This is a genomic window from Escherichia sp. TW09308 (assembly GCF_000208565.1).
Lineage (GTDB): Bacteria > Pseudomonadota > Gammaproteobacteria > Enterobacterales > Enterobacteriaceae > Escherichia > Escherichia marmotae.
Map to the genome: position 1 here is coordinate 3,105,507 of NZ_AEME01000001.1, position 115,056 is coordinate 3,220,562.

Below are 115,056 nucleotides of genomic sequence, written 5' to 3' on the forward strand. Positions count from 1 at the left end.
GCAGCAACCTGTAATCACCCTGTGTGACGTCGATTCGGGCGTCACGCTCTCTCCTTGTTCATTTTACCTTCTGCGGAGGGTAGGGGGAGCTTTTACCTGAAATACGCCATGGAGGCGGGTATGAAACTGGCAGTCGTCACTGGGCAAATTGTTTGCACCGTGCGCCACCACGGACTGGCGCATGACAAATTGCTGATGGTGGAAATGATTGATCCACAGGGAAATCCCGATGGGCAGTGTGCCGTCGCTATCGACAATATTGGCGCAGGAACCGGAGAGTGGGTGTTGCTGGTGAGTGGCAGTTCCGCCCGCCAGGCGCATAAAAGCGAAACGTCGCCGGTCGACTTGTGCGTGATTGGCATTGTCGATGAGGTGGTGTCTGGCGGTCAGGTCATTTTCCACAAATAAGGCAGAACATCATGAATCAACAGGATATTGAACAGGTGGTGAAAGCGGTGCTGCTGAAAATGCAAAGCAGTGATACACCGCCCGCCGCCGTTCATGAGATGGGCGTTTTTGCTTCCCTGGATGACGCCGTTGCGGCTGCTAAAGTGGCGCAACCTGAGTTAAAAAGTGTGGCGATGCGCCAGTTAGCCATTGCTGCTATTCGTGAAGCAGGCGAAAAGCACGCCAGAGATTTAGCGGAACTTGCCGTTAGTGAAACCGGCATGGGTCGCGTTGAAGATAAATTTGCCAAAAACGTCGCTCAGGCGCGCGGTACGCCGGGTGTTGAATGCCTTTCTCCGCAGGTGCTGACCGGTGATAACGGCCTGACCTTGATTGAAAACGCACCCTGGGGCGTGGTGGCTTCGGTGACACCGTCAACCAATCCGGCGGCAACTGTAATTAATAACGCCATCAGCCTGATCGCCGCGGGCAACAGCGTCATTTTCGCCCCGCATCCGGCGGCGAAAAAAGTCTCTCAGCGGGCGATTACGTTACTCAACCAGGCGATTGTCGCCGCAGGCGGGCCAGAAAATTTACTGGTTACCGTGGCAAATCCGGATATCGAAACCGCGCAACGCTTGTTCAGGTTTCCGGGCATTGGCCTTTTGGTGGTGACAGGTGGCGAAGCGGTAGTGGAAGCGGCGCGCAAACACACCAATAAACGCCTGATTGCCGCAGGTGCCGGTAATCCGCCGGTGGTGGTGGATGAAACCGCCGACCTCGCCCGTGCCGCGCAGTCCATCGTCAAAGGCGCTTCTTTTGATAACAACATCATTTGTGCCGATGAAAAGGTACTGATTGTCGTTGATAGCGTAGCCGATGAACTGATGCGCCTGATGGAAGGCCAGCACGCGGTGAAACTGACCGCAGAGCAGGCACAGCAACTGCAATCTGTGTTGCTGAAAAATATCGACGAGCGCGGAAAAGGCACCGTCAGCCGTGACTGGGTAGGTCGTGACGCGGCGAAAATCGCGGCAGCAATTGGCCTGAACGTCCCGCAAGAAACGCGTTTGCTGTTTGTGGAAACCACTGCAGAACATCCCTTTGCCGTTACCGAGCTGATGATGCCGGTGTTGCCTGTCGTGCGCGTCACCAACGTGGCTGATGCCATTGCGCTGGCGGTGAAACTGGAAGGTGGTTGCCACCACACGGCGGCAATGCACTCGCGCAATATCGACAACATGAACCAGATGGCAAACGCCATTGATACCAGCATTTTCGTCAAGAACGGGCCGTGCATTGCCGGGCTGGGGCTGGGCGGAGAAGGCTGGACCACGATGACCATCACCACGCCAACCGGTGAAGGGGTAACCAGCGCGCGGACGTTTGTTCGTCTGCGCCGCTGTGTATTAGTCGATGCGTTTCGCATTGTTTAAGGAGTAACAGATGGCGCACGACGAACAATGGCTCACCCCACGTCTGCAAACAGCGGCAACGTTGTGTAACCAGACGCCAGCGGCGACGGAATCTCCGCTGTGGTTGGGGGTGGATCTGGGCACCTGCGATGTGGTGTCGATGGTCGTCGACTGCGACGGTCAGCCGGTGGCGGTATGCCTCGACTGGGCCGATGTGGTCCGCGACGGCATCGTCTGGGATTTCTTCGGCGCAGTCACCATTGTTCGTCGCCATCTTGACACCCTTGAGCAGCAATTGGGTCGCCGTTTTAGTCATGCGGCGACGTCATTTCCCCCGGGGACGGATGCGCGTATTTCCATCAACGTGCTGGAATCTGCCGGACTGGAAGTGAGTCATGTGCTGGATGAGCCAACGGCGGTGGCAGACCTGCTGCAACTGGACAACGCTGGCGTAGTGGATATCGGCGGTGGCACCACCGGTATTGCCATTGTGAAACAGGGCAAAGTGACTTACTCGGCAGATGAAGCGACTGGCGGACATCATATCTCTCTGACCCTCGCCGGAAATCGTCGCATTCCGCTGGAAGAGGCGGAGCATTACAAGCGCGGTCACGGCAAAGAAATTTGGCCTGCGGTGAAGCCGGTATACGAAAAAATGGCGGACATTGTCGCCCGACATATCGCAGGACAGGGCATTACTGATTTATGGCTGGCGGGTGGTTCCTGTATGCAATCGGGCGTGGCGGAACTGTTTCGCAAACAATTCCCGGCATTACAGGTGCATTTACCGCAGCACAGTTTGTTTATGACCCCGCTGGCGATAGCCAGTAGCGGGCGAGAGAAAGCGGAGGGGATCTATGCAAAATGAATTGCAAACGGCGCTCTTTCAGGCATTCGATACCCTGAATCTGCAACGGGTAAAAACATTTAGCGTTCCGCCAGTGACGCTCAGCGGTCTGGGCGCGGTGAGCGGTTGTGGACAACAAGCGCAAACCCGTGGCCTGAGACATCTGTTTGTAATGGCAGACAGCTTTTTACATCAGGCGGGGATGACCGCTGGCCTTATGCGTAGTCTGGCCGTCAAAGGAATTGCCATCACGCTCTGGCCGTGTCCGGTGGGCGAACCGTGTATTACTGACGTTTGTGCGGCTGTGGCGCAACTGCGTGAATCGGGTTGCGATGGGGTGATCGCGTTTGGCGGTGGATCGGTGCTGGATGCGGCGAAAGCCGTTGCGTTGCTGGTGACGAACCCCGATAGCACACTGGCCGGGATGTCAGAAAACAGCGTTCTGCAATCACGCCTGCCGCTGATTGCCATTCCAACGACTGCCGGAACCGGCTCTGAAACCACTAACGTGACGGTGATTATCGACGCAGTGAGCGGGCGCAAGCAGGTATTAGCACATGCTTCGCTGATGCCGGATGTTGCCATTCTCGACGCCGCGCTGACCGAAGGCGTGCCGTCGCATGTCACGGCGATGACCGGTATCGACGCGTTAACTCATGCCATTGAAGCGTACAGCGCGCTGAACGCCACACCGTTTACCGACAGTCTGGCGATTGGCGCAATCGCGATGATCGGTAAATCGTTGCCGAAAGCGGTGGGCTACGGGCATGACCTTGCTGCGCGCGAGAGCATGTTGCTGGCTTCATGTATGGCCGGAATGGCGTTTTCCAGCGCGGGGCTTGGGTTGTGTCACGCGATGGCGCATCAGTCGGGTGCGGCGCTGCATATTCCGCACGGTCTGGCGAACGCCATGTTGCTGCCAACGGTGATGGAGTTTAACCGAATGGTTTGTCGTGAACGCTTTAGCCAGGTTGGTCGGGCGCTGCGAACTAAAAAATCGGACGATCGTGACGCTATTAACGCGGTAAGTGAGCTGATTGTGGAAGTTGGGATTGGTAAACGGCTGGGCGATGTTGGTGCGACATCTGCGCATTACGATGCATGGGCGCAGGCCGCGCAGGAAGATATTTGTCTGCGTAGCAACCCGCGTACCGCCAGCCTGGAGCAGATTGTCAGCCTGTACGCAGCGGCGCAATAAACGCCGGATGCGACGCTTGTCGCATCTTATCCGGCCTACAGGATTGCACATGTAGGGCGGATAAGGCGTTCACGCCGCATCCGCCAGTGGCGCGGTGCAGATGCCGGATGCGACGCTTGTCGCGTCTTATCCGGCCTACAGGATTGCATATGTAGGGCGGATAAGGCGTTCACGCCGCATCCGCCAGTGGCGTGGTGCAAGTGCCGGATGCGACGCTTGTCGCGTCTTATCCGGCCTACAGGATTGCACATGCAGGGCGGATAAGGTGTTCACGCCGCATCCGCCAATAAATAATAACTAACAGGGAGTAAAGGCGATGGGAATTAATGAAATCATCATGTACATCATGATGTTCTTTATGCTGATAGCTGCCGTAGACAGGGTTCTGTCGCAGTTCGGCGGTTCAGCGCGTTTCCTCGGTAAATTCGGTAAAAGCATTGAGGGATCGGGCGGCCAGTTTGAAGAAGGCTTTATGGCAATGGGCGCTCTGGGTCTGGCGATGGTCGGTATGACCGCGCTTGCGCCTGTACTGGCACACGTACTTGGGCCGGTAATCATCCCGGTTTACGAAATGCTCGGCGCAAACCCGTCAATGTTCGCCGGAACACTGCTGGCGTGCGATATGGGCGGCTTCTTTCTCGCCAAAGAACTGGCGGGCGGCGATGTGGCAGCGTGGCTATACTCTGGGTTAATTCTCGGGTCGATGATGGGGCCAACGATTGTGTTTTCCATTCCGGTGGCGCTTGGCATCATCGAACCGTCTGACCGCCGTTATCTCGCACTCGGCGTGCTGGCCGGTATTGTGACCATTCCGATTGGTTGTATCGCCGGTGGTCTGGTGGCGATGTATTCCGGTGTGCAGATCAACGGCCAGCCGGTGGAATTTACCTTCGCGCTGATCCTGATGAATATGATCCCAGTGATCATTGTCGCGATTCTGGTGGCGCTGGGGCTGAAATTCATCCCGGAAAAAATGATCAACGGTTTCCAGATCTTCGCCAAATTTCTCGTGGCATTAATCACCATCGGTCTTGCCGCTGCGGTGGTGAAATTCCTGCTTGGCTGGGAACTGATCCCCGGTCTTGATCCCATCTTTATGTCTCCTGGCGACAAACCCGGCGAAGTGATGCGCGCCATTGAAGTGATCGGATCGATTTCCTGCGTTCTGTTGGGGGCGTACCCGATGGTGCTGCTGCTGACCCGCTGGTTTGAAAAACCGCTGATGAGTGTCGGTAAGCTGCTGAATATGAACAATATTGCGGCGGCGGGTATGGTGGCGACGCTTGCCAACAATATCCCGATGTTCGGCATGATGAAGCAGATGGATACCCGCGGCAAAGTGATCAACTGTGCCTTCGCCGTTTCCGCCGCCTTTGCCCTGGGCGACCACTTAGGTTTCGCCGCTGCCAACATGAACGCCATGATCTTCCCGATGATTGTCGGCAAGCTGATCGGCGGTGTTACGGCGATTGGCGTGGCGATGATGCTGGTGCCAAAAGAAGATGCGACCACGGCTAAAACCGAAGCGGAGGCGCAATCGTGAACACTCGCCAGCTACTGAGCGTCGGTATCGATATCGGCACCACCACCACCCAGGTGATCTTCTCCCACCTGGAACTGGTTAACCGTGCGGCAGTGTCGCAGGTGCCGCGTTACGAATTCATCAAACGCGAAATTAGCTGGCAAAGCCCGGTGTTCTTTACCCCTGTCGACAAACAGGGCGGATTAAAAGAAGCGGAACTGAAAACTTTAATCCTTGAGCAATATCAGGCTGCGGGCATTGCACCGGAGAGCGTCGATTCCGGTGCCATTATTATCACCGGCGAAAGCGCGAAAACCCGCAATGCCCGTCCGGCGGTGATGACGCTCTCTCAATCGCTGGGCGATTTTGTCGTCGCCAGTGCCGGACCGCATCTCGAATCGGTGATTGCCGGGCACGGTGCCGGAGCGCAAACACTCTCTGAACAACGGTTATGTCGGGTGCTGAATATCGATATCGGTGGCGGCACGGCGAACTACGCCCTGTTCGATGCCGGAAAAATCAGTGGAACTGCCTGCCTCAACGTCGGCGGTCGGCTGCTGGAAACCGACTGCCAGGGGCGCGTGATTTACGCTCATAAACCGGGGCAGATGATTGTGGATGAGTGCTTCGGCACAGGCACTGACGCCCGTTTACTGACCGGTGCGCAGTTGGTGCAGGTTACCCGGCGGATGGCGGAACTGATTGTCGAAGTGATTGAAGGAACGCTCTCGCCGCTCGCGCAGGCATTGATGCAAACCGGTTTGCTGCCCGCAGGCGTTACGCCCGAAATCATTACTCTTTCTGGCGGCGTGGGCGAATGTTATCGCCATCAGCCCGCTGACCCGTTCTGTTTTGCCGATATTGGGCCGCTGCTGGCAACAGCGCTGCATGACCATCCGCGCCTGCGTGAGATGCGCGTGCAGTTTCCGGCGCAAACCGTGCGCGCCACGGTGATTGGCGCGGGTGCGCATACCCTTTCGCTCTCTGGCAGCACTATCTGGCTGGAGGGCGTGCAACTGCCGCTGCGCAATTTGCCGGTGGCGATCCCGATTGATGAAACGGATCTGGTGAATGGCTGGCAACAGGCGCTGATTCAGCTCGATCTTGATCCCAACTCTGACGCGTACGTGCTGGCGCTTCCCGCCGGGCTTCCCGTGCGTTACGCCGCGGTACTGACGGTCATCAACGCGCTGGTCGATTTCGTCGCGCGTTTTCCGAATCCGCATCCCCTGCTGGTGGTGGCCGGGCAGGACTTTGGTAAAGCTCTGGGCATGTTGTTGCGCCCACAGCTACAACAACTCCCGTTGGCAGTCATTGACGAAGTGATTGTTCGCGCGGGGGACTATATCGACATTGGTACGCCTCTTTTTGGCGGATCGGTTGTGCCGGTGACGGTGAAATCACTCGCATTTCCTTCCTGAGGGAACGACTTATGAAACTAAAGACCACATTGTTTGGCAATGTTTATCAATTCAAGGATGTAAAAGAGGTGCTGGCGAAGGCCAACGAACTGCGTTCGGGGGATGTGCTGGCGGGGGTTGCGGCAACAAGCTCGCAGGAGCGGGTAGCGGCAAAGCAGGTGTTGTCGGAAATGACCGTGGCGGATATCCGCAATAACCCGGTGATTACCTATGAAGAAGACTGCGTGACGCGGCTGATTCAGGATGACGTTAACGAAACGGCCTACAACCAGATTAAAAACTGGAGCATCAGCGAGCTGCGTGAGTACGTCCTGAGCGACGAAACCAGCGTTGATGATATTGCCTTTACCCGTAAAGGGCTGACCTCGGAAGTGGTCGCGGCAGTGGCGAAGATTTGCTCTAACGCGGATCTGATCTACGGCGCAAAGAAAATGCCGATTATCAAAAAGGCCAATACCACCATCGGTATTCCAGGCACTTTCAGCGCCCGTTTGCAGCCAAACGATACCCGTGATGACGTACAAAGTATCGCCGCGCAAATCTATGAAGGGCTTTCCTTCGGGGTAGGCGATGCGGTGATCGGCGTCAACCCGGTGACGGACGATGTGGAAAACTTAAGCCGCGTGCTGGACACCATCTACGGGGTGATCGACAAATTCAACATTCCGACTCAGGGCTGCGTGCTGGCGCACGTCACCACCCAGATTGAAGCGATTCGTCGCGGCGCACCGGGCGGGTTGATTTTCCAGAGTATTTGTGGCAGTGAGAAAGGGCTGAAAGAGTTCGGCGTGGAACTGGCAATGCTGGACGAAGCCCGCGCAGTGGGCGCAGAGTTCAACCGTATTGCCGGGGAAAACTGCCTCTACTTCGAAACCGGACAAGGTTCTGCACTCTCCGCTGGTGCCAACTTCGGTGCAGATCAGGTGACAATGGAAGCGCGTAACTACGGGCTGGCGCGTCATTACGATCCGTTTATCGTCAACACCGTGGTCGGTTTTATTGGGCCGGAGTATCTCTACAACGACCGGCAGATTATCCGTGCGGGCTTAGAAGATCACTTTATGGGCAAGCTGAGCGGCATTTCTATGGGCTGTGACTGCTGCTACACCAACCACGCTGACGCTGACCAGAACCTCAACGAAAACCTGATGATCCTGCTCGCTACCGCAGGCTGCAACTACATCATGGGGATGCCGCTGGGTGACGACATCATGCTCAACTACCAGACCACGGCGTTCCATGACACCGCTACTGTGCGTCAGTTACTGAATCTGCGTCCGTCACCGGAGTTTGAACGCTGGCTGGAAAGCATGGGCATTATGGCAAACGGTCGCCTGACCAAACGGGCGGGCGATCCGTCACTGTTCTTCTGATGACGCGGAGATAACACATCATGGATCAAAAACAGATTGAAGAAATTGTACGCAGCGTGATGGCGTCAATGGGACAAGCGGCCGCCGCGCCGTCAGAAGCAAAATGCGCCACCACAACCTGTGCAACACCGGTGACCTCGGAAAGCTGCGCGCTGGATTTAGGTTCTGCTGAAGCGAAGGCGTGGATTGGCGTTGAAAATCCGCATCGCGCAGACGTATTAGCCGAACTGCGCCGCAGCACCGTGGCCCGCGTCTGTACCGGTCGTGCCGGTCCGCGTCCGCGTACCCAGGCGCTGTTGCGTTTCCTGGCCGACCACTCGCGCTCTAAAGATACGGTGCTGAAAGAGGTGCCGGAAGAGTGGGTGAAAGCGCAGGGGCTGCTGGAAGTACGTTCTGAAATTAGCGACAAAAACCTTTATCTGACGCGCCCGGATCTGGGACGTCGTCTGTGTGCGGAAGCCGTCGAGGCTTTGAAAGCGCAATGTGTCGCCAATCCTGACGTGCAGGTCGTTGTCTCCGATGGTCTGTCTACGGATGCCATCACCGTGAACTACGAAGAAATTCTGCCGCCGCTGATGGCGGGCTTGCAACATGCGGGGCTGAAAGTCGGCACGCCGTTTTTTGTGCGTTATGGTCGCGTGAAAATTGAAGACCAGATTGGCGAGCTTCTTGGCGCGAAAGTGGTGATCCTGCTGGTGGGCGAACGTCCGGGGTTAGGGCAGTCAGAGAGCCTCTCCTGCTACGCCGTTTACTCACCGCGTATGGCAACTACCGTGGAGGCCGATCGCACCTGTATCTCTAACATTCACCAGGGTGGCACGCCGCCGGTTGAAGCCGCAGCCGTCATTGTGGATTTGGCGAAACGTATGCTGGAGCAGAAAGCATCCGGCATCAACATGACCCGATAAGGAGGCATCATGCCAGCTTTAGATTTGATTCGACCGTCGGTCACTGCCATGCGGGTGATTGCCTCCGTTAACGCTGATTTTGCGCGTGAACTGAAATTGCCGCCGCATATTCGTAGCCTCGGGCTGATTTCCGCCGATTCTGATGATGTCACCTACATTGCGGCTGATGAAGCGACAAAACAGGCGATGGTTGAAGTGGTGTATGGTCGCTCGCTGTATGCCGGCGCGGCGCACGGCCCGTCACCGACTGCCGGTGAAGTATTGATTATGCTCGGCGGGCCAAACCCGGCGGAAGTGCGTGCCGGTCTGGATGCGATGGTCGCGCATATTGAAAACGGCGCGGCGTTCCAGTGGGCGAACGATAAGCAAGATACGGCATTCCTCGCTCATGTGGTTTCGCGTACCGGTTCTTATCTCTCTTCCACTGCGGGCATTACGCTCGGTGATCCGATGGCGTATCTGGTGGCACCGCCGCTGGAAGCGACCTACGGCATTGATGCTGCGTTGAAATCTGCTGATGTGCAACTGGTGACTTATGTTCCGCCACCGTCAGAAACCAACTATTCAGCGGCATTTTTGACCGGTAGCCAGGCAGCGTGTAAAGCGGCCTGTAACGCCTTTACTGATGCAGTGCTGGAAATCGCGCGTAATCCAATCCAACGTGCGTAACGGAGGTTGCCGATGAACAATGCACTGGGTTTGTTGGAAGTTGACGGCATGGTCGCCGCAATCGATGCGGCAGATGCCATGCTGAAAGCGGCAAACGTGCGTCTGCTCAGTCATGAAGTGCTTGACCCCGGTCGCTTAACGCTGGTGGTGGAAGGCGATCTGGCGGCGTGTCGTGCGGCGCTGGATGCCGGTTATGCCGCCGCAATGCGTACCGGGCGAGTTATCAGCCGCAAGGAAATTGGTCGACCTGATGATGACACCCAGTGGCTGGTTGCTGGCTTTAACCGACAGCTAAAGCAACCTGGCGCGCCAGCGATCGTCACGGAATCTGCCGACGAGTTGTTGGCGTTGTTAACATCAGTACGTCAGGGAATGACGGTCGGAGAAGTTGCCGCCCACTTTGGCTGGCCGCTGGAAAAAGCCAGAAATGCGCTCGAACAGCTCTTTTCTGCCGGGACGTTGCGTAAACGCAGTAGTCGTTATCGTCTCAAGCCCCATTAACCTGTCGGAGGTGCCGGGTGTCATATAACACCCGGCATTAACATCATGAAAAAGACCCGTACAGCCAACTTGCACCATCTTTATCATGAACCCTTACCCGAAAATCTGAGGCTCACGCCGAAGGTTGAAGTGGATAATGTTCATCAACAACAGACAACAGATGTCTATGAACATGCTTTGACAATTACCGCCTGGCAGCAGATTTATGATCAACTGCATCCGGGAAAGTTTCATGGTGAATTTACGGAAATCCTGCTTGATGATATTCAGGTTTTCCGTGAATACACCGGTCTGGCGCTGCGCCAGTCGTGTCTGGTCTGGCCGAACTCATTCTGGTTTGGTATTCCGGCGACGCGCGGTGAACAGGGATTTATCGGTTCGCAATGTCTGGGAAGCGCAGAAATAGCCACGCGGCCTGGCGACACTGAGTTTGAATTAAGTACGCCGGACGATTACACCATTCTTGGCGTGGTGATCTCGGAAGATGTCATTTCCCGTCACGCAAACTTTCTGCATAACCCGGAAAGGGTGCTGCATATGTTGCGTAATCAGTCGGCGCTGGAAGTGAAGGAGCAGCATAAAGCCGCACTGTGGGGCTTTGTTCAACAGGCGTTGGCGACGTTTTGCGAGAATCCGGAGAACTTACATCAATCCGCTGTGCGTAAAGTGCTTGGCGATAACTTGTTGTTGGCGATGGGAGTGATGCTGGAAGAAGCGCAGCCAATGGTGACGGCGGAAAGCATCAGCCATCAGGGCTATCGACGATTGCTTTCCCGCGCCCGCGAATATGTGCTGGAGAATATGTCCGAACCGGTAACGGTGCTGGACTTGTGCAATCAACTGCACGTCAGTCGCCGCACCTTACAAAACGCATTTCACGCTATTTTGGGCATTGGCCCGAACGCGTGGCTGAAACGCATTCGCCTGAACGCCGTGCGCCGCGAGCTGATAAGCCCGTGGTCGCAAAGTCTGACGGTAAAAGACGCCGCCATGCAGTGGGGATTCTGGCATCTTGGGCAATTTGCGACGGATTATCAGCAACTGTTTGCCGAGAAGCCATCACTGACGCTGCATCAGCGGATGCAGGAGTTAGGGTGATGAAATTACACCCAATCCCTGACCTGAATAAATTCACTCAACGCCGCTTCCGGGCTGCCTTCTTCCGGTTGATAATCGTACTCCCAGCGTACCAGTGGCGGCATTGACATCAGGATTGATTCGGTGCGCCCGCCGGTTTGTAAGCCAAACAGCGTACCGCGATCCCAGACCAGGTTGAATTCGACATAACGACCGCGACGGTAGAGTTGGAAATTGCGCTCGCGCTCGCCATATGTCATTGCTTTACGTCGCTCAACAATCGGCAAGTATGCGTCGGCGTAACCTTTGCCTACCGCCTGCATAAAGGCGAAGCAGTGGTCGAAGTCTGGCGTGTTCAGGTCATCAAAGAACAGCCCGCCAATGCCGCGCTGTTCATTGCGATGTTTAAGGTAGAAGTATTCGTCGCACCACTTTTTGTAGCGTGGATAAACATCTTCGCCAAATGGCAGGCACAGGTCGCGGGCGGTGCGGTGCCAGTGAATGGCGTCTTCTTCAAAGCCATAGAAAGGGGTTAAGTCAAAACCACCGCCAAACCACCAGACGGGATCGACACCCGGTTTTTCGGCAATAAAAAAGCGCACATTGGCGTGGCTGGTGGGAACATACGGATTATGCGGATGCACTACCAGCGATACACCCATCGCCTCGAAACTGCGCCCGGCAAGTTCCGGGCGATGAGCAGTGGCAGAAGCGGGCATCGCGTCGCCGTGGACGTGAGAAAAGTTGACGCCCGCCTGTTCGAAAACACCACCATTACGCAGCACCCGGCTACGCCCGCCGCCACCAGCTTCGCGCTGCCAGCTATCTTCGGCAAACTGTGTGCCATCTACGGCGCTCAGTTGCTGGCAAATTGTATCCTGAAGGTTGAGCAGGAACTGTTTAACCTGGTGTGCGTCGGGCTTCATAACTTACCGTTTTTTCGAGTGTGCTTTCTGGTTGTCAAACCAATGGAAATAACTGATCACGCCTTCGGCAATGGCAGAGGCGATTTTCTGACGAAACGCCGCCGTGCCTAACAGTCTCTCTTCTTCCGGGTTGGTGATAAATGAGGTTTCCACCAGCACCGAAGGAATCGACGGTGATTTCAACACCACAAACGCGGCTTGTTCGGTGTTGCGGCTGTGCAGCTTATGCACTGGTTTAATCTTCTTCAGAATATGCGAGCCAAGCGTCAGGCTGTTTTTAATGGTATCTGTTTGCACCAGATCAAACAGCACTTGCTGCAATAGATGATCCCTGTCAGTCGCTTTTTTCCCGGCGACTTCATCAGCGCGGTTTTCGCGTTCCGACAAATATTTTGCCATCGCACTACTCGCGCCACGGTTGGAGAGAGCAAAGACCGATGCCCCCGCGGCTTTCGGGTTGGTGAAGCCGTCGGCGTGAATTGACATAAACAGATCTGCGCCATGCTTATGGGCGATTTCAACGCGATCGTACAGTGGAATAAACGTATCGCCAGAACGCGTTAAACGCGCATCAATGCCATGATTGCGCAAAATAGAACGGACATTTTTGGCGATTGCCAGCACCACGTGTTTTTCTTTTGATCCGTTGCGACCAATCGCACCGGTATCAATCCCGCCGTGACCTGGATCGAGAACGACTACCCGTTTGCCTCCGGCTTTTTTGGCTTTCGGCTTACTGTGTCCGTTACTGGTTTTTAAAGGCTCTTCTTTGGCGATGGCTTGCGACATTCCTGACAACGTCAGGGCAGCCAATCCGGCTTTCAGCACCTGGCGGCGCGAAGTGAGTGTTTTTAGTGGTTTAAAAGTGCTCATACGGCCTGAGTTGTAATAATAAAGTTCCAGATGTTATATCGTATCGCGTAATCCGTTACGACGGTTTGCTGGTGAGAATTGTTTTACTTTTCATTTCAATAAATGACAACGCGTCATTATGCCACTTTTTCAACCGATTTTCGTCAGATATTGGCTAATTCGGTCGTTCACGCCATAATCACCCTTTTAACCCCCAAAAAGGTAACTCATACCATGGAGATACGCGTATTTCGCCAGGCAGATTTCGAAGAGGTCATCACCCTTTGGGAGCGTTGCGACTTGCTGCGTCCGTGGAACGATCCGGAAATGGACATCGAGCGCAAGATGAACCATGACGTCAGTTTGTTCCTGGTCGCGGAAGTTAACGGCGAAGTAGTGGGAACGGTGATGGGCGGTTATGACGGGCATCGCGGGTCTGCTTATTATCTTGGCGTGCATCCGGAGTTTCGCGGGCGTGGAATTGCCAATGCATTGCTTAATCGGCTGGAGAAAAAGCTTATTGCTCGCGGCTGTCCGAAAATTCAGATCAATGTACCGGAAGACAACGATATGGTACTCGGAATGTACGAACGCCTGGGATATGAACACGCCGATGTGCTGAGTCTGGGTAAGCGTTTGATTGAAGATGAAGAGTACTGAGTTTCATCCTGTCCATTATGATGTGCACGGACGCCTGCGTTTACCCTTCCTCTTCTGGTTTGTGCTATTGCTTCAGGCGCGAACCTGGGTGCTGTTTGTCATTGCCGGTGCGTCGCGCGAGCAGGGCACTGCGCTGCTGAATCTGTTTTATCCCGATCACGATAATTTCTGGCTGGGGTTGATACCGGGCATTCCGGCGGTGCTGGCATTCTTACTGAGTGGTCGGCGGGATACGTTTCCCCGTATCTGGCACGTGCTCTATTTTCTGTTGCTGTTGGCGCAGCTCGTTTTGCTTTGTTGGCAACCGTGGCTGTGGCTAAATGGTGAATCCGTCAGCGGTATCGGTCTGGCGCTGGTTATCGCGGATATTGTGGCGTTAATCTGGCTGTTGACCAATCGACGTTTACGCGCTTGTTTTGTGGAAGAAAAAGAATAACGGCACTTTTTTGCAAATTCGCACTCCAAGCAACGTTATTGAATAACCAAAGGAAGTGACATGAAATCGCTGCGTTTAATGTTATGCGCTATGCCGTTGATGCTGACCGGCTGTTCCACCATGTCGTCAGTTAACTGGTCTGCCGCTAATCCGTGGAACTGGTTTGGCTCGTCCACTAAAGTGAGCGAGCAAGGCGTTGGCAAATTAACGGCGTCCACGCCACTACAAGAACAAGCCATTGCCGATGCGCTTGATGGTGATTATCGGCTGCGCAGCGGAATGAAAACCGCGAACGGTAATGTGGTGCGCTTTTTTGAAGTGATGAAGGGCGACAGCGTGGCGATGGTTATCAACGGTGATCAAGGTACAATCAGCCGCATTGATGTCTCAGATAGCGATATTCCTGCTGACACGGGGGTTAAAATCGGTACACCGTTTAGTGACCTTTACAGCAAAGCATTTGGTAATTGCAAAAAAGCAGACGGTGATGATAATCGTGCCGTCGAATGTAAAGCCGAAGGCAGTCAACATATTAGCTACCAGTTTAGCGGTGAGTGGAGTGGTCCTGAAGGGTTAATGCCTTCTGACGATACCCTGAAAAACTGGAAAGTCAGTAAAATCATCTGGCGGCGTTAATTTGCGTCTGAACAAACCGTCGCCACAAAAAACACGTAAAATAGCGCTCAACAATGCCACGGATTGCGTGGCATTCTTATTTCAGGAGGAACAATGTCTCAGGTTCAGAGTGGCATTTTGCCAGAACATTGCCGCGCGGCGATTTGGATCGAAGCCAACGTAAAAGGGGAAGTTGATGCCCTGCGTGCGGCCAGTAAAAACTTTGCCGATAAACTGGCAACCTTTGAAGCAAAATACCCGGACGCGCATCTTGGCGCGGTTGTCGCCTTTGGCAACAACACCTGGCGTGCTCTGAGCGGCGGCGTGGGAGCCGAAGAGCTAAAAGATTTTCCGGGTTACGGAAAAGGTCTTGCGCCGACGACCCAGTTCGATGTGTTAATCCACATTCTTTCTCTGCGTCACGACGTAAACTTCTCCGTGGCCCAGGCGGCGATGGAAGCCTTTGGCGGCTGCATTGAGGTAAAAGAAGAGATCCACGGCTTCCGTTGGGTGGAAGAGCGTGACCTGAGCGGCTTTGTTGACGGCACGGAAAATCCGGCGGGTGAAGAGACGCGTCGCGAAGTGGCGGTCATCAAAGACGGTGTGGATGCGGGCGGCAGCTATGTGTTTGTGCAGCGCTGGGAACACAACCTGAAGCAACTCAACCGTATGAGCGTTCACGATCAGGAAATGATGATCGGCCGTACTAAAGAAGCCAACGAAGAGATCGATGGCGATGAGCGTCCGGAAACTTCTCACCTGACCCGTGTTGATCTGAAAGAAGATGGCAAAGGCCTGAAGATTGTTCGCCAGAGCCTGCCATATGGCACCGCCAGCGGCACGCACGGCCTGTACTTCTGCGCTTACTGTGCACGTTTGCATAACATTGAGCAGCAGTTGCTGAGTATGTTTGGCGATACCGATGGCAAACGTGACGCAATGTTACGTTTTACCAAACCAGTCACTGGCGGCTATTACTTTGCACCGTCGCTGGACAAACTGATGGCGCTGTAAGTTTTACTCACGCACTTGTAGCGTCTTGCCGGATGCGGCGTAAATGCTTAATCCGGCGTGTAAGATCGTTCAAACTTAATAAATTGCAGTCAACCTGTAGGCCCGATAAGCGTAGCGCATCGGGCTGTTTTGTCTCTAAGCTACTGCTTAGTCCAGATTGACGTTATGGCAGCCAAAGAGCGTGGTGTAAACAGCACGGCACAACTGAGCGGATCACTGCTCAGGTGTATGAATAGCCAGGAGATGTCTTCAAATTTGTCATGGGTTATTCCCTGTCTAAAACCTGACGAATAAAGCCATTGTATTGATCCAGTTGTTTTTTCGCTTCTGCGGCATCGAGATTTTTCAGCACCATCACAATGGCCGTTTTGCAGTGACGGTCGCAGGCAATCAATGCCGCTTCCGCTTGTTCCTCGCTACATCCGGTCGCGTTTTTGACGATATTAATCTGGCGCACGTGCAATTTTTCGTTGGTGGCGACCACATCGACCATCAGGTTGCCAAACACTTTGCCTGACTTAATCATCAGCCCGGTGGAGAGCATGTTGAGCACCAGTTTCTGCGCCGTACCTGCTTTCATCCGCGAAGAACCGGTAACCACTTCAGCCCCGACGACTGGCGTAATAGCAAACTCTGCGGTGGTGGAAACCGCGCTTCCCGGATTACAGGAAATACCGACCGTACGGCAACCCAACTGACGCGCGTATTCCAACCCGGCAATCACATATGGCGTGCGTCCACTGGCGGCAATACCAACCACCACATCCTGCGCCGTTAAAGTAATATTTTTCAGATCGTTGATGCCGCCTTCCCGGCTGTCTTCCGCGCCTTCCACCGCGTGCTGGATGGCATATTCGCCGCCAGCAATCAAACCAACGACCAGACCTGGTTTCACGCCGTAAGTGGGGGGGCACTCGCTGGCATCGAGAATACCCAGACGACCGGAAGTTCCCGCGCCGAGATAAATCAGACGACCGCCGCCGCTCACCTGGGTGTGGATAACATCAATCGCCGCTGCGATATCCGGTAGTACGCGCTCAACGGCGAGCGGTACGGTTTTATCTTCTTCGTTAATGATCCGACACATTTCCAGCGTCGATACGCGGTCAATTTCAGCAGAGGCATTGTTGGAGCCTTCAGTAATCATCTTTTCAAGTTGCATAGGCAATCACCTTAAATATTTGTCTTCAAATAATTTCATCTGGCGTGAATCATATCTCCCTGCCTGATTATGTACAGCAGTGAATTCGCGCAATGGCTGAGTTGTGGTTATGGGTGATTTTACTTAAGATTTCCCTGAATTTAGATCCACTCCTCAGCATTGATCTGTCATTCAGGTATGGTAGGGACAATAGGGCGTAATGCTCTGTATTCAAAAGGAGAAACTTGAAATGGGTAAACTCACGGGCAAGACAGCACTGATTACGGGCGCATCGCAAGGTATTGGCGAAGGTATTGCCAGAACCTTTGCGCGTCATGGCGCAAACCTAATCTTGCTGGATATCTCCCCTGAGATTGAAAAGCTGGCAGACGAGCTGTGTGGTCGCGGTCATCGCTGTACGGCGGTAATTGCCGATGTACGCGACCCGGCGTCGGTTACGGCAGCGATCAAGCGCGCGAAGGAAAAAGAAGGGCGCATTGATATTCTGGTGAATAACGCAGGTGTTTGCCGTCTGGGTAGTTTTCTGGAAATGAGCGATGACGATCGCGATTTCCATATTGATATCAATATCAAAGGCGTGTGGAACGTCACGAAGGCAGTTCTACCGGAGATGATTGCCCGCAAAGATGGTCGCATTGTGATGATGTCTTCGGTCACTGGCGATATGGTGGCCGATCCGGGCGAAACGGCGTATGCCTTGTCGAAAGCGGCGATTGTTGGCCTGACCAAATCGCTGGCAGTGGAGTATGCTCAGTCGGGGATTCGCGTTAACGCAATCTGCCCTGGTTACGTGCGCACGCCAATGGCGGAAAACATCGCTCGCCAGTCGAATCCGCAAGATCCGGAATCAGTACTGACTGAAATGGCGAAAGCAATTCCGCTGCGTCGCCTCGCTGATCCGCTGGAAGTAGGCGAGCTGGCAGCCTTCCTGGCGTCGGATGAGTCCAGCTATTTAACGGGTACACAGAATGTGATCGATGGCGGCAGCACACTGCCAGAGACGGTCAGCGTCGGCATCTGATTCACCTCTGTTTCCTCCCTGCATCAGTAGGGAGGATTTCGCCTTATTCTCTTTTTAACTTCCAAATCACCAAACGGTATATAAAACCGTTACTCCTTTCACGCCCGTTATAAATATGATGGCTATTAGAAAGTCATTAAATATATAAGGGTGCGCAATGGCCGTTAACTTACTGAAAAAGAACTCTCTCGCGCTGGTCGCTTCTCTGCTGCTGGCTGGCCACGTGCAGGCAACGGAACTGCTGAACAGTTCTTATGACGTCTCCCGCGAGCTGTTTGCTGCCCTGAATCCGCCGTTTGAGCAACAATGGGCAAAAGATAACGGCGGTGACAAACTGACGATAAAACAATCTCATGCCGGGTCATCAAAACAGGCGCTGGCGATTTTGCAGGGCTTAAAAGCCGATGTTGTAACTTATAACCAGGTGACCGACGTGCAGATCCTGCACGACAAAGGCAAGCTGATCCCGGCGGACTGGCAGTCGCGCCTGCCGAATAACAGCTCGCCGTTCTACTCCACGATGGGTTTCCTGGTGCGTAAGGGCAACCCGAAGAATATCCACGACTGGAGCGATCTGGTGCGTTCCGACGTGAAGCTGATTTTCCCGAATCCGAAAACCTCCGGTAACGCGCGTTATACCTACTTAGCAGCGTGGGGCGCAGCCGATAAAGCGGACGGCGGCGATAAAGCCAAAACCGAACAGTTTATGACCCAGTTCCTGAAAAACGTTGAAGTCTTCGATACCGGCGGTCGTGGCGCGACCACAACCTTTGCCGAGCGTGGCCTGGGCGACGTGCTGATAAGTTTTGAGTCGGAAGTGAACAACATCCGCAAACAGTATGAAGCGCAGGGTTTTGAAGTGGTGATTCCGAAAACCAATATTCTGGCGGAATTCCCGGTGGCATGGGTGGATAAAAACGTGCAGGCCAACGGTACGGAAAAAGCCGCAAAAGCTTATCTGAACTGGCTCTACAGCCCGCAGGCGCAAACCATCATCACCGACTATTACTACCGCGTGAATAACCCGGAAGTCATGGACAAGCTGAAAGATAAATTCCCGCAGACCGAACTGTTCCGCGTGGAAGATAAGTTTGGCTCCTGGCCAGAAGTGATGAAAACCCACTTTACCAGCGGCGGTGAGTTAGACAAGCTGTTGGCTGCGGGGCGTAACTGATGTTTGCAGTTTCTTCAAGACGCGTGCTGCCGGGCTTTACCTTAAGTCTTGGCACCAGTCTGTTGTTTGTGTGCCTGATATTGTTACTGCCGCTTTCCGCGCTGGTGATGCAGCTTTCTGAGATGAGCTGGGCGCAGTACTGGGAGGTGATCACCAATCCGCAGGTGGTCGCGGCCTACAAAGTGACGCTGCTGTCAGCGTTTGTGGCATCGATTTTTAACGGCGTTTTCGGTCTGTTAATGGCGTGGATCTTAACCCGCTATCGCTTTCCGGGGCGCACGCTGCTTGATGCGCTGATGGATTTACCCTTCGCGCTACCGACAGCGGTCGCGGGTTTAACCCTGGCGTCGCTCTTTTCCGTGAACGGTTTTTACGGCGAATGGCTGGCGAAGTTTGATATCAAAGTGACCTATACCTGGCTGGGGATCGCGGTGGCGATGGCCTTTACCAGCATTCCGTTTGTGGTGCGAACCGTGCAGCCGGTACTGGAAGAATTAGGGCCGGAATACGAAGAAGCGGCAGAAACGCTCGGCGCAACACGTTTACAGAGTTTCCGCAAAGTGGTGCTGCCGGAGCTTTCTCCGGCGCTGGTGGCGGGCGTGGCGCTGTCGTTTACCCGTAGTCTTGGTGAGTTTGGCGCGGTGATATTTATCGCCGGGAACATCGCCTGGAAGACGGAAGTAACGTCGCTGATGATTTTTGTGCGTTTACAGGAATTTGATTACCCGGCGGCGAGCGCGATTGCTTCGGTGATCCTCGCAGCATCGCTGTTGCTGCTGTTTTCTATTAACACTCTGCAAAGTCGCTTCGGTCGGCGTGTGGTAGGTCATTAATGGCGGAAGTTACACAGTTGAAGCGTTATGACGCGCGCCCGATTAACTGGGGCAAATGGTTTTTGATTGGCACCGGGATGCTGGTGTCGGCGTTCATCCTGCTGGTGCCGATGATTTACATCTTTGTGCAGGCATTCAGCAAGGGGATCATGCCGGTATTACAGAACCTGGCAGACCCGGACATGCTGCACGCCATCTGGCTGACGGTGATGATTGCGCTGATTGCTGTGCCGGTGAACCTGGTGTTCGGCATCCTGTTGGCCTGGCTGGTGACGCGTTTTGATTTTCCGGGGCGTCAGTTGCTGCTGACGCTGCTGGATATTCCGTTTGCGGTGTCGCCGGTAGTCGCCGGTCTGGTGTATCTGCTGTTCTACGGCTCCAACGGCCCGCTGGGCGGCTGGCTTGACGAACATAATCTGCAAATTATGTTCTCCTGGCCGGGAATGGTGCTGGTGACTATCTTCGTGACGTGTCCGTTTGTGGTGCGTGAACTGGTGCCGGTGATGTTAAGTCAGGGCAGCCAGGAAGACGAAGCGGCGATTTTGCTTGGCGCGTCTGGCTGGCAGATGTTTCGCCGCGTTACGTTGCCGAACATCCGCTGGGCGCTGCTGTATGGTGTGGTGCTGACTAACGCCCGCGCGATTGGCGAGTTTGGTGCGGTATCGGTGGTTTCCGGCTCGATTCGCGGCGAAACCCTGTCGCTGCCATTACAGATTGAATTGCTGGAGCAGGACTACAATACCGTCGGCTCCTTTACCGCCGCCGCGCTGTTGACGCTGATGGCGATTATCACCCTGTTTTTAAAGAGTATGTTGCAGTGGCGTCTGGAGAATCAGGAAAAACGCGCGCAGCAGGAGGTACATCATGAGCATTGAGATTGCCAGGATTAAGAAGTCATTTGGTCGCACCCAGGTGTTGAACGATATCTCACTGGATATTCCTTCTGGTCAGATGGTCGCGTTACTGGGGCCGTCCGGCTCCGGGAAAACCACGCTGCTGAGGATTATCGCCGGGCTGGAGCATCAAACCAGCGGGCATATTCGCTTCCACGGCACCGACGTCAGCCGCCTGCACGCGCGCGATCGTAAAGTGGGATTTGTGTTCCAGCATTACGCGCTGTTCCGCCATATGACGGTGTTCGACAACATCGCTTTTGGCCTGACGGTGCTGCCGCGTCGAGAGCGCCCAAATGCGGCGGCGATCAAAGCGAAAGTCACCCAGTTATTGGAGATGGTGCAGCTTGCTCATCTGGCAGATCGTTATCCGGCGCAGCTTTCTGGTGGTCAGAAACAGCGTGTGGCGCTGGCGCGTGCGCTTGCCGTGGAACCGCAAATTCTGTTGCTTGATGAACCGTTTGGCGCGCTGGATGCGCAGGTGCGTAAAGAACTGCGTCGCTGGCTGCGTCAGCTTCACGAAGAGTTGAAATTTACCAGTGTGTTCGTCACTCACGATCAGGAAGAGGCGACTGAAGTTGCCGATCGTGTGGTCGTGATGAGCCAGGGCAATATCGAGCAGGCGGATGCGCCGGATCAGGTCTGGCGTGAACCGGCGACCCGCTTTGTGCTCGAATTTATGGGCGAAGTGAACCGCTTACAGGGAATTATTCGCGGCGGGCAGTTCCACGTTGGCGCGCATCGCTGGCCGCTGGGGTATACGCCTGCATATCAGGGGCCGGTGGATCTCTTCCTGCGTCCGTGGGAAGTGGATATCAGTCGCCGCACCAGCCTCGATTCGCCGTTGCCGGTACAGGTACTGGAAGCCAGTCCGAAAGGACACTACACCCAATTAGTCGTACAACCGCTGGGGTGGTACAACGAACCGCTGACAGTTGTGATGCATGGCGATGACGCCCCGCAACGCGGTGAGCGTTTATTCGTTGGCCTGCAACATGCGCGCTTGTATAACGGCGATCAGCGTATTGAAACCCGCGATGAGGAGCTTGCTCTCGCACAAAGCGCCTGATAGGTTGAGTAAATGTTAAACGCCCGGAGGCGCATCCCGCGATCCGGGCTTTTTAATGGCAAGGTTTGTAACCTGTAGGCCTGATAAGACGCGCAAGCGTCGCATCAGGCAACACCACGTATGGACAGAGATCGTGAGTACATTAGAACAAACAATTGGCAATACGCCTCTGGTGAAGTTGCAGCGAATGGGGCCGGATAACGGCAGTGAAGTGTGGTTAAAACTGGAAGGGAATAACCCTGCGGGTTCGGTGAAAGACCGCGCGGCATTATCAATGATTGTCGAGGCGGAAAAGCGTGGGGAAATTAAACCCGGTGATGTGTTAATCGAAGCCACCAGTGGTAACACAGGCATTGCGCTGGCAATGATCGCCGCGCTAAAAGGCTATCGCATGAAATTGCTGATGCCCGACAACATGAGCCAGGAACGTCGCGCGGCGATGCGTGCCTACGGTGCGGAACTGATTCTTGTCACTAAAGAGCAGGGCATGGAAGGCGCACGCGATCTGGCGCTGGAGATGGCGAATCGTGGTGAAGGCAAGCTGCTCGACCAGTTCAATAACCCCGATAATCCTTATGCGCATTACACCACCACCGGGCCGGAAATCTGGCAGCAAACCGGCGGTCGCATTACGCATTTTGTCTCCAGCATGGGGACGACTGGCACCATCACCGGCGTGTCACGGTTTATGCGCGAACAATCCAAACCGGTAACGATTGTTGGCCTGCAGCCGGAAGAGGGTAGCAGCATTCCGGGGATTCGCCGCTGGCCAGCGGAATATCTGCCGGGCATCTTTAACGCTTCTCTGGTGGACGAGGTACTGGATATTCACCAGCGCGACGCGGAAAACACCATGCGCGAACTGGCCGTGCGGGAAGGGATTTTCTGCGGCGTCAGCTCCGGCGGCGCGGTTGCCGGTGCGATACGCGTGGCAAAAGCCAACCCTGGCGCAGTGGTGGTAGCGATCATCTGCGATCGTGGCGATCGCTACCTTTCCACCGGGGTGTTTGGCGAAGAACACTTTAGCCAGGGGGCAGGGATTTAAGGATTAATAGCATTGGAGGCTGATGACAAACGCAAAACAGCCTGATGCGCTACGTTTATCAGGCCTACAAGGTTCCTGTAATATATTGCATTAGCAATATTTTGTAGGCCGGATAAGGCGTTTACGCCGCATCCGGCTAAACAAAGTGCACTTTGTCAATAATCTGATTTGTCGGCAGTTGTTGCTGCCGACAAATGCAGTTTTTAATTTTCGTGTGGAAAAGCAGTAAGGTCATCAATCATTTTTTGAAGTATTGGTGAGTCCTGACCGTCACCCCATTGAAGAATTTTTGCGGTAAGCTGATGACGCGCTAGTGCATTGAGTCCCATCTTTTTAAGTTTATGGGAGATTTTACCCATGACTTTAATCTGACCGAATGCAGTCGCGTAGGTAATCATATTGCTCTGGATAGTGCTCATTTCATCGGCTAGTAATTGCGCACGAACATCCTCTTCAAGAATACTTTCCATAGCGATGTATTTCATACCCCAGATAGTTTCAATTAACATTTGAGGGAAATCAGCACAGTCCAGATCCGGCTTTTTACGGAAGCTATTTTCAAGAACGTTTAGAGCATCAGCACCTTCATCGCTGCCAAAAGGAGATTCTTCATCCCAGCAACACATATAAAGTGGATCAGTAAAATGGCACTGGAAGTTTGGGTGTGACGTTTTAACATGTAACCCAATTTCTTCATCATCAAAATAGCAGCGATCCATGAAGTTAAAGTTTGGATCTTCTTGATAGCCTTTCTTCATTTTTGCGGCAATCAATTTATTGGCTTCTTTCAGACACTGTTCTTCATTATCGAACTCTTTTGTCTGGAATTTACCAATACTACCTACCTTGCCATAGTTGACAGCTAAACTATCCCCTTCGTAATCTATCCACCAAAATTTACTCGATTTTTCATCGTTATAAATAAAGCATTTTTTCATGTTACCTCCTGTAAATGCCTTGCCAAAGCGGATTAATTCCCTTCCTCAGGCACTGTTTTATCCGTCTGCGCAATCAGCGCATGTAAAAAAGGTTGCGCATTTTCATCGCTCTTACCGGGCATCTTCACGATGTAAGGCTTCCCGGTAATGGATGACGACGAAGCAACCTTATCAATGAATTGCTCGGCAGTATCAATGCGGTTACGGGTATTACCCAGCTTCAAGCGCAGATGAGAAACTGCTTCATCACAAGTATGTTGATCGCCATTGCGTATGAATATCAAATCCTTATGCTGCGCTAATCCCTCCAGCATGGCGTTAATTCTGACTTCTTCATGGGCAGTTAACTTCGCGTAAGCGGGGAGTGCCATCAGCAGTGTGATGACCAGACAAATGATTTTCTTCACTGAATTGCCTTATCCTTGTGTTGTATTAGCCGATTTGACTGCCAGAATCAGGTAAAGTTTCGGTTGGGGTACGATGAGGATCATCGGCAAGGAGAAATTATTAAATGAGTAGTTTGTTGTTGTTTAACGATAAGAGCAGGGCGTTGCAGGCGGATATCGTCGCCGTGCAGTCGCAGGTGGTGTATGGCAGCGTAGGCAACAGCATTGCCGTGCCTGCCATTAAACAGAACGGCCTGAATGTCTTTGCCGTACCGACCGTGTTGCTGAGTAATACGCCGCATTATGACACGTTCTACGGTGGTGCGATTCCGGACGAGTGGTTTAGCGGTTATTTGCGCGCACTGAAAGAGCGTGATGCGCTGCGTAAGTTACGTGCGGTGACTACGGGCTATATGGGGACAGCGTCACAAATTAGAATCCTTGCCGAATGGCTGACAGTCTTACGCGAAGAGCATCCTGACTTGCTGATTATGGTCGATCCGGTGATTGGCGATATTGATAGTGGTATTTACGTCAAACCTGACCTTCCCGATGCGTATCGGCAATATTTACTGCCACTGGCGCAGGGGATTACGCCAAATATCTTTGAGCTGGAAATCCTGACCGGTAAAAACTGCCGCGATCTCGACAGCGCCATTGCCGCAGCAAAAAGTTTGCTTTCAGAGACATTAAAATGGGTGGTTATTACCAGCGCTTCCGGCAATGAAGACAATCAGGATATGCAGGTGGTGGTGGTCAGTGCCGATAGCGTGAATGTCATTTCCCACTCTCGGGTAAAAACGGATCTTAAAGGTACTGGCGATCTGTTTTGCGCTCAACTTATCAGTGGATTACTGAAAGGGAAGGCGTTAACCGACGCAGTGCACAGCGCAGGTTTACGCGTGCTGGAGGTGATGTGTTATACCCAGCAGCATGAAAGCGATGAATTGATTTTGCCGCCGCTGGCGGAAGCATAAAAAAATGGCGCCCACGGGCGCCATTTTTCACTGTGGCAAGAATTACTTCTTGATGCGGATAACCGGGGTTTCACCCACAGTCACGCTACCGGACAGTTTGATCAGTTCTTTGATTTCGTCCATGTTGGAGATAACAACCGGAGTCAGGGTTGACTTGGCTTTCTCTTCCAGCAGCGGCAGATCGAATTCAATAACAGTATCGCCAACTTTTACGCGCTGACCTTCTTCAGCAATACGCTTGAAGCCTTCGCCTTTCAGTTCAACGGTGTCGATACCGAAGTGGACGAACAACTCAACGCCGCTATCAGATTCGATAGAGAACGCGTGGTTGGTTTCAAAGATTTTACCAATGGTGCCGTCAACCGGAGCTACCATTTTGTTGCCAGTTGGTTTGATAGCAATACCATCACCAACGATTTTTTCCGCAAAAACGACATCCGGCACGTCTTCGATATTGACGATCTCGCCAGAGAGCGGAGCAATGATCTCAATAGTTCCGGTATCTTTTTTGTCATCAGAAACCAGAGATTTCAGTTTATCGAACAAACCCATGATCTTCTCCTAAGCAGTAAATTGGGCCGCATCTCGTGGATTAGCAGATTGTTTTTTCTTCAATGAACTTGTTAACCAGCGTCATTAACTCGTCCGTTGTCGGTTGAGCAAGAGCCTGCTCTGCTAACACCTTCGCATCTTCGAAGTTCGTGTTACGGATAATCTTCTTAATGCGCGGGATAGAAATGGCGCTCATAGAGAATTCGTCCAGACCCATCCCCAGCAACAGAAGTGTAGCACGTTCATCGCCAGCAAGCTCACCACACATGCCAGTCCATTTGCCTTCAGCATGAGAAGCATCAATAACTTGCTTGATCAAGTTCAGCACGGACGGTGACATTGGCTGGTAAAGGTGTGAAATCATATCATTACCACGGTCAACTGCCAGAGTGTACTGCGTTAAATCATTGGTGCCGATACTAAAGAAATCAACTTCTTTGGCTAAATGACGCGCAATTGTTGCGGCAGCCGGTGTTTCCACCATCACGCCAATTTCAATTGATTCGTCAAACGCTTTACCTTCGTCGCGCAGTTCCTGTTTGTAGATTTCAATCTCTTTGCGCAGTGCGCGTACTTCTTCAACAGAGATGATCATCGGGAACATGATGCGCAATTTGCCGAAAGCAGAGGCACGCAGGATAGCGCGGAGCTGATCGCGCAGAATCTCTTTACGATCCATCGCGATACGGATAGCACGCCAGCCGAGGAACGGGTTCTCTTCTTTCGGGAAGTTCATGTACGGCAGCTCTTTGTCGCCGCCAATGTCCATGGTACGAACAATAACCGCCTGCGAGCCACACGCTTCAGCCACAGCTTTGTAGGCCGCGAACTGTTCTTCTTCAGTCGGCAGCGCGTCGCGGTCCATGAACAGGAATTCGGTGCGATACAGACCAACGCCTTCAGCGCCATTACGTTCTGCACCTTCAACGTCACGAACAGTACCGATGTTAGCGCACACTTCTACCTGGTGACCGTCCAGCGTAATGGCTGGCAGATCTTTCAGCTTAGCAAGCTCTGCTTTTTCAGAAGCTACTTGCTCCTGAACAGCGCGCAATTTATCGATAACTTCGTTGGTTGGATTGACGTAAACCTGATTATTTACGGCATCCAGAATCAGATAGTCGTCATTTTTCACCTGAGAGGTGACGCTACCAGTACCCACAATGGCTGGCAGTTCCAGAGAGCGTGCCATGATTGAGGTGTGGGAAGTACGGCCACCCGCGTCGGTGATGAAACCCAGTACCTTCTTCAGGTTCAACTGTGCGGTTTCGGACGGCGTCAGGTCAGCGGCAACCAGAATGACTTCATCCTGAATCGCGCTCAGGTCGATAATCTTCAGACCCAGGATGTTGCGCAGCAGGCGCTTACCGATATCACGCACGTCAGCCGCACGTTCTTTCAGGTATTCATCATCCAGTTCTTCCAGGGCAGAAGCCTGACCTTCAATAACTTCATGAGCAGCAGCGTCAGCCGTCATGTGCTTATCTTTAATCAGGGCTATGATTTCCTGCTCCAGCTCCTCATCTTCGAGTAGCATGATATGCCCTTAAAGATGGCTTCTTTTTCTTCACCGAACGTTTCACCAGCTTTCGTTTTGATCGTTTCAAGCTGGGCTGATGCCTTGGCACGACCGCTCAGAAAACGTTCAACTTCCTGATCAACCTGGTCGGCAGAAATTTTTTTCCGGTCAATGACGATTTCGTCTTCTTTCAGAAGCAGAGCTTTACCGAAAGCGATACCCGGGGATGCTAAAATGCCTGAAATCATAACCCTACCTTACTTGTGACTGATTTTTAAAAGAACCCGGGAAATTACTCGAGTTCCGCCATCAGTTTAACCAGATGTTCAACCGCTTTCTGTTCGTCTTCGCCTTCAGCGGAGATAGTCACAACGGTCCCTTGAGTCAGGCCCAGAGTCTGCAGTTTAAACAGGCTTTTTGCGCTGGCGCTTTTGCCGTTGGAAGTCACAGTAATTTCAGAAGTGAAGCCCTTAGCTTCTTTTACAAACTGGGCAGCAGGGCGGGTGTGCAGACCGTTCGGAGCGGTAATGGTAACTTCTTGCTGGAACATTGTATTTCCCCAACTTATAGGTTTAGTGTTGTGGAACTAAAGTCTAGCCTGGCGGTTTGACTTTAGCCTGTATTGTTAGCGCCAGTTTTAACAGACGCGACGCACGAAGTGTTCTATGCAGTCCATTGCTGGCGGATGTTGGCCGCTGACGTTTCGTTCATCATTAAACATTATGCCGCTAAAGGAAGAATTGAACCAAATCATAAAATCGATTCAGCTAAGGCTTTTCCTGTAACGATTAATTTCGCGCATCAAAATAATTAGTCAGGTTAAATACCAGTTCCGACAGGCTGAATCAATGCCAGGAGGGGCGAAAATTTGAAGTAGGCCACAAAAAAGCACCTAAAAAGGTGCTTTTTTACGCATTTCTAACAACCTGGCATTACTGTTGCAATTCTTTCTCGGTAAAGAGATCGGCAAATAATGCAGTGCTTAAATAACGTTCACCCGATGATGGCAGAATAATCACAATATTCTTATTGGTAAAGCTTTCATCTTCTTGCAGCTTCAATGCAGCGGCAACCGCCGCGCCAGAAGAGATCCCAGCAAGAATGCCTTCTTCTTCCATCAGACGACGTGCGGTAGAGATAGCTTCTTCATTGGTGATGCCAATAACTTTATCGACCAGTTTAAGATCAAGGTTAGCCGGGATAAAGCCAGCACCTATGCCCTGGATTTTATGCGGGCCGGGTTTGATTTCTTCACCTGCCAGCGCCTGGGCGATAACGGGAGAGTCGGTTGGCTCAACGGCGACAGAGATGAGATCAGTCTTGCCTTTGGTGCCTTTAATGTAGCGGCTGACGCCGGTCAGCGTACCGCCAGTACCAACACCAGCAATAAATACATCAACCTGACCATCGGTATCTTCCCAGATCTCCGGACCGGTGGTTTTTTCATGAATTTCTGGATTCGCCGGGTTGCTGAATTGTTGCAGCAGCAGATATTTTTCTGGGTTGCTGGCGACAATTTCTTCTGCTTTTTGAATTGCGCCTTTCATGCCTTTCGCGCCTTCGGTCAACACCAGGTTTGCGCCCAGAGCTTTCAGCAGTTTGCGGCGTTCAATACTCATGGTTTCTGGCATAGTCAGGGTGAGTTTGTAACCGCGAGCGGCAGCCACATAAGCCAGAGCAATACCTGTGTTGCCGCTGGTTGGTTCAACCAATTCAACGCCGGGTTTCAGCACGCCGCGTTTTTCGGCATCCCAAATCATATTGGCACCGATACGGCACTTAACGCTGAAGCTGGGGTTACGAGATTCCACCTTCGCCAGAATACGTCCGTTACCGATGCGATTCAGGCGAACCAGCGGTGTGTGACCGATAGTCAGCGAGTTATCTTCAAAAATCTTACTCATGGCCTGTCCTTAACTGTATGAAATTGGGATACAACAGGTAGCATACCCGCTCAGAGAATATGCGGAAGTAAGGATTTAGCATATCTATATGCAGAAGGGAAATAATGGCTTGCAAGATGGAATAAGGGTGGCATAAGCCACCCCTCTTCCATACAAAAAGTTTACAAAATAACCAGGAGACTGTTACTTCCACAATGCATGTTTAGCGCGATAACAATCGACCCACATTGCTGTCGCGCCACAGACGGCCACTGGCATGATGAACAGGTTGAGCACCGGGATCATCGTGAACAGGCTGGTTAATGCGCCAAACTGCATATTGGTGATTTTGCGCGTGCGCAGGGCAGTGCGCATCTCTTTGAACGGCACTTTGTGGTTGTCGAACGGATAGTCGCAGTACTGAATGGCTAACATCCAGGCACTGAACAGGAACCACAGTACTGGCGCGACGGTTTGCCCGATGCCCGGGATGAAGTAGAGGATCAGCAATACGATGGCGCGTGGCAGATACCAGGCAAATTTTTGCCATTCGCGTTTCATAATTCGCGGCACATCTTTCATGATGCCAAAGATGCCGGTATCCGGCGGCGTAGCGCCTGTCAGCCTGGCTTCCAACTGTTCAGCCAATAAACCGTTAAACGGTGCGGCAATCCAGTTCGCAATAGTTGAGAAAAAATAGCCAAAAACCAGTAGAACGGAGATAACCGCGACAGGCCACAGCAAATAGCTCAACCATTGCAGCCAGTCAGGCACGTGGCTCATTAATGATGGGATCCAGGCATCCAGTTGAGTAAAGAGCCACCAGAATGCACTTCCCATCAACAAAATATTGACCAACAGAGGTAAAATAACAAAACGCCGAATCCCGGGTTGCGAGACGAGCTTCCAGCCTTGCGCAAAATAGTAAAAACCGCTGCGTGGGGAAGATGTGAATGTTGAAATCATAATCAGGATATGCTCCTTTTGACCAATCCCAGGAAAATTCTGCGTATTTTACCGGGTAATTGCGCAATGGACAGTTAGGATATGTTCGAAAAAACAGCAAAAAGCACGATTTCATCTATCTTTGTGCTGTGAAAGTTAAGAGTGCACTTGCACTTGAGGTAATCGGCAAATACTCTTAGTGAGTAAATGTTTGCCGTGGTGGCAAGGTGTTAGAACAACAGAGAATATAATGATGCAGGATTTGCGTCTGATATTAATCATTGTTGGCGCGATCGCCATAATCGCTTTACTGGTACATGGTTTCTGGACCAGCCGTAAAGAACGATCTTCTATGTTCCGCGATCGGCCATTAAAACGAATGAAGTCAAAACGTGACGACGATTCTTATGACGAGGATGTCGAAGATGATGAGGGCGTTGGTGAGGTTCGTGTTCACCGCGTAAATCATGCCCCGGCTAACGCCCAGGAGCATGAGGCTGCTCGTCCGTCGCCGCAACACCAGTACCAACCGCCTTATGCGTCTGCGCAGCCGCGTCAACCGGTTCAGCAGCCGCCTGAAGCGCAGGTATCGCCGCAACATGCTCCGCATTCAGCGCATCCTGTTCAGCAACCACAGCCAGTACAGCAGCCGGCCTACCCGCCGCAGCCTGAACAGCCTGTTGCTTCGCAGGTACAGTCTGCTCCGCAGCCGACACAGCCAGCGCCACAACCGGCGCAGCAGGCTTTCCAGGCTGCGGAACCCGTAGCAGCACCGCAGCCTGAGCCTGTGGCTGAACCGGTGCCTGTCATGGATAAGCCGAAGCGCAAAGAAGCGGTGATCATTATGAACGTCGCAGCGCATCACGGTAACGAGCTGAATGGTGAACTGCTTCTTAACAGCATTCAGCAGGCGGGCTTTATCTTTGGCGATATGAATATTTACCATCGTCATCTTAGCCCGGACGGCAGTGGCCCGGCGTTATTCAGCCTGGCGAATATGGTGAAACCGGGAACATTTGATCCTGAAATGAAGGATTTCACTACACCGGGTGTCACTATCTTTATGCAGGTGCCGTCTTATGGTGATGAACTGCAAAACTTCAAGCTGATGCTGCAATCTGCACAGCATATCGCTGATGAAGTGGGCGGCGTGGTGCTTGATGATCAGCGCCGTATGATGACTCCGCAGAAACTGCGCGAGTATCAGGACATCATCCGCGAAGTGAAAGACGCTAACGCCTGATACACTTAAATTAAATCAACTTCTCTTCGAACCCCCGCTTGTCGGGGGTTTTTAGCATTGATGGTGCGATATGGAATCAATCGAACAACAACTGACAGAACTGCGAACGGTGCTTCGTCATCATGAATATCTTTATCATGTGATGGATGCGCCGGAAATTCCTGACGCTGAATACGATCGCCTGATGCGCGAACTGCGCGAGCTGGAAGCCAAACATCCAGAACTGATTACCCCTGATTCACCCACTCAACGTGTAGGTGCAGCACCGTTAGCGGCTTTCAGCCAGATCCGTCATGAAGTACCGATGCTGTCGCTGGATAACGTTTTTGATGAAGAGAGTTTTCTTGCTTTCAACAAACGCGTTCAGGATCGTCTGAAAAGTAACGAAAAAGTGACCTGGTGCTGTGAGCTGAAGCTCGATGGCCTTGCCGTCAGCATACTGTATGAGAATGGCGTACTGGTGAGTGCAGCAACCCGTGGCGATGGCACTACCGGGGAAGACATCACATCTAACGTCCGTACTATTCGCGCCATTCCGCTGAAACTACACGGTGAGAATATCCCGGCGCGTCTGGAAGTGCGTGGTGAAGTGTTCCTGCCGCAGGCGGGCTTCGAAAAGATCAACGAAGATGCGCGACGCACGGGCGGAAAAGTGTTTGCTAACCCACGTAATGCGGCGGCAGGTTCATTGCGTCAGCTTGATCCGCGTATCACAGCCAAGCGGCCGCTCACTTTCTTCTGCTACGGCGTTGGCGTGCTGGAAGGCGGTGAGCTGCCAGATACTCATCTTGGTCGTTTACTGCAATTTAAAAAGTGGGGATTACCGGTCAGCGATCGCGTCACGTTATGCGAATCGGCGGAAGAGGTGCTGGCGTTCTACCATAAAGTAGAAGAAGACCGCCCGACGCTGGGCTTTGATATCGACGGCGTGGTAATTAAGGTCAACTCCCTGGCGCAGCAGGAACAGCTTGGCTTTGTTGCGCGCGCCCCTCGTTGGGCAGTGGCGTTTAAATTTCCGGCACAGGAGCAGATGACTTTTGTGCGTGACGTCGAGTTTCAGGTTGGGCGTACTGGCGCGATTACGCCTGTTGCACGTCTCGAACCTGTCCATGTCGCGGGTGTGCTGGTGAGCAACGCCACCCTACACAATGCCGATGAAATCGAACGTCTTGGCTTACGTATTGGCGATAAAGTGGTGATTCGCCGTGCTGGCGACGTGATCCCGCAAGTGGTTAACGTGGTGCTTTCTGAACGCCCGGAAGATACTCGTGAGGTAGTATTCCCGACGCATTGCCCGGTATGCGGTTCTGACGTGGAACGAGTGGAAGGCGAGGCTGTGGCTCGCTGTACTGGTGGTTTGATTTGCGCCGCTCAGCGTAAAGAGTCGCTGAAACACTTTGTTTCCCGTCGCGCGATGGACGTTGACGGTATGGGAGACAAAATCATCGACCAGTTGGTTGAAAAAGAATATGTCCATACGCCTGCGGATCTGTTCAAGTTAACGGCGGGTAAGCTCACCGGGCTGGAGAGAATGGGGCCGAAATCGGCGCAAAACGTGGTTAACGCACTGGAAAAAGCGAAAGAAACCACCTTTGCCCGCTTCCTTTATGCGCTTGGCATCCGCGAAGTCGGTGAGGCAACGGCATCAGGTCTGGCGGCATATTTCGGCACGCTGGAAGCGCTGGAAGCGGCTTCGATTGAAGAGCTGCAAAAAGTGCCCGATGTTGGAATTGTCGTCGCATCTCATGTGCACAACTTCTTTGCCGAAGAAAGTAACCGTAATGTCATCAGTGAACTGCTGGCGGAAGGCGTTCACTGGCCTGCGCCGGTAGTCATCAACGCGGAAGAGATCGACAGCCCGTTTGCTGGTAAAACGGTGGTGCTCACGGGTAGCTTAAGTCAGATGTCGCGTGATGACGCTAAAGCTCGCCTGGTCGAACTGGGCGCGAAAGTGGCGGGCAGCGTGTCGAAGAAAACCGACCTGGTGATTGCCGGAGAAGCCGCAGGTTCTAAACTGGCGAAAGCGCAGGAACTGGGCATTGAAGTGATCGACGAAGCTGAAATGCTGCGTTTGTTGGGCAACTGAGATGGAAAAAGAGCAGTTGATTGAAATAGCCAATACGATAATGCCGTTTGGCAAGTACAAAGGGCGTCGCTTAATTGACCTGCCGGAGGAGTATCTGCTGTGGTTTGCCCGCAAAGATGAATTTCCAGCAGGGAAACTCGGTGAGCTAATGCAAATCACGCTGCTGATTAAAACGGAGGGGCTGACGCAACTGGTCCAGCCCCTGAAGCGCCCGCTTTAAACCTTTCCGTGGCTTTCCTGCTGCGACTGTAACTGCCCGGTCTGGCGCTTGTAACGACGCGCCAGTACCGCGCAAACCATCAGTTGGATCTGATGGAAAATCATCAATGGCAGCACCATCATACCGATCACCGATGTCGGGAACAGAATGTTTGCCATTGGGATACCATTCGCCAGACTCTTTTTCGAGCCACAGAAGACGATAGTGATTTCATCCGCCTTATTGAAACCCAGTCGGCGCGCCATAAAGACGTTAATCACAATCACAATAGCCAACAGCACGCAACTAACCACCACAATAAACAATAGCGATCCCCAGCCGACTTTATGCCAGATACCGTTAACGACTGCTTCGCTAAATGCCGTATAAACCACCAACAGAATGGATGTTTGATCGGTTTTCGCAATCCATTTTTTATTGCGCGCCACCCAGTTACCAATCCACGGGCGGGAAAGATGCCCCAACACAAACGGCAGCAACAGTTGCAGCATAATCTTACCGACCTGCTCGAGGCTACCCTCTGCACCGTGAACATTCATCACCACACCAACCAGCAACGGCGAAAGGAAAATCCCCAGCAGACTGGATGCTGACGCAGAGCAAACTGCAGCCGCGACATTACCACCCGCCATTGAGGTAAAGGCAATTGCGGACTGCACGGTAGCCGGAAGAATGCACAGATAGAGAAAACCGGAGTAGAGCATCGGGTCGACATTTACCGGTTTCCACCAGGCAAACAGTACGCCCAGAATTGGGAACAGCACGAAGGTGCTGCACATTACCCACAAATGTAGCCGCCAGTGACTACCGCCAGCGATAATCGCTTCACGCGACAATTTTGCGCCGTGCATAAAGAACAGCAGGGCAATAGCTGCCGTAGTCAGATTTTCAAAGAACGGGACGAAATCGCCTCTGGCCGGGAAGAAGGAAGCCAGTAATACCACTGTGATCAGGGTTAAGGTGAAAGGATCGAGGATACGAAAAAGTTTCATAAAGACTCCAGATGATCGATGGTTCTATTGTGCTTCTTCCAGTTTGAGAAATAAAATTGATTTATTGCATCCATTTATGAAGAAAATAGATGAATTATTCTTTAAAACAATTAAAGGTTTTCGTCACAGTAGCGCAGGAGAAAAGTTTTAGTCGCGCAGGAGAGCGTATTGGCCTGAGCCAGTCGGCAGTGAGTCACAGTGTGAAGGAGCTGGAAAACCATACAGGTGTTCGCCTGCTGGACAGAACCACGCGTGAAGTGGTGCTTACAGATGCAGGGCTGCAGTTGGCTTTGCGTCTTGAGCGACTGCTGGATGAACTAAACAGCACGTTGCGCGATACCGGGCGTATGGGGCAACAACTGAGCGGAAAAGTTCGGGTCGCTGCCAGCCAGACCATTTCCGCGCATCTTATTCCGCAATGCATTGCTGAAAGCCATCGCCGCTATCCAGATATTCAGTTTGTCCTGCACGATCGTCCGCAGCAGTGGGTGATGGAAAGTATTCGCCAGGGAGATGTCGATTTTGGCATCGTCATCGATCCAGGCCCAGTGGGCGATCTGCAATGTGAAGCGATTCTTTCCGAGCCTTTCTTCTTGCTTTGCCATCGCGATAGCTCTCTGGCCGCGGAAGATTATGTAGCCTGGCAGGCATTACAGGGAGCGAAACTGGTGTTGCAGGATTACGCGTCAGGCAGTCGACCGCTGATTGATGCAGCGCTGGCGCGCAACGGTATTCAGGCGAATATTGTGCAGGAGATTGGTCATCCGGCGACGTTGTTCCCGATGGTAGCCGCAGGCATCGGCATCAGTATTCTTCCCGCACTGGCGCTGCCATTACCTGAAGGTAGCCCACTGGTGGTAAAGCGTATTACGCCGGTGGTGGAACGCCAGTTGATGTTGGTGCGCAGGAAGAACCGTTCACTTTCCACTGCCGCTGAAGCGTTATGGGATGTGGTACGAGACCAGGGTCATGCGCTAATGGCTGAGCGGGAAGGGGATCCGTTGTATCAGATATAGAATGAATTCATACTGCCGGGAGCCCCGGCAGTAATTAATCAGAAGTTAAATTTGATGGAGTAGATTATCGCATCCTGGTAAAAATCTTCGCCCAGTTTGTCATCCGCATATCGATACTGAATCCCCGTAGTGATGTGTGATGTTGCATTCCACCACAGTGCAACTGCGCCGTTCAGCCCTTCTTTACCGCCATTACCCGTCGCATAGGTAGCGTCACGGTCAAACTCGTACTCGTTCCAGTTGGTGAGAGTGAATTTCTCACTGCCCAGCATAAAGTTGTAACCTGCAACCCAGCCGGCTACATAGCCGTTGTTGCCAGTGTAATAGGTTTGATCTGTATAACGCTTAGCAAAGAACGGTTTGAACCACCAACCGCTGCCGGTGAAATTGTAGCCGACACCGTACAGGAACATATCGTCGTGGAAATTCACGCGATTTGCAGATCCGTAGGTACCATACGCGTGCAGGTAAAGATTAAATCCGGTGTCACCCAGGTAAATACGGTTGGTATTTTTAAAGGTATAACGCTGCTCGCTACCTGGTTTATTATGGCGACCGTTATAGAAGTTTTCCCAGTCGAAGAACCCGTACATTTCTCCCCAATTAAAGTTAGCGCCACCTTCAATTTCAAGATAACCAAAATCATCTTTGTGTGATTTTGTTGACGATTTTTCGGTAGTCCGACTGGTCCAGTCCAGATAATGCACGCCGATATCTGCAAAACCGCCTTTAAATTCTGCATGAGATATAACAGGTATCGCTAATATAGAGGATAGAGTCAGAGTTAAAAGATGTTTTTTCATAGCATAAATCCCTATGCTGATCGTTATTAGTAGATTGCTTAATAAAGTGGTTTGTTAAAAACGATATATTGTTAATGCAAAGGAATTAATATCGCCAATACAGTTTTTACCATTGATTAATAGAGAAAAGATATAAATCCATCGATATCGAATCGCTATTGAATGCGTGAGAAAAGTGTATTGGTAAGAACCGGGACAACCTCGCTATAAAAAGGCGTTAGATTCCACCCTACAGAAAAAGGATATATATGTCTCAGGTTCAATTTTCTCATAACTCGCTGTTTTGCGTAGATATTATCAAGACTTATAAACCTAATTTCACGCCACGAGTGGCCTTTATTTTAGGTTCCGGGCTGGGCGCGCTGGCCGATCAGATTGAGAACGCTGTCGCAATTTCCTACGAAAAGCTGCCAGGTTTCCCGGTAAGTACGGTACATGGTCATGCGGGGGAGTTAGTGCTGGGCCATCTCCAGGGCGTACCGGTGGTATGTATGAAAGGTCGCGGACATTTCTACGAGGGTCGTGGAATGACCATCATGACTGACGCAATTCGTACCTTTAAGCTGCTGGGCTGCGAGCTACTGTTCTGCACCAATGCGGCAGGCTCACTGCGTCCGGAAGTGGGGGCAGGCAGCCTGGTCGCATTGAAAGATCATATCAACACCATGCCAGGTACGCCGATGGTGGGTCTTAACGATGATCGTTTTGGAGAGCGTTTCTTCTCACTGGCAAATGCCTACGATGCGGAATACCGCGCACTGTTACAAAAAGTGGCGAAAGAAGAGGGATTCCCTCTGACGGAGGGCGTGTTCGTCTCGTATCCGGGGCCGAATTTCGAGACTGCGGCGGAAATTCGCATGATGCAAATTATTGGTGGGGATGTTGTTGGTATGTCTGTGGTGCCTGAGGTTATTTCAGCTCGCCATTGCGACCTTAAAGTAGTTGCGGTCTCTGCGATTACCAATATGGCGGAAGGTTTAAGCGATGTGAAATTGTCACATGCCCAAACGCTGGCGGCTGCGGAGCTCTCTAAGCAGAACTTCATCAACCTTATTTGCGGCTTTCTGCGCAAAATTGCCTGAGAAAAACAATAAGAAACGGCCTCGCGGGTGAGGCCATATGATGCGACAAGGAAACGATTATGAGCATCGCTATGCGCTTAAAGGTAATGTCCTTTTTGCAATATTTTATCTGGGGGAGCTGGTTGGTTACCCTTGGATCTTACATGATTAATACCCTTCATTTCACCGGCGCGAACGTCGGTATGGTCTATAGCTCCAAAGGTATCGCCGCGATCATTATGCCCGGTATTATGGGGATCATCGCGGACAAATGGCTGCGCGCTGAACGTGCATATATGCTGTGTCATCTGGTGTGCGCTGGTGTACTTTTTTATGCGGCGTCGGTGAGTGATCCGGATACGATGTTTTGGGTGATGTTAATTAATGCGATGGCATTTATGCCGACTATCGCATTATCGAACAGCGTCTCGTATTCCTGTCTTGCTCAGGCAGGGCTTGACCCCGTATCTGCTTTCCCGCCCATTCGCGTTTTTGGTACGGTAGGATTTATTGTCGCGATGTGGGCGGTCAGCTTACTGCATCTGGAATTGAGCAGCCTGCAGTTGTATGTTGCGTCTGGTGCGTCATTGCTGCTGTCGGCTTATGCGCTGACTTTGCCTAAGATTCCGGTTGCGGAGAAAAAATCGACCACGTCGCTTGCCAGCAAGCTGGGTCTGGATGCTTTCGTGCTGTTTAAAAATCCACGCATGGCCATCTTTTTCCTCTTTGCCATGATGCTGGGTGCGGTACTGCAAATTACCAACGTTTTTGGTAATCCATTCCTGCATGATTTCGCCCGTAACCCGGAGTTTGCTGATAGCTTCGTGGTGAAATATCCCTCCATTTTACTGTCAGTTTCACAGATGGCTGAAGTCGGTTTCATTTTGACGATTCCGTTCTTTTTGAAGCGTTTTGGCATCAAAACCGTCATGCTGATGAGTATGGTGGCCTGGACGCTGCGCTTTGGCTTCTTCGCCTATGGAGATCCGTCACCAACCGGCTTTATTTTGCTGCTGCTGTCGATGATTGTTTACGGCTGTGCATTTGATTTCTTCAATATTTCTGGTTCGGTATTTGTCGAACAGGAAGTTGATTCCAGCATCCGTGCCAGCGCGCAGGGGCTCTTTATGACCATGGTAAATGGTGTCGGCGCATGGGTTGGCTCGATTCTGAGTGGTATGGCAGTAGATTACTTCTCGGTAGATGGCGTAAAAGACTGGCAAACTATCTGGCTGGTGTTTGCAGGATATGCTCTTTTTCTCGCAGTGATATTTTTCTTTGGGTTTAAATATAATCATGACCCTGAAAAGATAAAGCATCAAGCGGTGACTCATTAAAAGGATTCGCAGCTCTGCTCTTCAGAGCTGCTTTTATGATAAAGGTTAATTAGTGAAAGATATTTTATTTTCTTCCGGCGTTGGTTTTGGTATTGGTGCTTTATTTACAATCGTGCGCTTGCCTATTCCTGTACCAAATGTATTACCGGGTATATTATCCATTGTGTTTATGTATGTCGGATATCTGGTGGTGAAATACTTTATGCCATGATAATTTAATACGATGTATTTATTATATGGAGCACTTAATTATGGAACGCGTATACAGAACAGATCTTAAGTTGCTCCGTTATTTTCTTGCCGTAGCGGAAGAGTTGCATTTTGGCCGCGCAGCAGCGCGTTTAAATATGTCTCAGCCTCCGCTCAGTATTCATATTAAAGAGCTGGAAAATCAACTCGGCACGCAGCTTTTTATTCGCCATTCGCGCAGCGTCGTACTGACACACGCGGGCAAAATCTTGATGGAAGAATCGCGTCGATTGCTGGTGAATGCAAATAATGTATTGGCTCGGGTTGAACAAATAGGTCGGGGAGAAGCAGGGCGGATTGAACTCGGCGTAGTGGGAACGGCAATGTGGGGACGGATGCGCCCGGTTATGCGGCGATTCCTCAGGGAAAATCCTAACGTTGAAGTTCTTTTTCGCGAAAAGATGCCCGCGATGCAAATGGCCCTGCTGGAACGACGTGAACTCGATGCCGGGATCTGGCGAATGGCGACAGAACCACCGGCAGGTTTTACCAGCTTACGGTTGCATGAATCGGCGTTTCTGGTGGCGATGCCTGAAGAGCATCATCTCTCATCATTTTCCACCGTCCCACTGGAGGCGCTACGTGACGAGTATTTTGTTACAATGCCGCCTGTGTACACTGACTGGGATTTTTTGCAGCGAGTTTGCCAGCAGGTGGGATTTTCACCGGTTGTTATTCGCGAAGTTAATGAACCGCAAACGGTACTCGCCATGGTCAGTATGGGTATTGGTATCACATTGATAGCGGACAGCTACGCACAAATGAACTGGCCAGGTGTCATTTTCCGTCCGCTCAAAGAGCGCATCCCTGCGGATTTATATATTGTTTATGAAACACAGCAGGTGACGCCTGCGATGGTTAAGCTGTTGGCAGCATTGACACAGTAGGTGAGGGGACAGGAATTGCCGGAAATAGTAGGTGTGATAAGTGAAGCGCATCAGGCAATTTCGCAAATCACAGATAGCAAAAAAGCGCCTTTAGGGCGCTTTTTTACATTGGTGGGTCGTGCAGGATTCGAACCTGCGACCAATTGATTAAAAGTCAACTGCTCTACCAACTGAGCTAACGACCCGAAGTGGTGGGTGATGACGGGATCGAACCGCCGACCCCCTCCTTGTAAGGGAGGTGCTCTCCCAGCTGAGCTAATCACCCACTTCGGTACTTCACATTTTTACAAGAAATTTAGCTGGCGAGAAAGTGGTGGGTGATGACGGGATCGAACCGCCGACCCCCTCCTTGTAAGGGAGGTGCTCTCCCAGCTGAGCTAATCACCCATTTCTCAATTTCTTGCTACACGGCGGAGACTACATAAAGTAGTTGGTGGGTGATGACGGGATCGAACCGCCGACCCCCTCCTTGTAAGGGAGGTGCTCTCCCAGCTGAGCTAATCACCCCCGCTGTGTGGAGTCGCATTATAGGGAGAGTTCAAAATGAGTCAACGCCTTTTCCAAAGAAATTGTTCGTTCGTCGTAAATTTAAGCAGGATGATCGCAAAACAGACCGTGTTGCGCAATTTATCAACGAAAACAATAATGCATCATGTAGCAACCCGAACTACATTGAGGAATCAGGCTGGAGTGATAGAATATCGCCCACTCAATTTTTCCAGGATTTGCCGGTTGTCGGCATCTTTCTAAACGTAAGGCCATTTCATGAAAATCAAAACTCGCTTCGCGCCAAGCCCAACAGGCTATCTGCACGTTGGCGGCGCGCGTACTGCTCTTTACTCCTGGCTTTTTGCACGTAACCACGGTGGTGAGTTTGTGCTGCGTATTGAAGACACCGATCTTGAGCGTTCCACGCCGGAAGCTATCGAAGCCATTATGGATGGCATGAACTGGCTGAGTCTGGAGTGGGATGAAGGTCCGTACTTCCAGACCAAACGTTTTGATCGCTATAACGCGGTTATCGATCAGATGCTGGAAGAGGGGACGGCCTATAAATGCTACTGCTCTAAAGAGCGTCTGGAAGCACTGCGTGAAGAGCAGATGGCAAAAGGCGAGAAGCCGCGTTATGACGGTCGCTGCCGCCACAGTCATGAACATCATGCTGATGATGAACCGTGCGTCGTGCGTTTTGCTAATCCGCAGGAAGGTTCCGTTGTTTTTGACGATCAGATCCGTGGTCCGATCGAGTTCAGTAACCAGGAGCTGGATGATCTGATTATCCGCCGTACCGATGGTTCTCCGACCTATAACTTCTGTGTGGTTGTTGATGACTGGGATATGGAAATCACCCACGTAATCCGTGGTGAAGACCATATCAACAATACACCGCGTCAGATCAACATTCTGAAAGCCCTGAAAGCGCCAGTACCTGTTTACGCGCACGTTTCTATGATCAACGGTGATGACGGTAAAAAACTGTCCAAACGCCACGGCGCGGTCAGCGTAATGCAGTATCGCGACGATGGTTACCTGCCAGAAGCGTTGCTGAACTATCTGGTACGTCTGGGCTGGTCCCACGGCGATCAGGAAATCTTCACCCGTGAAGAAATGATCAAATACTTCACCCTGAACGCGGTTAGCAAATCTGCCAGTGCGTTTAACACAGACAAACTGCTGTGGCTAAACCATCATTACATTAACGCGTTGCCGCCGGAGTATGTCGCTACTCATTTACAGTGGCATATCGAGCAGGAAAATATTGATACCCGCAACGGCCCGCAACTGGCGGAACTGGTGAAACTGCTGGGTGAACGCTGCAAAACCCTGAAAGAGATGGCACAAAGTTGCCGTTATTTCTACGAAGATTTTGCCGAGTTTGATGCTGATGCAGCGAAAAAACATCTGCGCCCGGTCGCTCGCCAGCCGCTGGAAGTGGTACGTGACAAACTGTCTGCAATTACTGACTGGACGGCTGAAAATGTTCACCAGGCTATTCAGGCAACAGCGGATGAGCTGGAAGTGGGTATGGGAAAAGTCGGTATGCCGCTGCGCGTAGCTGTTACCGGTGCGGGCCAGTCTCCGGCGCTGGATGTTACGGTTCACGCAATTGGCAAAGCACGCAGCATTGAGCGCATCAATAAAGCGCTGGCATTTATTGCTGAACGCGAAAACCAGCAGTAATTAATACTTAAAAGATAAACGGCAGGAGATAATATCCTGCCGTTTTTTACTTATTATTTATGCTGATTCGTCAATGTCGAGACGGGCAAGGAAATTGCGAATCCCTTCACGCGATAAAAACTGCGCAACTTTTTCTTGCTCACTATGAGTCATATTGTCTATCGCGCTGATTATTTGCCGGTAAGCCGGAGTTCGCATACCAGGTGCGTATTCAGCAAGAGGTTCTTCGGCCTCGAGAAAAACCGGCGTGTTATGGAAGGCCGGTGTGTTTTGAATAAACTCGCAAACCTGCGTATCGATCAGAATAAGTCTGGCACGGCCGCCCTTCACGCCGGGAAATTTTTCCGTTTTCCAGCCTTTTTCTCTAATCCAGCGGTTAACGGTTTGTTTAGCCACGCCGAGGCATTCCGCCAGTTCTTCGGTGGTCATTTTATTGCGTAATCTTTTCATATTATTTGCTGTTGCGAATCCCTAAGCGTTGTAATAACCCGATAATCCCTTCCCGCAGAAGCAAGGATGTAAACTGTTTTTGTTCAGTTGCCGTCATCTCTTTCGCCAGCGTCGCTAACAGCACTTCAAGCGGCGCATCGCCAGACAGAGCGGGTATTTCTCCCTGACACTGTGGGCGTTCTGCATTGCGAATATATTCACGAACCTGTTCATTGATGTGTACCAGTCGGGCCTTGCCACCCTGGACGCCTGGTTTTGGTGATGTCGTCCAGCCTTCCTTGCGTACCCATTTATTAATGGTCTGGCGGCTATAACCGGTCAGTCTGGCAAGTTCATCTGGCGTCATCCTCTCCTTGAACATAACAATTCCCTGAATAGTTGTGGGTCTATTAAGTGTTCATTTTATAGCATCAATTTACAGGAAACCGTGATATGAATAACTACTGAATGCGAGACGTAATCCAAAAATGTTCATTTGCCTGATTTTTCAGCGATTGAAACCAGGTGCTGCAATTTGCCGTTGACACATAAGGGCGGAATTCATATGATGCCGCCCGTCAACTCGACAAGCTTTACGTGACGGGGCTATAGCTCAGCTGGGAGAGCGCTTGCATGGCATGCAAGAGGTCAGCGGTTCGATCCCGCTTAGCTCCACCAAATTTTGCACCCAGCAAATTTGGTACGTAAACGCCTCGTGGGGCTATAGCTCAGCTGGGAGAGCGCTTGCATGGCATGCAAGAGGTCAGCGGTTCGATCCCGCTTAGCTCCACCAAATTTCAAACCCTCGCTGCGAAGCGGGGGTTTTTTGTCTCTGCTTTTTGCCGCTTTTGTAATACAGTCTACGCCCGGGTTAGCGCCGCCTGGTGAAAACATCACTGGACAAAAAAACAGCAGCAGGCCGGCCCCTGTTTGCTTCGCGATGCGAATAAACTTATTATTTGTGTGCCTGAAAAACCCGATCAGTGAGAGTAGTGTACTCATGTTTGTGGAGCATAACCTGATAAAAAATATCAAGATATTCACACTGGCGTTTACGCTCACCGTGGTACTTATTCAGCTATCTCGTTTTATTTCGCCACTTGCAGTTATCCATTCCAGTTATATCTTTCTGGCGTGGATGCCTCTGTGCGTAATGCTGTCAATAGTGTTCATCTTTGGCTGGCGTGGTGTCGTTCCCGTTTTATGCGGGATGTTTTGCACTAATCTGTGGAATTTTCATCTCTCATTTTTGCAAACCGCTGTCATGCTTGGCAGCCAGACTTTCGCTGTGTTGTGTGCCTGTGCAATATTACGCTGGCAGTTGGGAACGCGTTGGCGTTATGGCTTGACCACCCGAAACGTCTGGCAACGTCTCTTCTGGCTTGGTTTGGTGACGCCGATCGGCATCAAATGCAGCATGTATCTTGTAGGCAACTTCTTTGATTTCCCGCTAAAAATATCGACATTTTTCGGGGATGCAGATGCTATTTTCACGGTCGTTGATTTGCTTAGCCTTTTCACTGCGGTGTTGATTTACAACATGTTCTTTTACTATCTCACTCGCATGATTGTAAGTCCCCGCTTTGCGCAGATATTGTGGCGCAGAGATATCGCACCGTCACTGAACAAAGAGAAACGTGCATTTACCTTAAGCTGGCTTGCTGTTCTTACAGTGCTGCTACTTCTGATGTGTACGCCTTATGAAAACGACTTCATTGCCGGTTATCTGGTGCCCGTTTTCTTTATCATCTTTACTCTTGGTGTCGGTAAGCTTCGCTATCCGTTTTTAAATCTCACCTGGGCTGTCTCGACTCTTTTCCTCCTGAATTACAACCAGAACTTTTTACAAGGGGTGGAAACAGAATATTCGCTGGCATTTATTCTGGCGGTACTGATTTCTTTTAGCGTTTGCCTGCTCTACATGGTGCGCATTTATTATCGTAGTGAATGGCTTAACCGTCGCTGGCATTTGCAGGCGCTGACCGACCCTTTAACGCTATTACCCAACTTTCGCGCGTTGGAGCAATCGCAAGAGCAAGAGGCCGGAAAGAGTTTTTGCTGCCTGCGTATTGATAATCTTGAGTTTATGAGTCGTCATTACGGTCTGGTGATGCGCGTTCATTGCATCCGCTCAATTTACCGTACACTGCTACCGTTGATGCAGGAAAACGAAAAGTTGTATCAACTACCGGGCAGTGAATTGCTGCTGGTACTGACCGGGCCGGAAACGGAAGGGCGGCTACAGCATATGGTTAATGTCCTCAATAGTCGGCAGATTCACTGGAACAACACCGGCCTGGATATGGGCTACGGCGCGGCCTGGGGGCGTTTTGATGGTAATCAGGAAACCCTGCAGCCCATGCTGGGGCAGTTAAGCTGGCTGGCGGAACAATCCTGCGTTCATCATCACGTTCTGGCGTTGGATAATCGAGAGGAGATGGCGTCCGGGCAGACTACCAAACAGGTGCTATTGCTGAACACCATTCGTAAAGCATTAGATAATGGTGATTTGCTTCTCTACGCCCAGCCCATTCGTAACAAAGAGGGACAAGGCTATGATGAGATCCTTGCTCGTCTGAAATATGACGGCGGCATTATGACGCCGGATAAATTTCTGCCACTTATCGCCCAGTTTAACCTAAGCGCGCGTTTCGATTTGCAGGTGCTGGAATCCCTGTTGAAGTGGCTGGCAACTCACCCTTGTGACAAAAAAGGACCGCGATATTCGGTAAATTTAATGCCGCTCACTCTGCTACAAAAAAATATCGCCGGACGGATTATTCGCCTGTTTAAGCGTTATCACATCTCCCCGGAGGCTGTCATTCTCGAAATCACCGAGGAGCAGGCGTTTTCTAACGCAGAAAGCAGTATGTATAACATTGAACAACTGCATAAATTTGGCTTCCGTATTGCGATTGATGACTTTGGCACTGGCTATGCCAACTACGAGCGGTTAAAACGTTTGAAGGCCGATATCATCAAGATTGATGGCGTCTTTGTGAAAGATATCGTCACGAACACGCTGGATGCGATGATTGTGCGCTCGATTACCGATCTGGCGAAAGCGAAGTCGTTAAGTGTGGTTGCAGAGTTTGTAGAGACGCAACAGCAGCAAGCGCTATTGCATAAACTTGGGGTGCAATATCTGCAAGGATATTTAATTGGTCGCCCGCAGCCATTAGTTGATTAGCAGGGATAAAAAGCCGGGGATAAATAATCCCCGGCTTTTTTAATGGATTGCCTTACAGCACCAGTGCTGCGATTGATGCAGAAAGCACACTCACCAGCGTAGAACCATAAACCAGTTTCAGACCGAAACGAGAAACCACGTTACCTTGCTCTTCGTTCAGACCTTTAACCGCGCCCGCGATAATCCCGATAGAAGAGAAGTTAGCGAAGGATACCAGGAACACAGAGATGATGCCTTCAGCACGCGGAGAGAGCGTAGAGGCAATTTTCTGCAGATCCATCATCGCAACGAATTCGTTGGAAACCAGTTTGGTCGCCATGATGCTGCCTACTTGCAGTGCTTCACTGGAAGGAACACCCATCACCCATGCAATCGGATAGAAGATGTAGCCCAGGATGCCCTGGAAGGAGATGCTGTAGCCAAACCAGCCAGTCACGGTAGCAAACAGGGCGTTCAGTGCTGCGATCAAGGCGATAAAGCCGATTAGCATTGCTGCAACGATAATGGCTACTTTGAAGCCCGCCAGAATGTACTCACCCAGCATTTCGAAGAAGCTCTGACCTTCGTGCAGGTTGGACATCTGAATGTTTTCTTCGCTGGCATCAACACGGTACGGGTTGATCAGCGACAGTACGATAAAGGTGCTGAACATGTTCAGTACCAGCGCTGCAACCACGTATTTCGGTTCCAGCATCGTCATGTATGCGCCAACGATGGACATCGACACGGTGGACATCGCCGTGGCTGCCATAGTGTACATACGATTACGGGAGATTTTGCCGAGGATATCTTTATAGGCGATAAAGTTCTCGGACTGACCCAGAATCAGGGAGCTGACGGCGTTAAAAGATTCCAGCTTGCCCATTCCGTTGACTTTGGAAAGCAGGAAGCCAATCGCGCGGATAATCACCGGCAACACGCGAATGTGCTGGAGAATACCGATCAATGCAGAGATAAAGACGATTGGGCACAGCACTTTCAGGAAGAAGAACGCCAGGCCTTGATCATTCATGCTACCAAAGACAAAGTTAGTACCTTCGTTGGCAAACCCGAGCAGTTTTTCAAACATTTCGGAGAAGCCTTTCACGAAGCCCAGACCAACGTCAGAGTTCAGGAAGAACCACGCCAGTAACACTTCGATAACAAGCAGTTGAATTATATAACGGATACGAATTTTTTTGCGGTCGCTGCTTGCCAGCAATGCGAGAATCGCAACAACGGCTAGTGCCAGTACAAAATGAAGGACGCGGTCCATATTTGCTCCAAATATGAGGCAGGTTAAGTTTCCGTGCACATTCTATGTAACATGGTTAAGGAAAACGAGATCTGACACACACTATAATGATGTCCTGTGACAAGCTTCAAAAATAGTGAGCTGTTATACATTTCTGCTATGTTGTGTATGGAAGCTGAAAGTTATGTAAATGTGCTAACATTAAACATAATCATAACATTTAACTCATCAATCTTTTCGTAGTCATAATCCTGGCCTATCAGAGAAATCACCCTAACCCAATTAAATGAATTTGATAATCATTCTCGTTTAGCATAGCATGAAACATAGCAAAGGCTATGTTTTAGAGGCACAACAAGATGACAAACTATCGCGTTGAGAGTAGCAGTGGACGGGCGGCGCGCAAGATGAGGCTCGCATTAATGGGACCTGCGTTCATTGCAGCGATTGGTTATATCGATCCCGGTAACTTTGCGACCAATATTCAGGCGGGAGCCAGCTTCGGCTATCAACTGCTATGGGTTGTTGTCTGGGCGAACCTGATGGCGATGCTGATTCAGATTCTTTCAGCCAAACTGGGGATAGCCACCGGTAAAAATCTGGCAGAGCAAATCCGCGATCACTACCCGCGCCCCGTAGTGTGGTTCTATTGGGTTCAGGCGGAAATTATTGCGATGGCGACCGACCTGGCGGAATTTATTGGCGCAGCGATCGGTTTCAAACTGATTCTTGGTGTTTCGTTGTTGCAGGGGGCGGTGCTGACGGGTATCGCGACTTTCCTGATTTTAATGCTGCAACGTCGCGGGCAAAAACCGCTGGAGAAAGTGATTGGCGGGCTACTGCTGTTTGTCGCCGCGGCTTACATTGTCGAGCTGATTTTCTCTCAGCCTAACCTGGCGCAGTTGAGTAAAGGGATGGTGATTCCGAGTTTACCAACCTCGGAGGCGGTCTTCCTGGCGGCTGGCGTGTTAGGGGCGACGATTATGCCGCACGTGATTTATTTGCACTCTTCGCTCACTCAGCATTTACATGGTGGTTCGCGTCAACAACGTTATTCCGCCACCAAATGGGATGTGGCTATTGCCATGACTATTGCCGGTTTTGTTAATCTGGCGATGATGGCAACGGCTGCCGCCGCGTTCCATTTTTCCGGTCATACGGGGGTCGCTGATCTTGACGAAGCCTACCTGACGCTGCAACCGCTGTTAAGCAATGCTGCCGCGACGGTCTTTGGTTTAAGTCTGGTGGCGGCGGGGCTTTCGTCAACGGTGGTGGGAACATTGGCGGGGCAGGTAGTGATGCAGGGATTCATTCGCTTCCATATTCCGCTGTGGGTGCGCCGTACCGTGACCATGTTGCCATCTTTTATTGTTATTCTGATGGGGCTGGATCCGACGCGGATTCTGGTCATGAGTCAGGTGCTGCTAAGTTTTGGTATTGCCCTGGCGCTGGTGCCACTGTTGATTTTCACCAGTGACAGTAAGTTGATGGGCGATCTGGTTAACAGCAAATGGGTTAAACAAACCGGTTGGGTGATTGTAGTACTGGTGGTCGCGTTGAATATCTGGCTGCTGGTGGGAACGGCACTGGGGTTGTAGTTCAACTGGCGTCGCATGTGGTGCCACTGGCGGATGCGGCGTAAACACCTTATCCGCCCTACGTGTTTAATGGCGCGGGTTTGTAGGCCTGATAAGACGCGCCAGCGTCGCATCAGGCATCGTACTCCATTGGCGAATGTGTTTAATGACGGTGCCCATGTCCACGACCTTTTCCGCGATGATCATCACGGTCGCGCCAGCCTTCGCGGTAGCCTCGTTCATACGCTTTACGCTTATCCCAGCCACGGTGGTAGCCATTATCGTGACGCCACCAGCGGTTTTTACGCCATTCGTAATTACGGTGCCAGTAATCACGGTCGCGCCAGTGACCACCGTCCCAATAATTACCGTAATGATCGCGATCGCCAATTTGTAATTTTATCGATGGCAGTAGGGTAATTTCACCTGCGTTTGCCGCAAGTGGGGTAAATACCATCAGGGCGGCCGCCAGAAACAGTGACCTGAACATTGTTATTCTCCTTCACGATCGAAGCCGTCAGCGGCCTGTTAACGCAATATTACGGGGAGGTAAAGCCCCGTTTCATCGCCATAACTCTTAAATCGTGAGGGAGAGCATTTTTTGTTAAAGCTTATCGTGGGGGGGCTGTTGCTTCGGGCGATTCACAATCATCATCGGTTTACCTGCCAGCAATAGCCACGCCGGAAGCATGACGATACAAAGCAGCGGTAGCAAAGTGGTATCAGGTACAACGACCGCCGCCATAAACAGACTTAACCAGCCATCGCGCGTCACCACCAGTACTATGCCGAGAATAGCGCAGGAAACGGTAATCGCCGCCGGGACTGCGGGAACATGTTCATGCAGCATCAACCCTAACGCTACGCCAACAAACACGGCCGGGAAGATTCGCCCACCACGAAATCCGCTGGCGGCGGCAATAACCAGGGCGGCAAGTTTAATGAGCGCCAGCAAAAAGTAATCGCTGGCGCTCAAAGCCTGATTCATCACCATTTGCTGCATCTCATCCAGTCCTTTAAACAGTGAGACAGGTCCGCCGATGACGCCCAGAATACCCAGCATAAAACCGCCAACTCCCAGCATGAGTACTGGGTTTTTAATCTGATGCATCATCGCGTGCAACCGTGGCAGACACCACACAGCAACCATCCCCGCAGCGATGGCAATCGTCGCCACAATGGCACCGCTGATGATGTCGGTCATCTGCATCTGTTCGTAATGCGCAATGGGTAGCGAAAAATGAGGATGAAAAAATAGACTTGTGGTCAGAGCACCAGTCGCCGCCGCCATTAACGGTGCAAAGAGCCGATCCCATAGCGGGACTTCATTACTGCCATTTAAGGTTTGCGAAAATATCAACGCTGCCGCAACAGGTGTACCAAACAGCGCGCCGATAGTTCCGGCTGAGGCTAAAATAGTCCACTCCATCCGGTGAACTCGTGGTAACAGACGAGTGCCAATCGCCACTGCGAGAGCGATATTAACGGTCATGATCGGATGTTCCGGCCCGAGGCTGACGCCACCAGCAAGACCGAGAATTAATGCCAGGATCAGTCCCGGTAGCGCAGAGGGGGGAACCGGTGCGCCGATCAGTGGTTCACTGGCCGGATCTGGCCCGGCATGACCCTGGCTGAAACGGATAACCAGTCCTACCGCGATCCCTGTCAGCGTTAATATTCCGATGATCCACAGCGGTGAGTCCTGAGCTAACCCCAGACTTTCCGGTAGTCGTTGCCAGAGCAAACTCTGTAATACCGAGGCGATTTTCATCACTACAATCAGAATAAGACTGGACGCAATCCCAATTGCCACTGCGGGAAGCGATAATAACAACATGGTTCTGGCTCGCGGATGGAGCATGTTCTATTCCTTATGCGGGATCAGATACTTAGTTTGCCCAGCTTGCATAAAGGCATCGCTGCAATTGGTGCTGAAACGATAAAGTAATTGTGTGACCCAGATCGATATTTACAGGGAGCCAGCCTTTCCGGCGTTGTTGTTATGCCCCCAGGTATTTACAGTGTGAGAAAGAATTCTTTTGACTTTAGCGGAGCAGTAGAAGAATGACAAAGTATGCATTAGTCGGTGATGTGGGCGGCACCAACGCACGTCTTGCCCTGTGTGATATTGCCAGTGGCGAAATCTCGCAGGCTAAAACCTATTCAGGGCTTGATTATCCCAGCCTGGAAGCGGTCATTCGCGTTTATCTCGAAGAACATAAGGTTGAGGTGAAAGACGGCTGTATTGCCATCGCTTGCCCAATCACCGGTGACTGGGTGGCAATGACCAACCACACCTGGGCATTTTCGATTGCTGAAATGAAAAAGAGCCTCGGTTTTAGCCATCTGGAAATTATCAATGATTTTACGGCGGTTTCGATGGCGATCCCGATGCTGAAAAAAGAGCACCTGATCCAGTTTGGCGGAGCAGAACCAGTAGAAGGTAAACCAATCGCGGTGTACGGTGCCGGAACAGGGCTTGGGGTTGCGCATCTGGTCCATGTAGATAAACGCTGGATCAGCCTGCCGGGTGAGGGCGGTCACGTTGATTTTGCGCCAAATAGCGAAGAAGAGGCCATTATCCTCGAAATACTGCGTGCGGAAATTGGCCATGTCTCGGCGGAGCGCGTGCTTTCTGGCCCTGGGCTGGTGAATCTGTATCGTGCGATTGTGAAAGCCGATAACCGCCTGCCGGAAAATCTCAAGCCGAAAGATATTACCGAACGTGCACTGGCCGACAGTTGCACCGATTGTCGTCGGGCATTGTCGCTGTTTTGCGTCATAATGGGACGTTTTGGCGGCAATCTGGCGCTCAATCTCGGGACATTTGGCGGTGTGTATATTGCAGGCGGTATCGTGCCGCGTTTCCTCGAGTTCTTCAAAGCTTCTGGTTTCCGCGCCGCTTTTGAAGACAAAGGCCGCTTTAAAGAATATGTCCATGATATTCCGGTTTATCTCATCGTCCATGACAATCCGGGACTTCTCGGTTCGGGCGCACATCTACGCCAGACCTTAGGCCACATCCTGTAAAACCTTCCTGTCATATCGGGAGGAATCTCTCCCGATAGTCATTTAAATCATAGAGTTAATTAGATTTTTCTTTGTGTTTCATCACAAGGCCGACCTGCGTCACACTTCCGTATAACGGGATTAATTATCCAGTAAAAGCATTATTTGTCTGGTAACAGCGATTTGTTTTGCACGTTCATAATTTCACTCGCTAACTATAACCAAGCGAGGAAATAACGATGAGTAAGAAACTGATTGCCCTGTGTGCTTGCCCGATGGGGCTGGCGCACACCTTTATGGCTGCCCAGGCGCTGGAAGAAGCGGCGGTAGAAGCAGGCTATGAAGTGAAAATTGAAACCCAGGGCGCAGATGGCATCCAGAACCGTCTTACGGCGCAAGATATCGCAGAGGCGACCATCATCATCCACTCCGTGGCGGTTACCCCGGAAGATAACGAACGTTTTGAGTCACGCGATGTTTATGAAATCACTTTGCAGGACGCAATTAAAAACGCTGCGGGCATCATCAAAGAAATCGAAGAGATGATTGCCGCTGAACAGGCGTAATTTTTTACAGGGATATTGTTATGGCCATTAAAAAACGCAGTGCAACCGTTGTGCCTGGCGCATCCGGTGCGGCAGCGGCAGTTAAGAATCCGCAGGCCTCTAAAAGCAGCTTCTGGGGTGAACTCCCGCAGCACGTGATGTCAGGGATTTCACGCATGGTGCCGACCTTAATTATGGGCGGTGTGATCCTCGCTTTCAGCCAGTTGATTGCTTATAGCTGGCTGAAAATTCCCGCTGACATTGGCATTATGGATGCGCTCAATAGTGGGAAATTTACCGGTTTCGACCTCTCGTTACTGAAATTTGCCTGGCTGTCGCAGTCGTTTGGCGGCGTGCTATTTGGCTTTGCCATTCCGATGTTCGCCGCCTTTGTGGCTAACTCCATTGGTGGCAAACTGGCGTTCCCGGCAGGGTTTATCGGCGGGTTGATGTCTACCCAGCCCACGCAACTGCTGAATTTTGACCCCAGCACCATGCAGTGGGCGACCTCTTCGCCCGTGCCGTCCACCTTCATTGGCGCGCTGATTATTTCTATTGTCGCGGGTTACCTCGTGAAATGGATGAACCAGAAAATCCAGATGCCGGATTTCCTGTTAGCGTTCAAAACCACTTTTTTATTACCAATTCTTTCCGCCATTTTTGTCATGCTGGCGATGTATTACGTGATCACGCCGTTTGGTGGCTGGATCAACGGTGGCATTCGCGCCATGTTGACGGCAGCAGGTGAAAAAGGCGCGCTGATGTACGCAATGGGAATTGCCGCAGCAACGGCAATTGACCTGGGGGGGCCAATCAACAAAGCGGCAGGTTTCGTTGCCTTCAGCTTTACGACAGACCACGTACTACCCGTCACCGCGCGTTCTATCGCTATTGTTATTCCGCCGATTGGTCTGGGCCTGGCGACCGTTATCGACCGTCGTTTAACCGGCAAACGCCTGTTCAACGCCCAGCTTTATCCACAGGGCAAAACCGCCATGTTCCTTGCGTTTATGGGTATCAGTGAAGGTGCTATTCCGTTCGCGCTGGAAAGTCCCATCACCGCCATTCCGTCCTATATGGTAGGTGCGATTGTTGGTTCCACCGCCGCTGTCTGGCTGGGTGCAGTGCAGTGGTTCCCGGAATCTGCTATCTGGGCATGGCCGCTGGTTACTAACCTCGGCGTCTATATGGCGGGGATCGTTGGGGGCAATCATCACTGCGCTGATGGTGGTGTTCCTGCGTCTGATGATGTTCCGCAAAGGCAAATTGTTAATCGATAGCCTGTAAGAAGGACAATCCTGATGACATTACTCGCTTCGCTGCGCGACTGGCTTGCGGAACAACAGCTTGATGCGGTGCTTCTCTCTTCACGGCAGAACAAGCAGCCACATCTGGGACTCTCCACCGGATCAGGCTATGTGGTGATTAGCCGTGAGAGCGCGCACATTCTGGTGGACTCACGCTATTACGCGGATGTGGAAGCCCGTGCGCAAGGCTACCAGCTACATTTACTCGATGCGGCGCAGACGCTTGCAACCATCGTCAATCAGCTCATTGCCGATGAGCAACTGCAAACGCTTGGTTTTGAAGGCCAGCAGGTGAGTTGGGAAAGCGCACATCGCTGGCAGACTGAACTCAATGCAACGTTGGTCAGCGCCACGCCGGACGTACTGCGGCAAATCAAAATGCCGGAGGAGGTAGAGAAAATCCGCCTCGCCTGTGGGATTGCCGATCGCGGTGCGCAACATATCCGCCGGTTTATACAGGCGGGGATGAGCGAGCGTGAGATAGCCGCTGAACTGGAGTGGTTTATGCGCCAGCAGGGCGCGGAAAAAGCCTCTTTTGACACCATTGTCGCCAGTGGCTGGCGTGGGGCGCTACCGCACGGCAAGGCCAGCGACAAGATTGTTGCCGCGGGCGAGTTTGTCACTCTCGATTTCGGTGCGCTGTATCAGGGCTACTGTTCTGATATGACGCGCACCTTTCTGGTGAATGGCGAAGGGGTGAGCGCCGAATCTCACCCGCTGTTTAACGTGTATCAGATTGTCCTGCAGGCGCAACTGGCTGCAATCTCTGCGATTCGCCCCGGTGTGCGTTGTCAGCAGGTTGACGACGCCGCGCGTCGGGTGATTACCGAGGCTGGTTATGGCGAGTATTTCGGTCATAACACCGGTCACGCCATCGGTATTGAAGTGCATGAAGATCCGCGCTTTTCACCGCGGGACACCACGATGCTCCTGCCAGGCATGTTACTGACCGTGGAGCCGGGGATTTATTTGCCAGGGCAAGGGGGCGTGCGCATCGAAGATGTCGTGCTGGTTACCCCGCAAGGCGCAGAAGTGCTGTACGCCATGCCGAAAACAGTGTTGCTCACGGGAGAGGCATAATGGATTTATCGCTATTAAAAGCGTTGAGCGAGGCAGATGCGATCGCCTCCTCGGAACAGGAAGTGCGGCAGATCCTGCTGGAGGAAGCGGATCGCCTGCAAAAAAAGGTCCGTTTTGATGGTCTGGGATCGGTGCTGATCCGCCTCAATGAATCGACAGGTCCGAAGGTGATGATCTGCGCGCATATGGACGAAGTGGGATTTATGGTACGCAGCATCTCCTGTGAGGGTGCTATCGACGTGCTGCCGGTTGGTAATGTGCGCATGGCCGCCCGCCAGCTTCAGCCGGTGCGGATCACCACCCGTGAAGAATGCAAAATTCCAGGCCTGCTCGATGGCGAAAGGCAGGGAAATGACGTTAGCGCAATGCGCGTGGACATTGGCGCACGTTCTTATGACGAAGTCATGCAGGCGGGAGTTCGTCCGGGCGATCGCGTCACCTTCGATACCACTTTTCAGGTTCTCCCTCACCAACGGGTAATGGGCAAAGCCTTTGATGACCGCCTCGGTTGCTACCTGCTGGTGACTTTACTGCGCGAGCTGCACGACGCCGAACTCCCTGTGGAAGTCTGGCTGGTGGCCAGTTCCAGCGAAGAGGTTGGCTTACGTGGCGGGCAAACCGCCACCCGCGCAGTGTCGCCGGACGTCGCCATTGTGCTGGATACCGCCTGCTGGGCGAAAAACTTTGATTATGGCGCGGCTAACCATCGCCAGATTGGTAACGGCCCGATGCTGGTGTTAAGTGATAAATCGCTGATTGTGCCGCCAAAATTCATCGCGTGGATTGAAAGCGTGGCGGCAGAAATTGGTGTGCCGTTGCAGGCGGATATGCTCAGCAACGGCGGCACGGACGGTGGAGCGATTCACTTAACCGGCACAGGCATACCCACAGTGGTGATGGGCCCTGCCACCCGCCACGGCCATTGTGCCGCGTCGATTGCCGATTGCCGCGACATTTTGCAAATGCAGCAACTTTTATCTGCACTTATTCAACGTATTACGCGTGAGACCGTTGTTCAACTGACGGATTTCAGATGATCTCCTGATTAACCCGGAGCGGTTATGTTAACGATTCAATTTCTTTGCCCTTTGCCTAACGGTCTTCATGCTCGCCCGGCGTGGGAACTTAAAGAACAGTGCAGCCAGTGGCAAAGTGCAGTGACCTTCATCAACCATCGCCAGAATGCGAAGGCCGATGCAAAAAGCTCGCTGGCACTGATTGGCACCGGAACCTTATTTAATGACAGTTGCAGCCTGAACATTAGCGGCAGCGATGAAGAGCAGGCGCGGCGCGTGCTGGAAGAATATATCCAGGTGCGCTTTATCGACAGCGACAGCGTCCAGCCGACGCAGGCAGAGCTGATGGCACATCCGTTACCGCGTTCATTAAGCCGCCTGAATCCAGATTTGTTGTATGGAAATGTGCTGGCGAGCGGTATCGGCATTGGTACACTGACCTTATTACAGAGCGATAATCTCGACAGTTATCGCGTGATCCCTGCCTGTGCACAAGATTCCACCCGACTGGAACACAGCCTGGCAACGCTTGCCGAGCAACTGAACCAGCAACTGCGTGAGCGTGACGGCGAAAGCAAAACTATTCTCAGCGCCCATTTGTCACTGATTCAGGATGACGAGTTTTCAGGCAATATCCGTCGGCTGATGGCTGAACAGCATCAGGGGCTGGGCGCGGCGATCATCAGTAATATGGAACAGGTTTGCGACAAACTTTCTGCCTCTGCCAGCGATTACCTGCGTGAGCGGGTCAGCGATATCCGCGATATCAGCGAACAGTTGTTGCATATCACCTGGCCGGAGCTGAAGCCACGCAATAATCTGGTGCTTGAAAAACCGACCATTCTGGTTGCTGAGGATTTAACGCCAAGCCAGTTTTTGAGCCTTGATCTAAAAAATCTCGCGGGCATGATTCTGGAGAAAACCGGGCGCACCTCGCATACCCTGATTCTGGCACGTGCTTCGATGATCCCCGTTCTTAGCGGCCTGCCGCTGGATGCGATAGCACGCTATGCCGGACAACCGGCGGTGCTTGATGCCCAGTGCGGCGTGCTGGCGATTAATCCTGATGACGCGGTGAGTGGTTATTACCAGGTGGCACAGACGCTGGCGGATAAACGTCAGCAGCAACAAGCACTTGCCGCTGCGCAACAGGCGTACTCCCGCGATCACAAGCGTATTGATATTGCTGCGAATATTGGCACTGCTCTGGAAGCACCAGGCGCGTTTGCTAACGGCGCGGAAGGCGTCGGGCTGTTCCGTACCGAAATGCTGTATATGGATCGCGATAGTGCGCCGGACGAGCAGGAACAGTTTGAAGCCTACCAGCAGGTGTTACTGGCAGCGGGCGAAAAGCCGATTATCTTCCGTACGATGGACATCGGCGGCGATAAAAGCATTCCTTACCTCAACATTCCCCAGGAAGAGAACCCGTTCCTCGGCTATCGTGCGGTACGTATTTACCCGGAATTTGCTGGTCTGTTCCGCACTCAACTGAGGGCTATTTTGCGTGCTGCCAGTTTTGGCAACGCTCAGTTGATGATCCCAATGGTGCACAGCCTCGATCAGATCTTATGGGTAAAGAGTGAGATCCAGAAGGCAATCGTTGAGCTTAAACGCGATGGCCTGCGCCATGCAGAATCGATCCCGCTTGGGATCATGGTGGAAGTGCCGTCGGTGTGTTACATCATCGACCACTTCTGTGATGAGGTCGATTTCTTCAGTATCGGCTCCAACGATATGACCCAGTATTTGTATGCGGTCGATCGTAATAATCCGCGCGTATCGCCGCTGTATAACCCGATTACGCCATCATTCCTGCGCATGTTGCGGCAGATCATTACCACTGCGCATCAGCGGGGCAAATGGGTGGGAATTTGCGGGGAGCTGGGTGGCGAAAGCCGCTATCTGCCGCTACTGCTTGGGCTGGGTCTGGATGAGTTAAGTATGAGTAGCCCACGCATTCCGGCGGTGAAAAACCAGCTTCGGCAACTGGATAGCGAGGCGTGTCAGGAACTGGCGCGTCAGGCGTGCGAGTGCCGCAGCGCGCAGGAAATTGAAGCGTTACTCACTGCGTTTACACCGCAAGAAGACGTTCGTCCGCTGCTGGCGCTGGAGAATATCTTCGTTGATCAGACTTTTAGCAATAAAGAGCAGGCTATTCAGTTCCTGTGCGGCAACCTTGGCGTTAACGGGCGTACTGAGCATCCGTTCGAGCTGGAAGAAGATGTCTGGCAGCGTGAGGAGATTGTCACCACTGGCGTTGGTTTTGGCGTGGCGATCCCGCACACCAAATCTCAGTGGATCCGCCATTCCAGTATCAGTATTGCCCGCCTGGTGAAACCTGTCGACTGGCAGTCAGAGATGGGCGATGTCGAACTGGTGATCATGTTGACGCTGGGCGCTAGCGAAGGAATGAACCATGTGAAAGTCTTTTCGCAACTGGCGCGCAAACTGGTGAATAAAAACTTCCGCCAATCGCTGTTTGCCGCCAAAGATGCTCAAAGTATTCTGACACTGCTCGAAACAGAGCTAACTTTTTAAATTTAGCCCTGAAAACGGGCGCTGTACTCTCCTGGCGTCAGACCAAACTGACGCCGGAAGACGCGACAAAAATAGTCGCTATCCGGAAAGCCGCAGCGTTGTGCTACTTCATGAATTGACAGGTGGTATTTCTGCAAAATCATCCTCGCCTTCGCCATCCGCACCCAACGCACATACTCGATAAATCGCATCGTCCCATGCAGCGCAAACAGTTTTGACAGGTGATTTGGCGTGATATTAAAAAACTGCGCCACATTCTCGCGGGTGAGCGGCTGGGCATAATTATCCTGAACCCAGTTACAAATGCTGTGATAGAGAAAATCGCCGCGCGGCTGCGAATGACCCGGCGGCATATTTACCACGTTGCGGCAAAGATGCAGCAAACTGAGTACCAACGGTTGAATGATATTCTGCTCCAGCGGCGAACGGCTGAGATGGGTGAGGGCGGTGAGTATTGCTTCACCTTCACCGCGTTGCAGGCTGGGAAGCTGGAGCTGGCGAACCGGATGTAACAGTGTGGTGGTACGGCTATCGTAAAACGACAACCCCAGCCATGTTGGTGCAAACACCAGGCTTAACAACATAACAGGTTTGTTGTTGACCGGTAAATTAGCCGCGCGCGCCGGAATAAACAGTATTTCCCCTTCCACCATGCGTTGCTGTTTTGCTGCCAGTTGATTGCCGTATTCACCGCGCAGCACAATATCCAGCCGGGGGAAATCAATACATAAACTGCCCACCGGCAACGAGGCGGGCTGGCTGGCAAACCAGACGCGCCCCAGTCGCTGTGGGTTAAGCACCAGGCCGCTGAACAGATCTGCGAAAAATTGTTGATCGGCGGGCAAGCCTGTTGCTTTCATGGATATCCCCGATTTATAGATGCATTAATTGTCTGAATTCTTTAACTTTGCTGCGGCTGACAGGCACTTCAAAATCCAGATCTTTCAGTCGCAGAATGTAGGTGTTATTAAACCACGGTTCGATTTCGCGGATTTTGTTCAGATTGACACAAAATGAGCGATGGCAGCGGAAAAAATGCGACGGCGGCAATTTGCTGCAAAACTCGGTGATGTTCATCGGCATCACGTAGGATTCACGCCGCGTATAGACAAAGGTCATTTTTTCGTGCGCTTCGGCGTAATAGATATCATTAATTGGCGTGACGATAATTCGCTCATCTTTCACCAGATTAATGGTGTCATTCTCCCGCGTTACTGTTACCGCAGGCGTACTGCTGGTTTGCTGTTGCTGCCAGGCCGCTTCCAGTTTTTGTAGCATCCCGGTGATGCGTGATTCCTGATACGGTTTGAGAATGTAGTCAAACGCCTCCAGTTCAAACGCTTCTACCGCATGTTCTTTCCACGCGGTGATAAACACAATAAACGGTTTATGGGCGAACTGGCTGATGTTTTGCGCCAGCAGCACGCCATCCAGCGACGGAATATTGATATCCAGAAAAATGGCGTCGACGCGGTTATGTTGCAAAAACTTCAACACGTCCAGACCGTCGTCAAAGGTGCCGACAATCTCCATCTGGCTATGCTCTTTAATTAGCCAGCTCAGTTCCTGTTGCGCCAGGAATTCGTCTTCAACAATGATGACTTTCACAATATCACTCCGGCTCAAAGCAATAACGTAGCCTGTGAGGCGACAGGGGTGCGTTGGTTAGGAATGTAAAACGCAATTTCCGTTCCGGGTTCCAGACGGCGGATATGCAGCCCCTCGCCATACAATAACTTCACGCGATGATGCACATTCAACAGGCCTATTTTATTACCTGGCATTTCGTTCGCTTCGACTCGTTCAATCACTTGTGGATCGATGCCGTGCCCGGTATCTCTGACCGCAATGCGGACCCGATTACCGCACTCTGCGACGCTAATAGTTACAACACCTTTTCCTTTACAGGGTTGAATGCCGTGGACAATGGCGTTCTCCACCAACGGCTGAATCAGCAGGCTGGGAATACAGCAATTCACCTCTTCATCAATATCATAGATAACCGTCAGCTTGTCACCAAAGCGGGCCTGCTCAATGGCGATATAGTCTTTGATTTGATATAGCTCTTTTTTAATATCGATTTGCTCATCGTCTTTTAATTCAATGTTATAGCGCAGATAACGCGACAGATTAAAGATCAACTGGCGAGCGGTATCTGGATTCAGACGAATCGATGAGGAGATTGCGTTCAGTGCGTTAAACAGGAAATGGGGATTAATTTTACTTTGCAGGGCGCGAAGCTCTGCCTTATTTGCCATTTCACGTAACTGCTCGGCACGGGAAACCTCCAGTTGGGTGGAGATAATTTGCGACAGTCCTACCGCCATCTCCTGTAATGAGGACGTAATCTGGTGCGCGTGGCAGTAGTAAATTTTCAGCGTTCCGGTCACAACGCCTTTCTCCCACAATGGGATCACCAGCATCGAGTGGATTTCCGGTGTGCGGTGGGCTTCATCATTGTTTTTAATGATGATTTTCCCATAATTCATCGCCTGACGCGTCGTTGGGCTAATGAAGTCATCGCCATTCTGGTAGTTATGCTCGCCCACACCGACATAGGCCAGCACATGCTCGGTATTGGTAATTGCCACCGCGTCGGCGTGAATGTCGTCACGGATAATTTCACAGACTTTACGTAACGATTCGCTATTCACGTGACGAAACAGCGGCAGGGTTTTATTGGCAATATCCAGCGCCAGCTTGGCCTGCCGCGCAGCGCTGGCCTCTTTTTCGCCTTCAACGCTTTGCACCAGCAGTACAATAAAGCCGATACAGACACTGCCGAGGATCATCGGAATCCCGATTTTGGAGACGATATCCAGCCCCAGCTCGGTGGTTGGTGCCCAGACAATCACCAGAATCATGGTTAGTGTTTCGCAGAGCATACCGCCCAGAATACCGACGCGCCAACGCTGCGCTTTGGGGATTTTCAGGTTAATCCAGCCAGAAATACAGCCCGCCAGAATACTGGTGATAAAGCAGGGGATCGCCGTCACGCCTCCAATATCAATAAGATAGCGGTGAATCCCGGCTATTACGCCGGTAATGATGCCCACCCACGGGCCAAATAAAATCCCGCCTGACATTACCGCAATAATACGCACGTTAACCAGCGAGCCTTCCACCGGCACGCCGGACCAGGTGCTGAACAGGGCGAACAACGAGAAAATGGCGGTAACGGCAAGCAACTCTTTTGGTGAGTGCGCCGACTTGTGTAACAACTCGCGAAACAGGCGGATACGAATAAGGAAGAACAGGCAGATAAGCATTAACGCTGCCCGATCGAAGACCGCTAGCAGCATGTTGAATATTTCGTGCACGGGTAACTCTGGATAAGGATTAAACCTCTATGATAGGTAACCTGAGGGCTGATGACCAGCAGACCATTTTTGAGGAAAAACCACAAATTTAAAAGGGGATTGTCAGGTAAATGGTGCATTGGCAATACATATCTTGATAATGCACATCAGGTTGGTAAATTTATTGAAATTATAATGTTAATTAATGTGGTGGTGTTTTCTTGGGAAAAGGTGAGAATTTCCTGTTTTATTACTGATGTTCCTCTTTTATGGCAGCAAAAATTTTTTTGCTAAAACGCTCGACAGACAGATTTTATTCAGGCTATTTTCAAAACAGCCACCTATCGTGGTAGCGTCGCTCGGACGGTCCGGGCGCTCACGTTAATCTGAGGAAATTATGGCTGACACTCGCCCTGAACGTCGCTTTACGCGTATTGATCGTCTCCCGCCTTACGTTTTTAACATTACCGCTGAACTGAAAATGGCTGCGCGTCGGCGCGGCGAAGATATTATCGATTTCAGTATGGGTAACCCTGACGGCGCAACTCCGCCGCATATTGTTGAAAAGTTATGCACTGTAGCACAGCGCCCGGATACGCACGGTTACTCCACTTCACGCGGCATTCCACGGTTACGTCGCGCCATTTCTCGCTGGTATCAGGATCGTTACGACGTTGAAATCGACCCGGAATCAGAAGCCATCGTCACCATTGGCTCGAAAGAGGGGCTGGCGCACCTGATGCTGGCGACGCTGGATCACGGTGATACGGTGCTGGTGCCTAATCCCAGCTACCCGATTCATATCTACGGTGCGGTGATTGCCGGGGCGCAGGTACGTTCAGTACCGCTGGTGGAGGGTGTTGATTTTTTCAATGAACTGGAACGTGCTATTCGCGAGAGTTATCCGAAACCGAAGATGATGATCCTCGGCTTCCCGTCGAACCCAACCGCGCAATGCGTGGAACTGGAGTTCTTCGAAAAGGTTGTTGCGCTGGCGAAACGCTACGATGTGCTGGTGGTTCATGACCTGGCTTATGCCGATATCGTCTACGATGGCTGGAAAGCGCCGTCAATTATGCAGGTTCCGGGCGCACGCGACGTAGCGGTCGAGTTCTTTACGCTGTCGAAAAGTTACAACATGGCAGGCTGGCGTATCGGCTTTATGGTTGGCAACAAAACGCTGGTCAGCGCGTTGGCACGCATCAAAAGCTATCACGATTACGGCACCTTTACACCGTTGCAGGTGGCGGCTATTGCGGCGCTGGAAGGCGATCAGCAGTGTGTGCGCGACATTGCCGAACAGTATAAGCGCCGTCGCGATGTGCTGGTAAAAGGGCTGCATGAAGCGGGCTGGATGGTCGAAATACCGAAAGCCTCAATGTATGTTTGGGCAAAAATCCCGGAACCATATGCAGCGATGGGCTCTCTGGAATTTGCCAAAAAGCTGCTCAATGAAGCGAAGGTTTGCGTCTCGCCGGGTATCGGTTTTGGTGACTACGGTGACACCCATGTACGCTTTGCGTTAATTGAAAACCGTGACCGCATTCGTCAGGCTGTCAGAGGTATCAAAGCAATGTTCCGCGCTGATGGCTTACTGCCAGCCAGCAGTAAACATATTCACGAAAACGGCGAATAAATGTATTCTCAGAAAAGCAAACAGGAGCCAGACGGCTCCTGTTTTTCATTGCACAGTTTGCTTTTAGATCATCAGGGCAAAAGTACCGGCCCAAACGATGACCATAAAAGAAATGCCCATAAAGAAATATTTCACTTTACATCTCTCCGCGTAATTACTGTTACGCCTGAATGACTTCACTACATCTGGTACAGTGAGTTGACACCGGGCAAAACGACCTTAAAAGTCCTCAGCTTTGCCGTGGGCATCATCCCAGAATTCTGAGCTGATTTGCTCGAGACGGCGCTAATGTACGCCTAAAACTAAATTGAAACAAGTGGCATTTTCTTATTTACTTTTAGTAACTTACGAGTGTCTCATATCGACGACAGTTTAATTTCTGCCAGTAATAATTCACGATTTAGCGAAGGGAAAAGCCTTAAGAAAAAAGCCATAAAAACCATTGAGTTATTGTGGCTAATTTGAAGAGGGAAAGAGAACGGGTCGTTTGTTAAACGTATAACGACGCTTCACCCACCGGACGTGTTTTGAAGCGGCGGTGGATCCAGAGATATTGCTCCGGTGCACGCATAATCTCTTTCTCAATAACCTTGTTCATATAAGCGGCAGCCTGACATTCATCAGTCGGGTAACCTTCCATTTCTGGGGTGATATACAAACGGTATCCGCTGTAATCGGCTTTTCGAACCATTGTCACAGTCAACATGGCGGAACCTGAAAGGCGAGACAATACGTAGGTGCCATTGGTTGTTGCGACATTTTCTACCGCAAAGAACGGGGCGAAGGAGCTACCCTTACGACCATAATCCTGGTCGGGGGCAAACCATACGGCTTCACCTTTTTTCAAAGCGCCGACAATACCGCGCAGATTATTTCTGCCGATCATCGCTTTGTTAGAGCGCATGCGACCACGAGTCTGCACCCATTCCATCAACTGGTTATTATGCGGACGATAAGTTGCCATCATTGGCTGGCAAAGTCCCATTACGCGGCCACCCAGTTCCAGCGACATAAAATGTACGCCGACGACCATTACGCCACGATTTTGCATTTGTGCGCGTTGCAGGTTATCCAGGCCTTCGACATCAAACCACTTACGCACGCGACGATCGGGCCAGAACCACGCCATTCCGGTTTCAACCAGCGCCATACCAAGCGAGCGAAAGTTTTCGGCAATGATCTTCTCGCGTTCTTCAGAAGAATGCTGCGGGAAACAAAGTTCAAGGTTTTTACGCGCGATGGATTCGCGACGTTTCAGAAATGGTCTGGCCATCGTGCCGATACGTGTGCCAAGAAAGCACAGAACAGGATAAGGAAGTTGTACCCAAAGCCAGAGTACGCCAAGACCAAACCACGTGAGCCAGTAGCGAGGATGGAGAAACTCGCGGGAAAATTTGCGTTGTGGAAACATAGTTACCTTCTGTAGATACTAATTGTTGTATCGCAGAAGATTCCATGTCGACAGCGGTACACTCAATATATTAGGCCATCATGTACGACAATGGTTCCTGTAAAGAGTGTAAAGACTAGCCAGGACAAAACCACGAGGAGCATGAATGCGGTACTTCTACTGTAACACTGGCAGATCGTTTTCAGCCACTTTTTATTAATCATGCTGAATAAATATTTTTCCACCTGACAAAGAACCGTTTGTAACACCTTGTTTTAACTCCACTGCTGGTCGGGTAAGAGAAGAATGTTGATAAATTGTTGCGTAAATTGCAAGTATATAAGGATTGTCTTACTATAAAAGTAACTGAAGTTACAGGTTTTTTAGCACGGCAGGAGGTTGAGCTATGATTTATTTATGGATGTTTCTCGCGCTTTGCATTGTCTGTGTTAGTGGGTATATCGGTCAGGTACTGAATATAGCATCTGCCGTTTCTTCTTTTTTTGGCATGGTGATCCTTGCCGCACTCATTTATTACTTCACTATGTGGTTAACTGGCGGTAATGAGCTGGCAACGGGGATATTTATGTTTCTTGCCCCGGCTTGTGGCTTGATGATCCGCTTTATGGTGGGGTATGGAAGGCGGTAATGAGGGGGAGATATGGTGTCCCCTGCAGGAATCGAACCTGCAATTAGCCCTTAGGAGGGGCTCGTTATATCCATTTAACTAAGAGGACAATGCGGCATGAGTATAACCGCTATTAAACAGCGGAGTAAGTACACCGCCGCTCGATTGCTTAAACCCTCGCCACTTACACCGGGTTTTTATCATTTTTCTTAATAGTTTCCGCACATTCTGCTTTCTGGCGGGCCTCTTCTTTACGCTTGTTACTCATATCGTTGCGGATCTGTGCATGGCTCATTAACGCGAAGATGAAAGTGCCGCCGCAAATATTCCCCGCCAGAGTAGGTAGCGCAAATGGCCAGATGAAATCGCTCCAGTGCAGCGTGCCGTTAAATACCAGATAGAGGATCTCTACAGAACCCACGACGATGTGAGTGGTGTCACCCAGGGCGATAAGCCACGTCATTAATATAATTACCACAATCTTTGCCGCTCCTGCCGCAGGGAACATCCATACCATTGTGGCTATCAGCCAGCCGGAGATAATCGCGTTGGCAAACATCTCGCTGGGGGTGTTTTTCATTACATCCATGCCGATTTTGACAAACGCATCGCGGGTTTCTTCATTAAAGATAGGCATATACTCAAACGCCCACGCCGCAATACCTGTTCCAAGAATATTACCCAGCAACACGACGCCCCATAACCGCATCAGTAAGCCGATGTTGCCGATAGTCGGTTTTTGCATTACCGGCAGTACCGCAGTTACGGTATTCTCAGTAAATAATTGCTGGCGTGCCATAATGACGATAATAAAACCAAAGGTATAACCCAGATTCTCCAGCAAAAAACTCCCCGGTACACCTTCCAGTTCGACATGAAATATACCTTTTGCCAGTAGCGAAGCGCCCATCGACAGGCCCGCAGCAATAGCTGACCACAGTAGCGCCATTGCGTCGCGTTCCAGCTCTTTTTCGCCGTCCTGGCGGATATGCTCGTGAATAGCCATCGCTCTGGAGGGGAGTCGGTCTTCATCTATTTCTATTTTTTTCCCGCGTTCTTTTTCTTCACTCTCTACTTCAAGTTCGTCGCTGTGTTTATCTATTTTGTCGTTATCCATGGTGTCGTCTCTTGAATTAGCACGCATAGCTAAAGCGTAGCGGCTTTTTTGCTCGCAACTGGCGGGAGTTACTCTGAAAATGTATAAAAGGCCGCGTTTGCCTTTTTCTGTTTCTACGGAATCAAGTAGCCTACAGGGCGGCGATTACCAGGCTATGATCAAATCAGCATTTCAGGGCGTCTGGACATCAGTTGACGTGCTGCTACAATCGCCCACACCTAAACAGGCGGATACGGTATCGTTCCGTCATGGATGGCAAACTGCATAAGCCATAAAAAACAGGGAGACATTTATGAAGCTTCGCCTGTCGGCGCTTGCTCTGGGAACTACGCTTCTGGTGGGGTGTGCGAGTTCCGGTACAGATCAGCAAGGGCGTTCAGACCCGTTAGAAGGGTTCAACCGCACCATGTACAATTTTAACTTCAATGTGTTAGACCCGTATGTGGTTCGACCGGTAGCTGTCGCCTGGCGTGATTATGTTCCGCAACCGGCGCGTAACGGTTTGAGCAATTTTACCGGCAACCTTGAAGAACCTGCGGTGATGGTTAACTATTTCCTGCAGGGCGACCCTTATCAGGGGATGGTTCACTTTACCCGCTTTTTCCTGAACACCATTTTGGGGATGGGCGGCTTTATTGATGTTGCGGGGATGGCGAATCCGAAACTGCAACGTACTGAACCTCACCGTTTTGGTAGTACGCTCGGTCACTATGGCGTGGGCTATGGGCCGTATGTTCAGTTACCGTTCTACGGTAGTTTCACGCTGCGTGATGACGGCGGTGATATGGCAGATGCTCTTTACCCGGTACTTTCCTGGTTGACCTGGCCGATGTCTGTGGGTAAATGGACGCTTGAAGGGATCGAAACCCGTGCGCAGTTGCTGGATTCCGACGGTCTGCTTCGTCAGTCGTCCGATCCTTATATTATGGTTCGCGAGGCTTACTTCCAGCGTCATGATTTCATCGCCAATGGCGGCGAACTCAAACCGCAGGAAAACCCGAACGCGCAAGCGATTCAGGATGATTTAAAAGATATCGATTCTGAATAAGATGCAAATAAAAAAGGTGAGTCGTAAAACTCACCTTTTTTCTTATTAAGCTAACGTGTTATTAGAACGCGTAGTTAAAGTTAGTCCCGAACAGCCAGGCTTTACCTTCAGACTCGAATTGATATGGACCTTCGTTGATCTTCACGCTCTGACCGTGCATATAAGAGACGCCGACATCTACAGAAGCATCTTTATTAAATGCGTAAGTAGTACCTGCGCTCAGCCAGAAACGGTCCTGATCCGGAATGGAGATAGAACGGTTCTGTGCCGGAACTGGGCTGTCATCGAAGGCAATGCCGGTACGGAAGGTCCAGTTATCATCGTAGTAATAAGTTGTACCCAACGCGATGCGGTAAGCATCTTTAAAGCCTTCATGTTTCTGGAACAGCGTGTCGCCACCGGTTGAGGTTGCTTTCAGTTGTTGGAACTGACTCCAACTGGTGTAAGCCAGGCTATAGTGAATCGCCCACTGCGGATCAACACGGTTATAACCAGACACTTCCCACATTTCAGGCAGGTTCAGCGTCAGATAACCCGACTGCGTTGCGCCACCTGTAGCACCAGGCAAACCGAGATTGTAGTTATTCAGGCCAATTGGCAAGTCGCTGCTGTAGTTACCTTTGAAGTCAATTTTTACCTCAGAACGGTAGGTCAACGCGTAGCGGTTGTTTTTATCCAGTTCATACAGGATCCCGGCGTTCCAGCCAAAGCCCCACTGGTTGCCGTTCAGATGAGCAATTTTGGTGTTACTTTCAATATCATTAGCGGCTGCAGCCAGCGCTTGTCCCTGTGGTGTCCGTCCGGCGGGAGATTGCATAATCTGACCAGCAACCAGTTGCCCCAGATCACCTGCAAAACGTTCAATTTTTGCACGAGCATAGACGGCGTTAAGACCAAGACCGAAACTCCAGGCGTTGTTTAAGCGGTAGGCACCGCTTAAATTCATATTCACGGTTTCGAGGTCGGTTGTACCACCGACAGAACCGCCTGCATAAGTGTCATTAAACTCTGTCGCCAGACCATAGTTAGAGGTAATGGAAGCCCCCCAACCAAATTGGTCGTTAATCGGCGCAACAAAGTGTGCGTTCGGAACCCATGCTGTAGGTGCGATGTTATCCGCGTCGAGGCTACGACCAGACGGAGAAGTTCCGCTGATATTCACATCCGGATCAATATAAACCGCACCCGCAGAAAAAGTCGGGCGGTCAAACATGGTAATCAACGCGGGGTTACGGCTGACATTACCAGCATCATCGGCAATAGCGCCTTCCCCTGAATAAGCCCGACCCAGGCCAGAGGAAGAAAATTCGTTTAACTGAAAGCCTGCCGACCAGGCCTGGGTGGAGATAAGTGCCACTGCGACTGCGAGAGCAGACTTTGTAAACAGGGTTTTCTGGCTCATGACCATAACCTCAATAATTTATTTTTATACAAACTATGTTACGTGCTGTAACAGGAGCGCGAAGTGTAGGGGCTGATGTACATCTTAGAAATCAGACCAGTGGCGAGAGTATAGGTCTGACCAGATGGAATGTTGCAAGTATGTTTCTATATTTTTTCAAATATGATCTAAGAAACGCGATCCAGTTGGCAAAATTTGGAGGTGGCGCACTCATTCATCCAGGTGAATTTTGTTTTAGATCATTTTTAAGTGTGATTTCGGTCACTTATCTGATTTTGCAGAATTAACAACTGGAGCAGCACTTTTCAGAAGCGTAAAATATCCGTAACGTTTATCTGGCACCTTGGGTGCACATACAGAGGAAATCAACGATGAGTAAATGTAGTGCTGATGAAACCCCGGTTTGCTGCTGTATGGATGTTGGCACCATTATGGACAACTCCGATTGCACCGCGTCTTACAGCCGCGTGTTTGCAAACCGCGCAGAAGCAGAACAAACGCTGGCGGCGCTGACTGAAAAAGCCCGTAGCGTAGAATCCGAACCATGCAAAATCACCCCGACTTTCACTGAAGAGTCTGACGGTGTTCGCCTGGATATTGATTTCACTTTTGCCTGCGAAGCTGAAATGCTGATTTTCCAGTTGGGTCTGCGTTAATTCCTCTCGGGTACATACGCCCCTGCCAGTTCAGTTGTTGGCAGGGGCGTTTTATTTTATCTTCTTCTTTTCTCTCTGTGTCATAGCTCCCACTTTCCCTTTTCTCCACTTGGCTAAATGTAAAAAAATAGTTAAGACTATGATCAGGTCAGACCACTTTATGTCTTTTTTTACAGGGGAGTGTTATGGGTCAGGTTTTACCGCTGGTTACCCGCCAGGGCGATCGCATCGCCATCGTTAGCGGGTTACGTACGCCTTTTGCTCGCCAGGCAACGGCTTTTCATGGCATTCCCGCTGTTGATTTGGGGAAGATGGTCGTCGGTGAGCTGCTGGCACGTAGTGAGATCCCCGCCGAAGTGATTGAACAACTGGTCTTTGGTCAGGTTGTGCAAATGCCAGAGGCTCCCAATATTGCGCGTGAAATTGTTCTTGGCACTGGAATGAACGTCCATACCGACGCATACAGCGTCAGCCGAGCTTGCGCTACCAGTTTCCAGGCGGTTGCGAACGTGGCCGAAAGCCTGATGGCGGGAACCATCCGCGCCGGTATTGCTGGCGGGGCCGATTCCTCTTCGGTATTGCCAATTGGCGTCAGTAAAAAACTGGCGCGCGTGTTGGTTGATGTCAACAAAGCCCGCACGCTGCGCCAGCGTCTTAAACTCTTCTCCAGCTTGCGTTTGCGTGACTTAATGCCTGTTCCGCCTGCGGTAGCGGAATATTCCACCGGTTTGCGAATGGGCGATACCGCCGAACAAATGGCGAAAACCTACGGTATCACCCGCGAACAGCAAGATGCACTGGCGCACCGTTCGCACCAGCGTGCTGCCCAGGCATGGTCAGAAGGCAAACTCAAAGAAGAGGTGATGACCGCCTTTATCCCTCCTTATAAACAACCCCTCGCGGAAGACAACAATATTCGCGGTAATTCCACGCTTGCTGATTACGCAAAACTGCGTCCGGCATTTGACCGTAAACACGGAACGGTAACTGCGGCGAACAGTACGCCTCTGACCGATGGCGCGGCGGCAGTGATCCTGATGACCGAATCGCGAGCGAAAGAATTAGGACTGGTGCCGCTGGGATATCTGCGCAGTTACGCGTTTACCGCTATTGATGTCTGGCAGGACATGTTGCTCGGTCCGGCCTGGTCAACGCCGCTGGCGCTGGAGAGAGCAGGCCTGACGATGGCCGATCTGACATTGATTGATATGCATGAAGCATTTGCCGCCCAGACGCTGGCAAATATTCAGTTGCTGGGTAGTGAACGTTTTGCCCGCGATGTGCTGGGGCGTGCACATGCCACTGGCGAAGTGGACGATAGCAAATTTAACGTGCTTGGCGGTTCCATTGCTTATGGTCATCCCTTCGCGGCAACCGGCGCGCGGATGATTACCCAGACATTACACGAACTTCGCCGTCGCGGCGGTGGATTTGGTTTAGTAACCGCCTGTGCCGCAGGTGGACTTGGTGCGGCAATGGTTCTGGAGGCGGAATAATGGAAATGGTATCGGCTTTTACCCTCAATGTACGTCTGGACAATATTGCCGTCATCACCATTGACGTTCCCGGCGAAAGAATGAATACCCTGAAGGCAGAGTTTGCCTCGCAGGTGCGCGCCATTATTAAACAACTCCGCGAAAATAAAGAACTTCGAGGCGTAGTGTTTATCTCCGCTAAACCGGACAACTTTATTGCCGGTGCAGACATCAACATGATTGGCAACTGCAAAACCGCGCAAGAAGCGGAAGCACTGGCGCGGCAGGGCCAACAGTTGATGGCGGAAATTCATGCTTTGCCAGTTCCTGTTATTGCCGCCATTCACGGCGCTTGCCTGGGCGGTGGTCTGGAGCTGGCACTGGCGTGCCACGGTCGTATCTGTACAGACGACCCTAAAACCGTGCTCGGCTTGCCGGAAGTACAACTTGGGTTGTTACCTGGTTCAGGCGGCACCCAGCGTTTACCGCGCCTGATCGGCGTCAGCACAGCACTAGAGATGATCCTCACTGGCAAGCAACTACGGGCAAAGCAGGCGTTAAAGCTGGGGCTGGTGGATGACGTCGTTCCGCATTCTATTTTACTGGAAGCCGCTGTAGAGCTGGCGAAGCAGGAGCGTACAGTTTCTCGGACTCTCCCGATTCGTGAACGAGTGATGGCCGGGCCATTAGGTCGTGCGCTGTTATTCAAAATGGCAGGCAAGAAAACAGAACAGAAAACCCAGGGCAACTACCCGGCGACAGAACGCATTCTTGAGGTTATCGAAACAGGATTAGCGCAGGGCTCCAGTAGCGGTTATGACGCTGAAGCACGGGCCTTTGGCGAACTGGCAATGACATCGCAATCACAGGCTCTGCGTAATATCTTTTTTGCCAGTACCGACGTGAAGAAAGATCCTGGCAGCGATGTTGCCCCCGCCCCATTAAATAGCGTGGGGATATTAGGTGGTGGCTTGATGGGGGGTGGTATTGCTTACGTTACAGCCGGTAAAGCGGGGCTACCTGTAAGAATTAAAGATATCAACGCCCAGGGCATAAATCATGCTTTGAAATACAGTTGGGATCAGTTGGAGGGGAAAGTGCGCCGCCGGCATATCAAAGCCAGTGAACGCGACAAACAATTGGTGCTGATTTCAGGTTCTATGGATTATCACGGTTTTTCCCATCGCGATCTGATTATTGAAGCAGTGTTTGAAAATCTCGAATTAAAACAACAGATGGTGGCGGAAGTGGAGCAAAACTGCGCCCCTCATACAATTTTTGCCTCCAATACCTCATCTTTACCGATTAGCGATATTGCCGCTCACGCCTCACGACCAGGGCAGGTTATCGGCCTGCATTTCTTCAGCCCGGTAGAAAAAATGCCGCTGGTAGAAATCATTCCTCACGCCGGGACATCGGCGCAAACCCTCGCCACTACGGTAAAACTGGCGAAAAAACAGGGCAAAACGCCAATCGTGGTGCAGGATAAAGCCGGATTTTACGTTAATCGCATTCTGGCACCTTACATTAATGAAGCTATCCGCATGTTGACCGAAGGTGAGCGTGTTGAGCACATTGATGCCGCACTGGTTAAATTTGGTTTTCCGGTGGGACCAATCCAACTTTTGGATGAGGTAGGAATCGACACAGGGACTAAAATTATTCCTGTACTGGAAGCAACTTATGGAGAACGTTTTAGTGCGCCTGCAAATGTTGTTTCTTCAATTTTGAACGACGATCGCAAAGGTAGAAAAAATGGCCGGGGTTTCTATCTTTACCGCCAAAAAGGGCGTAAAAGCAAAAAACAGGTTGATCCCGCCATTTACCCGTTGATTGGCGCGCAAGGGCAGGGGCGACTGTCCGCACCGCAGGTTGCTGAACGGTGTGTGATGTTGATGCTGAATGAAGCAGTACGTTGTCTGGACGAGCAGGTTATCCGTAGCGTGCGAGACGGGGATATTGGCGCAGTATTTGGAATTGGTTTTCCGCCATTTCTCGGTGGTCCGTTCCGCTATATCGATTCTCTCGGCGCGGGCGAAGTGGTTGCAATAATGCAACGACTGGCCGTGCAATATGGTTCCCGTTTTACCCCTTGCGAGCGTTTACTTGAGATGAGCGAGCATGGGGAAAGTTTTTGGAAAACAACTGCAACTGACCTGCAATAAGAAGGTCAAAGCTATATGAATCCGCGCTGAATGGTGGAGTCATGGTTAAAATGTAAACGCATATTGACTATACTTACGCCATTGAGGTAAAAAACAGCGTTTCATTCGGTGAATGGATAAGGCACAATGCCGGCCACCGTCTTCTTTCTCTGGTTTCAGATGAAAGAAGACGGGTGAATCTGGTTAACAAAAGCGGTGCAATATGCAAGTTTTTATCATGCGTCACGGCGACGCAGCCCTCGATGCCGCCAGTGATTCGGTTCGTCCTCTGACCACTAACGGTTGTGACGAATCTCGCCTGATGGCGAACTGGCTGAAAGGTCAAAAAGTGGAAGTCGAACGTGTTCTGGTGAGCCCGTTCCTGCGAGCCGAGCAAACTCTGGATGTCGTAGGTGATTGTATGGAACTGCCATCCAGTGTCGAAGTTCTGCCAGAATTGACGCCCTGCGGCGATGTCGGTCTGGTTAGTGCTTATCTTCAGGCATTGACCAACGAGGGAGTCGGGTCGGTACTGGTTATCTCTCACTTACCCTTAGTCGGTTATCTGGTAGCCGAGTTATGTCCGGGCGAAACGCCGCCTATGTTTACCACTTCAGCTATTGCCAGCGTAACGCTTGATGAAAGCGGAAAAGGCGAATTTAACTGGCAGATGAGCCCGTGTAATTTGAAAATGGCAAAAGCGATATAATTACGCAACGTTTATATCGCATATCAACTTTCAGAGAGCCACTTAAGTGGCTCTTGTTGTATTGAATGTCAGGGAAGTTCTGGCGGCAGCCACTCTTCCACTTCAATCAATACCAATAACGCCGCGTCGCCGCCGTACTCTTTTGGTGCCTGGTGAAATGCCATCACATGCGGATGCTGTGCCAGCCACAGCGGTGTTTGTTGCTTCAAAATATGCTTACCGTGCCCATGCATCACACAGGCGCAAAACACATGTTCACGGCGACAGGCGGCAATTAATGCGCCCAGTTCCTGTTTGGCTTGTAGCTGCGTCAAGCCGTGCAAATCAAGAAACAACTCCGGCGAATAATCACCGCGTCGCAGTTTCTTCGCCTCAAAATGACTGACATCCGGGCGGACATATTTAACCGGGCCTTCGGTATTTAATAACGGCTGAAATTCATCAGAGAAATAATGGCTGGCATCAGCCTGCTCCTGAATCAACCGCTTGACCGGCACTTCGCTGACTTTTTTTCGTTGTGGTCGATGGACAATCGTGTCCTGCTTAATCTTGCGAGTACCCGCCATCAACTGGCGAAACAAGGCCTGATCCTCCTCGCTGAGAGTTGTTTTCTTTTTCATCTATGCATCTCTATTTTATTTTTCCTACAGTTTACCCGACTCGTAGCGCAATCGATCGGCCAAAACATAATTTTCCTGCGTCATTGCCGCGTGAATGCTGATTTATCGTCATCTTCATGGCAAACTAGCCGCCGAAATTAATGCGACCATGCCCTGGAGGAATACGTGGATAAAATTTTCGTTGATGAAGCAGTAAATGAACTGCAAACCATTCAGGACATGTTGCGCTGGTCGGTTAGCCGCTTCAGCGCGGCAAATATCTGGTACGGTCATGGCACCGACAACCCGTGGGACGAAGCGGTGCAACTGGTATTGCCGTCGCTCTACCTGCCGCTGGATATTCCGGAAGATATGCGCAACGCCCGCCTGACCTCCAGCGAAAAACACCGTATTGTTGAGCGCGTGATCCGCCGCGTCAACGAGCGCGTTCCGGTTGCCTATCTGACCAACAAAGCCTGGTTCTGCGGCCATGAATTTTACGTCGATGAACGCGTGCTGGTGCCGCGTTCACCGATTGGTGAACTGATCAACAATAAATTTGCCGGACTTATCAGCAAGCAACCGCAACATATTCTGGATATGTGTACCGGTAGTGGCTGCATTGCTATTGCCTGCGCTTATGCCTTCCCGGAAGCGGAAGTCGACGCGGTGGACATCTCTCCCGACGCGCTGGCGGTAGCCGAACAGAACATTGAAGAACATGGTCTGATCCACAACGTCATACCGATTCGTTCCGATCTGTTCCGTGATTTGCCGAAAGTGCAGTACGACCTGATCGTCACCAACCCGCCGTATGTCGATGCGGAAGATATGTCCGACCTGCCAAACGAATACCGTCACGAGCCGGAGCTGGGGCTGGCGTCTGGCACTGATGGCCTGAAACTGACACGTCGCATTCTCGGCAACGCGGCGGATTATCTTGCTGATGATGGTGTACTGATTTGTGAAGTCGGCAACAGCATGGTACATCTGATGGAACAATATCCGGATGTTCCGTTCACCTGGCTGGAGTTTGATAACGGTGGCGATGGTGTGTTTATGCTCACCAAAGCGCAGCTTATTGCGGCACGAGAACATTTTGGTATTTATAAAGATTAAATTTACTCGACATTCTTTAAGTTGCATGTGCTGCGTCTGCGGGTTATTAGGCCCATCCATGGGCCTCACCCCTTACGGGGCCGCTGCAAGTAGCGTTCAAATCCGCTCCATGCGGATTTGTCGTTCACCCCAGTCACTTACTTCTGTAAGCTCCTGGGGATTCACTCACTTGTCGCCTTCCTGCAACTTGAATTATTTAGAGTAAAAAATGCAAACACAACAATAACGGAGCCGTGATGGCTGGAAGCACAATTGGACAACTCTTTCGCGTAACCACCTTCGGTGAATCGCACGGGCTTGCGCTCGGTTGCATCGTCGATGGTGTTCCGCCAGGCATCCCGCTGACGGAAGCAGACCTGCAACACGATCTCGACCGGCGTCGCCCGGGGACATCGCGCTATACCACACAGCGTCGTGAACCGGATCAGGTCAAAATTCTTTCCGGCGTTTTTGAAGGTGTCACCACCGGCACCAGTATTGGCTTGTTGATCGAAAACACCGACCAGCGCTCTCAAGATTACAGCGCAATTAAAGACGTTTTCCGTCCGGGTCATGCTGATTACACCTACGAACAAAAATACGGCCTGCGCGATTATCGCGGCGGCGGACGTTCTTCCGCCCGTGAAACCGCCATGCGCGTTGCGGCTGGAGCAATTGCTAAAAAATATCTCGCCGGAAAATTTGGCATCGAAATTCGCGGCTGCCTGAGCCAGATGGGCGACATTCCACTGGAAATCAAAGACTGGTCGCAAGTTGAACAAAATCCGTTCTTCTGCCCGGACCCGGATAAAATCGACGCGTTAGATGAGTTGATGCGCGCGCTGAAAAAAGAGGGCGACTCCATCGGTGCGAAAGTGACTGTTGTTGCCAGTGGCGTACCTGCCGGACTTGGCGAACCGGTATTTGATCGCCTGGATGCTGACATCGCCCACGCGTTGATGAGCATTAATGCGGTGAAAGGCGTGGAAATTGGCGACGGTTTTGACGTGGTGGCGCTGCGTGGCAGCCAGAACCGCGACGAAATCACCAAAGAAGGTTTTCAGAGCAACCATGCGGGCGGTATTCTCGGTGGTATCAGCAGCGGGCAGCAAATCATTGCCCATATGGCGCTAAAACCGACCTCCAGCATTACCGTGCCTGGGCGTACAATTAACCGCTTTGGCGAAGAAGTTGAGATGATCACCAAAGGCCGTCACGATCCTTGTGTCGGGATCCGCGCGGTGCCGATCGCTGAAGCGATGCTGGCAATCGTTTTGATGGATCACCTGTTACGACAACGGGCGCAAAATGCCGATGTGAAGACTGATATTCCACGCTGGTAAAAAATGAACAAAACTGCGATTGCGCTGCTGGCCCTGCTTGCCAGTAGCACCAGCCTGGCAGCAACGCCGTGGCAAAAAATTACCCAACCTGTGCCGGGTAGCGCACAATCGATAGGCAGTTTTTCCAATGGCTGTATCGTCGGCGCTGACACGCTGCCGATACAGTCCGAACATTATCAGGTGATGCGTACCGATCAGCGTCGCTATTTCGGTCATCCGGATCTGGTGATGTTTATCCAGCGTCTGAGTAGCCAGGTGAACAATCTGGGTATGGGGACGGTGCTGATTGGCGATATGGGGATGCCCGCAGGTGGGCGTTTCAACGGCGGCCACGCCAGCCACCAGACCGGACTGGATGTCGATATCTTCCTACAACTGCCGAAAACTCGCTGGACCGCCGCGCAACTTTTGCGTCCGCAGGCGCTGGATTTGGTTTCCCGTGATGGCAAGCATGTCGTCCCAACGCTGTGGAAGCCGGAAATTTTCAGTCTGATCAAACTTGCTGCGCAGGACAAAGACGTGACGCGCATTTTTGTTAATCCGGCGATTAAACAACAACTTTGCCTTGATGCAGGCACCGATCGTGACTGGTTGCGGAAAGTGCGACCCTGGTTCCAGCATCGCGCACATATGCATGTACGATTACGTTGTCCTGCCGATAGCCTGGAGTGTGAAGACCAACCTTTACCACCGCCGGGCGATGGTTGCGGGGCAGAACTGCAAAGCTGGTTTGAACCACCAAAACCGGGAACAACAAAGCCTGAGAAGAAGACACCGCCTCCGTTGCCGCCTTCCTGCCAGGCGCTACTGGATGAGCACGTGATCTAATGGAAACGTTTAATAGCCTGTTTATGGTTTCCCCGCTGTTGCTGGGAGTTCTCTTTTTTGTCGCGATACTGGCGGGATTTATCGACTCGATTGCCGGTGGTGGTGGGTTACTCACTATTCCGGCATTGATGGCGGCGGGGATGTCTCCGGCTAACGCGCTGGCAACTAACAAACTGCAAGCCTGCGGTGGCTCTATTTCCGCCACCATCTACTTTATTCGCCGCAAAGTCGTCAGCTTAAGCGATCAGAAACTCAATATCGCCATGACCTTTGTCGGCTCGATGAGCGGCGCACTGCTGGTGCAGTACGTTAAAGCTGATGTGCTGCGGCAAATTTTACCGATTCTGGTGATTTGTATCGGTCTTTATTTCTTACTGATGCCCAAACTGGGAGAAGAAGATCGCCAGCGTCGGATGTATGGGCTGCCATTTGCGCTGGTCGCAGGGGGCTGCGTTGGTTTTTACGACGGATTCTTTGGCCCGGCAGCCGGATCGTTTTACGCACTGGCCTTCGTTACGCTGTGCGGCTTTAACCTCGCCAAAGCCACCGCCCATGCCAAATTACTTAACGCAACGTCAAACATCGGCGGTCTGCTGCTGTTTATTCTCGGCGGCAAAGTGATTTGGGCGACAGGATTCGTGATGCTGGTGGGGCAGTTCCTCGGCGCGCGTATGGGGTCAAGACTGGTGTTGAGCAAAGGACAAAAACTGATCCGCCCGATGATCGTTATCGTCTCGGCGGTGATGAGTGCCAAATTACTTTATGATAGCCATGGACAGGAGATCCTCCACTGGTTGGGGATGAACTAATGAACAGTACACACCACTACAAGCAGTTGATTGAAATTTTTAATAGCTGCTTTGCCGATGAATTTAATACCCGTCTGATTAAAGGCGACGACGAACCGATCTATCTTCCTGCTGATGCGGAAGTTCCATATAACCGAATCGTCTTTGCTCATGGCTTTTACGCCAGTGCTATCCACGAGATTTCGCACTGGTGTATTGCCGGGAAAGCGCGCCGTGAACTGGTTGATTTTGGTTACTGGTATTGCCCTGACGGACGCGATGCCCGGACGCAAAGCCAGTTTGAAGATGTTGAAGTTAAGCCGCAGGCGCTTGACTGGTTGTTCTGCGTGGCGGCGGGATATCCGTTTAACGTCAGTTGCGACAACCTGGAAGGCGACGTCGAACCGGATCGTGTGGTATTCCAACGACGGGTTCATGCGCAGGTGATGGATTATCTGGTGAACGGTATTCCTGAACGTCCGGCACGCTTCATAAAAGCATTACGAAATTATTATCACACGCCGGAACTTACGGCGGAACAGTTCCCGTGGCCGGAAGCGCTCAACTGAAGCCAGCGCCACGTTTACAATGAGGAAAGAAGATGATCGCGGAGTTTGAATCACGCATTCTGGCATTAATCGACGGTATGGTTGACCATGCCAGTGATGATGAGTTGTTTGCCAGTGGGTATTTGCGTGGCCACCTGACGTTAGCCATCGCAGAACTGGAAAGTGGTGATGACCACTCCGCCCAGGCGGTGCATACAACCGTTAGCCAGAGTCTGGAGAAAGCGATTGGTGCGGGTGAATTGTCGCCACGCGATCAGGCGCTGGTGACCGATATGTGGGAACACCTGTTTCAGCAGGCTTCACAGCAGTAAGTTGTGGCGTCTTTTACTGGACAAAGCACTGTGCACAAGTGCAACAATCAACTCCATTTGCGCCATTCCTCCCCGCGCGCTAGCATGATATTTCACAAAGGGAGGTCGTATGGATCTGTTGTACCGGGTAAAAACACTTTGGGCTGCGCTGCGCGGTAATCATTACACCTGGCCTGCCATCGATATCTCTCTTTCCGGTAATCGTCATTTTCATCTCATTGGCAGTATTCATATGGGTAGCCACGATATGGCTCCCCTGCCCGCCCGGCTGCTCAAAAAACTCAAACAAGCCGATGCGCTTATCGTCGAGGCGGATGTTTCCACCAGCGATACCCCATTTGCCAATCTCCCTTCCTGCGAGGCGCTGGAAGAGCGTATCAGCGAAGAACAGATGCAAAACCTGCAACACATTAGCCAGGAGATGGGCATTTCTCCCTCGCTGTTTTCTACTCAACCGCTGTGGCAAATTGCGATGGTTCTTCAGGCGACACAGGCGCAAAAACTGGGGCTGCGGGCAGAATATGGTATCGATTACCAGTTATTGCAGGTAGCGAAGCAACAACATAAGCCCGTGATTGAACTGGAAGGGGCAGAAAATCAGATTGCCATGTTGCTCCAGCTTCCCGACAACGGACTGGCACTGCTGGACGATACTCTGACCCACTGGCATACCAACGCCCGGTTGTTGCAACAAATGATGAGCTGGTGGCTGAATGCGCCACCGCAAGATAATGAAATAACGCTGCCCAATACATTCAGTCAGTCGCTGTACGATGTGCTGATGCACCAGCGCAATCTTGCCTGGCGGGATAAATTACGCGCTATGCCGCCGGGGCGCTATGTGGTCGCGGTTGGCGCACTGCACTTATATGGAGAAGGGAATTTGCCGCAGATGCTGCGCTAAAAAAATGGCCAATATCGCTATTGGCCCGTCAAAGAGGAATTTCATATTTTTATTATTATGCCGTCACTTTAAGCGACGGTGTAAGTCGATTGTCGCTCAATCTCACCATCCTGCCAATACTCTTAGGCAAGATGACTCTTTTTTTTGGGCCGCCATCAGGCGTATGCTTTCTCCGTTTTTTGTTTGAGGCAGGAAAATTACGATGACACCCGCAGTTAAATTACTCGAAAAAAACAAGATTTCTTTCCAGATTCATACCTACGATCACGATCCGGCTGAAACTAATTTTGGCGATGAAGTGGTCAAAAAATTAGGTTTAAATGCGGATCAGGTCTACAAAACGCTGCTTGTCGCGGTGAACGGCGATATGAAACATCTGGCGGTAGCCGTTACGCCAGTCGCAGGTCAACTGGATCTTAAAAAGGTGGCAAAGGCGCTGGGTGCCAAGAAAGTGGAGATGGCCGATCCGATGGTGGCACAACGCACCACGGGGTATCTGGTTGGGGGAATTAGCCCACTGGGGCAGAAAAAACGTCTGCCGACGATCATCGACGCCCCCGCGCAAGAATTTGCCACCATTTATGTTTCTGGTGGTAAACGCGGGTTAGATATCGAACTGGCAGCAGGCGATCTGGCGAAGATCCTCGATGCGAAATTTGCCGATATTGCTCGCCGCGATTAAGCATTGTGCCGGATGCGCACATCCGGCACTTTCAGATTACTGCCAGCTTACCTCACCTTTCGGCTCATATGCGCTCGCATCCAGCGGCGAGTTTTTCTGGATATAGCCTTTCAGCACTTCAGCATCAATAAAGCCGGTATTCACATAACCCGGTTTGTTATCAAGGCGCGGATAACCATCACCACCGGTGGCATTGAAGTTTAATGTCGCCATGCGGTAAGTTTTCGCCGGATCGATTGCTTCGCCTTTGATTTTCAGGTCGTTCAGTTTGCCGTCTTTCGCCACAAAGCTGACGTTGGCAAATTGCGGATAGGCACCGGAATCCGGCTTCATTTGCGCGACGGCGGTCAGGTAATCAATCACCTCTTTACCCGTCATATCCACATACACCACCACATTGCCGAACGGCTGCACTTTCAGCACGTTTTTGTAGCTGATATTACCAGCCTCAATGGAGTCGCGGACCCCGCCGCCGCTCATCACCGCGAAGTCAGCGCCTGTGCGATCCATTTGTGCCGCCAGAATTAATCGTCCCATATTGGTCTGCACAAAACGGACTTTGCTGCGGTCACCTTCCAGGCGACCATTGGTTTCGCCAATTTTCACTTCCAGTTGCGCTTTGCCTTTGTTCTGGAACGGCGATAACAGCGAGATCATTTGCTGGTTCTCAGCGATTTCCGGGGTGTAAAGCACACGTTCACTTTTCCCGTCTTCCCAGGTCACTTTCTTCTTCAGATTCACCGGAATCAACTGGTAGTTGACCATTTTCATTTCGCCATTGCGGAACTCAAAATCAGCCCGCCCCACGTATTTCCCCCACTCATGCGCCTGCACAATCCAGATGCCGTTTTGTTGATCCGGTTTACAAGGCGTACCAGGAACATAATCGACCTGTTTTTTATTTTCCGCCGCCATACAGACCGGATCTTGCGAGTGACCACCGACGATCATCGCCAGCGATCCGGCAGGCAAGCTGCGCGCCATCTCTACATCGCCCGGAGCATTTGAACCGTGCTCACCATTGTCGTAATGCCCCATATGCGTGGCGGCGATAATAATGTCCGGCTTCTCTGTCTGTTGCAGTTCCTGAATCACCAGCTTCGCTTCGTCGGCAGGTTTACGAAACTCAATGTCAGTGAAATATTCCGGGTTACCAATTTTCGCCGTGTCATCGGTCGTCAGACCAATAACCGCGATTTTCAGATCCTGACGCTTAAACAACGCCCAGGGTTTAAACAGGCGCTCGCCGGTACTTTTTTGATAGATATTGGCGGACAGCAACGGGAACTTAGCCCACTTTTCCTGCTGACGTAATACGGCGAGCGGGTTATCAAATTCATGATTACCGATCGCCATCGCGTCATAACCCACCAGATTCATGCCGCGAAAATCAGGTTCAGCATCCTGTAAGTCGGATTCCGGTACACCGGTGTTAATGTCGCCACCAGAAAGTAACAGCACGCTACCACCTTCAGCAGCGACTTCTTTGCGGATACCATCCACCAGCGTTTTTTGCGCCGCCAGACCATATTCGCCATATTCATTACGCCAGAAATGACCGTGGTGATCGTTGGTATGAAGCACCGTAATTTTGTAGGTTTTATCCTGCTCATAAGCCTGGGCGGTTTCACTCGCCAGTGTAAATGCGGCTAATAATGCTAATGCCACACCCCGCTGCAAAAACTTCATATTTCTCTCTCCCTGACCAGATATCAACGTGTTGAAAATTAGTATGACGCGACATAATAGACAAATCTGTGTGTGGTGATGGTAAATCTACATACAAAAATGGAAATTCTGTATTAAGCATTGAGACTTCCTTAAGACAGCGCATGCAGGTATGTTAGTCAGGTAATAATCACAAATAAGATAATTCTTTACATCGCAACCCTGAAAAAGTGACTTTCCTATGGCAATGAGTGAACAAACCCAGCCTGTGGCGGGCGCGGCTGCGTCAACCACTAAGGCACGCACATCGTTTGGTATTTTAGGCGCAATCAGCCTCTCGCATCTGCTGAACGACATGATCCAATCGCTAATTCTGGCGATTTATCCTCTGCTCCAGTCTGAATTTTCTCTGACATTTATGCAGATTGGCATGATTACCCTGACGTTCCAGCTCGCTTCCTCTCTGCTGCAACCGGTGGTCGGCTACTGGACCGATAAATACCCGATGCCGTGGTCGCTGCCGATTGGCATGTGCTTTACCCTGAGCGGCCTGGTGCTTCTGGCGCTGGCGGACAGTTTTGGTGCGGTTCTGCTGGCGGCGGCGCTGGTCGGTACAGGTTCATCGGTCTTTCACCCGGAATCTTCCCGCGTGGCGCGTATGGCGTCTGGGGGGCGTCATGGCCTGGCACAATCTATCTTCCAGGTAGGCGGTAACTTTGGTAGTTCGTTGGGGCCATTGCTGGCGGCGGTGATCATCGCACCTTACGGCAAAGGCAACGTCGCATGGTTTGTACTGGCAGCACTGCTGGCTATCGTAGTACTGGCGCAAATCAGCCGCTGGTACGCCGCGCAACACCAAATGAGTAAAAGCAAACCGAAAGAAGTGATTGTTAACCCGCTGCCACGCGACAAAGTGGTACTGGCAGTCAGCATCTTGTTAATCCTGATTTTCTCGAAATATTTCTATATGGCGAGCATCAGCAGCTATTACACCTTTTATTTGATGCAAAAGTTCGGTTTATCTATCCAGAATGCCCAACTTCATCTGTTTGCCTTCCTGTTTGCCGTCGCGGCGGGAACCGTCATTGGCGGGCCTGTGGGGGACAGAATTGGTAGAAAATATGTAATTTGGGGTTCTATCCTCGGCGTTGCGCCGTTTACCTTGATTTTACCTTACGCCAGCCTGTACTGGACGGGTATTTTAACGGTGATTATTGGATTTATCCTCGCCTCGGCGTTTTCCGCCATTCTGGTCTACGCCCAGGAGCTACTTCCGGGGCGTATCGGCATGGTTTCTGGACTCTTTTTCGGTTTTGCTTTCGGGATGGGAGGCCTTGGCGCAGCGGTTCTGGGGCTTCTCGCTGACCATACCAGCATCGAGTTAGTTTATAAAATCTGTGCTTTCCTGCCGCTTCTGGGAATGTTGACCATATTCTTACCTGATAATCGGCATAAATCCTGAATTCCCGGCAGCCAAAGGTAAACTTTGGCTGCTTCATTTTGCAGTAGCCATAAGCCTTTCCTCTTCATACACCTCATCACTTTTCCGATCCGTGCTTTTTTTGCGGCTAATTCCATTTTTCTGCAAAATTCAACAATTATTCATAAACATCATCAATGAAATTGTCATAAACTATTACCTGTAATTTTGGTTTTCCCGGCCAAAATATGGACAACTACCACCAGGAAAAGGAGACGGAATGCATCACGCCACCCCGCTTATCACCACAATTGTTGGCGGCCTTGTGCTTGCCTTTATCCTCGGCATGCTGGCCAATAAACTGCGTATTTCTCCTCTGGTGGGATATCTGTTAGCGGGTGTGCTGGCTGGCCCCTTTACCCCAGGTTTTGTTGCTGATACTAAACTGGCACCGGAACTGGCGGAGCTGGGCGTTATTCTGCTGATGTTCGGCGTCGGCCTGCATTTTTCGCTAAAGGATTTAATGGCGGTAAAGTCGATCGCCATTCCCGGCGCGATTGCCCAGATAGCCGTGGCGACGTTGCTGGGCATGGCTCTCTCTGCCGTGATCGGCTGGTCGTTGATGACCGGCATCGTGTTCGGCCTGTGCCTTTCCACCGCCAGTACCGTGGTACTGCTACGCGCGCTTGAAGAACGGCAATTGATAGACAGTCAGCGCGGGCAAATCGCCATTGGCTGGCTGATTGTGGAAGATTTGGTGATGGTTCTTACGCTGGTATTGTTGCCGGCGGTAGCGGGGATGATGGAACAAGGCGATGTTGGCTTTGCCACGCTGGCGGTTGATATGGGGATCACCATCGGCAAGGTGGTCGCATTTATCGCCATTATGATGCTGGTGGGCCGCCGTCTGGTGCCGTGGATTATGGCGCGGAGCGCTGCAACCGGTTCGCGTGAATTGTTTACCTTATCGGTGCTGGCGCTGGCATTAGGCATTGCTTTTGGTGCAGTAGAACTGTTTGACGTCTCCTTCGCGCTGGGCGCATTCTTTGCCGGAATGGTGCTTAACGAATCCGAACTTAGTCACCGCGCAGCGCATGATACGCTGCCGTTGCGCGATGCGTTTGCGGTGCTGTTCTTTGTCTCTGTAGGCATGTTGTTTGATCCACTGATCCTGATTCAGCAACCGCTGGCGGTGCTGGCTACGCTGGCGATTATTCTGTTTGGTAAATCAGTGGCAGCGCTTTTCCTGGTTCGTCTGTTTGGTCACTCCCAGCGTACAGCGTTAACCATTGCCGCCAGCCTGGCGCAGATTGGTGAGTTCGCCTTTATCCTGGCAGGTCTGGGGATGGCGCTGAATCTGCTGCCGCAGGCAGGGCAAAACCTGGTGCTGGCAGGCGCGATCCTGTCGATTATGCTCAACCCGGTGCTGTTCGCGCTGCTGGAGAAATATCTGGCGAAGACCGAAACACTGGAAGAGCAGACGCTGGAAGAGGCTATCGAAGAAGAGAAACAGATCCCGGTGGATATTTGCAACCACGCGATACTGGTGGGCTATGGTCGCGTGGGCAGCCTGCTGGGGGAAAAATTGCTCGCGTCTGATATTCCGTTAGTGGTGATTGAAACATCACGAACCCGTGTTGATGAGTTGCGTGAACGCGGGGTTCGCGCAGTATTAGGCAACGCTGCTAACGAAGAGATAATGCACCTGGCGCATCTGAAATGCGCGAAATGGCTGATTCTGACCATTCCCAACGGTTACGAAGCCGGTGAGATTGTGGCCTCTGCTCGCACCCAAAACCCGGATATTGAGATTATCGCCCGTGCCCATTATGACGATGAGGTGGCGTATATCTCCGAACGTGGAGCAAATCAGGTGGTGATGGGTGAACGCGAAATTGCCCGTACTATGCTGGAACTGCTGGAAGCGCCACCGGCTGGTGAGGTGGTGACGGGGTAATATATTGACATCATTGCCGGATGCGATGCTAACGCATCTTATCCGGCCTACGCGTGCCATCTTCCGTAGGTTGGATAAGGCGTTTACGCCGCATCCGACAGTCATCAGTTCGCTGGTTTAACGATCCCAGTAAGACTCTTCCAGACTGTCTTCACGCTCCGGCAGCCCGCGTGTTAAGCGTGGTGAATGCTGGTTCAAAACCTGATAACTGACGCGGTTAGCGTATTTACACACCTGCGCTAACGACGAATAGGTTAACCAGGTGAATTTATGCTTACTGGAATTTGGCACGTTGGTGCGGTGATAACTATTGGCGGTAATGTCATGCAACAACGCTGCCAGCGCCCCATCTCCGGCTCCGTTGGTGTTCATGATTTTTTCCGGCCCGCCCATATATGGTGCAATGTGCGAATAGACACGCAACGGATTCTGGCAATCTTTGTGCCGCATGGCGCGGCTAAACTCATACTGGTTAAATTCGGGTATGGCCCCCGGCAATAGCGGATGCTGGGTTTTGCGTTTCGCTTCGTCTTCAGTAAAGCCCGCCATATATAAACCAATTGGCCCCGCAGTGCACAGCACCAGATCTACCCAGTCCAGTGCCTTATCAGATGCCAGCAGCGGATCGCTCTCTCCGGTCAACGCTTCCGCTTCCTCTTCGTTCATCGCCAGAATAGAAACGTGTTCTTTGAGGAACGCCTGCCACCACTGTGGGTTCTCCGCAATAACAAATTTGGTTCCCAGCGTCAGCACCACCGGCACGTTGTATTTTTTGGCATATTCAATGGCTTTCATGGTCGCTTCCGGCATCGGTTCACCCGGCTTGCAGCGCACCAGATAGGACGTTAATACCAGCGCCGACGCTCCGGCAATGACATCTTCCGGAATACTTTCCGCACGTAGCTGGTTCATATGACCCGGGCTGATAGCAAAGGTACGTTCGCCAGACTCACCAATCAGCGTAAAGCAACGACCAATCGGGCCGTCCACCCCTTGCAGATAGTTAAGATCGGTTCGACTGGAGGTGTTACACAAGTAACGGTAGGCGTAGCTGCCAATTTCAATATTGCTGCACATTACGCCCAGCAGCACCGAACGGTCATCCGCCAGCACGGAGTAATTGTGCATGGTGTTACCAATGGTGCCACCCGCGAACTGATGGGTTATCAGGTTGTTCTGTTTCAGTTCCTGATAAAGTACTTCGGCAACATCATCTTCAATCACCAGTGAATGCCCGGCACTTAATCCATAACGCTCAATGAACTCATCATCCACTTTCGCTTCAATATCCACCAGCGTCTGGTCGATACCCACCACCCAGGCGGCGCTGGTTTCGTTTTCTGGTTGGATTTGCTGCAACAGCGGATCGCGTGCGTTTACAGGGAAGTAATGTTTGGATTTACGTTTACCGGGAAATTTCATGGTTGTTTTTACGGGTGGTTAACTGAGCGGCGAATGTTAACACAATCATGCCTGAACGCGCGAGACGCAGGCAGTTTCAATATCAGCAGGTGAGATCGCATTTTCATGGCAGTGGTTCCTTACAATGGCGTTATTTGAAAGGAGTTTTTTAATGAAGACGGAAAACAAATTATCCGTGCTGGAACTTATTTCTCCTGAAATGAAGGCCGTTGTTAATACTCTCCAGCCCGATTTACCGCCCTGGCCCGCAGCGGGAACGATTACTGAGCAACGGCAGCATTACACACTTGAGCGTCGATTCTGGAATGCTGACGCTCCAGAAATGGCAACCAGAGCTTACGCAGTCCCTACGCCTTATGGCCAGGTGGAAACACGGCTCTACTCGCCGGACGCAGACAGCACCGCGACGCTGTTTTATCTGCATGGCGGCGGTTTTATTCTCTGCAATCTCGATACCCACGATCGCATTATGCGGCTGCTGGCGAACTACACTCAGTGTACGGTGGTTGGTATCAATTACACCCTTTCACCAGAAGCGCGTTTTCCGCAAGCAATAGAGGAAATCGTGGTGTCCTGTTGTCACTTCCACCGACAGGCAAGCGATTATCAAATCAATATGTCACGCATAGGTTTTGCCGGTGATTCCGCGGGCGCGATGCTGGCGCTCGCCAGTGCTTTATGGCTACGAGATAAGCAGATTGATTGCGGTAAAGTTGTTGGGGTTTTGCTGTGGTATGGGCTTTACGGATTACGAGATTCCGTAACTCGCCGCCTGTTGGGCGGTGACTGGGATGGTTTAACGCAACAGGATTTGCTGATGTATGAAGAGGCCTATTTAGGTAACAAAGCAGACCGCGAGTCGCCATATTACTGCCTGTTTAATAATGATCTCACTCGCGATATGCCGCCCTGCTTTATCGCGGGTGCAGAGTTTGATCCGCTGCTGGATGACAGTCGCCTGCTTTACCAGACGTTAGCGGCACACCAGCAACCTTGTGAGTTCAAACTCTACTCCGGTACGCTACACGCCTTTTTGCATTATTCACGGATGATGAAAACCGCCGACGATGCTCTACGCGACGGCGCTCGATTCTTTAGCAATAGGTTGCAACCAGATTAGCCATCATTTCGATATGTTCCGGTGTAGCATTAAGCGCCGGAATATATTCATATTTTTTACCGCCCGCACCGAGAAAGACTTCACGGTTTTGCTCAGCAATCTCTTCCAGCGTCTCCAGACAATCCGCAGCAAAGCCCGGACACATCACCTGAATATGACCTACACCTTTTTCTCCGAGCATTTTCAGCGTTTCATCGGTATAAGGCATTAGCCAGGGTTCGCGACCAAAGCGTGACTGAAAGGTCATCATCACTTTTTCCGGTGCCATTCCCAGTGCTGAAGCCAGTTCACGGGTCGTTGTCCGGCAACGTTGCGGGTAGTCATCGCCTTCATCCGCATAACGCTGCGGAATGCCGTGATAGGAGAGCAATAGCAGATCCGGCTCGCCATGTTGCGCGAATGATGCACGAACGCTATTCGCTAAAGCATTAATATAATAGGGGTCGTCGGCATAATCGCGAATAAACGAAATGCCCGGAATACTGCGTTTACGCGCCAGAATGCGCGCCAGTTCATCCCATACCGCGCCGACCGTAGAACAGGAGTATTGCGGGTAGAGCGGCAGCACCACGATATGATCGACATGCTCCGCCAGCAGTTCATCCACCGCGCTTTCCAGTGATGGCGAACCATAGCTCATTCCCAGTGCCACCGGTATTTCCGGTAAGCGTTGTGCCAGCGCCTGCTGTTGCTGACGGCTGTAAACCATTAGCGGCGAACCACCTTCCATCCAGACAGAAGCGTACAGTTTCGCCACGCGCGGCGAACGCAGCGGTAATATCACGCCGCGCAACAATGGCCACCACAACAGCCGTGAGGTATCAACTACGCGTTTGTCGCTTAAAAATTGTTTCAGGTAACGTTTTACCGCTTCAGGAGTGGGGGCATCGGGTGTCCCCAGGTTTGCCAGCAGGATACCGGTTTTTGTCTGACGCATTACCGCCTCTTATCGATTCAACTTGTTGATAATTGTAGCGGAAAAGTGAGGAATAAGAACTAATTGCTGTGAGAGGTATTGCCTGAGGAGGATAAGCAGACCTGCCCGAAAGTAGATCTGCTGACATGTACCATGCCTGATGCGGCGTGAACGCCTTATCAGGCAGAGTGCAAATCAATGGTGACTTAGATTAGCCGAGGATTTTTTCCAGAGCCGCGCGAACTTCAGCAACCGGTTTGGTGCCGTCAACTTTCGCGTATTTGGTGTTGCCCGCTTCTGCTTCTTTGGAGTAGTAGCCGATCAGCGGTGCAGTCATCTGATGGTATTCAACCAGACGTTTACGCACGGTTTCTTCCTGATCGTCTTTACGGGTGGTCAGCTCTTCACCGGTAACGTCGTCTTTGCCTTCTACTTTCGGCGGATTGAATTTAACGTGATAAACACGGCCAGACGGCGCGTGAACGCGGCGACCTACGATACGATCAACGATCAGTTCGTCCGGTACGTCAAATTCCAGAACGTAATCAACATTGATACCCGCTTCTTTCATCGCATCTGCCTGCGGAATGGTACGCGGGAAGCCGTCCAACAGGAAACCGTTACGGCAGTCTTCCTGAGCAATGCGCTCTTTAACCAGCGCGATCACCAGTTCGTCGGTGACCAGTTTGCCTGCGTCCATAATGTCTTTTGCTTGTTTACCCAGCTCGGAGCCAGATTTGACCGCGGCACGCAGCATATCGCCAGTGGAGATTTGCGGAATACCATATTTCTCCATGATGAACTGAGCCTGAGTCCCTTTCCCCGCGCCCGGAGCGCCAAGCAGAATGATACGCATTGCGAAAATCCCCTTAAAATGTGTCGAATTTTTTGAAAAAGCGATAAACGATACCACCAACAGGCGATTGCCTCAAGAAAGGCACCTTGGGCTGAAACGGTTAAGGGGGGGATAATTTAAGGAAAGGTGATAAAAAATGCCGGATGACGTTAAGGTCATCCGGCATCGTATTCAACGTTCAGGCCGGAGAAACGCAATCGCGTTACATCCGGTATTACATCAGGAAACCAGAAGCTGGTTCATACGACGAATAAACAGGTTCGGATCTTCCAGCGTACCGCGTTCTGCCAGCAGCGCCTGATCCAGCAGCAGTTCTACCCATTCGCTGAACTTCGCGTCATCTTCAGTATCTGCCGCACGTTTCACCAGCACGTGATCCGGGTTCAGTTCGAAGATATATTTCACCTCCGGCACTTTCTGACCCGCCGCGGCGAACAGTTTCGCCATCTGGGTGCTCATTTCGTCGGCGTCGGTCGAAACGATCGCTGGCGTATCGGTCAGACGGTGAGTCAGACGCACATCTTTCACACGATCGCCCAGCAGTGCTTTCACACGATCGATAAACGGCGTCAGCGCTTTTTCTGCTTCTTTCGTGCTTTCATCGACTTCGTCAGCCAATTTTTCCAGCGACTCATCAACTTTAGACACAGACTGGAACGGTTTACCGTCGAACTCAGTCAGATAGTTCATCATCCACTCATCGATGCGGTCGGAAAGCAGCAGGACTTCGATGCCTTTCTTACGCAGCAATTCCAGATGCGGGCTGCTTTTCGCTGCCGCATAGCTGTCTGCGGTGATGTAGTAGATTTTCTCCTGCCCTTCTTTCATGCGGGAAACATAGTCTTCCAGAGACACGGTCTGCGCAGAAGAGTCGGTATGGGTAGAAGCAAAACGCAGCAGTTTGGCAATCGCTTCCTGGTTGGCGAAATCTTCTGCCGGACCTTCTTTCAGCACCAGGCCAAACTGCTGCCAGAAGGTCTGGTATTTTTCCGCATCGTCTTTCGCCAGTTTTTCCAGCATTTGCAGAACGCGTTTGGTCAGCGCATTGCGCAGGTTACGCGTTACCGTGCTGTCCTGAAGGATTTCACGGGAAACGTTCAGCGGCAGATCGCTGGAGTCAATCAGACCACGCACGAAGCGCAGATAGTTCGGCATAAACTGTTCTGCGTCGTCCATGATGAACACGCGTTGTACGTACAGTTTCAGGCCATGTTTGTGATCGCGGTTCCACATATCCCACGGTGCCTGCGACGGGATGTACAGCAGGCTGGTGTACTCCTGCTTACCTTCGACGCGGTTGTGGCTCCAGGTCAGCGGATCGTTAAAGTCGTGGGCGATATGTTTGTAGAACTCTTTGTACTCTTCGTCAGTGATTTCCGACTTGTTACGCGTCCACAGCGCCTGCGCTTTGTTGATTTTCTCCCAGGAAATAACGGTTTCGCCGTCTTTCTCTTCGCGTTTTTCGATCTCTACCGGCAGCGCGATATGGTCAGAGTATTTGCTGATAATGGAGCGTACGCGCCAGTCATCAAGGAACTCATCTTCACCTTCACGCAGATGCAGGGTGATTTCAGTACCGCGATCTTCTTTGGTGATGTCGGCAACGGTGTATTCACCTTCGCCCGCAGATTCCCAGAACACGCCGTTTTCTGGTTTTTCGCCTGCCGCACGGGTGCGCACGGTCACTTTATCGGCAACGATAAACGCAGAGTAGAAACCAACACCAAACTGGCCGATCAACTGGCTATCTTTTGCCTGGTCGGAACCCAGCGATTCGAGGAATGATTTGGTGCCGGATTTAGCGATAGTACCCAGATGATCGATCACTTCATCACGGGTCATCCCCACGCCGTTATCAGAGATGGTCAGCGTGCGCTTGTCTTTATCGAAAGAGACACGAACGCGCAGTTCGCCATCACCTTCGTACAGATCCGGATTAGAGAGCGCACGGAAACGCAACTTGTCCGCCGCATCGGAGGCGTTAGAGATAAGCTCACGCAGGAAAATTTCTTTATTGGAATAGAGAGAATGGATCATCAGATGCAGAAGCTGCTTCACTTCTGACTGAAAACCACGAGTTTCTTGTCCTTTCATGTAGGTCTACCTCAATAATGCCATTTTTAAGGTTAAAAACGGGATGAGGGAGAGATGGGGACAAGGGGGAATAATTTCAAGCGAGAGCAGTTGATCCTGCTCTCGTTTGCTTAAAAACGAATCTTATGGCGTCCGGCAAGGGAGTGTGACAGCGTGGTGCCATCAACCATTTCCAGTTCGCCGCCAACCGGTACGCCATGCGCAATTCGACTGGCTTCAACGTCATATTGCGCGCAAAGCTCGGCAATATAGTTAGCAGTAGCTTCACCTTCGACCGTCGGGTTAGTTGCGAGGATCACTTCAGTGATTTTTTCCTCTGCCAGACGCTGTTCCAGGCGATCGAGACCGATATCGTCCGGGCCAATGCCATCCAGCGGTGACAAGTGCCCCATCAACACAAAATAGCGGCCTGAAAACTGCCCGGTCTGCTCAATGGCGTAGATGTCCGCCGGACTCTCCACCACGCAGATTTGGCCATTTTCCTGACGACGCGGATTTGAACAGATGTTACACACGTCCTGTTCGGTAAAGGTGCGACAATCGGCGCAGTGACCGATTTCCGACATCGCCCGGGTGAGCGCCTGCGCCAGACGCATCCCGCCGCTACGATCGCGCTGAAGCAGCGTGAACGCCATACGCTGCGCCGACTTCGGGCCAACGCCCGGCAGACAGCGCAGTGCTTCCATAAGCTGTGTTAACAGCGGGCTGGTTTGCATCAGAACGGCATCTTAAAGCCTGGTGGCAACTGCATTCCGGAGGAAACAGAGGCCATTTTTTCTTTCTGAGTTTCTTCGATGCGACGTGCTGCGTCGTTGAATGCCGCAGCTACCAGATCTTCCAACATCTCTTTGTCATCTTCCAGCAAGCTTGGATCGATCTCAACACGACGGCAGTTGTGCGCGCCGTTGATGGTCACTTTCACCAGACCTGCGCCGGATTCACCGGTCACTTCCAGCTTCGCGATTTCTTCCTGCATCTGCTGCATTTTTTCTTGCATCTGCTGGGCCTGCTTCATCAGGTTGCCCAGACCGCCTTTACCAAACATAGGTTTCTCTCTCAATCACGTTAAGGATGACGATCATAAGCTGTGCTTACGATCAAATGGGGCGGATACTTTCTTCATCCAGCTCCGCATCGAAGAATCGACGCAGGGTCTGAATATTATTATCCGCAATAATGGACTCGCGCGCCTGCGCAAGTTTTTCTTCGTATATCGCCTGACGCCACTCCAGCGGCGTGCGCACCGCGGGATTATCATCTTCAACGATAGTCAGTTCAACCGTTGAGCCCTTTAATGTGCTCAACGCTTCAGCCAGTTTTTGCTGTGCACCGTTGTTATTCAGATGCCGCTGGGAGGAACGCAAATGCAGACATACCGCGTTGCCGTTCTCCTCTTTCCAGGCATTTAATGCCACCTGTTCGACCAGTTTTGGTAGCGAAAGTTGGCTCACCTGAGCGGCCCACGGATCGCGTTCAATGGCTTCTGCCGCCAGCTTTGCCGCCAGTTCCGGCGTTTTTTCATGCTCCAGCGCCTTTTTCAGCGCCTTCGGTGTGGCGACCACTTCTTTTTGCTGCATCACCGGGGTGGTAGCCTTCCAGCGATACGCTTCTTTTTTGACTGGCGCTTTTTCCAGCGCCGATGGCACCGGACGCGCCTGAACGCGATCGGTGACCGAAGCCAGTCTTTCCAGCGCAGCGTTATTCACCGGCCGCGCGCGGGTAGCGGCTGCCGGTTCACTCTTTTTTGCTTTGGTCGCTCCCTGTGCGCGCTGCAGTTGCTGACGCGCCGCCAGCACCTGGCTGGTGGTTTCTGAGAGCGGTACGGTCGGTACCTGCTGCGGCGCTGATTGCGGCTGCGGCGGCACTTGCGATGACGTCATTACCGCCGTTGGCGCGACGGGCGCAAAGGACTGGCGCGGCGCTTCCGGTTCGGGTAGCGGCATACGCGGATGGAATGCCAGCGCGCGCAACAACGTCATCTCAACGCCCATGCGGCGGTCCGGCGCATACGGTAATTCTTTGCGACCAATCAACAGCGTCTGATAGTAAAGCTGAATATCCGTCGGCGGTATGGTGCGCGCCAGTTCACGCATCCGCAGTTCGATGGCCGCCATGTCGTTACCCAGCGCGGCAGGCGAAAGCTGGACCATCGCAATGCGGTGCAGCAGGCCGAGCATTTCCACCAGCAACGCTTCCCACTCGATACCACGGGCTGCGGCATCGTTAATCAGCGTCATTACACGCTCGCCGTTGGCCCCAACCATCGCTTCAACCAACGACAGCGCCTGATCGTCGTCAAGCGTACCCAGCATCGCACTGACCGCCTGGGTTGAAACCTGACCGTCACCGCTGGCAATCGCCTGGTCGGTCAGACTTAAGGCATCTCGCAAGCTGCCTTCAGCGGCGCGCGCCAGCAATTGCAACGCCCGCGGCTCGTAAGCGATATGTTCTTCGTTGAGGATGTGCTCAAGCTGATGGCGAATTTGCTCGACATCCAGCGCCTTGAGATGAAATTGCAGACAGCGTGACAAAATCGTCACCGGCAATTTCTGCGGATCGGTCGTTGCCAGCAGGAACTTGACGTGCTCCGGTGGCTCTTCAAGGGTTTTTAGCAGTGCGTTAAAGCTGTGGCGCGACAGCATATGCACTTCGTCGATCAGATAAACTTTAAAACGACCACGCGCTGGCGCGTACTGGACGTTATCCAGCAGGTCGCGGGTATCTTCGACTTTGGTGCGCGAGGCGGCATCGATCTCAATCAGATCGACAAAGCGCCCCTGCTCGATTTCACGGCAGTTATCGCATACGCCGCACGGCGTTGCGGTAATGCCGGTTTCGCAGTTTAGCCCCTTCGCCAGCAGTCGGGCGATAGAGGTTTTTCCGACGCCACGGGTGCCGGAAAAAAGATAAGCATGATGAATACGCCCTAACGACAAGCCGTTCGCCAGTGCGGTCAGCACATGTTCCTGGCCGACGACGTCAGCAAAGGTTTGTGGGCGCCATTTTCGGGCTAAGACCTGATAACTCATTGGCAGGCTCTGAAACGCTGGAAGGTGGATTCACGAAGGGGTAATGCTAACACAGCCCCGTCAGAACGGCGAGGCTGAATGTACATCTTGTACTGCCCACGACGCGGGCTGGCAAAAATTAGTGGCCCGGGAACGGGACAAGGCTATAACAGGTGATGCCTTGATTTTCGAGACGCTGTTCACCGCCGAGATCGAACAGATTAATGATGAACGCAGCGTCGGTGACTTCGCCACCCAGACGACGGATCAGCTTCACGGTCGCCTCAATGGTGCCGCCAGTTGCCAGCAAATCGTCTACGACCAACACTTTGTCGCCTGGTTTAATGGCATCAACATGGATTTCCAGTTTATCGGTGCCATATTCCAGTTCGTAAGTTTCACTGATGGTTTCGCGCGGCAATTTGCCCGGTTTACGTACCGGTACAAAACCTACGCCCAGGCCCAATGCTACCGGAGCACCAAACAAGAAGCCACGTGCTTCGGTGCCCACAACTTTGGTAATACCCGCATTTTTGTAACGCTCAACCAGCAGGTCGATGCTGAGAGCGTAAGCTTTCGGGTCTTCCAGTAAGCTGGTGACATCACGGAACAGAATGCCGGGTTTTGGGTAGTCCTGAATGCTTTTGATGCTATTTTTGAGATACTCAAGCTGCTGTGCAGTCGCGGTCATAAGTGTATGCCTGCTTGTTACGGTGGTACTCACGGCGCGTTTTAAACGTATCAAAAGTAACTTTTGTTTAACCTTTGACCGCCTGCGCCTGTGCTCGAAAACGCCAGAATGTACTGGCTGTGGGCGATAATTGCAACAGCGATTGTTGTGCTTCGCCGTTTTTATTGCTTTTCATCAATCACCGGGATTCGCCACATAAAAATCAACAAACAACCGAGGATGATCAATAGCAGGATGCGTACCCACATCATATGTACAAACCACAACGAAATCGCAAAGGTTACGAGGATCAGTAAAATCGCTCTGGGCTTTGCACCGCGTGGCATTGCATGATATTTCTGCCAGAAGCGTAAATAGCTACCAAACCATGAGCGGTACAGCAACCAGGCGTGAAAGCGCGGGGAAGAACGAGCAAAACACCAGGCAGCCAGCAGGATAAACGGCGTCGTCGGTAATACCGGTAATACCACGCCCAGCGTACCCAGCACTACCGCCAGCCAGCCAATGATGATTAAAATGATTCGTTGCATATTAAGTGTTGTCAGCTTACAGAGTGGCTACTTTAGCATAACAATTATCATTTTCATTGAGGTCTTATCGTGAAAACTACCCTGCTGCTGGAAAAACTGGAAGGTCAGCTCGCCATGCTGCGCCAGCGTTGTGCCCCGGTGGCGCAGTTTGGCACGCTAAGCGCCCGTTTCGACCGGCATCTTTTTCAGACTCGCGCGACGACGTTACAGGCGTGTCTGGCTGAGGCTGGGGACAACCTGACCGCGCTTCATCACGCGGTCGAACGGCAACAACTGCCACAAGTGGCCTGGCTGGCGGAACATCTGGCAGCTCAACTGGAAGCAATTGCCCGTGAAGCGGCGTCCTGGTCGCTGCGCGAATGGGACAGCGCGCCGCCGAAAATCGCCCGCTGGCAGCGTAAACGCATTCAGCATCAGGAGTTTGAGCGGCGGCTACGTGAGATGGTTGCCGAGCGTAAAGCACGTCTGGCACAGGCGACCGATTTAGTCGAGCAGCAGACGCTGCATCGTGAGGTTGAAGCCTATGAAGCACGCCTGGTTCGGTGCCGCCATGCGCTGGAAAAAATCGAAAACAGGTTAGCGCGTTTAACTCGCTAACAATGGAGAAAATATGTCACTGGAAAATGCCCCTGACGATGTGAAACTGGCCGTCGATTTGATTGTGCTGTTGGAAGAAAATCAGATCCCAGCCCGCACCGTGCTGCGCGCACTGGATATTGTAAAACGCGATTATGAAAAGAAATTAACGCACGATGATGAGGCGAAAAGTGATAAATAAATGGGGCCGCTAAATGTCCCCGCAGATTGCTGGTAAACGCAAAACTGCCTGATGCGCTACGCTTATCAGGCCTACACCGCTCCTGCAATATAATGAATTTTCGCGGTTTTGTAGGCCGGATAAGGCGGTCACTCCGCATCCGGCATGAACAACGCGCACTTTGTCAGTAATCTCGGGGCAACTCAATGCTGCCCCTTTTGTTATTACCCTACAGCAGGCGTCGGATCATCGCCTTTGTAGTCGCGCTTCACTTCAGTCACTTCATCGCCCTTCTCGTTGTGCAGATGCACTTCAAGCTGGTTAAAGGCAATGTTGATGTCGTTTTCGCGGCACAACTGATCAATGGTGCGGTTCAGTTCATCGACAGTGCGGCTGCGGTCACGCAGTTCACGAACATACAAACGCAGCTCATGATCCAGCGTGCTGGCACCAAACGCAGTGAAGAAGACTTCCGGCATGGGTTCGTGCATCACCCTTGGATGCTCCGCCGCCGCCTGAAGCAGTACTCTGCGTACTTTTTCCAGATCAGAACCGTAAGCCACACCGAGGCGGATCACCAGACGGGTGGTGGTGTCGGTTAACGACCAGTTGATCAGACGCTCGGTAACAAACGCTTTGTTCGGGATAATCACTTCTTTGCGATCGAAATCTGTAATGGTGGTAGCACGAATACGGATCTTACTGACCGTCCCGGAGAAAGTGCCGATGGTTACTGTGTCGCCAATGCGCACCGGACGTTCGAACAGGATGATCAAACCCGAGACAAAGTTACCGAAGATCTCTTGTAAACCAAAACCCAGACCTACAGATAATGCCGCCGCCAGCCACTGGAGTTTATCCCACGATACGCCAAGCGACCCAAACACGGTCATCGCGCCAACGGCTATGATGATGTAGTTAAGGATGGTAGTAATGGCATACGACGCGCCCTGACGCATATTCAGCCGCGACAGCACCAGCACTTCCAGCAAACCTGGCAGGTTGCGGATCAGCGCCCAGGCCACCATTGAGGCGATAATCGCAAACAGCAGGCTGCCCATCGTCACATTTTTCACCACCGCAGCCCCGGCTTCAGTGCCGTTGTAATGCCACAGGGTGATGCTGTCGAGATAGCTGAATACGGTGATTAAATCGGACCAAATCGCCCAGAACATCAAACCAAACAGCGCAAACATCAGCAACATCGTAATACGCAACGTCTGCTGGTTGACTTGCTCCAGCGCGATGGTTGGCTCTTCCGGCGGCTCGGCACCTTCGGCCCCTTCTTTCACCAGATTCTGCCGACGCGCCAGCGCACGACGCCAGGCGATACGCCGTGCCGCCACGCTTAACCCACGCAGCACTGTCTGGTACAGCAAGTTCCAGACGATTACCAGATACACCGTTTCAATCCAACGCCCGGAGAGGCGCAGCGTAGTGTAGAAATAGCCTGTTGCAGTCAGCACCATCAGCGCAATCGGGATGATCGACAGCACGGTAATGGTGACCAGACGCATGGTGTGGGATTCTTTATCACGCCAGCTTTCACGGCACATTGGCCATACCAGGAAGGCGATCAGCAGCAGGTTAAAGAAAATCATCGCCTGCCCCAGCACATCATCCATCAAATGCAGCGGGGAGAGTTCTGCTACCACAGACCAGAAATGGATTGGCAACAACGCGAGGCTGATGCGAACAATCTGCCGACGCCAGTGGCTGGTCTGTTGCTCTGGCATACCAAAGTGACGAACCGCAACGCCGTTTTTCTCCAGCACTTTCCAGCACAGGCCAAACACCAGCCAGAAAATCGCCAGTTTTTTGCTGAACGCCCACAGTAATTCACTGATGTTGAGCTGCATGGTCAGCAGAATCAGGCCAACGGCGAGAATAATCAGACACACCGGCAGCGCGCGAATCAGGTCGATAAGAATCGCTTTTGGTGTGTTGAGCTGGCTATCGTTACGCAGGGAACCTACGGCAGAAGCCAGTTTTTGCTGATACGCTTTCAGCCAACCCAGACGCCAGTGGATCAGCCCGGCAATTAACAGCAGCGGTAAACCGGCAAGGAAAGCGATAAATACGGCGGGCCAGGCTTTTTCCCAGTTCACCGTAATTTTCATCGACTTGAATTCATCCTGCAACGTTTGCGGGAACGCCTTAATCCAGTCCCAGTCCATCGGACGGTTACTGTTCACCCAGAAAATTTGTTGGGTCAGGATAGATTTCAGGTTTTTCGACACGCTCATTAACTGCTGCTGGTTGATTTGCAGGTTAATGGCCATCATCAGTTGGTTACCCAACTGTTTGTTTAGCTGATCCAGCAGTTCACGACGCATATCTACCACTTGCAACAGTGCGTCACGGACTTCATCGTTGACTTCGTTAGCATGGCCCTCTTCCAGTTTGGCCACATAAGCATCGCTCTGGAACAGTGCATCACGTTGCTGGTTGACTTCGAACTGTTCGAGACGCAAATCCGCGATGCGGTTGGTCATGTTTTCCAGTTCATCCGCCGACGGCAGCGTTTGTTGTTGTTGGTAAAGAATACGGGACAACAGCAGGCTGCCCTTCAGGACAGAAATCTGCTCTTTAATATTGCGTTCCGATTGCAGCGCCCGCTCCAGCCAGTTTTTAACTTTGATGTTTTGCTGCATCAACTGATTGCCGTTTTCTGTGGCGCTAATCAGACGCTGACTTAATTGCTGGTTAATTTCCAGTTCCTGCTTCACCAGCGGGTTAGCCTGAATACGCGCAGCTTCGTCCGGCGTTGCCGCTTCCTGCGCTGTTTTTTCAGTTAATGTCAGGCGCTTGCTGTTCACCGCCTCCTGCAACAGTTGCAGTTGATGTTCCAGACGCGTGCTGTTCGCCGTCACGTAATCGCGTTGCTTTTGTAGGGTATCCTGTAAGACGGTGTTCCCTTCCAGGCTTTTACGTTGCTGGTCAATCTCGGCATTCAGCAAAACCTGCTGCGCCTGCATCAACACTTTCTGGCTGGGACGTAAAGCCGCCTCACCAACCTCAGTGCCATCCAGACGGCTGCGAATTTGTTGCAACTGCTGCGAGGCGGTATACATCGCATTTTGCACGCGTTCGGGCTGCGTCTGTAATGAAACCAACTGGCTGTTATAAGAAGCCAGATCGTTTTGTGCGTTTTGCAACTCGTCCAGCGCCTGCGAAACGCGAGACTCCAACTGACGTAACGACAGCGTACTCAACGTCTTACGGGTTTCTTCGTCGTTATCCACATCGCCAAGCGCAGTTAACGCAGCAGTTGCCTGGCGCATTTTCTCTGGTGCTTCGGCAACTTTTTGCCGTAATTGCACCGTTTCTTCTTTTACACGCTCGATTTTCTCAAGAGTGGCTAATGTGTCAGTAACATCTTGCTGTACCAGCTTATCCTGGGCAGAAAGATCTTTTTGTTTATTAAGCGAGTCAAGTTGTGCCTGTAGATCCGCTTTCGTCGGTAGATCACCATTCGATGACGCCCGCGCAAAGGCCGTGTTCTGGCATAACAAGACCAAAACAAAAGCAATAAATGCTGAAAAAACAAAATGTCGTGATCGTTTGTAATACTGGAACATAGTCATGATGAGTGAAGGTTTCTGAACCTGAAGAACGACCTGAAATAGTCAAGCGGCTAGAATAGCACGGCGTGGAGAACCAGAATAGCAACAGCGAAAATGTCCAGGATAAATCCTGGAGTCTGATTCAGGATTTTTCGTTGGCGGCAGGTGCACGAAGCGTGGGACAAAGGAGATACATTTCCAGCAATATAGCAACGTAATCGCGGGCTTCTTTTTTGAGATCAAAAGATTGCGGGGCAAACAGCCAATTTTCCATTAAACCGGAAATATAGCCGCGCATAATAATTGCTGCGCGACGCGTCATTAAATCCGCGGGCAGCATTTTCGCTTCAATACAATGTCTTAACGTTTGTTCTATACGGTCATAACTTTCAAGACAGAGATTACGTTGTGCCTGCTGAACGACTGCCATTTCTCCGACAAATTCGCATTTATGGAATATAATCTCCATCAATAAGCGCCGCCGCTCTTCTGTCACCGTCGATTCAAGAACATGAATTAGTATTTCTCTTAACACAGAGAGTGGATCGCCAGGGAATTTTGCCTGATACTCAAGCTCTAGTTCACCAATATTGGATTCTGACAGCTCCCAGATCTCACTGAATAAATCCGACTTATCTTTAAAATGCCAGTAGATTGCACCACGCGTAACGCCTGCTGCTTTTGCAATCTCTCCCAGTGAGGTGGATGATACCCCCTGCTGTGAGAAAAGACGTAGAGCCACATCGAGGATGTGTTGGCGTGTTTCTTGCGCTTCTTGTTTGGTTTTTCGTGCCATATGTTAGTGAATTTACAGGCGTTAGATTTACATACATTTATGAATGTATGTACCATAGCACGACGATAATATAAACGCAGCAATGGGTTTATCGACTTTTGACCATTGACCAATTTGAAATCGGACACTCGAGGTTTACATATGAACAAAAACAGAGGGTTTACGCCTCTGGCGATCGTTCTGATGCTCTCAGGCAGCTTAGCGCTTACAGGATGTGACGACAAACAGGCCCAACAAGGTGGCCAGCAGATGCCCGCCGTTGGGGTAGTAACAGTCAAAACTGAACCTCTGCAGATCACAACCGAGCTTCCGGGCCGCACCAGTGCTTTCCGGATCGCAGAAGTTCGTCCTCAAGTTAGCGGGATCATCCTGAAGCGTAATTTCAAAGAAGGTAGCGACATCGAAGCGGGGGTATCTCTCTATCAGATTGATCCTGCTACCTACCAGGCAGCTTACGATAGTGCAAAAGGCGATCTGGCTAAAGCGCAAGCAGCAGCCAATATCGCGCAGTTGACTGTTAATCGTTACCAGAAGCTGCTGGGTACTCAGTACATCAGTAAGCAGGAGTACGATCAGGCACTGGCAGATGCACAACAGGCAAATGCTGCTGTCACTGCGGCGAAAGCGGCGGTTGAAACCGCACGAATCAATCTGGCTTATACCAAAGTCACCTCTCCGATTACCGGCCGTATTGGTAAATCGAACGTGACGGAAGGCGCATTGGTGCAAAACGGTCAGGCGACTGCGCTGGCAACCGTGCAACAACTTGATCCGATCTACGTTGATGTGACTCAGTCCAGTAACGACTTCCTGCGTCTGAAACAGGAACTCGCTAACGGCACACTGAAGCAAGAGAACGGCAAAGCTAAAGTGTCGCTGATCACCAGTGACGGTATTAAGTTCCCGCAGGATGGTACGCTGGAGTTCTCTGACGTTACCGTCGATCAGACCACCGGATCTATCACGTTACGCGCCATTTTCCCGAACCCGGATCACACCCTGCTGCCGGGTATGTTCGTGCGTGCACGTCTGGAAGAAGGGCTTAATCCAAACGCCATTTTAGTTCCGCAACAAGGGGTAACTCGTACACCACGCGGCGAAGCTACCGTACTGGTGGTTGGCGCGGATGACAAAGTGGAAACTCGTCCGATCGTCGCCAGCCAGGCCATTGGCGATAAGTGGCTGGTGACTGAGGGTCTGAAAGCAGGCGAACGCGTAGTAGTAAGTGGGCTGCAGAAAGTGCGTCCTGGTGTCCAGGTGAAAGCACAAGAGATAACCGCTGATAACAACCAGCAAGACGCAAGCGGTGCTCAGCCTGAACAGTCCAAGTCTTAACTTAAACAGGAGCCGTTAAGACATGCCTAATTTCTTTATTGATCGCCCGATTTTTGCGTGGGTGATCGCCATCATCATCATGTTGGCAGGGGGGCTGGCGATCCTCAAACTGCCGGTGGCGCAATATCCTACGATTGCACCGCCGGCAGTAACGATCTCCGCTTCCTATCCTGGCGCTGATGCAAAAACAGTGCAGGATACTGTTACACAGGTTATCGAACAGAATATGAACGGTATCGATAACCTGATGTACATGTCATCCAATAGTGACTCCACGGGTACTGTGCAGATCACTCTGACCTTTGAGTCTGGTACTGATGCGGATATCGCGCAGGTTCAGGTGCAGAACAAACTGCAACTGGCAATGCCGTTACTGCCGCAGGAAGTACAGCAGCAAGGGGTGAGTGTTGAGAAATCTTCCAGTAGCTTCCTGATGGTTGTCGGCGTTATCAACACCGACGGCACCATGACGCAGGAGGATATCTCTGACTACGTAGCGGCAAATATGAAAGATGCCATCAGCCGTACATCGGGCGTCGGTGACGTTCAGTTGTTCGGTTCCCAGTACGCGATGCGTATCTGGATGAACCCGAATGAACTGAACAAATACCAGTTAACGCCGGTTGATGTTATTACCGCAATCAAAGCACAGAACGCCCAGGTAGCTGCCGGTCAGCTCGGTGGTACGCCGCCGGTTAAAGGCCAGCAGCTTAACGCCTCTATTATTGCTCAGACGCGTCTGACCTCCACTGAAGAGTTCGGCAAAATTCTGCTGAAAGTGAATCAGGATGGTTCCCGCGTACTGCTGCGTGATGTGGCGAAAATTGAGCTGGGTGGTGAAAACTACGACATCATCGCGGAATTTAACGGACAACCGGCTTCTGGTCTGGGTATCAAGCTGGCGACCGGTGCAAACGCGCTGGATACCGCCTCAGCAATCCGGGCTGAACTGGCGAAGATGGAGCCGTTTTTCCCGTCGGGTCTGAAAATCGTTTATCCATACGACACTACGCCGTTCGTGAAAATCTCCATTCACGAAGTAGTGAAAACCCTGGTCGAAGCAATCATCCTCGTGTTCCTGGTAATGTATCTGTTCTTGCAGAACTTCCGCGCGACGTTGATTCCGACCATTGCTGTACCGGTGGTATTGCTGGGAACATTTGCCGTCCTTGCTGCCTTTGGTTTCTCGATAAACACGCTAACAATGTTCGGGATGGTGCTCGCTATCGGCCTGTTGGTGGATGACGCCATCGTTGTGGTAGAAAACGTTGAACGTGTGATGGCAGAAGAAGGTCTGCCGCCGAAAGAAGCCACTCGTAAGTCAATGGGGCAGATTCAGGGCGCACTGGTTGGTATCGCGATGGTGCTGTCGGCTGTATTTATACCGATGGCCTTCTTTGGCGGCTCAACTGGTGCAATCTATCGTCAGTTCTCCATTACCATTGTTTCCGCAATGGCATTGTCAGTACTGGTGGCGTTGATCCTGACTCCGGCGCTTTGTGCGACCATGCTAAAACCTATCGCTAAAGGCGATCATGGGGAAGGTAAAAAAGGCTTCTTCGGCTGGTTTAACCGCATGTTCGAAAAGAGCACGCACCACTATACCGACAGCGTAGGCGGTATTCTGCGCAGTACGGGGCGTTATCTGGTGCTGTATCTGATCATTGTTGTCGGCATGGCCTATCTGTTCGTGCGTCTGCCAAGCTCCTTCTTGCCAGATGAAGACCAGGGCGTGTTTATGACCATGGTCCAACTGCCTGCAGGTGCAACACAAGAACGCACGCAAAAAGTGCTCAACGAGGTGACGAATTACTACCTGACCAAAGAAAAGAACAACGTTGAATCGGTGTTCGCCGTTAACGGCTTCGGCTTTGCGGGACGTGGTCAGAACACGGGTATTGCGTTCGTTTCGTTGAAGGACTGGGCTGACCGTCCGGGTGATGAGAACAAAGTTGAAGCGATTACCACGCGTGCAACGCGTGCCTTCTCGCAAATTAAAGATGCGATGGTGTTCGCCTTTAACCTGCCAGCGATTGTGGAACTGGGTACGGCAACCGGCTTTGACTTTGAGCTGATTGACCAGGCGGGCCTCGGCCACGAAAAACTGACCCAGGCACGTAACCAGTTGCTGGGCGAAGCAGCGAAGCACCCTGATCTGCTGACCAGCGTGCGTCCGAACGGCCTGGAAGATACGCCGCAGTTTAAGATTGATATCGACCAGGAAAAAGCTCAGGCACTGGGTGTTTCTATTAACGACATTAACACCACCCTGGGGGCTGCATGGGGCGGCAGCTACGTGAACGACTTTATCGACCGCGGTCGTGTGAAGAAAGTTTACGTAATGTCAGAAGCGAAATACCGCATGCTGCCGGAAGATATCGGTAACTGGTATGTTCGTGCTGCTGATGGTCAGATGGTGCCATTCTCGGCGTTCTCCTCTTCACATTGGGAATACGGTTCGCCGCGTCTGGAACGTTACAACGGTCTGCCATCCATGGAGATCTTAGGTCAGGCGGCACCGGGTAAGAGTACCGGTGAAGCGATGGCGCTGATGGAACAACTGGCGAGTAAGCTGCCTACGGGGGTTGGCTACGACTGGACGGGGATGTCCTATCAGGAACGCCTCTCCGGTAACCAGGCACCTTCGCTGTACGCGATTTCGTTGATTGTCGTGTTCCTGTGTCTGGCGGCACTGTATGAGAGCTGGTCAATTCCGTTCTCCGTTATGCTGGTTGTTCCGCTGGGGGTTATCGGTGCATTGCTGGCAGCCACCTTCCGTGGCTTAACCAACGACGTTTACTTCCAGGTGGGCCTGCTCACAACCATTGGGTTGTCAGCGAAGAACGCGATACTTATCGTCGAATTCGCCAAAGACTTGATGGATAAAGAAGGTAAAGGTCTGATTGAAGCTACTCTGGATGCGGTGCGAATGCGTTTACGTCCGATCCTGATGACTTCACTGGCGTTTATCCTCGGTGTTATGCCGCTGGTTATCAGTACTGGTGCTGGTTCCGGCGCACAGAACGCAGTTGGTACTGGTGTAATGGGCGGCATGGTGACCGCAACGGTACTGGCGATCTTCTTCGTTCCGGTGTTCTTTGTGGTGGTTCGCCGCCGCTTTAGCCGTAAGAATGAAGATATCGAACACAACCATACTGTCGATCATCATTGATAAAACTCGTAATCACTAAGGCCGCGCAAGCGGCCTTTTTAATACGTATAATCTTAAAGTCACAATGTTTACAGCTAAGGTTTCAAACGGAGGGTAGTTTTAACGCGGCATAAAATTCATAAAAAATGCCTATTGTTAGTTAATTTATATTAAGTCGCGCTAATAGGTATAATAACCCATAGACATCTAGAGGCTATTCTTAATTATTTGCGGCAATTCTTTATTTATTCATGTCAATTACATCATAATCAGAGCAATCCTGGGTATTAGTGTGACAAATTCCCATACCATTTTATCAGCCGCGATGCGAGAATCCTGATTACGTTATGAATAGCATCAAACTAACTGCTTTAGGCTTTACGTAGTTGGTGCCAGGATGAAGAAGTAAGCCTTTTCCCTCTCCTCCTCCTAATTGTAATTTTTCGTAATAATGCGATGAAAACCTTCAAAGAGTGGATTATAGTTAATCTAACAAATGTGAGGGCAAGTCCAGGTCAGTAAGTTTTCCCATCCCGAAAGGTGTCCGTTAGTTCAATCGCTAAGAAGGGGACGCGTTATGGATGAATACTCACCAAAAAGACATGATATTGCACAGCTTAAGTTTCTTTGCGAAACCCTGTATCATGACTGTCTTGCAAACCTTGAAGAAAGCAATCATGGTTGGGTTAACGACCCTACCTCGGCTATCAATCTGCAACTTAATGAACTCATTGAGCATATTGCAACCTTCGCGCTTAATTACAAAATTAAGTATAATGAAGACAATAAGCTCATTGAGCAGATAGATGAATATCTGGACGACACCTTTATGTTGTTCAGTAGTTATGGTATTAATATGCAGGATCTCCAGAAATGGCGGAAGTCAGGTAACCGACTGTTCCGTTGTTTCGTGAATGCCACGAAAGAGAATCCTGCAAGTTTATCTTGTTCGAATTATTACAACCATGGGTAGAAGTATGTCCGATAAACCTTTAACAAAAACCGATTATTTGATGCGTTTGCGTCGTTGTCAGACAATTGACACGCTGGAACGTGTTATCGAGAAAAATAAATACGAACTATCAGATAATGAACTGGCGGTATTTTACTCAGCCGCAGATCACCGCCTTGCAGAATTGACCATGAATAAGCTTTACGACAAGATCCCTTCCTCGGTGTGGAAATTTATTCGATAACTCAATTAGTATAAAATCAGGCTATAACAGTCTGTTTATTAAGTATATTCTATTTTTTCCATGAAGACATTCCTCATGTGATCTCCATCACACAGAAGTAACGGGAACGTTCTCTTCATTGGCTTTTTGCATTACTGTGTTGCCGCATTTTCAGCAACCAGGATGTTTGTAATGAGCACAGAAAAAGAAAAGATGATTGCTGGTGAGTTGTATTGCTCGGCAGATGAGACTTTATCTCGCGATCGCCTGCGCGCTCGTCAGCTTATTCACCAATACAACCATTCCGCGCCGGAAGATCAATCACTACGCCAACAAATTCTCACCGATTTACTCGGCCAGGTTGCGGATGCGTATATTGAGCCTTCCTTTCGTTGCGACTATGGCTATAACATTTTCCTCGGTAAAGGGTTTTACGCAAACTTCGATTGCGTAATGCTTGATGTCTGCCCTATTCGTATTGGCGATAATTGCATTCTGGCTCCGGGCGTTCATATTTATACCGCTACACACCCTGTCGATCCTGTAGAACGTAATGCTGGTGGTGAACTGGGGAAACCGGTGACTATCGGTAATAACGTCTGGATTGGGGGGCGTGCCATCATTAACCCGGGCGTTACCATTGGCGATAACGTCGTAGTGGCATCAGGTGCGGTCGTCACAAAAGATATCCCGGACAACGTCGTCGTGGGCGGCAACCCAGCCAGAATCATTAAAAAGCTGTAACTACAATTTGCAACTGTTATGCAAAATTGTGGCAAATCTGTTACTTTCTTCATATCATTCCCACGTTAAAATAGGGTGTTCACTGGAAAGTTGCAGATACCACGAAGGCAAAAGATGACTGAAATACAACGCCTGCTAACCGAAACGATTGATTCTCTGAATACGCGCGAAAAACGCGACAACAAACCCCGCTTTAGTATCAGTTTTATCCGCAAACATCCGGGGCTGTTTATCGGCATGTATGTTGCTTTTTTTGCCACACTGGCGGTAATGTTGCAGTCCCAAACGCTGTCAGATTCAGTCTGGCTACTGGTTGTGTTATTCATCCTGCTTAACGGTTTCTTCTTTTTCGATGTCTACCCACGCTACCGCTATGAAGATATCGACGTGCTCGATTTTCGGGTTTGCTATAACGGCGAATGGTATAACACGCGATTTGTCCCTGCTGCGCTGGTTGAAGCCATACTGAACTCGCCGCGTGTCGCGGATGTTCATAAAGAACAACTGCAAAAAATGATCGTCCGTAAAGGTGAACTGTCTTTTTATGATATATTCACCCTCACCCGCACCGAAGTAACATCTTAAGTTAGGTTTTCCCACCAGGCGTAAACCTCTACGCCTGGTCAATTGACAACGATCGTTGCCACCTGTCACTGCATGAAATCCCCGTCCTAACCACTGATCTCTTGCCAGCCTTTTTTCACGATCAGATATACTTTCCCTACACTGTGTTAATAAGGACATGCTGGTGAGAACACGACATCTGGTCAGCCTGATTTCAGGTGTACTTATACTTTCAGTACTGCTGCCTGTCGGCTTAAGCGTCTGGTTGGCCCATCAGCAGGTAGAAGCGTCATTTATTGAGGAGTTGAATACCTATTCTTCCCGTGTCGCTATTCGGGCCAATAAAGTGGCGATGCAAGGAAAAGATGCGCTGCAAGAGCTGGAAAGATGGCAAGGTGGAGCCTGTAGTGAAGAACATCTCATGGAAATGCGCCGGGTTTCATACAGCTATCGCTATATTCAGGAAGTGGTCTATATCGATAACAACATTCCCCAGTGCTCTTCTCTGGAACACGAAAGCCCACCGGATACCTTCCCGGAGCCGGGGAGGATTTCAAAAGAGGGTTATCGTGTCTGGTTAACCTCGCACAACGACTTAGGTATCACCCGTTACATGGTTGCTATGGGAACCGCACATTACGTAGTAATGATCGATCCTGCCTCCTTTATCGACGTAATTCCTTATAGCTCATGGCAAATTGATGCCGCCATTATTGGCAATGCCCATAATACTGTCATAACCAGCAGCGATGAAATTGCCCGGGGCATTATTACCCAACTACAAAAAACGCCCGGTGAGCATATCGAAAATAATGGAATTATTTACGACATCCAGCCCCTCCCGGAGATGAATATTTCCATCATCACCTGGGCTCCAACGAAAATGTTGCAAACAAGCTGGTATCGGCAGGTCTTTATTTGGTTACCTGTTGGGTTATTAATTGGTCTGCTGGCAGCGATATTTGTGCTTCGTATTTTGCGCCGCCTCCAGTCACCGCATCACCGACTGCAAGATGCCATCGAAAACCGTGATATTTGCGTACATTATCAGCCGATTGTCTCCTTAGCCAATGGCAAAATTGTCGGTGCCGAAGCACTGGCACGTTGGCCACAGACGGACGGTAGCTGGTTGTCACCGGATAGTTTCATCCCGCTGGCACAGCAAACGGGTCTTTCTGAACCACTGACGCTGCTGATTATAAGAAACGTATTTGAAGATATGGGCGACTGGCTGCGACAACACCCGAACCAGCATATTTCAATCAATCTGGAATCTACTGTGCTCACATCGGAAAAAATTCCGCAACTCCTGGGGAAAATGATCAACCACTACCAGGTTAACCCTAAACAGATCGCGCTTGAACTCACAGAGCGCGAGTTTGCCGATCCGAAAACCAGCGCTCCGATCATTTCTCGCTACCGGGAAGCCGGTCATGATATTTATCTGGATGATTTCGGTACTGGTTATTCGAGCTTAAGTTATTTGCAGGATCTGGATGTCGATATTCTGAAAATAGATAAATCCTTCGTTGACGCACTGGAATATAAAAATGTCACCCCGCATATCATCGAAATGGCAAAAACGCTGAAGCTGAAAATGGTGGCGGAAGGCATCGAAACCAGCAAACAGGAAGAGTGGCTACGCCAGCATGGTGTGCACTACGGTCAGGGCTGGTTGTACAGCAAAGCTTTGCCAAAAGAAGATTTCATTATCTGGGCAAAACAGCATCTCTGAATTAGGGGCTGGCGGCACGCCGCACACCCGTCACGCTACTCGTCGATGATTGACTCGAACCCACCGTAAATCATCCGTTTGCCATCAAACGGCATTGATTCACCGAACTCTTTCATCCGTGGGTCAGACATCATTTTTTGATTGGCAGCGTCGCGGACCTCTTTTGAAGGATATTCAATCCAGCTAAACACCACTTCCTCATTCTCTTCCGCTTTCACTGCCATGCGAAAATCGGTCACTTTGCCGTTTGGCACATCGCTGGCCCAACATTCGACAATGCGAAGCGCGCCAAACTCTTTAAACAGTGGCGCGGCCTTTGCGGCCATTTCCCGGTAGGCATCCTTATTTTCGGCAGGAACAGCAACAACAAACCCATCAACATACTTCATCAGAAACTCCTCCGAAGCGTACTGCGCAGTCAGGCAATTCCTGCAGCGTCAGTCGTGATTAAAGTTTAGCCACATTGAGATTTTTTGACGAAACGGCGGGGAAACAGAAATGGGTGGGGGCCCTGCCAGCTACATCCCGGCACACGCGTCATCTGCCTTGGCTGCTTCCTTCCGGACCTGACCTGGTAAACAGAGTAGCGTTGCGGGAGAACCAACAGAGCCCCCATTGAGAGCGTTGAGAACCAACGCGCAGGCGCATTATCACTGCTGCCCCTGCTAATTGCAACCCATTGCGTGCCAGATGCTGCTTTCTTGCGCAATGCGGCTTCACTCAGGCGTTTTTCCAGATTATGCTGAAAAATTACCTCAGGAAGAAAAGATGGAAAAAGAAGATTCATTTCCCCAACGCGTCTGGCAAATCGTAGCCGCTATTCCCGAAGGCTATGTCACCACCTACGGTGATGTCGCAAAACTGGCAGGATCACCCCGCGCCGCGCGCCAGGTAGGCGCTGTGTTAAAGCGCCTACCCGAAGGCAGCACCTTGCCCTGGCACCGGGTGGTTAATCGCCATGGCACAATTTCGTTAACCGGCCCAGATTTACAGCGTCAGCGGCAGGCGTTGCTGGCAGAAGGTGTGATGGTGTCGGGAAGCGGGCAAATCGACTTGCAGCGTTATCGCTGGATTTATTAACCCTCTCCGGACGGAGAGGGTTAATGGCGCTTAGTATTGCGTAGGTGCTGGAACTGCCGAAGACGAATTCACTTGTGTCGGGGAAGTCGACGGTACAGTGGTTGTTGCGCCACCGCTGGCCTGAACCGGCACGGCGGTTTGCTGAACCGGCACTAATGTCAGGTCAGCTTTGGTTCCGCCCTGATTGATCACCGGTTGAACGGTATCGGTGATAAACACCAGTTTGTCGTTGACGGTAACCGCCGCACTCAACAGGATACGCGCATTCGGCTGAACGTCTGCCGGGTTAAATGGCAGAACAAAACTGAACGGTGACTGTTTACCTTCGGTACGTACTGCTTTCTGCGCCAGAACTTTAGAAGGCGCATCCGCTAACGACGCGTCAGAAAGTGTCACGGTCAGCACGGCGTCAGGCGGCAGTGCGACTTTCTGACGGATCCAGACCGTACCGGAAACATTCGGTTGTTGTATAGCAGGTTGCTGTGTCGCTGCAATAGACGTATTTGCAGCCGGTGCTGGCGTCTGGATATCCGCGCTTTTATCCGCGCAAGCCGCCAACGCAATCGCAACCGCTAAACCACTGGCCATGTGCACGAGTTTCATTCACTTCTCCTTATTATCAATGCACCAGCGGGCTAACTTTCCTCGCCGGAAGAGTGGTTAACAAAATAGTAACGTCAATAAGTGTGGCACATGTCACGTATTAACGCCTGCATTTAGCCAGTAATTCAGACCATTGCACCCATCGGACCAGTAACAAAATTGCGTTATACTCAACTCACTTTGGCTTGCTGCGGCAGCTTTGTTACTGGAGAGTTAATATGAGTCAGGCCTTAAAAAATTTACTGACATTGTTGAATCTGGAAAAAATTGAGGAAGGACTCTTTCGCGGCCAGAGTGAAGATTTAGGTTTACGCCAGGTGTTTGGTGGCCAGGTCGTGGGTCAGGCGCTGTATGCTGCAAAAGAGACAGTTCCCGAAGAGCGTCTGGTGCATTCGTTCCACAGCTACTTTCTTCGCCCTGGCGACAGTAAAAAGCCGATTATTTACGATGTCGAAACGCTGCGCGACGGCAACAGTTTCAGCGCCCGTCGTGTGGCTGCTATTCAAAACGGCAAACCGATCTTTTATATGACGGCCTCTTTCCAGGCACCGGAAGCGGGTTTCGAACACCAAAAAGAGATGCCTCCAGCCCCTGCGCCTGATGGTCTGCCTTCGGAAACGCAAATCGCCCAGTCGCTGGCCCACTTGTTACCGCCAGTGCTGAAAGATAAATTTATCTGTGATCGTCCGCTGGAAGTCCGTCCGGTGGAGTTTCATAACCCACTGAAAGGCCACGTCGCAGCCCCCCATCGTCAGGTGTGGATCCGCGCGAACGGCAGCGTGCCGGATGATCTGCGCGTTCATCAGTACCTGCTCGGTTATGCCTCTGACCTCAATTTCTTGCCAGTAGCTTTACAGCCGCACGGCATCGGTTTTCTCGAACCGGGGATTCAAATTGCTACCATCGACCATTCCATGTGGTTCCATCGACCGTTTAATTTAAACGAATGGCTGCTGTATAGCGTGGAGAGCACGTCAGCGTCCAGTGCCCGCGGATTTGTGCGTGGTGAGTTTTATACCCAGGACGGCATGCTGATTGCCTCGACCGTTCAGGAAGGGGTAATGCGTAATCACAATTAAAAAACAGCCGGAGGTGAAAACCGTCCGGCTGTCAGATTGTTGGTAACGTGCTTTTGTTGATGCCGGTGGCGGCGTAAACGCCTTATCCGGCCTACCAATTCTTGTAAATTCAATAAATTGTGATTTTTATTGTCGGCCTGATAAGCACAGCGCATCAGGCAAATTTGTATTTGATTGCAGGTTACGCGTTATAGGCATTTTCGCCGTGGCTGTTGACGTCCAGCCCTTCACGTTCCTGTTCTTCCGGTACACGCAGGCCAACCGTCAAATCCGCCAGTTTGTAGCCGATAAACGCCACCACACCAGACCAGACGATCGTAATGGCGATACTTTCCAGTTGTACCAACACCTGATGGCCCATCGTCACACCTTCCGCGAAGCCCACACCGCCCAGCGAACTGGCGGCAAAAATTCCGGTCATGATACAGCCGACAATACCGCAAACGCCGTGTACACCGAAGACATCGCAGGGATCATCCACCCGCAGCAGACGTTTCAACATAGTAACGCCCCACAAGCCTGCCAGACCAGCTACCACGCCGATAATCAACGCGCCGCCAACACCAATGTAACCACAGGCAGGCGTCACGCCGACCAGACCGGCAATCGCACCAGAGCAAGCCCCCAGCAGAGAAGGTTTACCGCGCAGTGCCCATTCACCGAAGATCCAGCCAAGAATTGCCGCCGCCGTTGCTACCACGGTGTTAACAAACGCCAGTGCCGCAATTTCGTTTGCCGTGCCCGCAGACCCGGCGTTAAAACCAAACCACCCGATATAAAGAATGGCAGTTCCGGTAAAGACCATCGGCAGGTTGTGCGGTTTAAACGCCTCTTTGCCAAAGCCCACGCGTTTACCGACCAGATACGCGCCTACCAGACCGGCGATTGCGGCGTTAATGTGCACCACTGTGCCACCGGCAAAATCCAGCGCACCGTGGGAAGCCAGCAAACCGCCTCCCCAGACCATATGCGCAATCGGAATGTAAGAGAGCGTCAACCACACCACCACGAAGATTAACACTGCCGAGAAGCGAATCCTCTCCGCCAGCGCCCCGACGATCAAGCCAACGGTAATACAGGCAAACGATCCCTGAAACGCCACGTGGATATACTGATAGATACTGCCCATTACCGCGGTCAATTCGATATTTTTCAACATTAACCAGTTAATGTTGCCAAAGAAGTTGTTGCCCTCGCCAAACGCCAGTGAGTAGCCGTAAACCACCCAGAGAATACAAACCAATGCAAAGGTCACGGTCACCTGTGTCAGCATCGACAGCACGTTTTTACCGCGAATCAGGCCACCATAAAACAGCGCGATACCCGGAACAGTCATAAACAGCACCAGCGCAGTACAAATCATCATAAACGCATTGTCGGCTTTATCTGCCACCGCAGGAGCAGCCATTACCAGTCCTGGCAGCATCGCCAGTGAAGCAAGCCCAGTTTTTATCGTCGCTATCTTCATTTTTCAGTCCTGTTGCTGTGTGCCAGAGATTACAGCGCCGCTTCGTCGGCTTCGCCGGTACGGATACGAATGACGCGTTGCAATTCAGCGACAAAGATTTTGCCGTCGCCAATTTTTCCGGTGTAAGCCGCCTTGCTGACGATATCGATCACTTCATCGAGTTGATCATCGGCAATCGCCACATCGATTTTTACTTTTGGCAGGAAATTGACGCTGTATTCCGCGCCACGGTACAGCTCAGCATGCCCTTTCTGACGCCCGAAACCTTTCACTTCAGTGACGGTCAGGCCCTGGATGCCAATGGAAGATAACGCTTCACGAACGTCTTCCAGCTTGAATGGTTTGATTATCACGGTCACCAGCTTCATAGATCCCCTCCGGTCAGAATTCGGTAATGGTTCTGCTACACGAAGAAGGTATTGCAAGCGGTGTGCCAGAAATGAAAAACGAGAGGGAAAGCAGGACGCAAAGGTG

Annotated in this window: 109 protein-coding genes, 7 tRNA genes, 1 other RNA gene, 2 pseudogenes and 1 other annotated feature (1 of these 120 cut by a window edge); of the genes and pseudogenes, 72 read left to right on the forward strand and 47 right to left on the reverse strand. The window is 51.4% G+C overall.

Annotated features, from left to right (window positions below; all coding sequences use genetic code 11):
* From eutM to eutR, 12 genes are all read left to right on the forward strand, one after another.
* Positions 1-14 carry the 3' end of an ethanolamine utilization microcompartment protein EutM gene (gene eutM, locus ESM_RS0114670; RefSeq protein WP_000387719.1) on the forward strand. It extends 280 nt beyond the left edge of the window, so 14 of the gene's 294 nt are visible here — the last part of the coding sequence; its start codon lies off the left edge, out of view; it ends in the stop codon at positions 12-14.
* A gap of 106 nt (positions 15-120) precedes the next feature.
* Complete coding sequence (gene eutN / locus ESM_RS0114675; RefSeq protein WP_000762196.1) at positions 121-408, forward strand: ethanolamine utilization microcompartment protein EutN; 288 nt, start codon at positions 121-123, stop codon at positions 406-408.
* Between the two features lie 11 nt (positions 409-419).
* Positions 420-1,823 (forward strand): aldehyde dehydrogenase family protein, encoded by a 1,404-nt coding sequence (locus ESM_RS0114680; RefSeq protein ID WP_001075670.1) that lies wholly within the window; start codon positions 420-422, stop codon positions 1,821-1,823.
* A gap of 10 nt (positions 1,824-1,833) precedes the next feature.
* Positions 1,834-2,670, forward strand: coding sequence for an ethanolamine utilization protein EutJ (eutJ, locus tag ESM_RS0114685; RefSeq protein WP_000929697.1), 837 nt, complete (start codon positions 1,834-1,836; stop codon positions 2,668-2,670).
* On the forward strand, positions 2,660-3,847 hold the full coding sequence (eutG, locus tag ESM_RS0114690; RefSeq protein ID WP_001178784.1) for an ethanolamine utilization ethanol dehydrogenase EutG: 1,188 nt from the start codon (positions 2,660-2,662) through the stop codon (positions 3,845-3,847). Before eutJ ends, eutG begins: the two co-directional genes overlap by 11 nt.
* Before the next feature lie 316 nt (positions 3,848-4,163).
* Positions 4,164-5,390, forward strand: a complete 1,227-nt coding sequence (eutH, locus tag ESM_RS0114695; RefSeq protein WP_000512411.1) for an ethanolamine utilization protein EutH — start codon at positions 4,164-4,166, stop codon at positions 5,388-5,390.
* Entirely contained in the window at positions 5,387-6,790 is a 1,404-nt protein-coding gene (gene eutA / locus ESM_RS0114700) for an ethanolamine ammonia-lyase reactivating factor EutA (protein WP_001097493.1), read from the forward strand. The genes eutH and eutA overlap by 4 nt, the downstream gene beginning before the upstream one ends.
* A gap of 11 nt (positions 6,791-6,801) precedes the next feature.
* A complete protein-coding gene (eutB, locus tag ESM_RS0114705) occupies positions 6,802-8,163 on the forward strand; it encodes an ethanolamine ammonia-lyase subunit alpha (RefSeq protein ID WP_000769999.1) in 1,362 nt (453 codons plus the stop codon).
* 20 nt (positions 8,164-8,183) lie between these two features.
* Positions 8,184-9,071, forward strand: coding sequence for an ethanolamine ammonia-lyase subunit beta (eutC, locus tag ESM_RS0114710; RefSeq protein ID WP_000372306.1), 888 nt, complete (start codon positions 8,184-8,186; stop codon positions 9,069-9,071).
* 9 nt (positions 9,072-9,080) lie between these two features.
* A complete protein-coding gene (gene eutL / locus ESM_RS0114715; RefSeq protein WP_001111029.1) occupies positions 9,081-9,740 on the forward strand; it encodes an ethanolamine utilization microcompartment protein EutL in 660 nt (219 codons plus the stop codon).
* A 12-nt stretch (positions 9,741-9,752) separates the two neighbouring features.
* Positions 9,753-10,241: an ethanolamine utilization microcompartment protein EutK gene (eutK, locus tag ESM_RS0114720; protein WP_001516840.1), complete on the forward strand. Its 489-nt coding sequence runs from the start codon at positions 9,753-9,755 to the stop codon at positions 10,239-10,241.
* 45 nt (positions 10,242-10,286) lie between these two features.
* On the forward strand, positions 10,287-11,339 hold the full coding sequence (gene eutR / locus ESM_RS0114725) for an HTH-type transcriptional regulator EutR (protein WP_000753734.1): 1,053 nt from the start codon (positions 10,287-10,289) through the stop codon (positions 11,337-11,339).
* Positions 11,340-11,344: 5 nt separating this feature from the next.
* Here the strand turns inward: eutR and hemF are convergent, their stop codons facing one another.
* Both hemF and amiA read right to left on the reverse strand, forming a co-directional pair.
* The gene (gene hemF / locus ESM_RS0114730; RefSeq protein WP_000801358.1) at positions 11,345-12,244 is read right to left on the reverse strand and encodes an oxygen-dependent coproporphyrinogen oxidase; all 900 of its coding nucleotides are present in this window, start codon (positions 12,242-12,244) and stop codon (positions 11,345-11,347) included.
* Positions 12,245-12,247: 3 nt separating this feature from the next.
* The gene (gene amiA / locus ESM_RS0114735) at positions 12,248-13,117 is read right to left on the reverse strand and encodes an N-acetylmuramoyl-L-alanine amidase AmiA (protein ID WP_000102900.1); all 870 of its coding nucleotides are present in this window, start codon (positions 13,115-13,117) and stop codon (positions 12,248-12,250) included.
* Positions 13,118-13,330: 213 nt separating this feature from the next.
* On the opposite strand from amiA, the gene ESM_RS0114740 reads away from it, so the two are divergent.
* From ESM_RS0114740 to yfeX, 4 genes are all read left to right on the forward strand, one after another.
* The gene (locus tag ESM_RS0114740; RefSeq protein WP_000405994.1) at positions 13,331-13,756 is read left to right on the forward strand and encodes a GNAT family acetyltransferase; all 426 of its coding nucleotides are present in this window, start codon (positions 13,331-13,333) and stop codon (positions 13,754-13,756) included.
* On the forward strand, positions 13,743-14,192 hold the full coding sequence (locus ESM_RS0114745) for a DUF2919 domain-containing protein (protein ID WP_010379003.1): 450 nt from the start codon (positions 13,743-13,745) through the stop codon (positions 14,190-14,192). The genes ESM_RS0114740 and ESM_RS0114745 overlap by 14 nt, the downstream gene beginning before the upstream one ends.
* Positions 14,193-14,252: 60 nt before the next feature.
* Complete coding sequence (locus ESM_RS0114750; protein ID WP_000838961.1) at positions 14,253-14,828, forward strand: RpoE-regulated lipoprotein; 576 nt, start codon at positions 14,253-14,255, stop codon at positions 14,826-14,828.
* A gap of 93 nt (positions 14,829-14,921) precedes the next feature.
* Complete coding sequence (gene yfeX / locus ESM_RS0114755) at positions 14,922-15,821, forward strand: porphyrinogen peroxidase (RefSeq protein WP_000084587.1); 900 nt, start codon at positions 14,922-14,924, stop codon at positions 15,819-15,821.
* A gap of 265 nt (positions 15,822-16,086) precedes the next feature.
* Here the strand turns inward: yfeX and murQ are convergent, their stop codons facing one another.
* Positions 16,087-16,983, reverse strand: coding sequence for an N-acetylmuramic acid 6-phosphate etherase (gene murQ / locus ESM_RS0114760; protein ID WP_001175637.1), 897 nt, complete (start codon positions 16,981-16,983; stop codon positions 16,087-16,089).
* 229 nt (positions 16,984-17,212) lie between these two features.
* Between murQ and ucpA the strand changes: the two genes are divergently transcribed.
* The 6 genes from ucpA (at position 17,213) to cysM (ending at position 23,018) form a co-directional block, all read left to right on the forward strand.
* Positions 17,213-18,004 (forward strand): SDR family oxidoreductase UcpA, encoded by a 792-nt coding sequence (gene ucpA / locus ESM_RS0114765; RefSeq protein ID WP_000517453.1) that lies wholly within the window; start codon positions 17,213-17,215, stop codon positions 18,002-18,004.
* Positions 18,005-18,161: 157 nt separating this feature from the next.
* Entirely contained in the window at positions 18,162-19,178 is a 1,017-nt protein-coding gene (cysP, locus tag ESM_RS0114770) for a thiosulfate/sulfate ABC transporter substrate-binding protein CysP (protein ID WP_000290238.1), read from the forward strand.
* A complete protein-coding gene (cysT, locus tag ESM_RS0114775; protein WP_000458417.1) occupies positions 19,178-20,011 on the forward strand; it encodes a sulfate/thiosulfate ABC transporter permease CysT in 834 nt (277 codons plus the stop codon). The genes cysP and cysT overlap by 1 nt, the downstream gene beginning before the upstream one ends.
* Positions 20,011-20,886, forward strand: a complete 876-nt coding sequence (cysW, locus tag ESM_RS0114780; protein ID WP_000852694.1) for a sulfate/thiosulfate ABC transporter permease CysW — start codon at positions 20,011-20,013, stop codon at positions 20,884-20,886. Before cysT ends, cysW begins: the two co-directional genes overlap by 1 nt.
* A complete protein-coding gene (cysA, locus tag ESM_RS0114785; protein WP_000021087.1) occupies positions 20,876-21,973 on the forward strand; it encodes a sulfate/thiosulfate ABC transporter ATP-binding protein CysA in 1,098 nt (365 codons plus the stop codon). Before cysW ends, cysA begins: the two co-directional genes overlap by 11 nt.
* A gap of 133 nt (positions 21,974-22,106) precedes the next feature.
* Positions 22,107-23,018: a cysteine synthase B gene (gene cysM / locus ESM_RS0114790; RefSeq protein WP_001516829.1), complete on the forward strand. Its 912-nt coding sequence runs from the start codon at positions 22,107-22,109 to the stop codon at positions 23,016-23,018.
* A 203-nt stretch (positions 23,019-23,221) separates the two neighbouring features.
* Here the strand turns inward: cysM and ESM_RS0114795 are convergent, their stop codons facing one another.
* Together ESM_RS0114795 and ESM_RS0114800 are read right to left on the reverse strand one after the other, a co-directional pair.
* Positions 23,222-23,956 carry a WGR domain-containing protein gene (locus ESM_RS0114795; RefSeq protein WP_000710499.1) on the reverse strand — a complete coding sequence of 245 codons (735 nt, stop codon included), beginning with the start codon at positions 23,954-23,956 and terminating at the stop codon, positions 23,222-23,224.
* Positions 23,957-23,988: 32 nt separating this feature from the next.
* Positions 23,989-24,363, reverse strand: coding sequence for a YfeK family protein (locus ESM_RS0114800; RefSeq protein WP_000719937.1), 375 nt, complete (start codon positions 24,361-24,363; stop codon positions 23,989-23,991).
* 104 nt (positions 24,364-24,467) lie between these two features.
* Between ESM_RS0114800 and pdxK the strand changes: the two genes are divergently transcribed.
* Positions 24,468-25,319, forward strand: a complete 852-nt coding sequence (gene pdxK / locus ESM_RS0114805; RefSeq protein WP_000096626.1) for a pyridoxine/pyridoxal/pyridoxamine kinase — start codon at positions 24,468-24,470, stop codon at positions 25,317-25,319.
* A gap of 42 nt (positions 25,320-25,361) precedes the next feature.
* Here pdxK and crr read toward each other — a convergent pair whose 3' ends face one another.
* The 5 genes and pseudogenes from crr to cysZ form a co-directional block, all read right to left on the reverse strand.
* Positions 25,362-25,871, reverse strand: a complete 510-nt coding sequence (crr, locus tag ESM_RS0114810; protein WP_000522247.1) for a PTS glucose transporter subunit IIA — start codon at positions 25,869-25,871, stop codon at positions 25,362-25,364.
* Between the two features lie 40 nt (positions 25,872-25,911).
* Positions 25,912-27,638, reverse strand: a pseudogene (gene ptsI / locus ESM_RS0114815) (phosphoenolpyruvate-protein phosphotransferase PtsI).
* Positions 27,639-27,682: 44 nt separating this feature from the next.
* Positions 27,683-27,940, reverse strand: a complete 258-nt coding sequence (gene ptsH, locus ESM_RS0114825) for a phosphocarrier protein Hpr (protein ID WP_000487600.1) — start codon at positions 27,938-27,940, stop codon at positions 27,683-27,685.
* A gap of 382 nt (positions 27,941-28,322) precedes the next feature.
* Positions 28,323-29,294, reverse strand: a complete 972-nt coding sequence (gene cysK / locus ESM_RS0114830) for a cysteine synthase A (RefSeq protein ID WP_000034400.1) — start codon at positions 29,292-29,294, stop codon at positions 28,323-28,325.
* 183 nt (positions 29,295-29,477) lie between these two features.
* Entirely contained in the window at positions 29,478-30,239 is a 762-nt protein-coding gene (gene cysZ / locus ESM_RS0114835) for a sulfate transporter CysZ (RefSeq protein WP_000626012.1), read from the reverse strand.
* Between the two features lie 229 nt (positions 30,240-30,468).
* Between cysZ and zipA the strand changes: the two genes are divergently transcribed.
* From zipA to ESM_RS0114850, 3 genes are all read left to right on the forward strand, one after another.
* A complete protein-coding gene (gene zipA, locus ESM_RS0114840; RefSeq protein ID WP_001516826.1) occupies positions 30,469-31,461 on the forward strand; it encodes a cell division protein ZipA in 993 nt (330 codons plus the stop codon).
* Between the two features lie 70 nt (positions 31,462-31,531).
* The gene (ligA, locus tag ESM_RS0114845) at positions 31,532-33,547 is read left to right on the forward strand and encodes an NAD-dependent DNA ligase LigA (protein ID WP_000443718.1); all 2,016 of its coding nucleotides are present in this window, start codon (positions 31,532-31,534) and stop codon (positions 33,545-33,547) included.
* Position 33,548: 1 nt separating this feature from the next.
* A complete protein-coding gene (locus tag ESM_RS0114850; RefSeq protein ID WP_000410201.1) occupies positions 33,549-33,767 on the forward strand; it encodes a DUF3820 family protein in 219 nt (72 codons plus the stop codon).
* Here the strand turns inward: ESM_RS0114850 and ESM_RS0114855 are convergent.
* A complete protein-coding gene (locus ESM_RS0114855; protein ID WP_000765619.1) occupies positions 33,764-34,759 on the reverse strand; it encodes a bile acid:sodium symporter family protein in 996 nt (331 codons plus the stop codon). The genes ESM_RS0114850 and ESM_RS0114855 overlap by 4 nt on opposite strands.
* An 89-nt stretch (positions 34,760-34,848) precedes the next feature.
* On the opposite strand from ESM_RS0114855, the gene ESM_RS0114860 reads away from it, so the two are divergent.
* Entirely contained in the window at positions 34,849-35,775 is a 927-nt protein-coding gene (locus ESM_RS0114860) for a LysR family transcriptional regulator (protein WP_001109778.1), read from the forward strand.
* A gap of 38 nt (positions 35,776-35,813) precedes the next feature.
* Here ESM_RS0114860 and ESM_RS0114865 read toward each other — a convergent pair whose 3' ends face one another.
* Entirely contained in the window at positions 35,814-36,578 is a 765-nt protein-coding gene (locus ESM_RS0114865; protein WP_000716416.1) for a nucleoside-specific channel-forming Tsx family protein, read from the reverse strand.
* Positions 36,579-36,826: 248 nt separating this feature from the next.
* Between ESM_RS0114865 and xapA the strand changes: the two genes are divergently transcribed.
* From xapA to xapR, 4 genes are read left to right on the forward strand one after another with little or no spacing between them, the layout of a single operon-like run.
* Positions 36,827-37,660: a xanthosine phosphorylase gene (xapA, locus tag ESM_RS0114870; RefSeq protein ID WP_000084579.1), complete on the forward strand. Its 834-nt coding sequence runs from the start codon at positions 36,827-36,829 to the stop codon at positions 37,658-37,660.
* Between the two features lie 59 nt (positions 37,661-37,719).
* The gene (gene xapB, locus ESM_RS0114875; protein WP_000020394.1) at positions 37,720-38,976 is read left to right on the forward strand and encodes a xanthosine/proton symporter XapB; all 1,257 of its coding nucleotides are present in this window, start codon (positions 37,720-37,722) and stop codon (positions 38,974-38,976) included.
* Positions 38,977-39,028: 52 nt separating this feature from the next.
* The gene (locus ESM_RS01000000125000) at positions 39,029-39,187 is read left to right on the forward strand and encodes a DUF1427 family protein (protein ID WP_000651752.1); all 159 of its coding nucleotides are present in this window, start codon (positions 39,029-39,031) and stop codon (positions 39,185-39,187) included.
* 40 nt (positions 39,188-39,227) lie between these two features.
* Positions 39,228-40,112 carry a DNA-binding transcriptional regulator XapR gene (gene xapR / locus ESM_RS0114885; protein WP_001516822.1) on the forward strand — a complete coding sequence of 295 codons (885 nt, stop codon included), beginning with the start codon at positions 39,228-39,230 and terminating at the stop codon, positions 40,110-40,112.
* 109 nt (positions 40,113-40,221) lie between these two features.
* Here the strand turns inward: xapR and ESM_RS0114890 are convergent.
* The 4 genes from ESM_RS0114890 to ESM_RS0114905 form a co-directional block, all read right to left on the reverse strand.
* Positions 40,222-40,297 (reverse strand) — tRNA-Lys (locus ESM_RS0114890).
* Positions 40,298-40,301: 4 nt separating this feature from the next.
* Positions 40,302-40,377, reverse strand: a tRNA-Val gene (locus ESM_RS0114895).
* A 46-nt stretch (positions 40,378-40,423) separates the two neighbouring features.
* A tRNA-Val gene (locus tag ESM_RS0114900) sits at positions 40,424-40,499 on the reverse strand.
* A 44-nt stretch (positions 40,500-40,543) separates the two neighbouring features.
* Positions 40,544-40,619, reverse strand: a tRNA-Val gene (locus ESM_RS0114905).
* A gap of 258 nt (positions 40,620-40,877) precedes the next feature.
* Between ESM_RS0114905 and gltX the strand changes: the two genes are divergently transcribed.
* Positions 40,878-42,293, forward strand: coding sequence for a glutamate--tRNA ligase (gene gltX, locus ESM_RS0114910; RefSeq protein WP_000695644.1), 1,416 nt, complete (start codon positions 40,878-40,880; stop codon positions 42,291-42,293).
* 57 nt (positions 42,294-42,350) lie between these two features.
* Here gltX and ESM_RS0114915 read toward each other — a convergent pair whose 3' ends face one another.
* Positions 42,351-42,743 (reverse strand): MerR family transcriptional regulator, encoded by a 393-nt coding sequence (locus ESM_RS0114915; RefSeq protein WP_000826489.1) that lies wholly within the window; start codon positions 42,741-42,743, stop codon positions 42,351-42,353.
* Between the two features lies 1 nt (position 42,744).
* Entirely contained in the window at positions 42,745-43,104 is a 360-nt protein-coding gene (locus ESM_RS0114920; protein ID WP_000472019.1) for a YfeC-like transcriptional regulator, read from the reverse strand.
* 220 nt (positions 43,105-43,324) lie between these two features.
* Here ESM_RS0114920 and ESM_RS0114925 point away from each other — a divergent pair.
* From ESM_RS0114925 to ESM_RS0114935, 3 genes are all read left to right on the forward strand, one after another.
* Positions 43,325-43,400 (forward strand) — tRNA-Ala (locus ESM_RS0114925).
* Between the two features lie 39 nt (positions 43,401-43,439).
* Positions 43,440-43,515: transfer RNA gene (locus ESM_RS0114930), tRNA-Ala, on the forward strand.
* 207 nt (positions 43,516-43,722) lie between these two features.
* Positions 43,723-45,912: a bifunctional diguanylate cyclase/phosphodiesterase gene (locus ESM_RS0114935; RefSeq protein ID WP_010379031.1), complete on the forward strand. Its 2,190-nt coding sequence runs from the start codon at positions 43,723-43,725 to the stop codon at positions 45,910-45,912.
* Positions 45,913-45,964: 52 nt separating this feature from the next.
* Here the strand turns inward: ESM_RS0114935 and nupC are convergent, their stop codons facing one another.
* Positions 45,965-47,167 carry a nucleoside permease NupC gene (nupC, locus tag ESM_RS0114940; protein WP_001516818.1) on the reverse strand — a complete coding sequence of 401 codons (1,203 nt, stop codon included), beginning with the start codon at positions 47,165-47,167 and terminating at the stop codon, positions 45,965-45,967.
* Positions 47,168-47,465: 298 nt separating this feature from the next.
* On the opposite strand from nupC, the gene ESM_RS1000000129660 reads away from it, so the two are divergent.
* Both ESM_RS1000000129660 and ESM_RS0114945 read left to right on the forward strand, forming a co-directional pair.
* Positions 47,466-47,525, forward strand: a complete 60-nt coding sequence (locus tag ESM_RS1000000129660; RefSeq protein WP_420842036.1) for a hypothetical protein — start codon at positions 47,466-47,468, stop codon at positions 47,523-47,525.
* The gene (locus tag ESM_RS0114945) at positions 47,506-48,744 is read left to right on the forward strand and encodes an Nramp family divalent metal transporter (RefSeq protein WP_000186376.1); all 1,239 of its coding nucleotides are present in this window, start codon (positions 47,506-47,508) and stop codon (positions 48,742-48,744) included. Before ESM_RS1000000129660 ends, ESM_RS0114945 begins: the two co-directional genes overlap by 20 nt.
* Positions 48,745-48,886: 142 nt before the next feature.
* Here the strand turns inward: ESM_RS0114945 and ypeC are convergent, their stop codons facing one another.
* Together ypeC and ESM_RS0114955 are read right to left on the reverse strand one after the other, a co-directional pair.
* Positions 48,887-49,213: a DUF2502 domain-containing protein YpeC gene (gene ypeC / locus ESM_RS0114950; RefSeq protein WP_000490087.1), complete on the reverse strand. Its 327-nt coding sequence runs from the start codon at positions 49,211-49,213 to the stop codon at positions 48,887-48,889.
* A gap of 114 nt (positions 49,214-49,327) precedes the next feature.
* Entirely contained in the window at positions 49,328-50,584 is a 1,257-nt protein-coding gene (locus ESM_RS0114955; protein WP_000903162.1) for an ion channel protein, read from the reverse strand.
* A gap of 203 nt (positions 50,585-50,787) precedes the next feature.
* Between ESM_RS0114955 and glk the strand changes: the two genes are divergently transcribed.
* The 6 genes and pseudogenes from glk (at position 50,788) to ptsP (ending at position 58,221) form a co-directional block, all read left to right on the forward strand.
* Entirely contained in the window at positions 50,788-51,753 is a 966-nt protein-coding gene (gene glk, locus ESM_RS0114960) for a glucokinase (protein ID WP_000170363.1), read from the forward strand.
* A gap of 218 nt (positions 51,754-51,971) precedes the next feature.
* Positions 51,972-52,298, forward strand: a complete 327-nt coding sequence (locus ESM_RS0114965; RefSeq protein WP_000038452.1) for a PTS fructose transporter subunit IIB — start codon at positions 51,972-51,974, stop codon at positions 52,296-52,298.
* Positions 52,299-52,318: 20 nt separating this feature from the next.
* Positions 52,319-53,564: pseudogene (locus ESM_RS01000000125010) on the forward strand (PTS fructose transporter subunit IIC).
* A gap of 14 nt (positions 53,565-53,578) precedes the next feature.
* The gene (ypdF, locus tag ESM_RS0114975; protein ID WP_000173213.1) at positions 53,579-54,664 is read left to right on the forward strand and encodes an aminopeptidase; all 1,086 of its coding nucleotides are present in this window, start codon (positions 53,579-53,581) and stop codon (positions 54,662-54,664) included.
* Positions 54,664-55,701, forward strand: a complete 1,038-nt coding sequence (ypdE, locus tag ESM_RS0114980) for an aminopeptidase (RefSeq protein ID WP_000366068.1) — start codon at positions 54,664-54,666, stop codon at positions 55,699-55,701. The genes ypdF and ypdE overlap by 1 nt, the downstream gene beginning before the upstream one ends.
* A 24-nt stretch (positions 55,702-55,725) precedes the next feature.
* On the forward strand, positions 55,726-58,221 hold the full coding sequence (ptsP, locus tag ESM_RS0114985) for a phosphoenolpyruvate--protein phosphotransferase (protein ID WP_000955832.1): 2,496 nt from the start codon (positions 55,726-55,728) through the stop codon (positions 58,219-58,221).
* 2 nt (positions 58,222-58,223) lie between these two features.
* Here ptsP and ESM_RS0114990 read toward each other — a convergent pair whose 3' ends face one another.
* Genes ESM_RS0114990 through ypdA form a run of 3 tightly spaced genes read right to left on the reverse strand, consistent with a single transcriptional unit; the run spans position 58,224 to position 61,541 of the window.
* Positions 58,224-59,081 carry an AraC family transcriptional regulator gene (locus ESM_RS0114990; RefSeq protein WP_000648321.1) on the reverse strand — a complete coding sequence of 286 codons (858 nt, stop codon included), beginning with the start codon at positions 59,079-59,081 and terminating at the stop codon, positions 58,224-58,226.
* Between the two features lie 13 nt (positions 59,082-59,094).
* Positions 59,095-59,829, reverse strand: coding sequence for a two-component system response regulator YpdB (gene ypdB / locus ESM_RS0114995; protein ID WP_001516812.1), 735 nt, complete (start codon positions 59,827-59,829; stop codon positions 59,095-59,097).
* A 14-nt stretch (positions 59,830-59,843) separates the two neighbouring features.
* A complete protein-coding gene (gene ypdA / locus ESM_RS0115000; RefSeq protein WP_000544386.1) occupies positions 59,844-61,541 on the reverse strand; it encodes a two-component system sensor histidine kinase YpdA in 1,698 nt (565 codons plus the stop codon).
* A 376-nt stretch (positions 61,542-61,917) separates the two neighbouring features.
* Here ypdA and alaC point away from each other — a divergent pair, with 376 nt between their 5' ends.
* On the forward strand, positions 61,918-63,156 hold the full coding sequence (alaC, locus tag ESM_RS0115005) for an alanine transaminase (RefSeq protein WP_000785926.1): 1,239 nt from the start codon (positions 61,918-61,920) through the stop codon (positions 63,154-63,156).
* A 63-nt stretch (positions 63,157-63,219) separates the two neighbouring features.
* On the opposite strand, the gene ypdK is transcribed toward alaC, so the two are convergent.
* Both ypdK and lpxP read right to left on the reverse strand, forming a co-directional pair.
* Positions 63,220-63,291, reverse strand: a complete 72-nt coding sequence (gene ypdK, locus ESM_RS1000000127850; protein WP_010723117.1) for a membrane protein YpdK — start codon at positions 63,289-63,291, stop codon at positions 63,220-63,222.
* Between the two features lie 355 nt (positions 63,292-63,646).
* Entirely contained in the window at positions 63,647-64,567 is a 921-nt protein-coding gene (gene lpxP, locus ESM_RS0115010; protein ID WP_000484419.1) for a kdo(2)-lipid IV(A) palmitoleoyltransferase, read from the reverse strand.
* Between the two features lie 385 nt (positions 64,568-64,952).
* Between lpxP and ESM_RS0115015 the strand changes: the two genes are divergently transcribed.
* Complete coding sequence (locus ESM_RS0115015; RefSeq protein ID WP_000639873.1) at positions 64,953-65,195, forward strand: YfdY family protein; 243 nt, start codon at positions 64,953-64,955, stop codon at positions 65,193-65,195.
* 13 nt (positions 65,196-65,208) lie between these two features.
* On the opposite strand, the gene ESM_RS0115020 is transcribed toward ESM_RS0115015, so the two are convergent.
* Both ESM_RS0115020 and ESM_RS0115025 read right to left on the reverse strand, forming a co-directional pair.
* Positions 65,209-65,283, reverse strand: a tRNA-Arg gene (locus ESM_RS0115020).
* Positions 65,284-65,358: 75 nt separating this feature from the next.
* A complete protein-coding gene (locus ESM_RS0115025) occupies positions 65,359-66,291 on the reverse strand; it encodes a formate/nitrite transporter family protein (RefSeq protein WP_000368110.1) in 933 nt (310 codons plus the stop codon).
* A 292-nt stretch (positions 66,292-66,583) separates the two neighbouring features.
* Here ESM_RS0115025 and mlaA point away from each other — a divergent pair, with 292 nt between their 5' ends.
* The gene (gene mlaA / locus ESM_RS0115030; protein WP_000776778.1) at positions 66,584-67,339 is read left to right on the forward strand and encodes a phospholipid-binding lipoprotein MlaA; all 756 of its coding nucleotides are present in this window, start codon (positions 66,584-66,586) and stop codon (positions 67,337-67,339) included.
* A gap of 61 nt (positions 67,340-67,400) precedes the next feature.
* Here the strand turns inward: mlaA and fadL are convergent, their stop codons facing one another.
* Complete coding sequence (gene fadL / locus ESM_RS0115035; RefSeq protein WP_001516804.1) at positions 67,401-68,741, reverse strand: long-chain fatty acid transporter FadL; 1,341 nt, start codon at positions 68,739-68,741, stop codon at positions 67,401-67,403.
* 371 nt (positions 68,742-69,112) lie between these two features.
* On the opposite strand from fadL, the gene ESM_RS0115040 reads away from it, so the two are divergent.
* From ESM_RS0115040 to sixA, 4 genes are all read left to right on the forward strand, one after another.
* Complete coding sequence (locus ESM_RS0115040) at positions 69,113-69,397, forward strand: YfcZ/YiiS family protein (protein WP_001296261.1); 285 nt, start codon at positions 69,113-69,115, stop codon at positions 69,395-69,397.
* 185 nt (positions 69,398-69,582) lie between these two features.
* On the forward strand, positions 69,583-70,893 hold the full coding sequence (fadI, locus tag ESM_RS0115045) for an acetyl-CoA C-acyltransferase FadI (RefSeq protein WP_000531934.1): 1,311 nt from the start codon (positions 69,583-69,585) through the stop codon (positions 70,891-70,893).
* Complete coding sequence (gene fadJ / locus ESM_RS0115050) at positions 70,893-73,037, forward strand: fatty acid oxidation complex subunit alpha FadJ (RefSeq protein ID WP_000426253.1); 2,145 nt, start codon at positions 70,893-70,895, stop codon at positions 73,035-73,037. Before fadI ends, fadJ begins: the two co-directional genes overlap by 1 nt.
* A 202-nt stretch (positions 73,038-73,239) precedes the next feature.
* Positions 73,240-73,725, forward strand: a complete 486-nt coding sequence (gene sixA, locus ESM_RS0115055; protein ID WP_001195823.1) for a phosphohistidine phosphatase SixA — start codon at positions 73,240-73,242, stop codon at positions 73,723-73,725.
* A 68-nt stretch (positions 73,726-73,793) separates the two neighbouring features.
* Here the strand turns inward: sixA and smrB are convergent, their stop codons facing one another.
* Entirely contained in the window at positions 73,794-74,345 is a 552-nt protein-coding gene (gene smrB / locus ESM_RS0115060) for an endonuclease SmrB (RefSeq protein ID WP_000730816.1), read from the reverse strand.
* A 165-nt stretch (positions 74,346-74,510) separates the two neighbouring features.
* Between smrB and prmB the strand changes: the two genes are divergently transcribed.
* The 8 genes from prmB (at position 74,511) to ybaK (ending at position 80,847) form a co-directional block, all read left to right on the forward strand.
* Positions 74,511-75,443: a 50S ribosomal protein L3 N(5)-glutamine methyltransferase gene (prmB, locus tag ESM_RS0115065; protein WP_001516801.1), complete on the forward strand. Its 933-nt coding sequence runs from the start codon at positions 74,511-74,513 to the stop codon at positions 75,441-75,443.
* Positions 75,444-75,679: 236 nt separating this feature from the next.
* Complete coding sequence (gene aroC, locus ESM_RS0115070) at positions 75,680-76,765, forward strand: chorismate synthase (RefSeq protein WP_010379055.1); 1,086 nt, start codon at positions 75,680-75,682, stop codon at positions 76,763-76,765.
* A gap of 3 nt (positions 76,766-76,768) precedes the next feature.
* A complete protein-coding gene (mepA, locus tag ESM_RS0115075) occupies positions 76,769-77,593 on the forward strand; it encodes a penicillin-insensitive murein endopeptidase (RefSeq protein ID WP_001043833.1) in 825 nt (274 codons plus the stop codon).
* Complete coding sequence (locus tag ESM_RS0115080) at positions 77,593-78,402, forward strand: sulfite exporter TauE/SafE family protein (protein ID WP_000447350.1); 810 nt, start codon at positions 77,593-77,595, stop codon at positions 78,400-78,402. Before mepA ends, ESM_RS0115080 begins: the two co-directional genes overlap by 1 nt.
* The gene (gene epmC / locus ESM_RS0115085) at positions 78,402-78,950 is read left to right on the forward strand and encodes an elongation factor P hydroxylase (protein WP_001089254.1); all 549 of its coding nucleotides are present in this window, start codon (positions 78,402-78,404) and stop codon (positions 78,948-78,950) included. Before ESM_RS0115080 ends, epmC begins: the two co-directional genes overlap by 1 nt.
* A 32-nt stretch (positions 78,951-78,982) precedes the next feature.
* Positions 78,983-79,261 (forward strand): YfcL family protein, encoded by a 279-nt coding sequence (locus ESM_RS0115090; protein WP_000559761.1) that lies wholly within the window; start codon positions 78,983-78,985, stop codon positions 79,259-79,261.
* A 109-nt stretch (positions 79,262-79,370) separates the two neighbouring features.
* Entirely contained in the window at positions 79,371-80,165 is a 795-nt protein-coding gene (locus ESM_RS0115095; RefSeq protein ID WP_000365166.1) for a TraB/GumN family protein, read from the forward strand.
* 202 nt (positions 80,166-80,367) lie between these two features.
* Positions 80,368-80,847 carry a Cys-tRNA(Pro)/Cys-tRNA(Cys) deacylase YbaK gene (gene ybaK, locus ESM_RS0115100; RefSeq protein ID WP_000186624.1) on the forward strand — a complete coding sequence of 160 codons (480 nt, stop codon included), beginning with the start codon at positions 80,368-80,370 and terminating at the stop codon, positions 80,845-80,847.
* Positions 80,848-80,883: 36 nt separating this feature from the next.
* On the opposite strand, the gene ushA is transcribed toward ybaK, so the two are convergent.
* The gene (gene ushA / locus ESM_RS0115105) at positions 80,884-82,536 is read right to left on the reverse strand and encodes a bifunctional UDP-sugar hydrolase/5'-nucleotidase (RefSeq protein ID WP_000670590.1); all 1,653 of its coding nucleotides are present in this window, start codon (positions 82,534-82,536) and stop codon (positions 80,884-80,886) included.
* 220 nt (positions 82,537-82,756) lie between these two features.
* On the opposite strand from ushA, the gene fsr reads away from it, so the two are divergent.
* Positions 82,757-83,977 (forward strand): fosmidomycin MFS transporter, encoded by a 1,221-nt coding sequence (fsr, locus tag ESM_RS0115110; protein ID WP_001251628.1) that lies wholly within the window; start codon positions 82,757-82,759, stop codon positions 83,975-83,977.
* Positions 83,978-84,215: 238 nt separating this feature from the next.
* Positions 84,216-85,892 (forward strand): YbaL family putative K(+) efflux transporter, encoded by a 1,677-nt coding sequence (gene ybaL / locus ESM_RS0115115; protein ID WP_000546244.1) that lies wholly within the window; start codon positions 84,216-84,218, stop codon positions 85,890-85,892.
* A 117-nt stretch (positions 85,893-86,009) separates the two neighbouring features.
* Here ybaL and gsk read toward each other — a convergent pair whose 3' ends face one another.
* Positions 86,010-87,314, reverse strand: coding sequence for an inosine/guanosine kinase (gsk, locus tag ESM_RS0115120; RefSeq protein WP_000671588.1), 1,305 nt, complete (start codon positions 87,312-87,314; stop codon positions 86,010-86,012).
* Positions 87,315-87,465: 151 nt separating this feature from the next.
* Here gsk and aes point away from each other — a divergent pair, with 151 nt between their 5' ends.
* On the forward strand, positions 87,466-88,434 hold the full coding sequence (gene aes, locus ESM_RS0115125) for an acetyl esterase (protein ID WP_000846121.1): 969 nt from the start codon (positions 87,466-87,468) through the stop codon (positions 88,432-88,434).
* Here aes and hemH read toward each other — a convergent pair.
* The 8 genes from hemH to ESM_RS0115170 form a co-directional block, all read right to left on the reverse strand.
* Complete coding sequence (hemH, locus tag ESM_RS0115130) at positions 88,409-89,371, reverse strand: ferrochelatase (protein ID WP_001250069.1); 963 nt, start codon at positions 89,369-89,371, stop codon at positions 88,409-88,411. The genes aes and hemH overlap by 26 nt on opposite strands.
* Positions 89,372-89,561: 190 nt before the next feature.
* Complete coding sequence (adk, locus tag ESM_RS0115135; RefSeq protein WP_001313630.1) at positions 89,562-90,206, reverse strand: adenylate kinase; 645 nt, start codon at positions 90,204-90,206, stop codon at positions 89,562-89,564.
* A gap of 219 nt (positions 90,207-90,425) precedes the next feature.
* Positions 90,426-92,300, reverse strand: coding sequence for a molecular chaperone HtpG (gene htpG / locus ESM_RS0115140; RefSeq protein WP_000678206.1), 1,875 nt, complete (start codon positions 92,298-92,300; stop codon positions 90,426-90,428).
* A gap of 110 nt (positions 92,301-92,410) precedes the next feature.
* A complete protein-coding gene (gene recR / locus ESM_RS0115145) occupies positions 92,411-93,016 on the reverse strand; it encodes a recombination mediator RecR (protein ID WP_001195021.1) in 606 nt (201 codons plus the stop codon).
* Positions 93,016-93,345 carry a YbaB/EbfC family nucleoid-associated protein gene (locus ESM_RS0115150; protein ID WP_001515903.1) on the reverse strand — a complete coding sequence of 110 codons (330 nt, stop codon included), beginning with the start codon at positions 93,343-93,345 and terminating at the stop codon, positions 93,016-93,018. Before ESM_RS0115150 ends, recR begins: the two co-directional genes overlap by 1 nt.
* Positions 93,346-93,397: 52 nt before the next feature.
* Positions 93,398-95,329 (reverse strand): DNA polymerase III subunit gamma/tau, encoded by a 1,932-nt coding sequence (gene dnaX / locus ESM_RS0115155; protein WP_000122048.1) that lies wholly within the window; start codon positions 95,327-95,329, stop codon positions 93,398-93,400.
* Positions 94,001-94,065: a sequence feature (DnaX frameshifting element), on the reverse strand. It overlaps the preceding gene by 65 nt.
* Positions 95,330-95,447: 118 nt before the next feature.
* The gene (gene apt / locus ESM_RS0115160) at positions 95,448-95,999 is read right to left on the reverse strand and encodes an adenine phosphoribosyltransferase (RefSeq protein ID WP_001515901.1); all 552 of its coding nucleotides are present in this window, start codon (positions 95,997-95,999) and stop codon (positions 95,448-95,450) included.
* Between the two features lie 161 nt (positions 96,000-96,160).
* Complete coding sequence (locus tag ESM_RS0115170) at positions 96,161-96,529, reverse strand: DUF454 family protein (RefSeq protein WP_001188908.1); 369 nt, start codon at positions 96,527-96,529, stop codon at positions 96,161-96,163.
* Between the two features lie 69 nt (positions 96,530-96,598).
* Here ESM_RS0115170 and priC point away from each other — a divergent pair, with 69 nt between their 5' ends.
* On the forward strand, positions 96,599-97,126 hold the full coding sequence (gene priC / locus ESM_RS0115175) for a primosomal replication protein N'' (RefSeq protein ID WP_000858960.1): 528 nt from the start codon (positions 96,599-96,601) through the stop codon (positions 97,124-97,126).
* A gap of 13 nt (positions 97,127-97,139) precedes the next feature.
* Positions 97,140-97,307, forward strand: a complete 168-nt coding sequence (gene rsmS, locus ESM_RS01000000125020; protein WP_000051145.1) for a pleiotropic regulatory protein RsmS — start codon at positions 97,140-97,142, stop codon at positions 97,305-97,307.
* 203 nt (positions 97,308-97,510) lie between these two features.
* Here rsmS and mscK read toward each other — a convergent pair whose 3' ends face one another.
* Both mscK and acrR read right to left on the reverse strand, forming a co-directional pair.
* Positions 97,511-100,873: a mechanosensitive channel MscK gene (gene mscK / locus ESM_RS0115185; protein WP_000177768.1), complete on the reverse strand. Its 3,363-nt coding sequence runs from the start codon at positions 100,871-100,873 to the stop codon at positions 97,511-97,513.
* 121 nt (positions 100,874-100,994) lie between these two features.
* Positions 100,995-101,648: a multidrug efflux transporter transcriptional repressor AcrR gene (gene acrR / locus ESM_RS0115190; protein WP_000101742.1), complete on the reverse strand. Its 654-nt coding sequence runs from the start codon at positions 101,646-101,648 to the stop codon at positions 100,995-100,997.
* 141 nt (positions 101,649-101,789) lie between these two features.
* Here acrR and acrA point away from each other — a divergent pair, with 141 nt between their 5' ends.
* The 7 genes from acrA to ESM_RS0115225 all read left to right on the forward strand — a co-directional run bounded on the left by acrA (position 101,790) and on the right by ESM_RS0115225 (position 110,352).
* Positions 101,790-102,983, forward strand: a complete 1,194-nt coding sequence (gene acrA, locus ESM_RS0115195; protein WP_001515899.1) for a multidrug efflux RND transporter periplasmic adaptor subunit AcrA — start codon at positions 101,790-101,792, stop codon at positions 102,981-102,983.
* A 22-nt stretch (positions 102,984-103,005) separates the two neighbouring features.
* Complete coding sequence (gene acrB / locus ESM_RS0115200; RefSeq protein ID WP_001132495.1) at positions 103,006-106,155, forward strand: efflux RND transporter permease AcrB; 3,150 nt, start codon at positions 103,006-103,008, stop codon at positions 106,153-106,155.
* Between the two features lie 556 nt (positions 106,156-106,711).
* A complete protein-coding gene (gene tomB / locus ESM_RS0115205; RefSeq protein WP_000344801.1) occupies positions 106,712-107,107 on the forward strand; it encodes an Hha toxicity modulator TomB in 396 nt (131 codons plus the stop codon).
* A 4-nt stretch (positions 107,108-107,111) separates the two neighbouring features.
* Entirely contained in the window at positions 107,112-107,330 is a 219-nt protein-coding gene (locus ESM_RS0115210; protein ID WP_001280991.1) for an HHA domain-containing protein, read from the forward strand.
* 171 nt (positions 107,331-107,501) lie between these two features.
* Complete coding sequence (maa, locus tag ESM_RS0115215; protein ID WP_000102537.1) at positions 107,502-108,053, forward strand: maltose O-acetyltransferase; 552 nt, start codon at positions 107,502-107,504, stop codon at positions 108,051-108,053.
* A gap of 114 nt (positions 108,054-108,167) precedes the next feature.
* Positions 108,168-108,638, forward strand: coding sequence for a YlaC family protein (locus ESM_RS0115220; RefSeq protein ID WP_010379081.1), 471 nt, complete (start codon positions 108,168-108,170; stop codon positions 108,636-108,638).
* 163 nt (positions 108,639-108,801) lie between these two features.
* Complete coding sequence (locus ESM_RS0115225; RefSeq protein ID WP_001515896.1) at positions 108,802-110,352, forward strand: EAL domain-containing protein; 1,551 nt, start codon at positions 108,802-108,804, stop codon at positions 110,350-110,352.
* A 35-nt stretch (positions 110,353-110,387) separates the two neighbouring features.
* On the opposite strand, the gene ESM_RS0115230 is transcribed toward ESM_RS0115225, so the two are convergent.
* Together ESM_RS0115230 and ffs are read right to left on the reverse strand one after the other, a co-directional pair.
* On the reverse strand, positions 110,388-110,741 hold the full coding sequence (locus ESM_RS0115230) for a DUF1428 domain-containing protein (protein WP_000878149.1): 354 nt from the start codon (positions 110,739-110,741) through the stop codon (positions 110,388-110,390).
* Between the two features lie 120 nt (positions 110,742-110,861).
* Positions 110,862-110,958, reverse strand: an RNA gene (ffs, locus tag ESM_RS1000000126935) — signal recognition particle sRNA small type.
* Positions 110,959-111,120: 162 nt separating this feature from the next.
* On the opposite strand from ffs, the gene ESM_RS0115235 reads away from it, so the two are divergent.
* Positions 111,121-111,432, forward strand: a complete 312-nt coding sequence (locus tag ESM_RS0115235; RefSeq protein ID WP_000409903.1) for an MGMT family protein — start codon at positions 111,121-111,123, stop codon at positions 111,430-111,432.
* 30 nt (positions 111,433-111,462) lie between these two features.
* Here ESM_RS0115235 and ESM_RS0115240 read toward each other — a convergent pair whose 3' ends face one another.
* The gene (locus ESM_RS0115240) at positions 111,463-112,035 is read right to left on the reverse strand and encodes a YbaY family lipoprotein (RefSeq protein ID WP_000779817.1); all 573 of its coding nucleotides are present in this window, start codon (positions 112,033-112,035) and stop codon (positions 111,463-111,465) included.
* 218 nt (positions 112,036-112,253) lie between these two features.
* Between ESM_RS0115240 and tesB the strand changes: the two genes are divergently transcribed.
* Entirely contained in the window at positions 112,254-113,114 is an 861-nt protein-coding gene (tesB, locus tag ESM_RS0115245; protein ID WP_000075873.1) for an acyl-CoA thioesterase II, read from the forward strand.
* Positions 113,115-113,295: 181 nt separating this feature from the next.
* On the opposite strand, the gene amtB is transcribed toward tesB, so the two are convergent.
* Together amtB and glnK are read right to left on the reverse strand one after the other, a co-directional pair.
* A complete protein-coding gene (amtB, locus tag ESM_RS0115250; protein ID WP_000685045.1) occupies positions 113,296-114,582 on the reverse strand; it encodes an ammonium transporter AmtB in 1,287 nt (428 codons plus the stop codon).
* 29 nt (positions 114,583-114,611) lie between these two features.
* Positions 114,612-114,950 carry a P-II family nitrogen regulator gene (gene glnK / locus ESM_RS0115255; RefSeq protein ID WP_000780338.1) on the reverse strand — a complete coding sequence of 113 codons (339 nt, stop codon included), beginning with the start codon at positions 114,948-114,950 and terminating at the stop codon, positions 114,612-114,614.
* Between the last annotated feature and the right edge of the window lie 106 nt (positions 114,951-115,056).

Excerpts from the sequence above, each read along its gene's own strand:
- eutN (WP_000762196.1), top strand. The coding sequence starts at position 121 with ATGAAACTGGCAGTCGTCACTGGGCAAATTGTTTGCACCGTGCGCCAC.
- ESM_RS0114680 (WP_001075670.1), top strand. The coding sequence starts at position 420 with ATGAATCAACAGGATATTGAACAGGTGGTGAAAGCGGTGCTGCTGAAA.
- eutJ (WP_000929697.1), top strand. The coding sequence starts at position 1,834 with ATGGCGCACGACGAACAATGGCTCACCCCACGTCTGCAAACAGCGGCA.
- eutG (WP_001178784.1), top strand. The coding sequence starts at position 2,660 with ATGCAAAATGAATTGCAAACGGCGCTCTTTCAGGCATTCGATACCCTG.
- eutH (WP_000512411.1), top strand. The coding sequence starts at position 4,164 with ATGGGAATTAATGAAATCATCATGTACATCATGATGTTCTTTATGCTG.
- eutB (WP_000769999.1), top strand. The coding sequence starts at position 6,802 with ATGAAACTAAAGACCACATTGTTTGGCAATGTTTATCAATTCAAGGAT.
- eutC (WP_000372306.1), top strand. The coding sequence starts at position 8,184 with ATGGATCAAAAACAGATTGAAGAAATTGTACGCAGCGTGATGGCGTCA.
- eutL (WP_001111029.1), top strand. The coding sequence starts at position 9,081 with ATGCCAGCTTTAGATTTGATTCGACCGTCGGTCACTGCCATGCGGGTG.
- eutK (WP_001516840.1), top strand. The coding sequence starts at position 9,753 with ATGAACAATGCACTGGGTTTGTTGGAAGTTGACGGCATGGTCGCCGCA.
- eutR (WP_000753734.1), top strand. The coding sequence starts at position 10,287 with ATGAAAAAGACCCGTACAGCCAACTTGCACCATCTTTATCATGAACCC.
- hemF (WP_000801358.1), bottom strand. The coding sequence starts at position 12,244 with ATGAAGCCCGACGCACACCAGGTTAAACAGTTCCTGCTCAACCTTCAG.
- amiA (WP_000102900.1), bottom strand. The coding sequence starts at position 13,117 with ATGAGCACTTTTAAACCACTAAAAACACTCACTTCGCGCCGCCAGGTG.
- ESM_RS0114740 (WP_000405994.1), top strand. The coding sequence starts at position 13,331 with ATGGAGATACGCGTATTTCGCCAGGCAGATTTCGAAGAGGTCATCACC.
- ESM_RS0114745 (WP_010379003.1), top strand. The coding sequence starts at position 13,743 with ATGAAGAGTACTGAGTTTCATCCTGTCCATTATGATGTGCACGGACGC.
- ESM_RS0114750 (WP_000838961.1), top strand. The coding sequence starts at position 14,253 with ATGAAATCGCTGCGTTTAATGTTATGCGCTATGCCGTTGATGCTGACC.
- yfeX (WP_000084587.1), top strand. The coding sequence starts at position 14,922 with ATGTCTCAGGTTCAGAGTGGCATTTTGCCAGAACATTGCCGCGCGGCG.
- murQ (WP_001175637.1), bottom strand. The coding sequence starts at position 16,983 with ATGCAACTTGAAAAGATGATTACTGAAGGCTCCAACAATGCCTCTGCT.
- ucpA (WP_000517453.1), top strand. The coding sequence starts at position 17,213 with ATGGGTAAACTCACGGGCAAGACAGCACTGATTACGGGCGCATCGCAA.
- cysP (WP_000290238.1), top strand. The coding sequence starts at position 18,162 with ATGGCCGTTAACTTACTGAAAAAGAACTCTCTCGCGCTGGTCGCTTCT.
- cysT (WP_000458417.1), top strand. The coding sequence starts at position 19,178 with ATGTTTGCAGTTTCTTCAAGACGCGTGCTGCCGGGCTTTACCTTAAGT.
- cysW (WP_000852694.1), top strand. The coding sequence starts at position 20,011 with ATGGCGGAAGTTACACAGTTGAAGCGTTATGACGCGCGCCCGATTAAC.
- cysA (WP_000021087.1), top strand. The coding sequence starts at position 20,876 with ATGAGCATTGAGATTGCCAGGATTAAGAAGTCATTTGGTCGCACCCAG.
- ESM_RS0114795 (WP_000710499.1), bottom strand. The coding sequence starts at position 23,956 with ATGAAAAAATGCTTTATTTATAACGATGAAAAATCGAGTAAATTTTGG.
- pdxK (WP_000096626.1), top strand. The coding sequence starts at position 24,468 with ATGAGTAGTTTGTTGTTGTTTAACGATAAGAGCAGGGCGTTGCAGGCG.
- crr (WP_000522247.1), bottom strand. The coding sequence starts at position 25,871 with ATGGGTTTGTTCGATAAACTGAAATCTCTGGTTTCTGATGACAAAAAA.
- ptsH (WP_000487600.1), bottom strand. The coding sequence starts at position 27,940 with ATGTTCCAGCAAGAAGTTACCATTACCGCTCCGAACGGTCTGCACACC.
- cysK (WP_000034400.1), bottom strand. The coding sequence starts at position 29,294 with ATGAGTAAGATTTTTGAAGATAACTCGCTGACTATCGGTCACACACCG.
- cysZ (WP_000626012.1), bottom strand. The coding sequence starts at position 30,239 with ATGATTTCAACATTCACATCTTCCCCACGCAGCGGTTTTTACTATTTT.
- zipA (WP_001516826.1), top strand. The coding sequence starts at position 30,469 with ATGATGCAGGATTTGCGTCTGATATTAATCATTGTTGGCGCGATCGCC.
- ligA (WP_000443718.1), top strand. The coding sequence starts at position 31,532 with ATGGAATCAATCGAACAACAACTGACAGAACTGCGAACGGTGCTTCGT.
- ESM_RS0114850 (WP_000410201.1), top strand. The coding sequence starts at position 33,549 with ATGGAAAAAGAGCAGTTGATTGAAATAGCCAATACGATAATGCCGTTT.
- ESM_RS0114855 (WP_000765619.1), bottom strand. The coding sequence starts at position 34,759 with ATGAAACTTTTTCGTATCCTCGATCCTTTCACCTTAACCCTGATCACA.
- ESM_RS0114860 (WP_001109778.1), top strand. The coding sequence starts at position 34,849 with ATGAATTATTCTTTAAAACAATTAAAGGTTTTCGTCACAGTAGCGCAG.
- ESM_RS0114865 (WP_000716416.1), bottom strand. The coding sequence starts at position 36,578 with ATGAAAAAACATCTTTTAACTCTGACTCTATCCTCTATATTAGCGATA.
- xapA (WP_000084579.1), top strand. The coding sequence starts at position 36,827 with ATGTCTCAGGTTCAATTTTCTCATAACTCGCTGTTTTGCGTAGATATT.
- xapB (WP_000020394.1), top strand. The coding sequence starts at position 37,720 with ATGAGCATCGCTATGCGCTTAAAGGTAATGTCCTTTTTGCAATATTTT.
- xapR (WP_001516822.1), top strand. The coding sequence starts at position 39,228 with ATGGAACGCGTATACAGAACAGATCTTAAGTTGCTCCGTTATTTTCTT.
- gltX (WP_000695644.1), top strand. The coding sequence starts at position 40,878 with ATGAAAATCAAAACTCGCTTCGCGCCAAGCCCAACAGGCTATCTGCAC.
- ESM_RS0114915 (WP_000826489.1), bottom strand. The coding sequence starts at position 42,743 with ATGAAAAGATTACGCAATAAAATGACCACCGAAGAACTGGCGGAATGC.
- ESM_RS0114920 (WP_000472019.1), bottom strand. The coding sequence starts at position 43,104 with ATGTTCAAGGAGAGGATGACGCCAGATGAACTTGCCAGACTGACCGGT.
- ESM_RS0114935 (WP_010379031.1), top strand. The coding sequence starts at position 43,723 with ATGTTTGTGGAGCATAACCTGATAAAAAATATCAAGATATTCACACTG.
- nupC (WP_001516818.1), bottom strand. The coding sequence starts at position 47,167 with ATGGACCGCGTCCTTCATTTTGTACTGGCACTAGCCGTTGTTGCGATT.
- ESM_RS0114945 (WP_000186376.1), top strand. The coding sequence starts at position 47,506 with ATGACAAACTATCGCGTTGAGAGTAGCAGTGGACGGGCGGCGCGCAAG.
- ypeC (WP_000490087.1), bottom strand. The coding sequence starts at position 49,213 with ATGTTCAGGTCACTGTTTCTGGCGGCCGCCCTGATGGTATTTACCCCA.
- ESM_RS0114955 (WP_000903162.1), bottom strand. The coding sequence starts at position 50,584 with ATGCTCCATCCGCGAGCCAGAACCATGTTGTTATTATCGCTTCCCGCA.
- glk (WP_000170363.1), top strand. The coding sequence starts at position 50,788 with ATGACAAAGTATGCATTAGTCGGTGATGTGGGCGGCACCAACGCACGT.
- ESM_RS0114965 (WP_000038452.1), top strand. The coding sequence starts at position 51,972 with ATGAGTAAGAAACTGATTGCCCTGTGTGCTTGCCCGATGGGGCTGGCG.
- ypdF (WP_000173213.1), top strand. The coding sequence starts at position 53,579 with ATGACATTACTCGCTTCGCTGCGCGACTGGCTTGCGGAACAACAGCTT.
- ypdE (WP_000366068.1), top strand. The coding sequence starts at position 54,664 with ATGGATTTATCGCTATTAAAAGCGTTGAGCGAGGCAGATGCGATCGCC.
- ptsP (WP_000955832.1), top strand. The coding sequence starts at position 55,726 with ATGTTAACGATTCAATTTCTTTGCCCTTTGCCTAACGGTCTTCATGCT.
- ESM_RS0114990 (WP_000648321.1), bottom strand. The coding sequence starts at position 59,081 with ATGAAAGCAACAGGCTTGCCCGCCGATCAACAATTTTTCGCAGATCTG.
- alaC (WP_000785926.1), top strand. The coding sequence starts at position 61,918 with ATGGCTGACACTCGCCCTGAACGTCGCTTTACGCGTATTGATCGTCTC.
- lpxP (WP_000484419.1), bottom strand. The coding sequence starts at position 64,567 with ATGTTTCCACAACGCAAATTTTCCCGCGAGTTTCTCCATCCTCGCTAC.
- ESM_RS0115015 (WP_000639873.1), top strand. The coding sequence starts at position 64,953 with ATGATTTATTTATGGATGTTTCTCGCGCTTTGCATTGTCTGTGTTAGT.
- ESM_RS0115025 (WP_000368110.1), bottom strand. The coding sequence starts at position 66,291 with ATGGATAACGACAAAATAGATAAACACAGCGACGAACTTGAAGTAGAG.
- mlaA (WP_000776778.1), top strand. The coding sequence starts at position 66,584 with ATGAAGCTTCGCCTGTCGGCGCTTGCTCTGGGAACTACGCTTCTGGTG.
- fadL (WP_001516804.1), bottom strand. The coding sequence starts at position 68,741 with ATGAGCCAGAAAACCCTGTTTACAAAGTCTGCTCTCGCAGTCGCAGTG.
- ESM_RS0115040 (WP_001296261.1), top strand. The coding sequence starts at position 69,113 with ATGAGTAAATGTAGTGCTGATGAAACCCCGGTTTGCTGCTGTATGGAT.
- fadI (WP_000531934.1), top strand. The coding sequence starts at position 69,583 with ATGGGTCAGGTTTTACCGCTGGTTACCCGCCAGGGCGATCGCATCGCC.
- fadJ (WP_000426253.1), top strand. The coding sequence starts at position 70,893 with ATGGAAATGGTATCGGCTTTTACCCTCAATGTACGTCTGGACAATATT.
- sixA (WP_001195823.1), top strand. The coding sequence starts at position 73,240 with ATGCAAGTTTTTATCATGCGTCACGGCGACGCAGCCCTCGATGCCGCC.
- smrB (WP_000730816.1), bottom strand. The coding sequence starts at position 74,345 with ATGAAAAAGAAAACAACTCTCAGCGAGGAGGATCAGGCCTTGTTTCGC.
- aroC (WP_010379055.1), top strand. The coding sequence starts at position 75,680 with ATGGCTGGAAGCACAATTGGACAACTCTTTCGCGTAACCACCTTCGGT.
- mepA (WP_001043833.1), top strand. The coding sequence starts at position 76,769 with ATGAACAAAACTGCGATTGCGCTGCTGGCCCTGCTTGCCAGTAGCACC.
- ESM_RS0115080 (WP_000447350.1), top strand. The coding sequence starts at position 77,593 with ATGGAAACGTTTAATAGCCTGTTTATGGTTTCCCCGCTGTTGCTGGGA.
- epmC (WP_001089254.1), top strand. The coding sequence starts at position 78,402 with ATGAACAGTACACACCACTACAAGCAGTTGATTGAAATTTTTAATAGC.
- ESM_RS0115090 (WP_000559761.1), top strand. The coding sequence starts at position 78,983 with ATGATCGCGGAGTTTGAATCACGCATTCTGGCATTAATCGACGGTATG.
- ESM_RS0115095 (WP_000365166.1), top strand. The coding sequence starts at position 79,371 with ATGGATCTGTTGTACCGGGTAAAAACACTTTGGGCTGCGCTGCGCGGT.
- ybaK (WP_000186624.1), top strand. The coding sequence starts at position 80,368 with ATGACACCCGCAGTTAAATTACTCGAAAAAAACAAGATTTCTTTCCAG.
- ushA (WP_000670590.1), bottom strand. The coding sequence starts at position 82,536 with ATGAAGTTTTTGCAGCGGGGTGTGGCATTAGCATTATTAGCCGCATTT.
- fsr (WP_001251628.1), top strand. The coding sequence starts at position 82,757 with ATGGCAATGAGTGAACAAACCCAGCCTGTGGCGGGCGCGGCTGCGTCA.
- ybaL (WP_000546244.1), top strand. The coding sequence starts at position 84,216 with ATGCATCACGCCACCCCGCTTATCACCACAATTGTTGGCGGCCTTGTG.
- gsk (WP_000671588.1), bottom strand. The coding sequence starts at position 87,314 with ATGAAATTTCCCGGTAAACGTAAATCCAAACATTACTTCCCTGTAAAC.
- aes (WP_000846121.1), top strand. The coding sequence starts at position 87,466 with ATGAAGACGGAAAACAAATTATCCGTGCTGGAACTTATTTCTCCTGAA.
- hemH (WP_001250069.1), bottom strand. The coding sequence starts at position 89,371 with ATGCGTCAGACAAAAACCGGTATCCTGCTGGCAAACCTGGGGACACCC.
- adk (WP_001313630.1), bottom strand. The coding sequence starts at position 90,206 with ATGCGTATCATTCTGCTTGGCGCTCCGGGCGCGGGGAAAGGGACTCAG.
- htpG (WP_000678206.1), bottom strand. The coding sequence starts at position 92,300 with ATGAAAGGACAAGAAACTCGTGGTTTTCAGTCAGAAGTGAAGCAGCTT.
- recR (WP_001195021.1), bottom strand. The coding sequence starts at position 93,016 with ATGCAAACCAGCCCGCTGTTAACACAGCTTATGGAAGCACTGCGCTGT.
- ESM_RS0115150 (WP_001515903.1), bottom strand. The coding sequence starts at position 93,345 with ATGTTTGGTAAAGGCGGTCTGGGCAACCTGATGAAGCAGGCCCAGCAG.
- dnaX (WP_000122048.1), bottom strand. The coding sequence starts at position 95,329 with ATGAGTTATCAGGTCTTAGCCCGAAAATGGCGCCCACAAACCTTTGCT.
- apt (WP_001515901.1), bottom strand. The coding sequence starts at position 95,999 with ATGACCGCGACTGCACAGCAGCTTGAGTATCTCAAAAATAGCATCAAA.
- ESM_RS0115170 (WP_001188908.1), bottom strand. The coding sequence starts at position 96,529 with ATGCAACGAATCATTTTAATCATCATTGGCTGGCTGGCGGTAGTGCTG.
- rsmS (WP_000051145.1), top strand. The coding sequence starts at position 97,140 with ATGTCACTGGAAAATGCCCCTGACGATGTGAAACTGGCCGTCGATTTG.
- mscK (WP_000177768.1), bottom strand. The coding sequence starts at position 100,873 with ATGACTATGTTCCAGTATTACAAACGATCACGACATTTTGTTTTTTCA.
- acrR (WP_000101742.1), bottom strand. The coding sequence starts at position 101,648 with ATGGCACGAAAAACCAAACAAGAAGCGCAAGAAACACGCCAACACATC.
- acrA (WP_001515899.1), top strand. The coding sequence starts at position 101,790 with ATGAACAAAAACAGAGGGTTTACGCCTCTGGCGATCGTTCTGATGCTC.
- acrB (WP_001132495.1), top strand. The coding sequence starts at position 103,006 with ATGCCTAATTTCTTTATTGATCGCCCGATTTTTGCGTGGGTGATCGCC.
- tomB (WP_000344801.1), top strand. The coding sequence starts at position 106,712 with ATGGATGAATACTCACCAAAAAGACATGATATTGCACAGCTTAAGTTT.
- ESM_RS0115210 (WP_001280991.1), top strand. The coding sequence starts at position 107,112 with ATGTCCGATAAACCTTTAACAAAAACCGATTATTTGATGCGTTTGCGT.
- maa (WP_000102537.1), top strand. The coding sequence starts at position 107,502 with ATGAGCACAGAAAAAGAAAAGATGATTGCTGGTGAGTTGTATTGCTCG.
- ESM_RS0115220 (WP_010379081.1), top strand. The coding sequence starts at position 108,168 with ATGACTGAAATACAACGCCTGCTAACCGAAACGATTGATTCTCTGAAT.
- ESM_RS0115230 (WP_000878149.1), bottom strand. The coding sequence starts at position 110,741 with ATGAAGTATGTTGATGGGTTTGTTGTTGCTGTTCCTGCCGAAAATAAG.
- ESM_RS0115235 (WP_000409903.1), top strand. The coding sequence starts at position 111,121 with ATGGAAAAAGAAGATTCATTTCCCCAACGCGTCTGGCAAATCGTAGCC.
- ESM_RS0115240 (WP_000779817.1), bottom strand. The coding sequence starts at position 112,035 with ATGAAACTCGTGCACATGGCCAGTGGTTTAGCGGTTGCGATTGCGTTG.
- tesB (WP_000075873.1), top strand. The coding sequence starts at position 112,254 with ATGAGTCAGGCCTTAAAAAATTTACTGACATTGTTGAATCTGGAAAAA.
- amtB (WP_000685045.1), bottom strand. The coding sequence starts at position 114,582 with ATGAAGATAGCGACGATAAAAACTGGGCTTGCTTCACTGGCGATGCTG.
- glnK (WP_000780338.1), bottom strand. The coding sequence starts at position 114,950 with ATGAAGCTGGTGACCGTGATAATCAAACCATTCAAGCTGGAAGACGTT.